The sequence below is a fragment of the Shewanella sp. 10N.286.48.B5 genome (assembly GCF_002874355.2).
Lineage (GTDB): Bacteria > Pseudomonadota > Gammaproteobacteria > Enterobacterales > Shewanellaceae > Shewanella.
Window position 1 is genome coordinate 1730145 of record NZ_MCVG02000001.1, and the last position, 115343, is coordinate 1845487.

80 protein-coding genes, 1 tRNA gene and 4 pseudogenes (2 of these 85 cut by a window edge) are annotated in these 115343 nt (G+C 39.6%); 29 read left to right on the plus strand and 56 right to left on the minus strand.

From position 1 onward, the window contains the following. Positions 1-352, minus strand: partial view of a mandelate racemase/muconate lactonizing enzyme family protein gene (locus BCU57_RS07535; protein WP_102435598.1) — the 5' end (the start) only. Its footprint begins 812 nt before the window's first position; 352 of the gene's 1164 nt are visible here — the first part of the coding sequence; the start codon lies at positions 350-352; its stop codon lies off the left edge, out of view. A gap of 160 nt (positions 353-512) precedes the next feature. Then, positions 513-1979, minus strand: coding sequence for a sulfatase (locus BCU57_RS07540; RefSeq protein ID WP_102435600.1), 1467 nt, complete (start codon positions 1977-1979; stop codon positions 513-515). 808 nt (positions 1980-2787) lie between these two features. On the opposite strand from BCU57_RS07540, the gene BCU57_RS07545 reads away from it, so the two are divergent. The 4 genes from BCU57_RS07545 (at position 2788) to BCU57_RS07560 (ending at position 8527) form a co-directional block, all read left to right on the plus strand. Then, a complete protein-coding gene (locus BCU57_RS07545) occupies positions 2788-5337 on the plus strand; it encodes a TonB-dependent receptor (RefSeq protein WP_102435602.1) in 2550 nt (849 codons plus the stop codon). A 368-nt stretch (positions 5338-5705) separates the two neighbouring features. Beyond that, positions 5706-6179: an Lrp/AsnC family transcriptional regulator gene (locus BCU57_RS07550; RefSeq protein ID WP_102435604.1), complete on the plus strand. Its 474-nt coding sequence runs from the start codon at positions 5706-5708 to the stop codon at positions 6177-6179. A gap of 251 nt (positions 6180-6430) precedes the next feature. Further along, positions 6431-7789 (plus strand): sodium-dependent transporter, encoded by a 1359-nt coding sequence (locus tag BCU57_RS07555; protein ID WP_102435606.1) that lies wholly within the window; start codon positions 6431-6433, stop codon positions 7787-7789. A gap of 318 nt (positions 7790-8107) precedes the next feature. Next, positions 8108-8527 carry a DUF3010 family protein gene (locus BCU57_RS07560; protein ID WP_102435608.1) on the plus strand — a complete coding sequence of 140 codons (420 nt, stop codon included), beginning with the start codon at positions 8108-8110 and terminating at the stop codon, positions 8525-8527. Here the strand turns inward: BCU57_RS07560 and lepB are convergent. The 8 genes from lepB to BCU57_RS07600 form a co-directional block, all read right to left on the minus strand. Then, entirely contained in the window at positions 8513-9184 is a 672-nt protein-coding gene (gene lepB / locus BCU57_RS07565; RefSeq protein ID WP_102435610.1) for a signal peptidase I, read from the minus strand. The genes BCU57_RS07560 and lepB overlap by 15 nt on opposite strands. Positions 9185-9372: 188 nt before the next feature. After that, a complete protein-coding gene (locus BCU57_RS07570) occupies positions 9373-10566 on the minus strand; it encodes a cation:proton antiporter (protein WP_102435612.1) in 1194 nt (397 codons plus the stop codon). A gap of 318 nt (positions 10567-10884) precedes the next feature. Continuing rightward, entirely contained in the window at positions 10885-12789 is a 1905-nt protein-coding gene (locus tag BCU57_RS07575; protein WP_102435614.1) for a CRTAC1 family protein, read from the minus strand. 125 nt (positions 12790-12914) lie between these two features. Beyond that, positions 12915-14486, minus strand: coding sequence for a sulfatase (locus tag BCU57_RS07580; RefSeq protein WP_241903428.1), 1572 nt, complete (start codon positions 14484-14486; stop codon positions 12915-12917). 449 nt (positions 14487-14935) lie between these two features. Continuing rightward, positions 14936-15940: a HEAT repeat domain-containing protein gene (locus tag BCU57_RS07585; protein ID WP_102435618.1), complete on the minus strand. Its 1005-nt coding sequence runs from the start codon at positions 15938-15940 to the stop codon at positions 14936-14938. Positions 15941-16066: 126 nt separating this feature from the next. Beyond that, entirely contained in the window at positions 16067-17434 is a 1368-nt protein-coding gene (locus BCU57_RS07590) for a hypothetical protein (RefSeq protein WP_102435620.1), read from the minus strand. A gap of 324 nt (positions 17435-17758) precedes the next feature. Beyond that, the gene (locus BCU57_RS07595) at positions 17759-19300 is read right to left on the minus strand and encodes a sulfatase-like hydrolase/transferase (protein WP_102435622.1); all 1542 of its coding nucleotides are present in this window, start codon (positions 19298-19300) and stop codon (positions 17759-17761) included. Positions 19301-19582: 282 nt separating this feature from the next. Further along, a complete protein-coding gene (locus tag BCU57_RS07600; protein WP_198589887.1) occupies positions 19583-21085 on the minus strand; it encodes a family 16 glycosylhydrolase in 1503 nt (500 codons plus the stop codon). 997 nt (positions 21086-22082) lie between these two features. Here BCU57_RS07600 and rsgA point away from each other — a divergent pair. Beyond that, the gene (gene rsgA / locus BCU57_RS07605; RefSeq protein ID WP_277869072.1) at positions 22083-22643 is read left to right on the plus strand and encodes a ribosome small subunit-dependent GTPase A; all 561 of its coding nucleotides are present in this window, start codon (positions 22083-22085) and stop codon (positions 22641-22643) included. A 4-nt stretch (positions 22644-22647) separates the two neighbouring features. Here the strand turns inward: rsgA and BCU57_RS07610 are convergent, their stop codons facing one another. Continuing rightward, positions 22648-23370 carry a hypothetical protein gene (locus BCU57_RS07610; protein ID WP_102435624.1) on the minus strand — a complete coding sequence of 241 codons (723 nt, stop codon included), beginning with the start codon at positions 23368-23370 and terminating at the stop codon, positions 22648-22650. A 308-nt stretch (positions 23371-23678) separates the two neighbouring features. Next, the gene (locus BCU57_RS07615; protein ID WP_102435652.1) at positions 23679-24941 is read right to left on the minus strand and encodes a metal-dependent hydrolase family protein; all 1263 of its coding nucleotides are present in this window, start codon (positions 24939-24941) and stop codon (positions 23679-23681) included. A gap of 286 nt (positions 24942-25227) precedes the next feature. Here BCU57_RS07615 and BCU57_RS07620 point away from each other — a divergent pair, with 286 nt between their 5' ends. Continuing rightward, positions 25228-27258, plus strand: a complete 2031-nt coding sequence (locus BCU57_RS07620; RefSeq protein ID WP_198589888.1) for an alpha/beta hydrolase family protein — start codon at positions 25228-25230, stop codon at positions 27256-27258. Positions 27259-27702: 444 nt separating this feature from the next. Further along, positions 27703-28194, plus strand: a pseudogene (locus BCU57_RS07625) (lactoylglutathione lyase family protein); the annotation flags it as partial. Positions 28195-28353: 159 nt separating this feature from the next. On the opposite strand, the gene BCU57_RS07630 reads toward BCU57_RS07625, so the two are convergent. Then, positions 28354-29295 carry a Kelch repeat-containing protein gene (locus tag BCU57_RS07630; RefSeq protein WP_102435632.1) on the minus strand — a complete coding sequence of 314 codons (942 nt, stop codon included), beginning with the start codon at positions 29293-29295 and terminating at the stop codon, positions 28354-28356. A 301-nt stretch (positions 29296-29596) separates the two neighbouring features. Here BCU57_RS07630 and BCU57_RS07635 point away from each other — a divergent pair, with 301 nt between their 5' ends. Next, complete coding sequence (locus BCU57_RS07635; protein WP_102435634.1) at positions 29597-32581, plus strand: TonB-dependent receptor; 2985 nt, start codon at positions 29597-29599, stop codon at positions 32579-32581. 604 nt (positions 32582-33185) lie between these two features. Beyond that, positions 33186-34067, plus strand: a complete 882-nt coding sequence (locus tag BCU57_RS07640) for an NAD(P)-dependent oxidoreductase (RefSeq protein ID WP_102435635.1) — start codon at positions 33186-33188, stop codon at positions 34065-34067. 132 nt (positions 34068-34199) lie between these two features. Here the strand turns inward: BCU57_RS07640 and BCU57_RS07645 are convergent, their stop codons facing one another. The 6 genes and pseudogenes from BCU57_RS07645 to BCU57_RS07670 form a co-directional block, all read right to left on the minus strand. Continuing rightward, entirely contained in the window at positions 34200-35117 is a 918-nt protein-coding gene (locus BCU57_RS07645; RefSeq protein ID WP_102435637.1) for a neutral zinc metallopeptidase, read from the minus strand. A 518-nt stretch (positions 35118-35635) separates the two neighbouring features. Continuing rightward, entirely contained in the window at positions 35636-36313 is a 678-nt protein-coding gene (locus tag BCU57_RS07650) for an AbgT family transporter (RefSeq protein ID WP_157936413.1), read from the minus strand. Continuing rightward, positions 36240-36956 carry an SLC13 family permease gene (locus tag BCU57_RS07655; protein WP_133149344.1) on the minus strand — a complete coding sequence of 239 codons (717 nt, stop codon included), beginning with the start codon at positions 36954-36956 and terminating at the stop codon, positions 36240-36242. The genes BCU57_RS07650 and BCU57_RS07655 overlap by 74 nt, the downstream gene beginning before the upstream one ends. 289 nt (positions 36957-37245) lie before the next feature. Then, positions 37246-39717 carry an agarase gene (locus BCU57_RS07660; RefSeq protein ID WP_241903431.1) on the minus strand — a complete coding sequence of 824 codons (2472 nt, stop codon included), beginning with the start codon at positions 39715-39717 and terminating at the stop codon, positions 37246-37248. An 837-nt stretch (positions 39718-40554) separates the two neighbouring features. After that, a pseudogene (locus BCU57_RS07665) lies at positions 40555-41517 on the minus strand (IS110 family transposase). A gap of 457 nt (positions 41518-41974) precedes the next feature. Next, positions 41975-42559, minus strand: coding sequence for an IclR family transcriptional regulator (locus BCU57_RS07670; protein ID WP_241903432.1), 585 nt, complete (start codon positions 42557-42559; stop codon positions 41975-41977). A gap of 216 nt (positions 42560-42775) precedes the next feature. Here BCU57_RS07670 and BCU57_RS07675 point away from each other — a divergent pair, with 216 nt between their 5' ends. The 3 genes from BCU57_RS07675 (at position 42776) to BCU57_RS07685 (ending at position 45860) form a co-directional block, all read left to right on the plus strand. After that, positions 42776-43540 carry a phytanoyl-CoA dioxygenase family protein gene (locus tag BCU57_RS07675; RefSeq protein ID WP_102440663.1) on the plus strand — a complete coding sequence of 255 codons (765 nt, stop codon included), beginning with the start codon at positions 42776-42778 and terminating at the stop codon, positions 43538-43540. A gap of 78 nt (positions 43541-43618) precedes the next feature. Further along, positions 43619-44710: a 6-bladed beta-propeller gene (locus BCU57_RS07680; protein WP_413211415.1), complete on the plus strand. Its 1092-nt coding sequence runs from the start codon at positions 43619-43621 to the stop codon at positions 44708-44710. Between the two features lie 298 nt (positions 44711-45008). Beyond that, positions 45009-45860: a helix-turn-helix transcriptional regulator gene (locus BCU57_RS07685; protein WP_198589992.1), complete on the plus strand. Its 852-nt coding sequence runs from the start codon at positions 45009-45011 to the stop codon at positions 45858-45860. Between the two features lie 35 nt (positions 45861-45895). On the opposite strand, the gene BCU57_RS07690 is transcribed toward BCU57_RS07685, so the two are convergent. From BCU57_RS07690 to BCU57_RS07730, 9 genes are all read right to left on the minus strand, one after another. Continuing rightward, a complete protein-coding gene (locus BCU57_RS07690; protein WP_102440665.1) occupies positions 45896-47224 on the minus strand; it encodes an NAD(P)/FAD-dependent oxidoreductase in 1329 nt (442 codons plus the stop codon). A gap of 21 nt (positions 47225-47245) precedes the next feature. After that, a complete protein-coding gene (locus tag BCU57_RS07695) occupies positions 47246-47554 on the minus strand; it encodes a 2Fe-2S iron-sulfur cluster-binding protein (protein ID WP_102440666.1) in 309 nt (102 codons plus the stop codon). A gap of 246 nt (positions 47555-47800) precedes the next feature. Next, the gene (locus BCU57_RS07700) at positions 47801-48991 is read right to left on the minus strand and encodes a cytochrome P450 (RefSeq protein WP_102440667.1); all 1191 of its coding nucleotides are present in this window, start codon (positions 48989-48991) and stop codon (positions 47801-47803) included. Positions 48992-49188: 197 nt separating this feature from the next. Further along, complete coding sequence (locus BCU57_RS07705; protein WP_102440668.1) at positions 49189-51540, minus strand: beta-galactosidase; 2352 nt, start codon at positions 51538-51540, stop codon at positions 49189-49191. A 105-nt stretch (positions 51541-51645) separates the two neighbouring features. Beyond that, the gene (locus BCU57_RS07710; RefSeq protein WP_102440669.1) at positions 51646-55107 is read right to left on the minus strand and encodes a TonB-dependent receptor; all 3462 of its coding nucleotides are present in this window, start codon (positions 55105-55107) and stop codon (positions 51646-51648) included. Between the two features lie 520 nt (positions 55108-55627). Then, positions 55628-58000: an alkaline phosphatase D family protein gene (locus tag BCU57_RS07715; protein WP_102440670.1), complete on the minus strand. Its 2373-nt coding sequence runs from the start codon at positions 57998-58000 to the stop codon at positions 55628-55630. A 200-nt stretch (positions 58001-58200) separates the two neighbouring features. Next, a complete protein-coding gene (locus tag BCU57_RS07720) occupies positions 58201-59328 on the minus strand; it encodes a glycoside hydrolase family 117 protein (protein ID WP_102440671.1) in 1128 nt (375 codons plus the stop codon). A gap of 122 nt (positions 59329-59450) precedes the next feature. Beyond that, positions 59451-60404: a sugar kinase gene (locus tag BCU57_RS07725; protein ID WP_102440672.1), complete on the minus strand. Its 954-nt coding sequence runs from the start codon at positions 60402-60404 to the stop codon at positions 59451-59453. A 2-nt stretch (positions 60405-60406) separates the two neighbouring features. Continuing rightward, positions 60407-62011 (minus strand): sugar porter family MFS transporter, encoded by a 1605-nt coding sequence (locus BCU57_RS07730; RefSeq protein WP_413211416.1) that lies wholly within the window; start codon positions 62009-62011, stop codon positions 60407-60409. A 420-nt stretch (positions 62012-62431) separates the two neighbouring features. Between BCU57_RS07730 and BCU57_RS07735 the strand changes: the two genes are divergently transcribed. The 4 genes from BCU57_RS07735 to BCU57_RS07750 all read left to right on the plus strand — a co-directional run bounded on the left by BCU57_RS07735 (position 62432) and on the right by BCU57_RS07750 (position 70324). Next, entirely contained in the window at positions 62432-64801 is a 2370-nt protein-coding gene (locus BCU57_RS07735) for a beta-galactosidase (protein WP_102435848.1), read from the plus strand. 328 nt (positions 64802-65129) lie between these two features. Next, positions 65130-65747, plus strand: coding sequence for a GntR family transcriptional regulator (locus BCU57_RS07740; RefSeq protein WP_102435810.1), 618 nt, complete (start codon positions 65130-65132; stop codon positions 65745-65747). Between the two features lie 602 nt (positions 65748-66349). Further along, complete coding sequence (locus tag BCU57_RS07745; protein ID WP_102435812.1) at positions 66350-68779, plus strand: agarase; 2430 nt, start codon at positions 66350-66352, stop codon at positions 68777-68779. Between the two features lie 174 nt (positions 68780-68953). Then, positions 68954-70324 carry an RICIN domain-containing protein gene (locus BCU57_RS07750; RefSeq protein ID WP_102435814.1) on the plus strand — a complete coding sequence of 457 codons (1371 nt, stop codon included), beginning with the start codon at positions 68954-68956 and terminating at the stop codon, positions 70322-70324. Positions 70325-70508: 184 nt separating this feature from the next. On the opposite strand, the gene BCU57_RS07755 is transcribed toward BCU57_RS07750, so the two are convergent. The 3 genes from BCU57_RS07755 to BCU57_RS07765 form a co-directional block, all read right to left on the minus strand. Next, positions 70509-71303, minus strand: coding sequence for a SapC family protein (locus BCU57_RS07755; protein WP_102435816.1), 795 nt, complete (start codon positions 71301-71303; stop codon positions 70509-70511). 11 nt (positions 71304-71314) lie between these two features. After that, entirely contained in the window at positions 71315-72955 is a 1641-nt protein-coding gene (locus tag BCU57_RS07760) for a tryptophan halogenase family protein (RefSeq protein WP_102435818.1), read from the minus strand. Positions 72956-73060: 105 nt separating this feature from the next. Beyond that, a complete protein-coding gene (locus tag BCU57_RS07765; RefSeq protein ID WP_102435820.1) occupies positions 73061-75835 on the minus strand; it encodes a TonB-dependent receptor in 2775 nt (924 codons plus the stop codon). Between the two features lie 475 nt (positions 75836-76310). Here BCU57_RS07765 and BCU57_RS07770 point away from each other — a divergent pair, with 475 nt between their 5' ends. Next, the gene (locus BCU57_RS07770; protein ID WP_102435822.1) at positions 76311-78356 is read left to right on the plus strand and encodes a CRTAC1 family protein; all 2046 of its coding nucleotides are present in this window, start codon (positions 76311-76313) and stop codon (positions 78354-78356) included. Here the strand turns inward: BCU57_RS07770 and BCU57_RS07775 are convergent. Then, positions 78353-79456, minus strand: a pseudogene (locus tag BCU57_RS07775) (acyltransferase family protein). The gene BCU57_RS07770 and the pseudogene BCU57_RS07775 sit on opposite strands and share 4 nt — an antisense overlap. Before the next feature lie 218 nt (positions 79457-79674). On the opposite strand from BCU57_RS07775, the gene BCU57_RS07780 reads away from it, so the two are divergent. Next, positions 79675-79854 (plus strand): DUF6435 family protein, encoded by a 180-nt coding sequence (locus BCU57_RS07780; RefSeq protein WP_102435828.1) that lies wholly within the window; start codon positions 79675-79677, stop codon positions 79852-79854. Positions 79855-80019: 165 nt separating this feature from the next. On the opposite strand, the gene aldA is transcribed toward BCU57_RS07780, so the two are convergent. The 5 genes from aldA to BCU57_RS07805 all read right to left on the minus strand — a co-directional run bounded on the left by aldA (position 80020) and on the right by BCU57_RS07805 (position 85728). Next, positions 80020-81468 (minus strand): aldehyde dehydrogenase, encoded by a 1449-nt coding sequence (aldA, locus tag BCU57_RS07785; RefSeq protein WP_102435838.1) that lies wholly within the window; start codon positions 81466-81468, stop codon positions 80020-80022. A 4-nt stretch (positions 81469-81472) separates the two neighbouring features. Beyond that, entirely contained in the window at positions 81473-82237 is a 765-nt protein-coding gene (locus BCU57_RS07790) for an SDR family NAD(P)-dependent oxidoreductase (RefSeq protein ID WP_102435830.1), read from the minus strand. 12 nt (positions 82238-82249) lie between these two features. Next, the gene (locus BCU57_RS07795; RefSeq protein ID WP_102435832.1) at positions 82250-83281 is read right to left on the minus strand and encodes a zinc-dependent alcohol dehydrogenase; all 1032 of its coding nucleotides are present in this window, start codon (positions 83279-83281) and stop codon (positions 82250-82252) included. Positions 83282-83291: 10 nt separating this feature from the next. Further along, on the minus strand, positions 83292-84401 hold the full coding sequence (locus BCU57_RS07800; RefSeq protein WP_102435834.1) for a mandelate racemase/muconate lactonizing enzyme family protein: 1110 nt from the start codon (positions 84399-84401) through the stop codon (positions 83292-83294). Between the two features lie 445 nt (positions 84402-84846). Continuing rightward, complete coding sequence (locus tag BCU57_RS07805; RefSeq protein ID WP_102435836.1) at positions 84847-85728, minus strand: helix-turn-helix domain-containing protein; 882 nt, start codon at positions 85726-85728, stop codon at positions 84847-84849. Between the two features lie 454 nt (positions 85729-86182). Here BCU57_RS07805 and BCU57_RS07810 point away from each other — a divergent pair, with 454 nt between their 5' ends. Then, a complete protein-coding gene (locus BCU57_RS07810) occupies positions 86183-86455 on the plus strand; it encodes an alcohol dehydrogenase catalytic domain-containing protein (protein ID WP_413211417.1) in 273 nt (90 codons plus the stop codon). Between the two features lie 7 nt (positions 86456-86462). Here BCU57_RS07810 and BCU57_RS07815 read toward each other — a convergent pair whose 3' ends face one another. The 4 genes from BCU57_RS07815 to BCU57_RS07830 all read right to left on the minus strand — a co-directional run bounded on the left by BCU57_RS07815 (position 86463) and on the right by BCU57_RS07830 (position 96128). Continuing rightward, positions 86463-87674 (minus strand): IS256 family transposase, encoded by a 1212-nt coding sequence (locus BCU57_RS07815; protein WP_102440683.1) that lies wholly within the window; start codon positions 87672-87674, stop codon positions 86463-86465. Positions 87675-88180: 506 nt separating this feature from the next. Continuing rightward, positions 88181-91768, minus strand: a complete 3588-nt coding sequence (locus BCU57_RS07820) for a VCBS domain-containing protein (protein WP_102440085.1) — start codon at positions 91766-91768, stop codon at positions 88181-88183. A gap of 64 nt (positions 91769-91832) precedes the next feature. Further along, the gene (locus BCU57_RS07825; RefSeq protein WP_102440084.1) at positions 91833-94895 is read right to left on the minus strand and encodes a TonB-dependent receptor; all 3063 of its coding nucleotides are present in this window, start codon (positions 94893-94895) and stop codon (positions 91833-91835) included. 312 nt (positions 94896-95207) lie between these two features. Further along, the gene (locus BCU57_RS07830; protein WP_413211451.1) at positions 95208-96128 is read right to left on the minus strand and encodes a polysaccharide lyase family 7 protein; all 921 of its coding nucleotides are present in this window, start codon (positions 96126-96128) and stop codon (positions 95208-95210) included. Positions 96129-96717: 589 nt separating this feature from the next. On the opposite strand from BCU57_RS07830, the gene BCU57_RS07835 reads away from it, so the two are divergent. The 3 genes and pseudogenes from BCU57_RS07835 to BCU57_RS07845 all read left to right on the plus strand — a co-directional run. Then, the gene (locus tag BCU57_RS07835) at positions 96718-96894 is read left to right on the plus strand and encodes a hypothetical protein (RefSeq protein WP_413211418.1); all 177 of its coding nucleotides are present in this window, start codon (positions 96718-96720) and stop codon (positions 96892-96894) included. A gap of 286 nt (positions 96895-97180) precedes the next feature. Then, positions 97181-97432, plus strand: a complete 252-nt coding sequence (locus BCU57_RS07840; RefSeq protein ID WP_241903453.1) for a tyrosine-type recombinase/integrase — start codon at positions 97181-97183, stop codon at positions 97430-97432. Between the two features lie 94 nt (positions 97433-97526). Beyond that, positions 97527-97724: pseudogene (locus tag BCU57_RS07845) on the plus strand (IS91 family transposase); the annotation flags it as partial. Between the two features lie 293 nt (positions 97725-98017). Here the strand turns inward: BCU57_RS07845 and BCU57_RS07850 are convergent. From BCU57_RS07850 to BCU57_RS07890, 9 genes are all read right to left on the minus strand, one after another. Then, positions 98018-98617 carry a hypothetical protein gene (locus tag BCU57_RS07850; RefSeq protein ID WP_102436318.1) on the minus strand — a complete coding sequence of 200 codons (600 nt, stop codon included), beginning with the start codon at positions 98615-98617 and terminating at the stop codon, positions 98018-98020. A gap of 202 nt (positions 98618-98819) precedes the next feature. Further along, positions 98820-99797, minus strand: a complete 978-nt coding sequence (locus BCU57_RS07855; RefSeq protein WP_413211452.1) for a transposase — start codon at positions 99795-99797, stop codon at positions 98820-98822. A 948-nt stretch (positions 99798-100745) separates the two neighbouring features. Then, positions 100746-101627 carry a JmjC domain-containing protein gene (locus BCU57_RS07860; RefSeq protein ID WP_102436276.1) on the minus strand — a complete coding sequence of 294 codons (882 nt, stop codon included), beginning with the start codon at positions 101625-101627 and terminating at the stop codon, positions 100746-100748. After that, complete coding sequence (locus tag BCU57_RS07865; protein ID WP_102436274.1) at positions 101620-102792, minus strand: hypothetical protein; 1173 nt, start codon at positions 102790-102792, stop codon at positions 101620-101622. The genes BCU57_RS07860 and BCU57_RS07865 overlap by 8 nt, the downstream gene beginning before the upstream one ends. After that, entirely contained in the window at positions 102776-103885 is a 1110-nt protein-coding gene (locus BCU57_RS07870; protein ID WP_102436272.1) for an arginase family protein, read from the minus strand. Before BCU57_RS07870 ends, BCU57_RS07865 begins: the two co-directional genes overlap by 17 nt. Next, positions 103875-104072 (minus strand): hypothetical protein, encoded by a 198-nt coding sequence (locus tag BCU57_RS07875; protein WP_102436270.1) that lies wholly within the window; start codon positions 104070-104072, stop codon positions 103875-103877. The genes BCU57_RS07870 and BCU57_RS07875 overlap by 11 nt, the downstream gene beginning before the upstream one ends. Positions 104073-104115: 43 nt before the next feature. Next, positions 104116-104529 (minus strand): GNAT family N-acetyltransferase, encoded by a 414-nt coding sequence (locus tag BCU57_RS07880; protein WP_102436268.1) that lies wholly within the window; start codon positions 104527-104529, stop codon positions 104116-104118. A 124-nt stretch (positions 104530-104653) separates the two neighbouring features. Then, the gene (locus BCU57_RS07885) at positions 104654-105028 is read right to left on the minus strand and encodes a hypothetical protein (protein ID WP_133149353.1); all 375 of its coding nucleotides are present in this window, start codon (positions 105026-105028) and stop codon (positions 104654-104656) included. Between the two features lie 107 nt (positions 105029-105135). Beyond that, positions 105136-105486 (minus strand): hypothetical protein, encoded by a 351-nt coding sequence (locus tag BCU57_RS07890; RefSeq protein WP_133149352.1) that lies wholly within the window; start codon positions 105484-105486, stop codon positions 105136-105138. Positions 105487-105838: 352 nt separating this feature from the next. Here BCU57_RS07890 and BCU57_RS07895 point away from each other — a divergent pair, with 352 nt between their 5' ends. Continuing rightward, positions 105839-106798, plus strand: coding sequence for an integron integrase (locus tag BCU57_RS07895; protein ID WP_102436262.1), 960 nt, complete (start codon positions 105839-105841; stop codon positions 106796-106798). Between the two features lie 168 nt (positions 106799-106966). Here BCU57_RS07895 and BCU57_RS07900 read toward each other — a convergent pair whose 3' ends face one another. From BCU57_RS07900 to punC, 3 genes are all read right to left on the minus strand, one after another. Continuing rightward, entirely contained in the window at positions 106967-108286 is a 1320-nt protein-coding gene (locus tag BCU57_RS07900; RefSeq protein ID WP_413211419.1) for a tyrosine-type recombinase/integrase, read from the minus strand. Positions 108287-108373: 87 nt separating this feature from the next. After that, a tRNA-Ser gene (locus BCU57_RS07905) sits at positions 108374-108464 on the minus strand. An 80-nt stretch (positions 108465-108544) separates the two neighbouring features. After that, a complete protein-coding gene (gene punC, locus BCU57_RS07910; RefSeq protein ID WP_102437405.1) occupies positions 108545-109807 on the minus strand; it encodes a purine nucleoside transporter PunC in 1263 nt (420 codons plus the stop codon). A 126-nt stretch (positions 109808-109933) separates the two neighbouring features. Here punC and punR point away from each other — a divergent pair, with 126 nt between their 5' ends. From punR to BCU57_RS07940, 6 genes are all read left to right on the plus strand, one after another. Next, positions 109934-110836, plus strand: a complete 903-nt coding sequence (punR, locus tag BCU57_RS07915; RefSeq protein ID WP_102437403.1) for a DNA-binding transcriptional activator PunR — start codon at positions 109934-109936, stop codon at positions 110834-110836. Positions 110837-111102: 266 nt separating this feature from the next. Then, the gene (locus BCU57_RS07920) at positions 111103-111762 is read left to right on the plus strand and encodes a Bax inhibitor-1/YccA family protein (RefSeq protein WP_102437401.1); all 660 of its coding nucleotides are present in this window, start codon (positions 111103-111105) and stop codon (positions 111760-111762) included. A 97-nt stretch (positions 111763-111859) separates the two neighbouring features. Continuing rightward, complete coding sequence (tusD, locus tag BCU57_RS07925; protein ID WP_102437399.1) at positions 111860-112249, plus strand: sulfurtransferase complex subunit TusD; 390 nt, start codon at positions 111860-111862, stop codon at positions 112247-112249. Between the two features lie 33 nt (positions 112250-112282). Next, positions 112283-112639, plus strand: a complete 357-nt coding sequence (gene tusC, locus BCU57_RS07930; protein WP_102437397.1) for a sulfurtransferase complex subunit TusC — start codon at positions 112283-112285, stop codon at positions 112637-112639. Next, positions 112639-112929 carry a sulfurtransferase complex subunit TusB gene (tusB, locus tag BCU57_RS07935; protein ID WP_102437395.1) on the plus strand — a complete coding sequence of 97 codons (291 nt, stop codon included), beginning with the start codon at positions 112639-112641 and terminating at the stop codon, positions 112927-112929. Before tusC ends, tusB begins: the two co-directional genes overlap by 1 nt. After that, a complete protein-coding gene (locus BCU57_RS07940; protein ID WP_102437393.1) occupies positions 112923-113261 on the plus strand; it encodes a TusE/DsrC/DsvC family sulfur relay protein in 339 nt (112 codons plus the stop codon). The genes tusB and BCU57_RS07940 overlap by 7 nt, the downstream gene beginning before the upstream one ends. Positions 113262-113361: 100 nt before the next feature. On the opposite strand, the gene serS is transcribed toward BCU57_RS07940, so the two are convergent. The 3 genes in view from serS to BCU57_RS07955 are tightly spaced (at most 18 nt apart) and all read right to left on the minus strand, a layout consistent with a single transcriptional unit that may run on beyond the window. Further along, positions 113362-114648 (minus strand): serine--tRNA ligase, encoded by a 1287-nt coding sequence (gene serS, locus BCU57_RS07945; protein WP_102437391.1) that lies wholly within the window; start codon positions 114646-114648, stop codon positions 113362-113364. 18 nt (positions 114649-114666) lie between these two features. Beyond that, positions 114667-115041 (minus strand): fluoride efflux transporter CrcB, encoded by a 375-nt coding sequence (gene crcB, locus BCU57_RS07950; protein ID WP_076537957.1) that lies wholly within the window; start codon positions 115039-115041, stop codon positions 114667-114669. 1 nt (position 115042) lies between these two features. After that, positions 115043-115343, minus strand: the final stretch of a protein-coding gene (locus BCU57_RS07955) for a replication-associated recombination protein A (RefSeq protein ID WP_102437389.1). It continues 1031 nt past the right edge of the window; 301 of the gene's 1332 nt are visible here — the last part of the coding sequence; its start codon lies beyond the right edge, outside the window; it ends in the stop codon at positions 115043-115045.

Genomic DNA, 115343 nt, shown 5'->3' on the forward strand with positions numbered 1-115343 from the left:
GAATATTGTCTCGCTGTTTACCCCCTAACAATTGATAAACTGGTACATTTAGCTTTTTACCCAAAATATCGTAAAGCGCAATATCAATTGCTGATATGGCAGCTGTTATTACCCTGCCACCTTCAAAGTAGTGACTTCGATAAAGCTCTTGCCAAATACGACCTATTTGTCTTGCATCTTTGCCTTTTAAAAACTGGGAAAAGTGTTTAACAGCGCCCATCACTGCATATTCACGGTTAGATAAACCAGACTCTCCCCAGCCGATAATTCCGCATTCTGTAACTACTTTTACAAGTAACTGATTACGACTACCAACACAGCCTAGCAGCGCTTCTACAGATTCAATTTTCATTTAAATGCACCATCTAATTATTATCATTATTTTTGCGGTTATTCTGTTCTTGGCGATGACTACACCGAAGCCAGTTAATCTACTTGCCAATAATTTAACTTTTTACGCTAGTTAACAGGCTCTTGGCTAAAGTAAAAGAACTTAGTTAAAGTAACTTAACTTACTGCGTCGCTGGCAAACGATATTTATCCATTCTGTCCATATCGTATTTTTCAAACTTACGCTTTAATAACCAGCGCGGACGCTCTAAAGTGAGCTCCCAAGTAAACAAATCTTTGAACATCTTTTTAACGCGCTCAGGCTCTGCTGCTGCAAGATTGTGTTGCTCGCCAATATCATCAGCTAAGTTATATAACTCTGCAGGTCTATCAGGAAAACGAATAAGCTTCCAATCTTGATCGCGAATCACAGCGCGCGTTTCTTTTTTCCAGAACATCTGTTGATGCGGTCGACTTACATTGTCGCCGTTTATATAAGGCAGCAAATCAACGCCGTCAGTATCTGTTACTTTATCAGCACCACCTGCGGCTGCAACAAAAGTAGGTAATAAATCTAAGGTACTAACTGGATAGTCATAACGTTGATTAGATTTAATTTTTGCTGGCCAGCTCATGATAAATGGCACACGGACCCCACCTTCTAAATGATTAGATTTCGTGCCTGCTAATGGTGCATTGTTCGATGCGTTTTTATCGGTTGGACCACCATTATCATTGGTAAATACCACGATAGTATTATCAGCTAAATCGAGTGCTTCAAGTTTGTTCATCACTATGCCGGTTGCTCTATCCATGGCTAAGGTCATGGCGGCTAACTCTTGTTGTTTTCCCGATAATTTTGGGAATTTAAGTAGATCATCAGGCTTTGACTCCATCGGAGTGTGCACAGCATTAAAGGCAAGATAGATGAAAAATGGATCGTGTTTATTTTGCTCAATAAAGTCTGCAGCGGCTTGGCCAAGAATGTCCGTTAAGTAGCCTTCTCTTTCTTCAAAATGGCCTATTCCGCGTTCTAGTTGTTTGTCATACATAGTGCTGTTAGGGTCATTTTCAATTTGTTTTGGGTATTTAAAGTAACTGCGATCGCCACCTCTAAAACCTAAAAACTCGTCAAAACCGCGGTTTAATGGATGGAACCGTTCGGCGCTGCCTAAATGCCACTTACCCAATACGGCAGTTTTATAACCTTGTTCTTTTAAGTAGTCTGCCATGGTTGTTTGATCAACTGGCAAGCCCATTTCAGGCCCTAATAACGCTGAGTTATCACTCATAAAACCCGGTACGTTGATTTCTTCGTAGCCAAATCTTTGCTGATATTTACCTGTCATTAATCCAGCTCTCGATGGACCACAGGTTGCATCACTCACATAGCCTTGACTAAAAATAACCCCTTGCTCTGCAATATTGTCTAAATGCGGGGTTTGCATGATTTGACTGCCTTGAAAGCCAAAGTCGCCATAGCCGGCATCATCGGCAAAAATGAGAATGATATTTGGTTTGTCAGTCGCAGTAGTGAGCTTCGCTTCAGACTGTTTCTGTGTTTGTTGTCTCGTCTCACCTTGCGCATAGACGTTAAGGGTTAACAGGCTAGACAATATCACTACGCTTTTGATTATTCTTACTTTCATTTAGAAACTGCTCCATGTATTCACAACGACTGTCATCGTTAATATTGTTTGTTCGCGCAAAGCTGTCTAATGAAGCGTTGGCTCATAATGACTAGCCATGTTTGGCACTTCTACAAACGGTGCCAAACTTCAACTATCAAAATCAGTGACAAATCACGCCAGGTAAGCAGCTAAACCTCGTCTAAAGTATTAGACCAAGTTTGCCTCACATTAACTTAACAATTAACAAACAGTAAAACGTTACAAATATTTAAACATATGATGTTTGCACTTGTAAACAGTATGTTGTACCAACCAATCATTTATGGCACAACAAATGGAGACTAAAGAGCATACATTTGGTGCGATCAATACTTTTTACCCTGTAATTATAGAAACTTAAATTTATTTTCTCGGAATATATATCAAACAAAAATATTATCTAAAAGCCTATTACCTTTGTTGATACAGCAAACATTTCATACAAAAATCGCCAAAATTTTAACGAATTCCTATTCGATTGAAGAAGTTTTTTTAACAAATTTCATTTACAAAACCACCACAAAACCCGACAATTTCTCTGATAAATGATAATAAATCAATGCTATAGCACCGTAATAACAACAAATATTTAACATGTTGCACATTTAAACATCATATGTTTAAATACTTCATATGAACTGTATTGCCTGTTTTTTATACATATACTAACAAGCTTATTTAAATACGCTGTAAACATTAAGTCGTGGTTTACCAAGTTCTGATTTGTATGGGGGGGGAATTTATTTCCCGCAATAAGACATAAATAATAAATACACGGAGTAAGAAAATGCCTAAATATAGTAAATTGCATAAAGCAATATTGCTGGCTGGTTGTTCTTTTGCAGCCTTCTCAAGCAACCTATATGCTGCGGAAGTTGTAGATGCGCCTAATGAAGAAGCGGTTTCAACTAAAGACATTGAAGTCATCATGGTAAGCGCGCAAAAACGTGAGCAGGCACTAAAAGATGTTCCCGTCTCTATTGAAGTTTTGGATGGTGATTTAGTCGAAAAAATGGGTGTCCAAGACGGTTTCGACCTCGTTAAATACCTACCGGGCTTTGGTATCGATGACAGTACTGAAATTAGAACAACAACATTAAAAACCCGTGGTATTGGTACTTTTACTAACTCTATCGGTTTGCAATCTTCAAACCTTGTGGTTATTGATGGTGAAGTATTACCCCGTCAATCTATGCTAAACCTTGCGGTTGCCGATGTTGAACGTGTTGAAGCGTTACGTGGTCCTCAAGGCACCTTATTTGGTCAAAACACCTCAACCGGTATGCTGCATTATGTGACCAAAAAGCCTAATTTAAATGGCGTTAGCGGTAAAGTTAGAACCGAACTCACCCAAGACAATGGTATAAATGTTAGTGGCGTAGTGAATGTGCCATTCTCTGACAATTGGGCGTTTCGAATGAACGCACAGTGGAGCGAAGTTGACGGTTGGATTGACAATACAATGCCAGGTCATGAAGATTATAAAATAGGTGAAAAAGATCAATCAGGTTTACGTGGTCAACTTCTTTATGATGATGGCGAGCAATTTAATATCTTGTTCCGTGCTGAATATGCAGAAACTGACAGTAACTGTTGTTCAATGACACAGATTGGTCCGGTTAATCCAGATTACGGCCCTAAACCTATCATCAACATTAAAGATGATGGCATCATTGAAGGCACAACTTATAACCGTATCAATTCTTCAAAATCTTTTGATGATACAGGTAAACCTGTTACTGCTCGTAACCCCGAAGCAAACTATGGTTCAACTGAAAACTTAGGTTTCTCTATTGCTGCTGATTATTACCTTAATGATGACTTAACCCTTTCATATAATGGTAGTTACCGAGACTTCGACCTATATAACAGTTCAGGTTTTTTCACTTTAAACTTCCCACTAGAGCGTTCAGCATTTGGCGGTAATGAATCTGTTATCGTGAACCAACAAGAAATTCGTTTAAGCTCATTCGATAATGAAAAGTTTGATTGGATTGTAGGTCTGTTTTATCACAACACTGAAGGTCAACGTTCAGAAAACCGAGATGGTTGTATCGCTGGTAACTTCGGCTTTATCAATGGCGGTGAGTTATCTGGTTGTTACGATCGCCAGTCTACAAGAAACTTCTTAAGCATGTACGAAGGCCAACAGTTTGACGAAAGTATGATGGCCGGCCTAAATCCAGGCCGTTTGCTCTCTGGTGGTAACTTCACCACTAACTTCGAAAACTTTGCCATCTTCGGTCAATTTGAATACCAAATTACAGATCAACTAGATGCCACTTTCGGATTCCGTGCTCTGCATGAAGAAGGTGAAGCAACGTTCGAGCGTACTGATTTGTTTGCACCATCAGATGGGATTGGTATGGATACATACGCTGATGTGTTAGCAATGTCTCAAACAGATCCTTCATTGATTAAGCGTCAAACTGAAAAAACCAAGTTCTCAGATTCTGATGATGCATTTATTTACAAGGCTGTTGTCGGTTACGACTTTACCAATTCAATTCGTGCTTACGTCAATTACTCAACGGGTTATAAAGGTTCTTCGTATTTTGTTACTACAAATACTAACCCATTAGATGCTGATCAATTCCCAACAAAACCTGAGCAATCAAGTAACTTTGAAGTTGGTTTACGTACTGGCTTTTTTGATAATGACGTACTATTCAACATCACTTACTTTGATATGACAGTTGAAGATTATCAAGTACGCGCAACACGTGTGATTGATGAAGAAGAGAATATCGTTTTCGCAGGCTACGTGAATGCAAAAGAAGCACGCTCAACGGGTTTCGAAGCTGATGCGATAGTTGATATCACAGAAGATTTACGTTGGACCGCAAGTTACGCCATTTTTGATGCGCGTTACGAAGATTTCTCAGATACACCAATTAACTGTCCTGCAGGTGATGGTGGCGAATTAGCAGATCGTTGTAACACTGATCCTGTAACCGGTCGTCAAACATTTGATCAAACAGGCCTTTCTTTCCCGAATAATGCTGAGCAGCAAGTATTTAGTACACTGAAATACTCTACTGAATTCGGTAACACTGGCTGGAATGGTAACGTACAAGCAGCTTGGCGTTATAACGGTGCGCATACACAAACTATTAATGAGCTAGCGCTTGATCAAAATGCTAACCCTTCTTCAAGTATTTGGGATTTATACTTTAACTTTGGCCAAGACAATTTACGTTTCAGCCTATATGTGAAGAACTTATTCGACAAGCCATATACCACACGTCAAAACACCAACCAAGAAGGTTATGGACAAGCCTTCTACCCTCGTGATTGGAACCGTTTCTTTGGCGGCAGCGTGCAATATGCTTTCTAAGCTCGTTTAATCCATGTTGCCTTACTGTCATTGCCCCAACAGTGATAGTAAGGCTTAAAGCAATACAGCACGTAGCTAACAAGTACGTTACTAACAAGTATGTTGCTAACCAGTTCAATAACGGGCGAATGAGATATCCCCTTTCCTGTCTCATTCGCCCTACGTTGAATTTGCGATTTTTAACACAGTGATTGCTAAACATGATGGAAGTATCAAAAACACCTTCGGGTGTTTTTTATGTCTACAGCATAAGAAGTCGTTACTTCACACATCATGAGGATTATAATTCTATGTAAATTTTTTTCTTGCTTGCTAAATTATCTGTAATTGTCGGATTGCCAATTATCGAGAACCTTACTAGGATCACCATGACACAACTCACCTTAGACAAAATTGATTTCGCGATTCTCTCAGCGCTACAACGCCATGGGCGATTATCCAATCAAGAATTAGCAATCAATGTGGGGTTATCACCTTCTCCGTGTTCTCGTAGAGTTAAAGCTTTAGAGGATGCTGGTTTTATTGCAGGTTACGCAACACTATTAAATGCAGAACAATTCAACCTAGCCTTAACTGTGTACATTCAAATCCGCTTAGAAAAACACGCCAGTGACATATTAGAAGCATTTGAAGCCGATATTATTAATTATGAAGAAGTTCAAGAATGCAGTTTAATCACCGGCAGTGAAGCTGACTATCACCTTAAAGTGTTAGTCAAAGATATGCAGCATTACAAAGTATTCTTACTGGATAAACTCACGACAAACCCACATATAGCAGGGATCCATTCAAGCTTTGTACTTAAAAAAGTGAAAAGTAGCACAGCCATTCCCATCAGTTAATGTGCGCTATATCAACTTTGTACCAATCAGTAAAAATAAATAAAATTGCGCCAACAAACCTTCTTGGTTGCTATGGCGAAAACATATTTCAATCAATGCGAAAATATCACATTAATTTTCTACACACCCTCCATATACAGCAATTAAATATCGCCACAGGTATTAATTTAGCAATATAAAACCATTGCACCACGTCAATAAAACACTATCATGCGCGCTCTTTATATTTTCATCCTCATCAGAGAGTCATCATGAGTGCACAAGCAAACGGACATTTTAGTTCAAGAATCGGTTTTATTATGGCCGCAGCAGGTTCTGCTGTAGGTGTGGGTAATATTTGGGGATTCCCAACACAAGCAGCAACCCACGGCGGTGGCGCGTTTTTACTCGTATATGTGTTGCTCATTATCCTACTGGGATACCCAATGCTGATGGCTGAGTTAATGGTGGGTCGTCATGGTCAAACTAACCCTGCAGATGCCATGGCAAAACTGGGCAATTCTGCAATATCAAAGCAGATCGGTAAAACGATCGGTATGATTTCGATTATCACAGCAACACTGATTTGTACCTTTTACAGTATTCTTTCAGGCTGGTTTGTCAGTTTTGCGCTAGCACCCATTGCACAAATGGCAGACCAACCTGATATTGCAAACTGGTTTACCAAGTTTTCAGTTTCAAGGAACTTAGTCTTTTCTTTAGTGTTTATCGCGTTAGTTGTTCTAGTGATCCGACAAGGGATCCAAAAAGGTATCGAGCGTTGGTCTAAGCGTTTAATGCCATTGTTGCTGATAATGCTGGTGTTAGGGGCGGTTTATATCTTAACTCAACCAGGGGCAATGCAAGGTTTAAAGGTATTATTAGTTCCTGACTTTTCAATGATATTTAATGCTGATGTATTAATTGGTGCCTTAGGACAAACCTTCTTCTCATTAACTGTGGGAACAGGAGCGATGATGGTTTATGGCGCCTATCTAAATAAACAAGAGAACATCGGCCAATTAACTGCTTACGTCACGTTAACTGACACTATGGTAGCTTTTCTTGCTGCGCTAATGATTATTCCAGCAATGTACGTGGCGCAACATAATGGCGTTCAAATATTTGCAGACGATGGCAGCTTACTCAACTCAGATACGCTTGTGTTTAGTGTTCTACCTGCATTATTCGACTCTATTGGTGGCATCAGTCAATATATTATCGCTATCGTGTTTTTTACGTTAATGACCATTGCCGGATTAACTTCTGCTATGTCGATTGTTGAAGTGCCCACCAGCTATATCGTCGAAAAGACATCATTAAACCGCAACAAAGCGACGTTAGTTGTCGGCGTCTTTATCGCCATCTTGGCCAGCATCATTGTGTTTAACTTTAGTGCATTATTCGGACTTATCATTACCTTAACAACAGAGCGAGCACAGCCTTTAATTGCTTTAGGTATTGCGATATTCATGGGTTGGGTTTGGCATAGAAATAAGTTAATGGAAGATATTGCGCAGCAGGATTCTGTTAACCCAGATAGCTTTTTTTGGCGCTTATGGCCTGTCTACGTTAAGTATATTTGTCCGCTATTAATAACAGTGATAATTCTACAATTATTTATTGGTTAGCTAGAGGCTTATCTGCAAGCGAGGGGTTCATCTGCAAAGTCGTTATTAAACATTGAGTCTGTAAAGGGATCTTTTTAAGACAATAATCAATCACACAAAGGCCATGACGACATGGCCTTTTTTATCACTGTAAAATATAAGCGATTTACACTTCCCATTTCACATCTACAAATCATGTCACATCTACAAATCAGGTTACACATAACACTGTATAAATAAACAGTGTCATGATAAATTAAACTATCCCAGTATAGTAATAATGTCATTAGTTTACATAAGGCATTGAATTATTAATAAAAAACAAAAGAGAATCATCTAATGAATGTGATGGGCATCATGCTTAAAGCTAATGAAATGCGAATAGTAACTTTAACGGGCAGCAGAACCTGTCATGAAATGGTTAATGCTAAATTCAATAAGCTCGCTTTGAATAAGCACCCTGAGCAAAAAGATGTGAAAGAACTAGTACAACAAATTATGGACTATTGTAACGCCAACAACATCAATAAAGCGGTGATTAATCGACGCTCTACCACAGGTCAAGGAGCTGGTGGTGCGGGAACTTTTTTATTAGAAGGCGCCATATTAGCTACATTAAATTGTGAAATAGATTTTGTGCATCCAGCAACGTTAAGAGCTACCGATAAGCGTGAAGCAGATCATAAGTCAGCCAAACCTAAAACAGTCGACTTGGGCAAAGCTTATGATCTGGCTTATGAAGCACTAGCCCTCAATTAAGCTATGTAAAAAGCGCTCTGAACGTGGAATGTAGTAATTATCATAGTCAAATGACATTACTACACTGGATGTTTTGGCTATGATTTCATCTCTAGGTACAAAACCAATCACTCGAGAATCAGAACTATGATCACGGTTATCGCCTAGTGCTAGGTAATGACCTTCTGGTACGGTAACCTGAGAAAAATTTGAAAGCCTAGAGCCACTGTTACTGGTGCGAACGAAATGGTTAACCGTGCTAGTTTCAGAAAATAATTGCTCAATTTTGTCCTCGGATGAATCCGTTGCACTTATTGGTTGATAGGCTAATGTATTTCCATTAATGCTGAGCACATTATCCGTCAATGCAATGACATCCCCTGGTACGCCAATGACACGTTTAACCAGTCTATTATCAGCAGCTGTAGATTCGAAAATAATAATATCGCCGCGCTGAGGATCTGCAATCTTATAAAGCGAAATGTGCGTAAAAGGTACTCGTAAATCATAAGCCATTTTATCAGCATATAACCTATCACCTTCGATGATTGTCGGTTTCATTGAACCTGACGGCACAGTATACCAATCTGCAACGGCACTTCTAAAAACACTCATTAAGATAATAAATAACAATATCGATTTATTAGCTTTAATCGCTTTTATAATCCTGTTCGTCATATAAACTCCATTTTATTAAATAACAAATTCACTTGTAGATTAGCGAAATGGAATGCAATACAACAGTGAGTTTAAATGATGTTTAATCTTCAATATGATGTGCGAATTTAATTAAGCAGAAGTGTGGCATTATTATGCCTGATATAGAAATGCTTAAAGGGAAGCTAAGTACTTCCCTTTCTATGCATTTATTTGACCCGCGTGCTGATCCATTTAGCTAATATATTTGCTGACGCGCCATGGGCAATAAGACTGATAAAAACAGTACAAATAACTGTCATCGCAATAAAGTCACCCCCCGGCAAATCACGATCAAGCATGATGATAACAAACACAATGGATGCTAAACCGCGGGGTCCAAACCAGCCTAAAAATAATCTTGAAGGGACATTCTCACCTCTTCGCCCCAAAGATATGAAGATAGGTATCATTCTAACAACAGTTAAACTTAGTAGAGCATACAGAAGCATCGTCCAAGTAAACGTTTCAATAGCATTGCCAATGACAATGGCACCAAATAACATCCAAGTCAGTAATGCGAGAATTTCGCCAATACCTTCTGTGGGTAATATCAATTTATGTTTGACGTCTTTCATCAAGTATCCAAACAACAACCCACCAGAAAACGCCGCAATATAACCACTCCCCTCCAATTGTTGAGAAATAGCAAAACAACATAGCGCTAGACTTAAGACAATGTTTTGGCTCCAAGCCTCAGTGATCCAATTTTTCTTATAACTGTATCTGATTAACTTTGATGCGATAAAGCTTGCTGATAACCCCACCGCTAAACCAATGCCTAATTCTTCAGCTAAATAGGTCATTGCTAAATGGGATACTTGCCCTTCTGCAATACTGCCACCAGCAAGCGCAAGAAATACAAATAAAATAGGTACACAAATCCCATCATTTAAGCCACTTTCAATATTGAGACCTTCACGAATTTTTGCAGGCACTACAGGGCTGGAAACCACAGCTTTACCTAAGGCGGCATCGGTTGCAGCTAACATTGTTGCCAACGCAGCGAGTTCAAATAGAGATAAATTGGGAAACAGTAGATAACCAGCAATAAAACCTAACCCAATGGCACCTGGAAGCCCATATAGCAGCATCCGCGTCGGAATATTAATATGCTGTTTTAATATCGATAAATTACTGTTTGAGGCATCACAAAATAACACCACAGCCAAGGTTAAATCGGCAAACACCCGCATAGCTGAATTACCGAGTTCATTGCCCAACCAGCCAAAAGCTGACGGTCCCAGTATGAAACCCACGACAACAAACACCATAGGGCCAGATATCATCGATCGCTCGACTCGGCCTGCAATTAAACTGTAGCTAAAAGCGAAAACAGCTAATATCGCTAATTCTAAATACATGACTCAATCTCCCTATCGAAGCGCTAACGCAATTCATTGCATCATCTAAATTTAATCATTATTAAAAATACCTAGATTACATCACCCAATGATTATGACCTATTTATTATCCTGCACGACAAGTTTTAGTAGGCAAGCCCAAATATCCACCATAAAAAAGCCTCGAGATATATCGAGGCCAGTTAGTTAATCTACTTAATGCTAGAATCAATTGATATAAATAGCCCTTAAATCAATAGCTAAAGTTATCTTAAACAGTTAAAGAATACAATTTCACATTAACGACTACAGATAGTGTTAGCTTCGTGACAAAAGTCATCATAATAAATTAATCTGATTAGGGTTAATGTCTTTAAATGTCGACGTTTCGCCATTAGTCCAAATGACCTCAACTGAATCAATTTGCTGACATTCGCCCAACCCAAAATGGATTTGTTGATTATAAGATTGCGTGTAAGGCGCACCAGATGCGCCGACTCGCCTAATTTGACTACTGCCACAAGCACTAAGTTTTACCAAAGCCCCTTGTGCAGTTGCTTTATCCTTTGGTGAGTTATTAACTGTTACTACAGTGAAGTTCGCATTCCCCGTATCGCGATTGACCGCTTGGTTTTTGTAAACATGCCATTGACCGCGCTCATTTGCGTAAACAAGATCATTAAAACCATCTCTGTTGTAATCAACCACATCACTGCCAGAGCCTGCTGCGCCGAGCTCCAGTGATTTAATGCCATGGTGCGCTTGAACTGTAAATGTACCATCACCATTATTAAGCCAAAGTAGCTGTTCTGTTGCCTGAGACAAATCTCCTTGCTTAACCACAAACACATCTTGATACCCTGAGTTGTTAAAGTCTGCCACCGCGACACTTGAAGTATGCTCATTCATCACTAGATTAGCCTTAGCCGTGACATTGACAAATTTTCCATGTCGATTCTCAAGTAACATGTCTTTAGGCGCAGGCAATTGCTCTGTTGCGTCATATTGCTCAACACCTTTAACTACCCCAGTCGTTGGCGAGAAGGTATTTCCTGCGATCCGCCAGGTATCATTACCTACGTAACCAACATATAGCCCTTTATTAGGTAGTTTGTCAGGCCAGCCTAATGCATTACTGCTAACCAACTTGATGTTTTGTCCACTATGACGCTCACCTTCAAATTGGTACTTATAAGCTCCCTCTCCTATAAACACATCTTGATTTGGATAAGGTGACTGGTAGTTTTCTAATTCAAAAGTGTCACCAATGATTAAATCCTCAAAGCGGAACTTGCCACGTTTAGTATAAAAGGCAAAAGTATTTCTGGCTTTATCAAAGAAGGTGTCACCCGCTTCAAATGGTCTTGCTCTAGTAAGATAGAGGTCAAAGTCACCATCATTATCATAATCAATTTCAGCTATACCAGTGACATGTTTTATATCTTGCGCAAACACACCATTAGTCACTTCTGTGTAAGTTAAATCACCATTTCCCTTTAAAGCGATTAGTCGGCCATGACCGTATATAAGTAAGTCATCAATCTTGTCATTGTTAAAGTCAGTAATTAGTATTTTTTGCCCATCCTGATAGGTTTGCGGTAAATCTGTCGCATAACTGAGATTGCCTTTACCGTCATTTTGATAAATAAAGTTTTCAGTCGTACTTTTAGGTTTTGGCCCCTTAGCCCGCGAAGGAAAACCCATTAATATTAAATCTAATTCACCATTGTTATTTGCATCAAAAAACTTACTGGTTCTGCCACGTAAGTTTTGTAATGGCGGGGTAAATTCATTACCTTCAATGATCGTTCGGCCATCAAAATAATACAGCTTGGCATTACGTGCATTGGAGCCTGAACCGCCTCCACGAGAAATTAAAATATCAACTTTTCCGTCTTGATTAAAATCTGCAACACCAATGCCATGCATGTCACCCACAATCAAATCATGACCTTTCGAATATGTGCCTTGATTGTTCCAATAAAGCTTTACTGAATATCCATGATCTGTCAGCAAAAGGTCTGGATAACCATCCTGGTCAAAATCGGCTATCACCGGATTATCCCATTTACGGCGATTAACACTTTCCAGTTTGATATCTTGGTGCTGGTCTGAGAATAATATGCGTTGATTGGTCACTGTGTCTGCTGAACCAGAGTCTTGAGTTGTAGTTTCACAACCTAACAAACTGCCAATAGCTAAACTGACAGCGAGCGCCGTCGATAATTTTCTAAACTGTAACATGAGTGCTTCCTGCATGAAGGGTCATGGTATTAACTCAATTAGATTAATGAGTTAATACCGATGAGCTTTAATAGTGCATAACTAATGATATAAACACAATCAATTAAGATGAGTGAGAGTCAAATCTACTTGCTGGTAGAAAAGGTTTGATCGAAACGCGGCATGCCTTTTAAACGCCAATCAGCGCCTTCATAGGCTTCATGGAACCAAAGCGGTTGTTTATTATCCCAACTCCACTTTTCCATCTCACGCACCATGTCAATCAACATTGTTTTATGCTTTTTACTTAAATCATTGGTTTCATTTAAGTCCACTTCAACATTAAACAATTGCCAAGGCTTGTCACCCTGCTTTACCGCTTTCCATTGATTGCGGCGAACAGATGCATCGCTATAGCCTTTACGGTGACGTAAAACATAAAAGAGCTCATCTTTATGCGGATCTTCTCCGGCACTAAATGCAGGCCAAATATCTTTACCGTCTAACCTTTTTTGACTCGGAATTGTTATGCCAGCTAACGCTGCAAATGTCGGATATAAATCTAACGCTAACACGGGATGTTCGAAGCGCTGACCAGCAGCAACTTGTTTAGGCCAGTGAAACAACATTGGCGATCTAAATCCGCCTTCATATACGCTTCCTTTGCCTTCCTTTAACGGGTAATTACTAGCACCTTTGCTTAGCTTGCCGCCGTTATCACTTAAAAAGACAATCAAGGTGTTATCTAATTGATTAGTCTTTTCTAACGAGTCAACAACGCGCCCAATACCGCGATCTACCGCATAAACCATTCCTGCGTAGGTTTTACGTTTTTCATCGGTAATGTTAGGAAACATATCCATGTCAGATTGTTTCGCCTCTAAAGGAACATGAGGTGCGTTGTAGGCTAAATATAAAAAGAATGGTTTGTCATCGGTCGCTGCATCTTCAACGAAACGACTGGCTTCGCGAGAAAGCGCATCAGTGATGTATTCGTTTTCATCAACTTCTTTACCATTATGTTCCAAAGGCAAAATGTAATGATTGATATTGGTATTGCCCAGTTTTACTTGGTTAGCATATTGCGCTTTAAACTGTTCAGGAAAGTAATTATGCCCACCGCCAGTAAAACCGTAAAAATCATCAAAGCCACGCGCATTGGGATGGAACTCAGGCGCTTCACCTAAGTGCCACTTACCGATTGCTCCTGTGTTGTAGCCGTTATTTTGCAGTAGCTTACTGATAAATTGCTCATTGGTTGGAACGCCAACAAATGAACCTTTGGTAGGTAAATTAAACTGAGAACCAATTTTATGTGGGTATCGCCCTGTCATTAACGCCGCTCGGCTGGGACCACAAAATGGATGCGCCACATAAGCTTGTGAGAATGAAGTCCCATTTGCAGCTAACTCGTCTAAGTTTGGTGTTGTAATATCAGTCGAGCCATTAAATCCAACGTCGTTATAGCCAAGATCGTCAGTCAAAATAAGCAGTATATTCGGCTGTTGCTGACTGGTATGCGAAGTTTCTGCAGCGATAGCTGGTACAGCTGTGACCGAGGTTGACACTAGCATGGCTAATGATGAGAAAACGCCCAAAACATTAACCTTGACCTTAGCTTCCCTTTTTAAATTCAAGTGCTGATAAGGGCTTAATGTTGAACTTGTAGTAAGTAATTTATTCATAACATCCATTTCTCTAATTACTGCAATTATCATTAATCATGCTTTATTAACTGAGCGAGTATTAATTTAGCGTGTATTAACTTATTACGCATTAAACGCTCAAAGCCTTTACCGTCACTAAAGTAAATTATCACTACTAGAACTAAGTTACTTAATTCATTTAATAAAATATGATAATTTATTTTGCTTAACGCGATACAAACGGCATTATAAATGCCGTTTTCCTGTACAATTTTATGTAGCAAATCTAGCTACTGAGATGTGAAAACACTCACATTAAAACTCCTGCAAAATCTCATACACATGCTCAAAGTTTTATACCGGCTGCAACCATATACTTGCCGACTAAACATGTATCGAATTAGCCTTATGCATATACCCCTGATTCGAATAGCCCCTGATTCGAATAGCCCCTGATTCGAATAGCCCCTGATTCGAATAGCACCTGAGTCAAATAGCACCTGAGTCAAATAGCACTTTATTCAAATAGCGCCTGATTCAAAAAGAATGTGCTCTACCATGTCACGCTGCTGCGCAGTATTTAATTGATCGGTTCTTTGGTAATGCAATTCTTCTAATGCACTGAGTAATTGCGGATCGGTTAATTGTCTTTTTCCTATGACATCTAAAGCCATATCAATGACTGCATCTGAGGGATCTGATAGCGCATCCGTTAATAACATCACTTCATCGTCCCTTGAAACCACACCAATCACTCCAATGGCTGCAGCACGAACATTGTCATAAGGGGAATAATAAAATTGCTGATACGCTTGATTGAATTGCTGCTTTTTCTCTTCAGCCATGTAACTGACTTGGCTAGTCAGCTTTATGCTGTCAGTTAATATATTAGGATCTGTTATATTGACTAAATTCTGTCTTAATTGTTGTCGCTGTTCTGGCAATAACTTATGTGAATAATTTTGTTGGTATAGTTGATTCGCAATAACATCATTTGGATTTTCAATTAAAAACTCAAATATCCCCTCTTCTAAACCTTCATCCTCAACAGACGTTATCGACAACATGGCTGTTATCGCCATTTGTTTAATCGCTGAATCTTGCAGTGAATTAATATCACTCATCAACTGGTAAAATTCAGTATTAGAAGATAAATCCCATTGTTGATCATACAATGATGAAATCAGCTGGCATTGCTCAAATGTCATTGCCTCACTGGATACAGAATCTAGATTATCGATAATCATTGGCTGCGGTTTGTTATTTGTTACCCTAATCAAGTTTGAGTCATCAGTAAACTGAGCTGGGTTCTCTTGGTTTGGGTTTGAGTTTTGTAATTGGCCTTGGTTTTGGTCACGTTCTTGATATTCACTTGCATATCTAGATGAAGCGCTATTAGTTAAATCATTAAAGAAGAACCCAAACAGAAAACCAATAAACATCATGCATACTGAAAATAACAAGGCTGCTGCGATTTGTTTATTAGTTCTAATATTAAACACTAAATTTGTTTGATGATTTAACACTGCATTCCCCTTTTCATGACCCACTCAACAATATGACTATTAATGTTTATAGTGTTTGAGCGGCGAATCACTCACTGCTCAAACACTTTTATTAACGTAATGACCAAGCTAAGGCTTAATCTAAACTTATTTGTTAATCCACACTGTCGCGGCTTTGCCATTTAGTTTGACGGCATCTTCACGGTAAAAGACTTTCGTTGCACGTTCGTAATTGCCCGTTTTTGTAATATTGGCATTTGAAATATCAATACCAAAACGCCCTTTTACAGCTGTGCCAACATTATTTTTGTTAAGCGCAGAAGCCAACAATACTGGTGCAATTGGTTTGGTGTGCCAGCGACGACCAGAAGGATCGTTCGGGAAATCAGCAATCTTAGTTCTGCCCGCGCTTTCACTTGGTTCGACAAAATATTGTGACGACGCACCAATATCAGCTAACGGCGTGTTTTTAGTTTTAGTCAGAGATATGCGGCCAGTAAACTTAGTGCGCTCAAAATAACCACGGCTAAAGGTGCTAGAGTCACTTGAGTTGCTCATTATGGTAAATGCACTGTTTACACCACGGATATTGGTGCCGGTGATATCAGAACAAATCTTTTGATGCGGTTTTAGAAACAAAGCAGCCATACCTTCAGTGTTTTCAATATCAATCATTTTGATATCTGCAATATTACCGACGCGGGGACCTGCTTGGTTTAAGTAATCTGATGGTCTGCCACTACCAGGCTCTAAACGAATGGTTAACCCCCCTTCAGCATCTAAGTTCTTTAGACGCATCTGCTTACCGCTGAATAGTTGGATCAATGCGTAACCTGCTGCCACCTTTGTAGCAGAGATATTTTCGACAACACCCTTTTGAGGAATCCGACCATAAGTCGCATTGTTAGCCACTGTTCTAGCGTCACTATCAGCAACCATAAATAGTGATGGGAAAATAGAATAGTTATCCTTGATATCAAAATTTGATAACGCAAAGTTCTTCACATAACCCACACGTACCGGAATTGCATTTAAAAAAATGGCATTTTTATTGACGTCAATTTTAAAACGAGCATTACCGGTTGAGGTAATCTCCACATTTTGCATTAAAGGCGCACGAGGACCTTGACCATTACGGTTGAGGTTAAATAAAACTTTATCAGCCATTTTAATGGTTTTACCTGACTGAATTTCTAATCGAACATTGGCTTTTAAATCAACTTGCGCCAATTTCAAATCATTACCCATCACTTTTACCACGCCGCCATTTGGCTTATTAGTAGCGCGATCGATAGCGGCTTGAAGTGCTCGCGTTTGCACTGCTGCACTACCCGATAATGTGACGGTTTCAGTTGCTCCGGTCACTTTGTTAGTAAAATAACGGCCTTGATTACCAATACTTGCAGCTGCTGTTGGCGCGACATAAGTCATTGATGCCATTGAAAGCGTTAGCATACTTCCGAGTAAACATGTCTGGGCAGTTTTCCCGATGCTGGTGTTAAAAACGTTGTTCATAATTTCTCCTAATTCACATTATTTTTACTGCTTTGCCAACATTGGAGCCGCAAAAACCCCGCTCTTGGCTATACAGCCAAAAGTGGTTTCCAATCTAAAACAGGGATTGTTGGCGCTTGTGTTATTGACACATTCAGTTGTTAACAAAAGCTTTAGTTAACATATGCTTTAGTTAACATGAGCTTTCATTAATACTGATGCTGTAATCACAGCGCCGATATGTCATCACAACAATTTTTGTTTAGTTCATGATTGTTGTGACAAGTTACTGTTACCTATTTTTACCATTACGCCTTGAGTAATATTCGCAAGGTAAATATAAGTCTACAAAAGGCCTTTCATATGTTGACGAAACTTAACGATAGAAGGATCTTCTAAGCGCACCAGTTCGTCATGCATATATTTAACCATCTGTTTTAGTTGTTTTTTGTACTTGGGATCTTTGATTGAATTGGTCATTTCGTAAGGATCGTTGTTCAAGTCATATAACTCATCACGACTATCACCTGGGTTCCATACAAATTTCATTTCTGGGGTACGGATAGCTCTTATTCCAAACCAGCCACCGTTGTACCATTCGTAGGCATATAGCGCGATATCATCTTTACCTTTATCTGCCACATCACCTTGTTCCATCAGTGGTACCAATGAACGGCCATCCACATCACCATCGTCAGCAAGCGTCATCCAATCTGCTAATGTGGGAGCAATGTCCAACATAGAAACTTGACGTTGGATAATCTTCGGTTCAACACTTGGGTCACGAATAATTAATGGCATTCTCATTAATTCATCGTAAGCATATGGCCCTTTATCATAAAGGTTATGTTCCCCTAGCATACTGCCCTGATCGCCAATGATAATGATGCGTAAATCATCATACATGCCGACTTCTTTAGCCGTTGCAATCAGTTCACCGACAGCATGATCGATCATTGCGATCGCTCCATAATAGAAGGTCCGAGACTTACGCCAATCTTCATCTGTCATGTGGCTTACATCGTGCCAAGGCCACCAAATATCATCTTGAGCCATCGGCTTATGAATACGTTCAATCCCATGATTCTTAGGTAGTTCAACAGTTTTCGGATCAAACATACTCGCGTATGGCTCAGGAACGCGATAAGGCGGATGCGGTTGCTCAAAACTTACGATACCAAAGAAAGGCTCGTCTTTTTTAGCGGCTGCGCGCAACATTTTCTGACCTTCACGAACCTCTTTACCCGCTTTAGTGTCTTCAAAAGTGCCTGGCATAGTGCGGTAATATTCGTGCTTTTCACCATTAGCATCACGCTCACCACGATTGAATTTCGCAATATTGGCCTGTGTTTCATAAGGTGTCCATTGACGGCCATGACGCTCTACGTCTTTATCGTGACCATATATAAACTCAGCTCCTCGTAATGCTGGACCTTGAGCGCCAATATGCCACTTACCGACGTAGCCAACCTTGTAACCCACATCAACGGCGCGGCGAATAACGCCTCCTTCTTCTGGGTTTAATTCATCAACGCGTGAATGATATAAGCCGACGTTGTCATCTAAGCCTGTTTTATGACCCCAGCGTCCAGTAAACATTGCAGCTCGAGATGGAGAACATAAACCGGTACTGGTCATTGCATTATCAAATCGAACACCTTCATGAGCTAACGCATCAATGTTAGGCGTATTAACTGGGCCATCACGGTAAGAAAAAGTATCGAAACGCATGTCATCAAACATCAAGATCAATACATTAGGCTGAACTTGTTGTGCTGATTTTAAATTGGTGTCGTTTGCTTCATTAGCATGCACAACTTGACTTACTAATGTGCTTATTCCAACACAGGTTAATGTCAGCAATGTTTTCAGATTATTGTTTATCATTATTTTGTCTCTTGTTTGGTCTTTCTCTACTCATTTAAAACAATTACTTAAAATCATGTTTTACAACAGTCACTTACAAAACCTCTTAGAACAATGATGCTAGATTGTGCTCTTCTTTATCAGTAAGTGATTATGAGTAAGTGTTTATAAGTAAATTGTTCTACGAGTAAAGACTGCGCGAGCTCTTAAGAATGTAAATGGATCATTGACACTCTTCCCCAAATTGCCCGCACAACAGTCTTACTAGCTTTTAGCTATGTTGATATCTCTAAGTCGTACCCTTTACTGTTTAACCACCGAAATATCATCGATATAAAACAAAGCTGACTCTTTAGCTATAAGAGAAGGGTCAATTGCGATTGTCAGTTTGGCATCCGCTGGAACTGCTTGGGTTAAGTAAATTTCTTGACTGACGGTTATCCATTGCGCTTTATGTGCATGATCAATATGACTTAAATTAATCGGCTTTAAATTAAAACCAACATCAGTATTCGCATCGTTAGTGACTGTGACATCAAACTCTTTGAGCGAATTACTGGTATCAACCCATAGGCGCATAGAAAAAACATACTTACCAGCATCTAATTTAACTGCAGCTTCAGGAGAGCTGATAATAATTGGTTGCGTAGCATCTGCAGCCAATGCTGACACTTTTAAGCTACGCAAACCTGTAATGCGTTGCTCTTTAGTTATCTCGGCATATTTAGCTGACTCAGTACTGATATCCCAGAACTTTTGGTAATCATTATTTGCTGAGTTTTCAGGTACCAACTTAAGTGGACGCTTATTTTCTTGGAATAAAATAGGCCCTTCAAAACCAAAGAATGCTCTATCTAATAACTGCGGGTTAGGCTTTTGCCACACACGCATATAGTCAACTTCGAAATCTGCTGGTAGCTCTTCTTTATTTGGCATGCCAAGCCATGCAAAGATTTCTGAATCTAACCAAATTTCTAGTGGATTATTCAATACCCAACGATCGCCTAATTCTTTTTGAGTAAAACGTTCCAGTAATTTGCCGTCTAAATACAGGTTTAAGTAATCTTCACCCCACTCAGCTGCATAAATATGAAATTCATCAGCTACGCGATATGGCAAGTTTTCTTTATGATGAAAAACACGTGTAGGACGTTTTGCTGGTGGGCTCCAATCATGAACGGTTGATTTAGATTGATCAGGTTTAATATCACCAATGATTTTTGGATTACCAATTTGCTCATAAATATCAAGCTCAGACTGGTAACCAATAGCCCAAAAGGCGCTAGTCATGGATGCGTTAACCGCTTTAGAGCGTATTTCCATATAACCGTTAAGAAAACGTTTATTACTCACAATAGCAGCAGTAGTAATAGGCATAAACTCGCCACTTTCTGCAGTGCCATATTTGGCTTTAATTTTGCCATCTGCGTAAGCTTCGTCAGCAAAATCAAAGTCAGGTTCCCACTGACTGCGAAGTTTGAGTAAACCATCTTCTAAAATAACGTTATGAGGCGCAAATTGCGATGGTGCGCGCCCTTTCCAAATGTAGTATTCATCATTTGCACCTTGAACAAACCATTTTTCTTGATCAATAACATCTGCGTTAAACTCATCACTGATTTCAGTATTTAATACCCAGCCACCTTCATTGTTCGGATCTGAGTACGGCATAACTTGCTCAACAGTGACCATGTCAGTGTTGACTGTCGCTGTTGTGTCTTCTTTAACCGTCTCATCATTCTGACAAGCGGTTAAACTTTGGGCTATCAGCAAAAATAAAGCGTTTTTGGCAAAGTTAGGTTTCATTAAAGATGGTCCTTTTATCTTTTAGATAAGCTATCTATGGATCAGTGTGTTGTTCTGAACTTCACTTCCTGTACAACATCTTAACCGTTACTGTCTTTACAGCTTTGTGAAGCTTGTTAAATATAACCCATATGTAAACATATGATGTTTACATATGCAAGACCTAAAGTTCAATTTATAAGACTTTACATATAGCCAATCCATATGGATTAAACAGCCTTAAAAGCTTATATTCGAAAACACAATACCACCTAAAAACAGATACTTAAAAACCGATACTGGAGGGGAACAAATCTTTGGTGCCTTTGTTCTGTTTGTTTTGCTGGTACGATATTAATCACTGAGATACGCTTATAAAAATAGTAATATCGTTAGAACTTCATTCGTTTTATTAACATAAAAGCTATTTTTTGAGACATGTAGCGAGATAATATTGTCGCTTTTATTCATTCAAACACGGCATTAGCTTGTTATCATTTGTACTATAAATATGATTAGACGCATTAAAGGTATTCAAAGGAATTCACGATTGTCATTAGTCCAACTTGGTTGGTACCCCTTGTTTCAACAGCAGTTCTCTTTAGATTAGTTAACCGAATTTACGATTGGGCAAGTAATTGAGCCACATCGAAGCGATGTCATCGTGTTGTCTGAATTAGGACAGTTCAATCTCATTAATCCTATTCAGAGGACGCTAAACGTTTATGTGTCGGTGACTGGGTGTTATTTAATGGTGATAATCAATTTCATAGACTGTTAGAAAGACAGTCGTTATTTCAGCGTAAAGTCCCAGACAGTAAAGTTGAATAATAATTGATTTCAGTGAGTGTCAATTGTGTATTTTTCGAATAAAAATTTTAATCTAAGCTGCATAGAGGGCTATTAATCGTTAACTAAAGGAGCACAAGTTGAGCCGGTAATTATTTAAACTAAAGCAGATCTTTGGGATGACTTATAACAAAAATTGGAACAAGTGCAAAGCCTTGCTCCTTTCATGATGGTGCATGCCAATAATGTTTTAAACCAACGACAACTCTCGGCTTCAGATACATGTTGTAAACAGGGAAATACCATTGCCATGTTTGGTTCGTCGAGTGTAGATAAATCAACAATAGTAAATGGACTTATGGGTTTTGAAGCACAATTAACCAGTGATATACGTGAAGATGACAGCAAAGGCCGTCATACCACTACCTCTAGAGCCTTAAAGACTTTGCCACAAGGCGGTTTAATACTCAACACTCCAGGTATGCGCGAGTTACAACTTGGCGCTTGCGAGCAAGGCGTAAATGAAACCTTCAGTGAAATTACAGAATTAGCCCAGCAGTGTCGTTTTGCTGATTGTAGTCATGCCAATGAACCAGGTTGTGCGGTTCGTGCAGCCATAGAGTCTGGGGTAATTACTGCTCGGCGCTATGCTAGTTATCAAAAACTTATGCGTGAACAAGCGTTAAATGGTGCCACCTTAGCGGAAAAAAGGGCTAAAGATAAAGCCTTTGGCAAAATGATAAACTCAGTTCAGTCTGAATCACGTAATCGTAAAAAAGGCGCTTTATAAACCATCAAAAGTAGCGAATACTGGCTTTAAATTGATCAAATATATATTGGGCATCATGTGAAGGGTTATCATTAGCGGGATTTACTAATTCATCTTTAGGTACATCAATCATATTAAAAGTGAATATAATTGGTTCATTCACCGAAATAAGGCACCGATTCCGAGTGAGTTTTTCCGCCCAGGTCGCTTTAAATAAAAACTGAGAGGTATATTCGATTGAGTCACACTGATTTATTTTGAATTCTTTAGCGATGCTGAGGATCTTGTATTGCTTTAAACCTTTTTTGTATAAGGCTTCAAACCCTTTCACTAACCCATGCAAGCTTTCACCTTTTTGATAAGTAAAAGGTTCGGCATAAACACTGATAGAAGGCCCCATGGTGCGGCTATATTGAGCATTGATTTGCGACATCACTACAATCGGATCTTCACCATTAATAAGATTTTGGGTAAAGCGACTTTGTGAAAGTTCTTGTGAAGTTATCGATGCTGTAAACGGCTTTAACGACATAAAATGCCAACCGGCAGGTTTTGTAAAAGACACCCCTAAAGAATGATTAGTGTATTGACCACTATCGTTAACCGCAGTGTGATTCACAGCGCCGCTAACTTGATTACCAGGGTCTTCAAGCTGATGATTAGAGCCCTCAGCTCGATTAACTGAGCCATCACCGGGGTTATATAAGTGCCCATATAGCTCAATAAAACTTGGCTTATCTTTTGCCATTATTACCTGCCTTTATTTAATGATGAATATAGCTAAGCTAATTACAACTCGTTAAGCGCTTATTTTAGTTTAGAGGCTAATAACATTTTTGGTAATATTTGTTGGCTAAGTCACAAAATCACTAAGTCACTAAGTCACTAAGTCACTAAGTCAATCGACTTGAATTACCATTAAAAAAAGATTCTATTGTTAAGTTTCCAGTTACGAACTAAATGTCATATATGTAACTTAATCCTTATAATTTAAAAGCTTGTAGCAAGAAAAAAGGCGCCGTAGCGCCTTTTATGCAATGTTTACCGTTGAGGTTATTACTGCTTGTAAATCTTGCCACCTTTCATCACAAACCCCACATCAAGTAACTGTGCAATATTGTCTAACGGGCTTGAATCTAAAGCAATAATATCTGCATACTTGCCTGTTTCTATGGTGCCGAGTTTGTCACTCATATCGATTAAATCAGCAGCATTAACGGTTGCGGACTTTAAAATATCTGCGGTGGTCATGCCAGCTTGATGCATTAATACTGCTTCTTGGGCATTAATACCGTGCTTAGAAACACCACTGTCGGTGCCAAAGGCAATTTTAACACCAGCCTTGTAAGACTTTTCAAAATTGGCAAGCATATCTGCGCCGACACGAATCGCTTTGGCTTTGATGGGCGCTGACATAAAGTCTGAGGTTTCAGCCATATCGACAACTGTAGCACCTGCCAGTAAGGTAGGAACTAAATACGCCCCCGTTTTTTTGAATAACTTGATGGTTTCTTTATCGGCATAGCTTCCATGCTCAACACTATCGACTCCAGCTCGAAGTGCGGCATTAATACCTGCCGTAGCATGTGCGTGACTGGCAACTTTACGCCCTAACCCATGGGCTGTAGCAACAATTTCTTTTAATTCATTATCAGTCATTTGCTGACCAGTACCCGTGTTTGTGTCAGACAACACCCCACCAGTAGAGGCGACCTTAATAGCGTCAGCGCCATATTTTATCGCTTCTCGGGTTATTTTTCGGCATTCAAAAGGCCCATCACAAATCGTCATTGGTGACTTCATTGCTAACAAATCCGGCGCCATGCCATCGACATCTAAATGCCCCCCCGTTATTGAAACACCCGCAGCGGCGATAATACGCGGGCCGTCAATCCAGCCTTTTTCGACCCCGTCACGTAAGGCATACATTTGCTCTGGTTCACTGAGTAAGTCTCGCACCGTAGTAAAGCCCGACATCAGAGTGGTTTTAGCATAATGAACACTTTTCATTGCGATATCTGCATCAGACAGTTTAACCGTATCGCTAATATTATCCGGGCCAAATTCCATTTGTAAATGAACATGCATATCCATCAAACCTGGCATCACAAAGCGATCAGATAAATCGACAAACTGAGCATCACTACCGTAGGTTGAAGCCGCAATAAACCCTTGTTCTACAGCGATAATCTCACCATCTTTAATGACCACTGTCTGCTTTGATAATGGCGCCTTACCCGGCATAGCTAATAGCTCACCTGCATGTATTACTTTGGTGTCAGCGAGTACAGAGTGCGTTAATAAACTGGTTAAAGACATCGCAACTAGCGAGAGACCTTTAAAGAAACTTTTATTGACTGGTGTGGTTGTTAGCATTGTTATAACCATTTAAAAGAGAGTTAATTTGCATTTAATATACTCAATTCACCACAAATGTAAACAACGATTCACATCGGCTTGTCATTTACGCTACATATGGTAATTTACTCACTCGGTGTTTAATGAAATACATGTGTTAGCAAACAAAAACCTGCACAGGACTTTTCTAAAATCGCTAAAAATAACTCAAAAAGGACTAAATTTAGTGAATATATTTAATAAAAGCATGGGCCTATTATTAATTGCCCCTTTTGCGTCAGTGATGGTGTTTGCGCAAGATACTGACTCCACTTTGCAATTAGAAGATGTTTTCAATCTGCAATATGCATCTGGCCTTACTATCAACAACGATGGTGATGAAGTGTTTTTTGTTCGTAACTATATGGACATTCAAACAGATAAAAAACTCGGTAATATTTGGAAGGTCGATAAAAATAAAACGCTCACTCCAGTGACGAATGGACTGCATGTCGATTACTCGCCAACACTGTCACCAGATAATACCAAGTTAGCCTATATTTCTACTGCCAGTGGCGCACCTCAAATCCATATGAAATGGCTAGAAACTGGAGACTCTGCACAAATGAGTCACTTTGCTCATTCGCCAGCTAATTTGTCTTGGTCACCAAATGGTAAGCAACTAGCCTTTACCCGTTTTGTTGCTAGCAAACCAAAATCTGTAGTGTCATTACCGGGCAAGCCAAAAGGCGCTGAATGGGCCAAACCAGCGGTGTATATTGATGATATGTATTACCGCTTTGATGGTGCAGGCTTTAGTAAACCCGGAAATAGCCACATATTTGTGATGTCAGCAGATGGCGGTTCAGCGCGTCAATTAACCTCAGGTGATTATGATCATAATGGCCAATTAAGTTGGAGTCAGGACGGTAAGCAACTGTTCTACTCAAGTAATAAACGCGCAGAAAGTGATTTAGAATGGACTGATAATAATCTGTACCGTTTAGATCTCAATACCAAGCAAGTGACTCAGCTAACCGATAGAGTCGGCCCAGATATCAGCCCAATGGTATCGCCAAATGGTAAATACATTGCTTATTTAGGCGCAGATCAAAACCATAAGAATTACGCGAATACTGAGCTGTACATCATGAATATTGATGGATCAAATAAACGCTCGTTAACCGCTAATTTAGACCGCTCGATTAACAGTATAAAATGGGCTGATAACAGCAAAGCGGTTTACTTTAATTACCATGACCATGGCGAAACTTATGTTGCTTATCAACCCCTTAACGGCAAACGTAAGCTGGTAGCTGAAAATCTTGGTGGATTAGCATTTGGCCGCCCATATACCGGTAGCCAATTTGATGTGGCAGCAGATGGCACCATTGCCTTTACCTATTCAGACCCACAACGTCCTGCTGATGTCGCCATTACTAAAAAAGGCAAAACTAAGCAGCTAACTAGCCTTAGCGATAGCGCCCTTAATTACAAAACCTTGGCCACTATTAAAGAGCTCAATGTTAAATCTTCGTTTGACCAGCGCGATATTCAAGCATGGGTCGCTTACCCACCGGGTTACGAAGCAGGTATAAAAGCCGGTAAAACATACCCGCTAATTTTAGAAATCCACGGTGGACCCGTCACCAATTATGGGCCGCACTTTTCAGCTGAAATACAACTGATGGCGGCAAGTGGTTACGTAGTGGTATACGCTAACCCCCGTGGTAGTGACAGTTACGGTAAAGAGTTTGCCCAAACTATTTATAATAACTACCCAAGCCAAGATTATGATGACTTAATGTCTGTGGTTGATGGTGTTATTGCACAAGATGCGATTAATGAAGATGCATTATTTGTTACTGGCGGCTCTGGCGGCGGCGTGCTCACTGCCTGGATTGTGGGGCACACTGACAGATTTAAAGCGGCTGTGGTCGCAAAACCGGTAATCAATTGGTATAGCTTTGTATTAACAACTGATATCTACCCTTTTGTGATTAAAAACTGGTTCGAGAAAATGCCGTGGGAAGACAGCGCCCATTACATGAAATTATCACCCATCAGCTATGTGGGTAATGTCACCACCCCAACAATGCTATTAACCGGTGAAGCAGATCAACGTACACCTATTGCTGAAACTGAGCAGTTTTATCAAGCGCTTAAATTACGCAATATTGATACTGCTATGGTGCGAATTCCTGATGCGCCCCATGGAATTTATAAAAGGCCCAGTAATTTGATGTCGAAAGTGGCCCATATACTGTGGTGGTTTGAAAAGTATCAAGTTGAAAACTAATACTCAATCAACAAATAAACCACAGTTTAGAATGTCGAAAGTGACTCATATACTGTGGTGGTTTGAAAAGTATCAAGTTGAAAACTAATACTAAATCAACAAATAAACCACAGTTTATAATGTCGAAAGTGACTCATATACTGTGGTGGTTTGAAAAGTACCAAGTTGAAAACTAAATCAATAAACAAACCAAAATTTAGATAATCACTACAACACAATAAAGCCAGTATATTTTGCCCCGCAATATGCTGGCTTTTTATTGATATACCAGAACGATAACCTTCCATACACGCATTCCTTAGCCTAGTTCACCTTATCTAAATGATTTCTGTTGTTCGAATAAACCACTTCAGCCGTATCTTCAGTGCAACTTTCTATAGTTTGGCTATATTTGGGCAGTAATAAACTATGCCAATTCTCATATGATAAGGAACACAGAAGACATATCCACGTACGTTTAGCCATATCGGGATCTCAGTGCCCGATCTTGAAGCCGCGGTAAAGTTTTATACCGAGACATTAGGTTGGTACCTCATTATGGCGCCCACTGAAATTAAAGAAGATAACTCCGCCATTGGTGAAATGTGTACTGATGTATTTGGGAGTGGTTGGGAACACTTTCGCATTGCTCATCTATCCACAGGTGATAGAGTTGGAGTTGAAATTTTTGAGTTTAAAAATCAGCAAAATCCGCAAGATAACTTTGAATATTGGAAAACCGGCGTGTTCCACTTTTGTGTTCAAGATCCTGATGTTGAAGGACTTGCAGAAAAAATTGTTGCTGCAGGTGGTAAAAAACGTATGGCAAAACCACGTTTTTATTACCCAGGTGAAAAACCATATCGCATGATATACATGGAAGATCCGTTCGGGAATATCCTTGAAATATACTCACATAGCTATGAACTAACCTACTCTGATGGTGCTTATAAATAGCGACTATTAAGCTTTAAAAAGACGGGTTATCAGCTGTAATCGTCGACCAATGTAAATAGTACAAATATGCCCCATATATTAAACCTTTAAAATATAGCCATGATGGGGCATGATTGATTTCAGCTGTGAACAGCCTGAATAAGCTTACATTCGCTAAAACTACAATTTAAAGACTTGTATATCTTTCAGATATTGACCTTTTATGTCGGTATTGCCGCCAATCACATAAGTGGTGTCACCGAGTGTGGTCGCTGCATTATGTCTACTGGCTTGATAACCAATATCAATCTTCATCCATTGCTCACTGACAAAATCGTATGCGTAAGTTAATGTCAAATTGTCATAACTGCCAAATACAAACAATTTTTGGTTAACCACTGACATTGAATGGGCACTGATAGCTTCAGGTAAAGCGGGTAATGATTGCCACTTTTTTAATTGCGGATCATACTTTTCAAAAGCAGTTAATGAGGTTTTATTATCATAGCCGCCCACCACATAGATATAACCATCATGAACAACTGCTTTGGTTTCTTTTGCCGTTGGCATATTGGCCGCTCTAACCCAGCGTTGTCTCTCACCATTTAACACAGCGACTAAGCCACTCGGTACTAACTGACCATTTTTAGGGTATGAGCCACCAACAACATAAATATTACCATTTAACAAAACGGCACTATTACGTCTTGTTGGTGCAGGTAACGGCTTGGCAAAGCTAACTTGGTGGGTCACGGTATTAAACACTTCTACGCGGTGTTCAAATCTAAATTTTTGGGCCTCAAAGCTGACACCACCAATAATATAAATTGACTCTTGCCCATCCCAAACCGCAGAAAAATACCTTCTTGGGATGAGTTTATTCGCTAACACCTGCTTTTTACCTGATATAGGCTCAATGATTTCAATGTCGGAAAGAAAACCTGTGCTGTTAGACCCTGCCAATACATAGATGTTTTGACCATCATTGACTGCGGCATGACCAAATCGAGCGCTAGACAACGTAATGGGCTCAGGGTGTAACACAGGAATGCTACTACAACCGCTAAGAATCATTAAAATAAGTATCGGCAGTAATAGAAAATTAATTTTTGGCTTCATCATGTCTTTAATCCATTAAATTATGAAGGCCGTAGAATATTGAAGTATCCTTTCACCGTCAATGAGTTATCTAACTTTCACTCACTTAAATTTAAGCTATTCTGATTATAACCGCTCCTTTATACAACTCCTTATTCAGCTGACTTACAAAATAAACGGCTACCAATATATACTTTGGTATAACAAAATTAAACAATTTGGTAATAATGGTTGCGACTATTGGTAACATGTTATATAAATGTGTCAACCGATTAAAAGAACAACAATTGGTCATACAAAAATTAATGATTTCTTGGGGGGAAATATGAAGCTGAATAAAATAAGTTCGATGTTTACTGGGGCTAGAAGCAAAGCAAATAATATTAGTATTTTTGGCGCAACATTAACGGCAATGTTATCAATGTCGGCAATGGCAGCAGAGCCTGAAGCCCAGACAAATGCAGACGCTAGCGACACAAACGAAATTGAAGTCATTGCCGTTCGTGGCATATTTGGTAGTTTAAAAGCAGCTAATCTACTAAAACGTACCGATGATAGAATTGTTGATGCGATTGTCGCTGAAGATATTGGTAAGTTACCTGATAACAATATTGCAGAAGCGCTACAACGTATCACGGGTGTTTCAATAGCAACAGATTTTGGTGTGGGTGAATCAGTTACCATTCGTGGCGTATCAGAAAACCTTATTTTACTAAACGGCCGTTCTACAGCAGGCCCTGGTCGTGGCGGTATTAATTTATCCGACTTCCCTTCAAGCTTCTTAAAAACAGTTGAAGTCATTAAGTCTCCAACACCTGACATGATTGAAGGTGCGTTAGGTGGTACAGTTAATATGCAAACGGTTCGCCCACTCGAACTGAGTGAGCCATTAGTGGCTATTACTCTTGATGGTGAATACGCAGATAAAACAGAAAATATTGCTCCTAACTTCACATTGGGACTGGGTAATAATTGGGATTTAGGCAGTGCCGGTACGTTTGGTGCTTCTGCTAACTTATCTTACTTAGACCGTGAATTACGCCGTGATGAGTACTTCAATAAAGTTGATTTACTAGACAATATTGATATCAATGGTGATGGCACAGTCGATGATTCTGGCGGACCAAATGGTAAATACCTGCGTAGAACCCAAACAACGGCAGAACAAAAAACAGAAGAACGTGAACGTACAGCTGTGGGTATCTCACTACAGTGGGAACCAGAAAGTGCCAACGCCAATATTTACCTTGATTTAAACGGCACCAAGTTAGACGGTGGTCAATCAGCATATTCAATTCTTGATGTGGGTGGTAGTACTGTTGCTAGAGATGACTCTTACTATGACAGCAATGGCCAACTACACAATTACGATCTAGATGGCGTGTTGGTTATTCCTAAAACATGGAGTGACTTTACCACATCAGACTCAACCTCACATGCCATTGGAGGTGAGTGGTTTCTGTCTGATAATATTGAACTTTCAGCCGAATATTCATTATCAAAGTCAAAAGAAAAACAAACCGCCAATGAATTTAATTTACGTCCAATCGAACGTACAGATCCAACCCTTGACCTAGTCACTCATACCAGCACGAGTAGTTCATTTAGTGGCAGTGGTATCCCAGGTTACACCTATGCTGATAATGGCATGCTAACCAATCCTGATAACTTAGTTTTCCGTGAGTTTTTCCATAAAACCTTAGAAACTGAGAATGAAGAACAAGCACTTCGATTTGATTTTAAGATTTCTGATGTTGGTGTCGATTGGGTTTCAGCTGTTAAAGCAGGTGTACGCTTTACTGACAGAGATTACTCTGCTAACCGTTTTGACCTAAAACCTAATGGCACTACCCTTAAGGACTCATATAAAAAAGCCACCAACGCTGATGGTTTATATAGCCCTATTTGGATTGACAACCCACTGCTTAGCGACAGCATGAATGTGGTTAACATGAGTAACTCATTCGACCAAACAGGCATTGCCGGTCAAAATGATATGTTGACATATAATGTATATGACGCTGACCAATTGCAAAATACCGAACAAACTTATGCGTTAGTTCAACAGATGTTGCAAGATACATCATATGCAATGAACGGTACTTTAGCCGATAATATGGTCGAAGATTCAAGTGCCTATAAAGAGATTAATGAAACAACCAGCGCTATATACGCACAAGTTCACTTAGACTTTGATGATTTAACCGCTGTTGTCGGCGGACGTTATATTCAAACTGACTTAGAATCAAGCGTGGTTGCATCAGTCGATGCCAACGGTAATAAAGTGCTTGATACCGGTAAAAATGATTACACAGATTTCTTACCGAGTTTAAACGTCACATATACCCTAACTGAAGAAACTTTATTACGTTTCGCAGCGGCAAAAGTGATGCGCCGTGCTGACTTTGATGAACTAAGCCCTTCGTTAACTATTGATAACTCTTTAGTGACTGGTACTCAAGGTTCATACGAGTTAGAGCCTTACCGTGTTACACAATATGATCTTTCAGTAGAACATTACTTTGGTAACGGCGGTATCGTTTCAGCAGCATTATTCTACAAAGATGTTAACTCATTTACTCAAACCGACAGTAGCTGTTTAGCTGATGCCAATACGGTTTCAGGACAAAATACCACTGAATGGGGCAACATTTGTTTACTTGATACAGCAGGTCAAAGCCAAGGTGATGTCAACTTTGCTACAGAAGATCAAGGCTTAGCTTATGTTGATGCTCAAAAAGCTGCAGGCCAAACAGGTATTGTGGTCGACACTGATGTTAACGGTGGTAGTGGTAGTGTTCAAGGTATTGAACTAGGTTACCAACAACAATTTACCTCATTACCAGGCTTATGGTCTGGCTTCGGTGTCAATGCCAACTACACCTATGCAGATAGTGAACAACCTGATGGTAACCCATTATTGAACATTTCGGAAAACACCGCGAATGGACAAATTTACTGGGAAAATGAGGGATTGCAATTCCGTTTAGCGTACAACTGGCGTGACCGTTACTTATACTCACAAGCAGAAAAACGTGTTCAAACTGTCGGCGCATTAGGTTATAACGTCTTTAACCAAAATGATCCTACCTCTGTTAATTATGATGCAACTGTTGGTAATAACTACCGTGAAGCACGTGGCCAACTTGATTTCTCAGCAAGTTGGGATATCAATGAGCACTTCACCGTTGTTGGTAATGTGGTTAACCTCACAGGCGAACCAATTGAATACACCACTGAACTGGATTCAGTGTGGAAATACAGTGAAGCGGATCGTCGCTACACTGTCGGTGTTCGCGCTAAGTTCTAATGAGAACATGGTAATGTAGAGCCTATCAGTTGATAGGCTCTTTTCTCATAAAAGACAAATTAAAGGTCACATAGATAATACAAAATGTAGATTAATCAATATTCCGATTAAGACTAAAAGCACTGTTTTATAGACTTTCAGTCTTATACCGAAATATATTTAGCACTTAACTGTTCAGTAATGACACGTTCAATACACAAGCAGAACAGAGCAAGTAGTTGAATAAAAACATTAATGTGATTTAGGTTACACAAAAATTCATTTTCGAGTGTTTTTGCTCAAAATAACAGCCAACCCTTTTTTAGTCACACTTTTGCAAGAGAACAAATAGTGTTTGGTTGACAAAGGTAACGACTATACCTACCATATTGTAATACAAATTGGTAAGTGAGTATTGGGCGATATAAAAGCCTTGTAAACGACATCTAATGTTAAGAAACACGACACGATTAATAGATAAAGAGTTAATTCTTAAATAGAGCTAATAAGTTAACTAGCCTGAGCTCTAGAGCACTTTTTATATAAATAACATTGCCCACCTTCATATTAAGGTGAGCAACTTTCAATTCAGATAAGCATATATCAATATATTTAGGAGTTAGAAATGACAAAACCAGTCATCGGATTCATCGGTCTTGGCCTTATGGGCGGCAACATGGTTGAAAACCTACAAACACGTGGTTACCAAGTTAACGTTATGGATCTTAACCAAGATGCAGTTGATGCAGTTCTTGCTCGTGGCAATGCTACCCAATTCACTTCTGGTAAAGAATTAGCAGCGGCTTCTGATATCGTTCAATTCTGTCTAACAACTTCTGCAGTTGTTGAAAAAATTGTATACGGTGAAGATGGTGTTCTAGCCGGAATGAAAGAAGGTACTACATTAGTAGACTTCGGAACTTCTATCCCTGCTTCTACTATCAAAATTGGTGCAGCGCTTGCCGAAAAAGGCTGTGGCATGATCGATGCGCCTCTTGGACGTACTCCTGCTCACGCTAAAGATGGTCTTTTAAACATCATGGCTGCTGGTGACATCGACACATTCAACAAAGTTAAACCTGTTTTAGAAGAGCAAGGTGAAAACGTATTCCACCTAGGTAAATTAGGTGCAGGTCACACCACCAAGTTAATCAATAACTTCATTGGTATGACTACTGTTACTGCGATGTCTCAAGCATTTGCGGTTGCAAAAGCGGCAGGTGTTGACGGTCAACAATTATTCGACATCATGTCTGCTGGCCCTTCTAACTCACCATTCATGCAGTTCACTAAGTTCTATGCTGTTGATGGCGAAGAAAAGCTAGGTTTCTCTGTTGCTAATGCAAACAAAGACCTTGGTTACTTCTTACAAATGGTTTCTGACTTAGGCACTGAGTCTCCAATCGCTGAAGGAACGTCTAAAGCACTTCAAGCTGGTGTTGATGCAGGCCTTGGTCAAAATGACGTACCTGTTATCTTCGACTACTTCACTAAATTAGAGAAGTAATTCGATATTAACTTATCGTTAGCTTATAAGTTAAACGCTTTATAAACTAAACACTAATAAGCCGTTGAATATCAACGGCTTTTTATTTCAATTAAACTTTCACTCGCTTAATACTACTCGACATTCTTTTCTCTAACTGCCTTTAAAGGTATCACAACTTTCCATATTGCCACTAGCAAATCCAATCTGAAACCATTTCACTCTTTGTGCCGAGCTGCCATGGGTAAAAGAGTCTGGGCTGACATGGCCTTGTGATTGTTTTTGTAAGGTATCATCACCGATAGCGCTTGCTGCAGTTAAGCCCTCTTCAATATCACCCGTTTCAAGTAACTGACGGCTATTATTGGCATGATTTGCCCAAACACCAGCAAAGCAGTCCGCCTGCAATTCCTGCTTAACCGACAGCTTATTGCCCTCAACTGCGCTTAACTTACTGCGAGCGGCATGAACTTCACTGGATATCCCCAGCAGAGTTTGAATGTGATGACCCACTTCATGGGCAATAACGTAAGCTTGGGCAAAATCTCCAGGCGCTTTGAACTGGTTTTTTAATTGCTCAAAAAAACTCAGGTCAATGTAAACTTGTTGGTCTGCAGGACAATAAAATGGCCCCATAGCAGACTGTGCCATACCACAAGCTGATTTTACTGCATCACGAAACAACACTAAACTTGGCTCTTGATAGGTCATGCCCCGCTGCTGAAATAAACTGCTCCAAGTTTCTTCCGTATCAGCAAGAATTACCGCCACAAAATCAACCTGCTCTCTTTCTGCTGCGGTTTCAGTTAATGGCGCGGTAGAAACACCTGTAGAGGTTTCTTGTTGTAGCCCAAGTCCACCTAACATATTACCTAGGTTGCCGGTAAATAATCCGTAAGCGCCCACACCCACAATCAGTATCGCGGTTCCTTTAAACCCAAGCACCTTAAATATCATCGGTAGCAGTTGTAAAATGCCCCCGCCACCTCGGCCAAAGCCACCAGCACCTGAGACTTGCGTATTACGACGATCTTCTACATTGCTACTTTTACGCTTTCCACGCCAACGCATAACGCTACCCCGACATAATATGATTAAACTTGCTGAAAAATGTACTGTGACGACCAAGACATGTTAGCCAGTATGAAGCGATTTGAGCTGTTACTAACATAAGCCCCATATAGGCACTAATAAACATAGCATAGTTTAATTCGCTATGAGCCAGAGTCAGCAATTGGCTCAGCAGCAAGCCGCGCTATTAAAGCATCTATTGAAGTAAGGCAAATAAAGTAATGCTAATAAAAAGAGTAAGAACAGTAAGAAGAGTAAGCTGACATCATATTCAATATTGGTAAGTGATTAATATTGAGTCGATGGTATTTTTAACAGTTTAAATCACACAGGCTTAGTTAACGTTAAACCAAGTACAGTTATGCTCATTTTTTTGAAAAATGTGCGATTAGCATGTCAAAATTAACCCGCAAAATAATGAAATATAAGGTTTAATTCAACCTGGGTTATATCACTTCAGACTGCGAGCATGAGCTAACTGCTCATGCTCATGCTAGTGCTAGTGCTAGTAACTGAGCTTAAATCCCCAATGGCCAATCTAATATATACACCCAAAAAAGCAGTAAACTGGTCCACATAATCAGAAAAGCGATGCTAAAAGGCAGCATCATCGAAACCAGCGTCCCTAATTTGGCACTACCATGATATTGCTGAGCGGTGGCCAGTATTAAGCCTAAATAACCAAACAAGGGCGAAATGATATTGGTGACTGAATCCCCGATACGAAATGCAACTTGAATCAGTTCTATTGGTAAACCTGCAAGCAATAAGGTTGGCACAAATACCGGCGCCATAACACTCCACTGCACCACTGGTGAGCCCATAAAGATATTGAGCACGGCACTGAATAGCACCAATGTTACCACCAGTAATGGCCCTTCAATAGAAAAGTAAGCCAACATATCGCTTAAGTTCACAGCCAGCAAACCCGCTAAATTACTCAGTTGAAAGGTAAAAATTAGTTGAGATGCAAAGAACATGATCAACAAAAATAAGCCGAGTTGGCTTAAACTTTGTTCACATGCTTTGATAATGTCTTGTTCGCGACGAAACTTGCCAGAGACTAAGCCAAACGCCAAACCACTTATACCAAAAACAAATGAGACCAGTATAGGTAAGCCTTTAATGACTTCGCTTCTTGCTAATTGTGCTGGATCTGCAGGGGCTAAACCAACCAGATTCAGATAAGGTGGCAAATAGAATAAGGCCAATGCTAGCAACAAACAAGCTAGCTGCAGCCTTTAATGCCCGGTCATTTTCTTTACTGGGTTTGACCGCTATATTGTCAGCATTAACTTGCTCACTCAGACTGAGTCTAGGCTCTACAATTTTGATTGAAACTAGCGTACCCACAGCCACTAAGAGTAAAACACTGGCAGATAAAAAGTAGTAGTTAGCCAATGGACTAACGCTTAATTTTGGGTGGATTAAATTTAACGCTGAAGTGCTAATACCCGCAATAACAATATCATAAGTCGTAATGAAAAAAGTCGCGTGAGTGCCCCCTGCGACACCAGCAAAGGCAGTGGCAAGTCCAGCTAAGGGTGAACGTCCTGCGGCTAAATAAGCTCGGCATGCCAAGGGAACCAGTACAATATAGCCAACCGAGCCAACGATATTTGACAGCACGCCCAGTAATAAAATAGTACTGGTTAATTGCCAAGTTCCTGCATGTTTTATTACCCGTTGAACCGCATAGCCAATCAAACCTGACGCATCAGCAATGCCAATGCCTATCATGGCAATAATAATAATGCCTAAAGGTGGAAAGCTGATAAATGCCTTAATTGAGCCGCCTAACCAATCTCTAAGTCCTTGTTCAGATAACAGGTTATTGATTGTTTGCTCGGGCTGACCCGGTAATTTCGGCTAAAAAGTAAAAACAAAAAAACACCTGAATGGCATAAGCGCATTCAGGTGCTATTTTTTGTGCTTATTTGTAACTGACTATTTAACGACTTTGACCGTTGGTAATATTCTATAACCATCAACACTAATCATGTCGCTCGGTTGATAGTGACGGGTTGTTAAGCAGGAACCGCTGGACAGCCAAAGAATTAACTGTGACACCCTTACTTAATTTCTTGCCACTTTATTCACAACTGAAAGCTTACGAAAGGTAATAAGGTTACTTACCATTTATAGATACATTGCTTTTAACTTTTCCAAAACGTCTCGTATAGATGTCACCATTAACTTGCTTAGCAGCATCGACCAAAGGTTTATATGGAATATCGGTCACACTCACAAAGCCCACATTGTAGTTTTCACCATCGTACGCTCGGCCCGTTAACGGGGAATCAATATATTGAAACCAATGTGTACCTACAAAATAGGGATTATCTATCACGCTATAAACGTATTGCTGATATTTATCACCGCGATCTTGTTGAGATGATGCATGGATCAATCCAGGGTTTAATAGACCTGAATCTAATGCACCATTATGAAATTCCCCAATAATACTCGGCATATCGATATCTTCAAGGAAGGACCAAAAGCTGTCATTAACGGATTCTTTGTAATAGTTATAACTCATTACATCAGCATGCCTTGCCGCAGCAGCGCGTATTTCAGGGCTCATTCCCCAGTCGGTAAATCTGACCCCTAGATACAAATGATTCGGTAAATAGGTTTTAACTGCATTTTTTACAATCGAGAAATACTGTTCACCATAATGTTCTAGAAGTATCGATAAATCAGCAACCACGGCATCATTAAAGTCGGTAAGTTCAACGCCTTTTTCTAAAGCATCCCAACTCGCTATCTGTGTTTGCCATTTGTTATTTAGTGCATCAACTGACGAGTATTTCGCTTTAAGTACTTTTACAAATGCCGCTTTTGTTGGACTATCACTGGCAGTAAGGCTTAACGTGTTAATGACAATACCATAATGCCTTTTCACAGGGCCTTCTTTACCCCAGCTTTTCTCATTATCAATAAATACCCCAACACACCATGGGTTATTTTGAACTTCATCGGCAATTTGTTTTGCTGTGGCTAAAGCCCTTTCTTTAAATAATGGATCAAATGGATCTGGCATAGGGCTCCAATAATCATTGCCACTACTCACCGTTTTAAAGTCGCCGATAATCCAACCGTTCGCAAAATAAGGAATACGATCTAACTGATAAAAGCTTGCATCAACCCAGTTACCAAACGAGGTAAAGCCCCAACTCAACATGCGATCAATTGTGGTATCACGCCACTTTTGGGTATATTCACCTAAATCATTTGAATCATATTTTCTAGCTAAGTTTGCTTGATAAAAACTATAAGTTTCACCTTTTTCAACCGCGCCACTATGAACTTCACGGCGATAACCAAAATGAGAACCCATTGGTTCCTCATAACTCGGTAAATCACTAAACATATTGGCTCGAATATCAGAGCTAATATGGCGTGAAGCCCATGCTTTCTTAGGGGCACGATTAAGTCCAATAGAATCTTCTGGCGTGTGATCGTTAGGATCTCTTTGAACAATGAACTGACTATCAAAATCATAACCGGTCAAGGTCGACGTATTGGCCATACGAATGTTGGCAATACCGTTAGAGAAGAACAAGTAACCTTCGGGGTCAACTAAAGACCATTTCCCTTGATACTTTTCAGTTCTAAAATAACCCGTAGCCTCAAGCTTTGGCCCATCCTTCCAGCCGTTAAACTTTGAACGCCCTTCTGGGGGAACATGTGACAAACTTGCTTGCTCTGCGGCAGAGATTTCACGCAACTGAGCAACTGATGACACTTTATTGTTAAAATCAATTTTGGTACTTTGCCCGAACTTATCAACTAAGTGACTTAAGTAATCAGTTTTAAATTTAAGTGGCTTTACTAACCTTAGATTTTTTACGAATAGTGTTTTGTCTTCTGGTACACCGCGAACAGTAAACTCAATTTTTGCGACACTTTTAAGATCAATACTTTTCACGCCATGACGCCATATCATTGGTGTCATACCAATATCCCAGCGCTGTGGATTAGAACGTATTCCACTTTTAATATTTAAGTCTGCATCTTTGAGCACCATATAGTAACTGTTCTCACTATTAGCAGGTATGACAAAATTGCGATTATGGGCATGCCCTTTGGAATCCTTCGCCGTCACGTATATGTGTATCGAACTGGATTTAGGGTTCACGAAGTCTAACGCAAAAGCAAACTCGCCCTCGTTGCTCCAATCTAGTGGTTTAGTGGGTACAAAACTAAATTGAGCAGTGTGATGTTGTTTGGTTGCAAGAGATATCTTGAGTGCAGTTTCATTATCAATTTTCTTGATAGAAGTTTCACCATTGACCACAACGAGTTGATTCGCCGACTGCGGATTGGAAAAATCAATTAATGGCAAACCTTGTTCTACTGATGCTTGGTTTACTTTTGAATTGACGACTTCGGTCACTGCCTCTGTGGTAATGGGTTTAGCTCTATTTTCAAGTTGTGCTGTATTCACAGAAGTATCAGAGCATCCCGAAACTAAACCTATGACTAACCCCATACTTAAACTAGTGACGACAACCCCTTTGCTTAGCAACTTGTTAAGTACTTCATTTAGACCTGCACTTAATTCAATTTTCACTTTTTCTCCAACAACTTCACTCATGACTTCCCCTTCATTTAAGTTAGTTTCAATTTATGTACAATTTCGTTTCACCTTCCATAATACTCCATCAAATCAAGATGATATATATATTCGAAATGGTAAAAAAGGAATAACCTCACAACAAACACTTGTACTTAATATCGCTTCAATAATTAGATGTGATTTAAAAAGCATCAATAAATCGTGTAGTACACCATCTACACAAACACTTCAATTGTCAACAATTAACAGTAGACTAGGTTTTGTAATCAATCAAAGTGACTCGTTAAATCGGTTTTATTTCAACTTTAAAACGAACGAAGTACGAACAAAAAATAATAAGAAACAATCAGTGAGAAAGGATCCATATCGAAAGGGCTAAATTGAAAAGGTAAAAATAAAAATTAACTTTGACATATATGGACGCTTCCGTAGTGTCAAGAAATAGTCCCCCTGCTAAGGCTTTTTTAGCCTTAGATTTTCTCATTTAAACCTCTTAGCTTGCTGTTCACTGACTGACTCATTTTTAGCTTTAAGCGATACTATCTTTGTAGTGATAGTGCTGACCTTATGTTTATAAAAGAGGCGGGCTTAACATGCTCTGTTGAGATACGCTCCTGATGAATTCCGTACCTACACACCCAAAAAAAATGTAACACCCAGTCGGGTTATGACCCCTTGTCTCTGACGGGTTTATGCAGGATGAACTGAGCCTTTTATCATCAATTTTACAACTTAGCTAAGGGGTGACTATCAAGCGCTCACAACACCCACTCGGTCTCAGTATCGGCCCTTGTCACGAACGAGCTTAACTTTATAGTCGATACTACAAACATCATTATTCTCATAGCGTCACCGCTACGGTTTTACATTTTGTGGTTGATAAGGAATCTGTTTTTTCAGTAACACCCACATGACTCTAGCCAGCTTATGAGCTGTGGCAACAGTCGCTTTGTTAAAGCCTACTCTTGCCTTTAGCTGGGTGACCCATAGATTGAGAGCATCATCTTTTTTATCTGCATGGCAGACAACCGCTCTTGCACCATGGATTAACTGTTTTCGTAAATAACTATCACCTCGTTTAGTTATGCCATATAGCCGACTTTTGTTGCCAGAGGCATATTGCCTTGGGGTTAGACCTAGCCATACAGCAAGCTCTTGGGGGGGGGTAAAAGCTTGCCCTTTATCGATGCAAGCCTCAAAGGCCGAGGCTATTATGTGCCCAATACCAGGCATGCTAAGCATGTATTAGTCCAGCTTCAGTTTGCTCTACTTGCTGTTTAATTAAATTGTTCAGTTCTTTAATTTGTTTAATAACTTGAAGATACTCATCATAAATTTGATTCACTTGATACCTTAGCTGTGGCCTCTGCTCATCGTCATTGATGATATCCCACATGTTGCACTCAAATGCGCTAAAACCTTGTTGAAAAACAATGCCAAAATCCACTAGTAACCCTCGGGCTTGATTGGTGCAAGCCATACTCTGTTTGATTAAACGCTCCCTTCTTCGGTGCATCATCATGACCTCCTGCTGAGACTCTGACTTAACAGGAACATAGCGAATGTTGGGCCTTGAGCTTGCCTCAAAAATAGCGAGAGCGTCATTACTGTCATTTTTGTTACCGCGAACAAAAGGAGTGACATGCTGTGCTGGTATTAATTTAGCTGCATGGCCAAATTGCTGAGCAGTACGCCCCAGTAATGCGATGAGTAACATGCCTCCATGACAACAGTGCAAGCTGGTGTGTTGCAAAGCAGCTCTGTTAGCTGTTTTCTGTTCAAGCGTTTGTTATAGACTTTCTTGGCATCTGTTGTCATACCAAGTACTTAAAAGACATTTTTTGCAAGATCGATAGCAATAGTGGTAACTTTCATTTTGGACGCTCCTTATGTAACTGCATGATCAACATCAGTTTGGCGCATTGACGCCGAATTAGGGAGCGTCCATCCCATCATCCATGAAATACAGATAAGAATTTAGAAAGCGTTATCAGCTATCTAACAGCAACTCTTATAACCTAGTGAAATAATAATATGATAATACCACAACGGCAATATTGTTTATTGTCTACAATGTTGCCGCTGTGTTTTATTCCGAAATTAACTTGGTAATTTGACTGGCTGTTTTAAAAAGTGATTCAAGCAGGTCTTGATTGCCATTACCCCCTTTGTCTTGCACCATAAAAGTTGACACACTCAAAGCAGCAATCACTTTTGCATTCGGTTGGCCTATGAGTGCTGAATAATCTTTTACCCCAGTCAATAAACTATTTGGCTACACAATAAAACCAGATTGTCGAATAGCCTCTAAGTCTGTGGTTAAATGACTTCGGTTAGACGGCCCCAACTGACAAAATGTCGGATCATGCTCCATTAACATCGTCTGTACTTCTGCATTACTATTGGCTAATAGTAATTTTCCCGCTGTTGATTGGCTAAGGCGAAACATTGCACCTTCAGCAATACTCAAGTGAATGGCACCGGTGCTTCTAGCATAAACAATTACCATCGCTTGGCTTTGATACAGCATGCTTAAATAACACGACTGACCACTACTCACGGCTAGATCTTCCATATACGGCAACGCCGATTGTCGAACACGATCAATGGGCGAAATGTTTCTAGAAAGGTGATACAACTTTAACGATAATTCATATCGTCCTGTTGTGGGGTGGCGCTGGACATAACCTCGCTTCTCCAATCCAACGAGCACTCTATAAATTTCATTCGGTCCACGACCAACCCCCACCGCAATCTCACTTTGGCTGCAAGGCACTGCATTACCGACCAAAAATTCGAGTATATCCAGCCCTTTATCTAACGCAGGGACAGCATATATTTTGCTATTTTTATTTTTCACTACGGCTGCTTTTATTCAAATATTCTTATATAAATTAAAAATTATTCTAATAATTCAGCCTGATTAAACATCTTGATAAAACATAGCTTTAGTTCAAAACAGTTCATTCATATATAAATTCTATATTTTTATATAAATTTTAGTTGAAATTATTGCTACAACAAGTGATTATTGTTAACAATAAACAAATAACCTTTACACATAGGGGTAGGCGTAATGACTCATTTATCATTAACAAAAGATCAAATTACTGAGTTTGAACAACAAGGGTTTGTCATATTAAAGCGTTATTACAATGATGATGAAGTATCTCTACTGCAGCAAGCAGCATTTAATGATGAATCCCTTTACACCCGAGCCTGGGAGAAAAAAGATTCTCAAGGTACAGTGAGTAAAGTCTGCCTATGGCAAGAAACTGGTGATGATTTTTACAGTATGTTTTCCCGAGGTAGACGTTTGGTTGATGTGTGCGAAACGCTAATTGGTGAAGAGGTTTATCACACCAGCACTAAAATCATGATGAAAGAGCCTTTTGTTGGGGGAGCTTGGGAATGGCATCAAGATTTTGGCTACTGGCACCGTGATAACTTTATGCTTTACCCAAAAGCCATTAGTTGCATGATTGCCATAAATAAAGCCACACCAGAAAACGGCTGTTTACAAGTCTTACAAGGTTCTCATCATTTAGGTCGTTTAGATCATAACAAAACAGGCGATCAAAAAGGCGCGGCAATGGAGTTTGTTGAAGAAGCAATGAAATATCATCCGCTGGTTAATGTGGAACTTGAACCTGGGGATGTATTATTTTTCCACTGTAATTTATTACATAAATCGAACCAAAACCGTTCAGCTGAACCTCGCTGGAGCATGATTAGCGCGTACAACGCCATCAGTAATCAACCGTTTATTGAAAATGAAGCAGTCTACTATCCATTAAACCGAGTAGAAGACGATGCCATTTTGAATTGGAAAACCAGTTAGTCCATTTTTAGCCTTTCAGGTAAATTAACCCAAACCGTTTAAAGCATCATTTGAGCGGTTTTATCATAAGAGAAAATCATGCCAGCTAAACAGACTCATACTCAACATGCCCTGCCCTTAAATGGACAAGACCCTCACGGAAAAATTATTGGCCACGGTAAGTTTACATACAAGGTGGATGCACATTGGGGAAAACTTAACCCTGAAAAGTACCCAATTGAAAACTGTCATGGATTTGCTATGGATGCTGAAGGGCGTATTTTCATGATTACTGACAACACCAGCAATAATATCTTGGTATATAGTCAGCAAGGTGAATTACTTGATGCATTTGGTAGCAGTTTTCCTGGTGGGCACGCCTTAAAAATAGTACAAGAAGGCGAGCAAGAGTTTCTTTATGTTGTTGATTGTGGATGGATTGTAAATCGACATTGGGATGGCCACAGTATAGATAAAGAGGATAGTCCATTTAATAAGGTGATACCCCAAAGTGGTTTTGTGGCCAAAATGACCTTAGACGGCAAGCTAGTTTATACTATTGGCCATCCGCAAACTTACGGGGTTTATACACCAGAGCAGCCATTTCGCCCTACTGACATTGCCATCGCACCTAATGGGAACCTTTACATAACTGACGGTTATGGCAGTGACTATTTATTGCATTACGACAAACAAGGTCGTTACCTCAATCATTGGGGAGGGCATGATAATACCGACCCCAATTACAACCTTCATAATACCCACGGCATCGAAATTGACTTACGCGATGAACAAAAGCCATGCCTAATGGTCAGCTCACGGTTTGAACAATGCTTAAAAGTGTTTTCACTTGATGGGAAGTATATAGATAAAATAGATGCGAATGGTGCCTACATTGGCGGGCCAGTATTCAAAGAGGGTTTATTTTACGCTCCTGTTTGCTGGTCCCATATAAACGAACATAATGCCGACAATACTGGCTTTATTAGCATTTTTGACAAAAATAATACTTTAATTGCTAATTTGGGTGCAACACAGCCCGAATATATTAATGGCCAATTACAACCTATGCAAAGCACAGAAGATGTGTTTAATCATGTGCATTGCATTTGTGTCGATCAGGATGACAACTTGTATGTAGGCCAATGGAATGCCTCTCAAAGCTATCCAATAAAATTGATCAAAGTGTAAGTTACTCTACATACAACAGATTTGGTTATTGGCTTCTAAGTTAGCAACAAAGATACCCGACTTTTTAATATTTAACTGCCTATAACCTCTATTGTGCTCACCTAGAAAGCTAATGACGAACTTTCATGTCATGCTTTATTTAACACAATACGTCTAAAAATAGCTGACCGTTTTTACTTTACCCACCAGCGCTGGCTTATTCGCTGTAACACTGTCACAAAGTCCTTTTTTCCATCTTTAATTGCAGCTCTAGCCTTGTACATGTAAACTCATAATTGTTAACAATAAGCATAAGACTATGAAAAAACCTACTATTTACTGCGAACCTTATTCCATAAAAGACGGTTATGACTTTGAAATTCATTACGTCAGTTATCTGCAACACGATAGCTACTCATGCTTTTTGCACTTTCATCAGGTTCACGAATTTATATTTTTTGAACACATTGACGGTAGCTATTTTTATCATCAAGGAGAGAGTAAGCTTTCAGACTATGAAGCGGTATTTACTCCGTCAATGGAAAGCCATAACTTCGAACTAAATCCTCGCCCTAAATCTTGGTATATAGTCCAATTTATGCCTGAATGCCTCAATGCCCCATCGATAAGTCAGTGTACTGAGATACTAAAAACCGGTTTGCATTTGCGATTTCCCACAGAAGTACAACAGAAAATCCATCAATTACTAGGCTGGTTATTGACTGAATTTAATGAAAATCCCCAAAGTCATACCTGTAAACAGTTGTTCAATAGTCTTGTGACCATAGTGTGCGAATATGGAAAAAGTAGCTTAACCAGCAAGCAAACTCCGCTAAATGTGTCGAACAGTTACCAAAAACTCGCTCCATTAATGGCTAAATTAACTCAACCCACGGGTGTAAATTTGTCATTAGAAGACGCAGCCAAACAATGTCACCTATCGCCGTCTTATTTTTCTAGAGTGTTTAAAAATCACTTTAGAGTGCCCTATTCCGACTATATGATCCGTCATAAACTGTATAATGCGGCCCGTTTGTTAAGCCAAACGACCACATCAGTAACAGATATTTCTTATGAATTAGGCTTTTCAAGCTCGTCGTATTTCATCAAGCAATTCAAACAGCATTTTAATATCACCCCACATCAATACCGCAAACAATTAACCAGCTAATCGATTGCAGTATCGACTAATCAGCAGAGTAAATGTTAGTTAGAGACAGCTAAAAACAGGGTTTCTTTGGATAGCGCATCCCGACTTTGCAATGCCGCCTTATCAACTAATAGATTTTGCTTTATCGCCTGCGTGCCTAACACATAAGCTTTGGCATAATTTACGGCCTCAACACAAAGCAACTTATCCGCTTTAAAATACCAAACCGAAAACTGCTGGGCAGATTCTTGCTTCACAAGGAGCTCATCATTGCCTTCAGACAAGCCTACAATTTGTAATTTACAGTTATATTGATCTGACCAGAACCAAGGGACTGTTTGCTGAACAGGCTCACCTTGGGGTAATTTCCCCGTTAAAAACTGCGCGGCAATCTTGGCTTGATCAACGGCATTTTGAACTGACTCAAGCCGAATCCATCTTTGATAAAGTGAGCTAAATTGCTGGGTGCAATCACCAATGGCAAAAATGTCTTCATTAGATGTTTGGCAAGCCTCATTCACTTTAATGCCTTGCTCAACGTCAACACCTGCCTCAAGCGCTAATTGGGTATTTAGCCTAACGCCGACACCAACAATAATAAAATCGGCACAATATTCACTGCCGTCACTGCACACCACAACTTGCTTATGTTGGTATTGGTGAGGGGGTTGGTGAGGATATTGGTGACTGAGTTGCTTAACTTCAATAACGTCTTTATCTGTCAGTAATTCAACACCTTTACTAAGATGTAATTCAGTTAAATAGTCTGACATCACGGCTGACGTCACTCGAGATAATATCTTCGGCTGTTTTTCAATCACAGTCACTTTGGCACCCATTGCAATCAAGGATGCGGCGCTTTCAAGGCCAATATAACCACCACCAATAATAACCACCTGCTTTTCGCTGCTGTTATTCAGTGCGGCCTTAATGGCTGTCGTATCAGCATAAGTGCGCATAGTAAAGATTGAGCGATTATTAAGGGGATCAATCACTTCTAATCCTAAAATAGGCGGGATAAAGGCTCGACACCCAGTCGCTAACATTAATTTGTTATAATGAATGCATTGACCATCATTGAGAGTAATCTGCTTGGCTGATTGATTTACTGTAGTCACCTCATAACCAAGTTTTAAATCAATATTGTTATCGCTGTAGGCTTTTTCAGCCTTCAAAGGTGTCGACTTCAACTCAGCTGATTGCAACGTTTTTTTAGATAACGGTGGCCTGTGATACGGTAACTCGGGATCACGTTCTATTAAAGTTATGCAGCCAGCCCACCCTTGTTGGCGCAGATGAAATGCAAAATTAACCCCTGCATGACTGGCACCAATAATCACTACTGCCCCATTGTTAGAATGAAATTCTTCAGCTGGAAATTGCATGGTTTAACCCTTTAATTGATATTAGTTAGCGACAACAAAAGTCATTCCATCAATTTGTTCAGATACTTCAATTTGGCAACACAAACGACTGTATTCAGTCACCTGGTCATCTAATTCCAACATATCAGCTTCCACTTCTTCAGCAGACCCAATTGTGACAAAGTCGGCTGGGTCTACATAAATATGGCAGGTAGCACATGAACACACTCCGCCACAGTCACCATCAATACCTGCAACACCATTTGCCACCGCTAACTCCATTAAAGAGCCGCTGTCGCCTTCCACTTCCACCGAGCCGTTGTTTTGAGTAACAAAGATGACTTTAGCCATTGTGTAATTCCTTTATTGTTGGTTTTAGTTTTATTGCGTTATTAGTTAACCTGAGCTGCGCATAACAACTTGCTTTCTAGAGGCTACTTTTACTGATAACGGCGTTAAACTTGTTAGCAATAGACTCGCTATTGACGCAAAAATTTGCCTTGTTCTAAGCAAAAATATCTCTCTAGAAATGTAATTTAAATTCAATCTTGAATAAATTAGTCTGTTAGCTAATCTCTTATCCGCAGCACAGGTTAGTTATTTAGCTGACAGACTGACCACTAGCTGGTTAAAGCCCACTTTGCGTGAAAACTCGCCTAACTGTTCAATGTTTTCATCAGCGCTAACAACTTTAATGTCAGCCACCTTATTTGCCAGTGTCAGCACCAGTTGCCTTAAAATTTGCCTTGCATGAGTCGCCCCTAAACAATTGTGGTGACTAAAGCCAAAACTCACATGAGGGTTCACTTTGCGGTCAAAGTCGACTGAATTAGGGTTACTGAATACTTTTTCATCACGATTTGCAGCAGCCCAGCACAATGATACTCGGCTATCGGCTTTAATGGCATGTTCACAAACAGTAGTATCTTCAGTTGCTACACGACCCATTTGGGTTAACGGAGAAAAATAACGTAATAACTCTTCAACCGCTCGGTTAACAATGTCTGGCTCGTTAGCAATTCGCTGTAAGTCATTGATGTTTTCACTAAAGTAAGCAATGGTGTTGGTAATGGCATTAATCACCGTATCTCGACCACCAGCAAAGGTTAAAATCATCACACCTTTGACTTGTTCCTTAGTCAGTTTTTTACCATCAACTTCCGCATTAAGCAGTACCGAATAGAGGTCTTCTGTGGCGGAATCATCGGGTCTTGCCTTAGCCATTGTTTTATCAATTTCAGCATCTATGTAGTTATATAAAACATTGGCTTTATCTGCATCTAAGTTACTGGATTCACTTCTAAATACATGTGTTCCCCAATCAATCCAGGTTTGCGCTTTATTTATTGAAGTATTTAACAATAAGGACAATGCTTTAGATTGAAGCGGTAAGGCGAATTCAGCCACAATATCAACTGAATCTTTTTCTAAAGCCTGTGCAATTGTTTGATCTATTATTTGCTGTAACTTGGCTTGATAAACGGCAGCTAATGGACGTTTGAACCAGGGGTTAAGTAATTCACGAAAACCACTGTGCTCAGGAGGGTCAAGTTCAAATGGAATTTGACGAGTTTGTCTAATGGCGACTTCTGAAGGAATAACAATACGCCCGGGGGTTGCGCCAGACTGAAAAGTAGCACTATCATGCGCCGCTTTTCGTAGTGCCTTTAAGCCTAAAATCATATTTACCGGGTCATTTTGATCGTCCATCTTGCCCAAACTCGATGTTGAACGCTTGTCGGAAAACGCATCGTTAAACAGGCTAATACCTTTGATTTTGGCTGTCATTGCATACCTTTTTATGGCTAGACTTAAAAAATGTTAATACGAAGTAACATCCTAGCGTGGCAATTAGCTGTAAAATACACATATTAGGTGCAGAAATATCACTTTGATGTCATTTTGAGGCTTTAGGGGTATTTGTCAGCCACAAAAAAGGGCTAATGCTACCAAGCCATTAGCCCTATCACTTCAATCGGTAAAGGTTATTTAGTGTCTAGCCTCTGCTGATACATGGTTGAAGTCACCTCTTTAACCGCATCAATTAGTTGCGGATAAGGCGTATCTGTCACCGTCACAAACCCAATATTGGCATTCTCGCCGTCAAAGGCTCGCCCAGTTAGCGGTTCATCAACATATTGAAACCAATGTGCGCCAACCATATATGGTTTGTCTAACACGCTTTGCATGTAGTTTTTGTACTTATTGGCTCTATCCTGTTGACCACTGGCATGCACAATCCCTGGATTAAACAGGCCTGACCCCTCTGTGCTGCCAATATGGAACTCACCAATGACCACCGGCAAATCAACCTGCTCTAAAAACTGCCAAAAGTGAGGTTGCATCCCTTCTTCATAAATATTGAAACTCAGTACATCAGAATATTTCAGCGAAGCCTTAATAATTTCATCTGGCATGCCCCAATTCGCCATTCTGGCCCCCATATATAAATGATTAGGCATTTTCTCCGCTAGGGTGTTGTGCACCACTTTAAAATATTGCTCACCTAATAACTCCAGTAAACGCGATAAATCAGCTACTTGTGGTTCACTGTATTGGTTAAAGGTAACGCCTTGGTTGAGTGTGTCCCAATCGCTAAAGTTAGTTTGCCATGCGGTATTTAACTGCTCAACTTGGGCATACTTTTGCTGTAAAAATTCACTAAAGGCTTTTTTAGCTGGGCTTTCAGTTACGCTTTTAGACAAGGCATCTAAAATTACCCCATAGCGTGCTTCAATTGAGCCTTCTCGCTCACCCCAGCTTTTTTCATTATCAATAAAAAGGCCGGCACACCAAGGCGAGTCTTTTACAGATCCTGAAATCTCATCAATAGTTATCTTAGCGCGGCGGGCAAACTCTGGGTCAAAGGGATCTGGCATTAAGCCCCAATGATTTACTGTGCCAGATAGGGTTTTGAAATCACCAATAATCCAACCATTAGCAAAATATGGCACTTGTTTAGCGTTATAGAAAGCTGGGTCTACCCAGTTACCAAATGAAGTAAAGCCCCAGTCTTTCATCCGAGATAATGTAACTTCATGCCATTTGGTTAAGTATGCACCGTCAGGTTGATTACCGTATTTACGCTGTAAATTCGCCTGATAAAAACTAAAGGTTTCACCATACGGCATTGCGCCTTTGTGGGTTGAACGGCGGTAGCTGTAATGCTTAGCTAGGGGATCTGAATATTCCGGCAACCACTCAAACATATTGTGACGTAGTGGTGACGCCACATATCGACTGTCTTTTATGGCTTGTGGAATTTGCACAGTGCCTCTTGAATCTTCAGGGGTGGTTTCATTCGGGTCACGATAACGCACAGCATCATCTTTATAATCAATCCCCGTTAATGTCGACATATTGGCCATTCGCACATTAGCGGGGCCATGTGAGAAAAACACATAACCTTGTGGGTCAACCATCCACCACTTACCGTCGACTTTTTCAGTTCTAAAAAAACCAGTGGCTTTTAACTTAGGTCCTTTAGTGTATCCACCATATATCGAACGATTAGGCGTACCTGCTGATGCGTTAAGTTGAGCCAACTCCTCGGCCGTTTGCAGTGCTAATTGCTCATCGGAGGTGATTTTTAGCGGGTAATCAATAAGGGCATTTTGACCATATTGATCCACAATATTATTAAGCCATTGCGGATCGGGCTCTGGATTCGCCCTTATGCGAATATCTTTAATTTCAATTGAGCGGTTTTCTAACAGGCCAATAGTAAAAAAATTCAAGGCAGCAATTTGAGTTAAGTCTACATTATCGGCACGCCATGAACGCCAAACCATTAATGAATCGTCGGTTTTCCAAGGCATAGCATCGCCCCAAAAACCAGCTTCAGTAACAGCTTCTCTACCATCTAGCGGGAAAAATACCGTGCCCTTATAATGAGGTGCAATACTGATTGAGCGGCTTTGGTACTCACCTTGCTGATTTTCAACGGATAAATAAAAATGCACTGATTTATCTTGAGGGTTAACGACATCAAATGCCAAGTTGTATCGACTTAGTGACGATAAGTCCCATGGCTGTTCTGGTTTGATGCTGACGGTTGAAATATTATGTTGTGGTAAAAAACCAATTTGTAGTTGGTTTTTTACCAACTGAAATTTTGCAGAGCTGCTTTGTAGCCAAGTTTGCTGCTCAGCAGAAGCGAAATCGACTAAAGTCATTAAACTTGTAGTTTGAATACTCACTAAACTAGTGGATTCGATTGGTGATGCTGAATTATCGGTTGAGTTTTTTTGTGATTCAGGTGAAGCGACAGGCTGACACCCCGCCAGTGTTAATACACTCAGCAATAAGGCATTAGGATAAACGCAAGTCAGTTTCATATTACACTCCTTGTCATGGATTAATGACACAGTAAATATGGGCTATTGATGTTAATTTAATAAAAAAAAAGGGCCACTAAAGTGGCCCTTAATTGAGAAGCTAGATTAGAAGTTCATTCGTGCATTAAGGCGGAATGTTCGACCTGTTTGATATTGATTAACGGTTCTAGAATCGGTTGCGTTACCACTGATTGGGCTACCTTCGTCTAAAACATCTCCATTAACATTAAGGAAGCGACTAGTGTAATACTGACGAACACCTTCATCCGTTAAATTAACCGCTTGAAAGGAGAAAGTCACCATATCATTTAGCTTGTAACTCGCCGAAAAATCTAATGTTTGACGCCCTTCTTCCCATAATGAACCCGACTCCCAAGAACGTTTAGCTAGCTGATCGGTATTACCTCGGTAGGATAAACGCAACTGATGGCCATTTTTCTCCCAAAATGCAGTTAAGTTATAACTATGCTCAGGTGTATAGGCAACTTGTAACTCAGGTAGTTGAACAGTGTCATCTATTGACGATACTTCTTGGTCATATTTACTGTCTTGATAGGTATAATTAGTTTGAATACCTAAACCTGAAAGCCAACCGGGTAGCATGTCAAAAGTTTGAATATACTGCAGTTCAACCCCTTTAGTGTTCGCACCTTTACCATTTTTGATACGAGTTGTTTTGAACTGAGCACACATTTGCTCCAAGTCACCTGAATACATCCAATCTTCACGGAATTCATCATTACCCTGGAAGCGTTTAGGCATACATTGTTCAAGACTGTCTTGGCCAGCTACCAATACTAAATCATCAGGATTATAACCTTCGCCTTCTGTTAAGCCGACATCTCGTAGGTCATCCATATAAGTCAAAACAGTTTCAGATTCTTCGAAATTAGTCATGTCTTTATAGAATAGGCCTGCAGACAACATACCTGATTCGTTAAAGTACCATTCATAGGATAAATCTAAGTTAATTGATTCTAATGGGTCTAATTTAGGTGTTGTGAGGGTAATGGTGTTATTACGATTGTAACCGCCCCACTGGGTTTCACGCACTTTAAAGCCAGGACGTAATGAATCAATTTGTGGGCGTGCCATCGTCTTAGATGCAGCAAAACGTAGTACCGAATCGTCAGTAAGTAGATAATTCAAGTTTAGACTGGGTAAGAAAACATCATAATCATGAGTACCAGTTACAGCAAAGCTACGCTTACTTCTATCTTCAGTTGCAACAAGCTGACCATTTTCGTCAAGTTGTCTATCGCCATAACCATAGAATCTCTCAGTAGATATATCACTGTGACGCCATAACCACCAACCACTTTCGTTTGGATTACCACGTACAGCATTCGGGTCAAAACAAGCGCCCTCATCAGCACGAGCTATATCATCAGATAAGTCATTAGTACCTACGGTGTCGTAACCGTTACCGTCTACACGAGCCCAACGAGTTTCTGCGTTCCAATCAGTACCGTAAAATGGAATACCACTACATTCAGGTAGGCTTGAATCACGTAGTTCAGCCAATTTGAAAGGGTCCATTAATCGGCCTATGTTACCTGGGTCAATAGCAAACTGCACACCTGAGTAACCTGATGTATCTACGGTGGTTTTAACATAACGAACACCGACATCACCAGATAAACGACCGTCAAAAAAATCAAAGTTGGCTTTCAAGTAGGTAGCGAAATTTTCAAGCTCTGCAGAACGTGTATTTGAATTATCAGGCTCGAAACCAACAGAAGGAGAACCTAAAGCAACATCAAATGCTTTAAATGCTGAAAAGGTTGTCCAACCATCCGTAATCGCATCGCGCCCATAGCCATTACTGTCCATGAAATCATCTACAGGAAAGCTTTCCCCAGTTGCAAATAGATCACCACTTAACGAACTCAAACCATCATTTAAAACCGTAGGTGCTCCTGTATAAGGGTTATTAATAACTACACCTTCGCCGACACTATTAAATGCATTTTGCTGGTTATCTACGTATTTTTCACGGTTAGAGTACTTAGCACCAAACTCAATACTTGATAATGGCCCAGCGTCGACTATCCAGTCAAAATCGACGAAAGCTGATTTTTGTTCATCTTCAACGGCAACAACTGAGCGATTCAAAAAGGTTAAATGCTGGGCATTGAGCTCATCAACGTTAAAGCCTGTTGTGCCGTAGTTATCCCAAACATTTAATGGATCGCCAAATTCGTTATTCTCGCCATAATCAATCAGACCAGAACCACCCACTAAAGTACATGGGCCATTAGTGCAGTCATAACCAACAGGCTCAATATCAGTTTCTGGAACATTTTGTAATATCCAGCGGTTAATATTGCTAAAGTTTTGCATCGCAATATAAACTTGGTTTTCAGGAATACGTTCAGACTTTGAGTAACCTAGACCGGCATTTAAAATAAGATTGTCAGTAATATCATGTCTAACATCGAATGAGATAACGGTGTTTTCTTCATCATATTTGTTTTCAGACTGGCTTAAACCACCATCACCAAATCGGTTTAAGTATTTAGTAAATGTATTGGTTTTTAAATCAATGGTATGCCAATCTTGCTGTGGATCCGTCCACTGTGATGGGCTGCCGCCTAAACCAGGGTCAATCCCTTCAATCATATTACCTTGTTGACCACTACGAACTTGAACGCCATGCATTGAACTTTCAAAAGACTGTTTGGTGTAATTGGTATTGAGATTAAACTCTGTTGAATCAGTTGGTGTCCACTGTAATCCCAAATTAAAGTTCATACGGTCTACATCATTATTATACAACTCATACCGTGAATTCTTATTGGTGATGCCCCACACATCTTCAACAAGATTCCCTTCTGTATCAGAAGCTAAATGAGAAAATTCAGATACCCAATTATCAGCTCTATATTGATCTTTACGGTAAGAGTTAGTTTCTTTTACAGCGGTAAAAATCACCCCAAAAGTATCATCAAACATTTTTTCGGATATCGTACCTGAAACCTTATAGTTTTCGTCATCTAATAAATCGTTATAGCGGCCTTCAACCGTTACCGTTCTAATTTGATAATTTAAATCTAATGGTTTGTTAGTTATCAGGTTAATGTTTGCACCTAATGCACCTTCTTCATGATCAGCACTGGGTGTTTTAACCACTTCAATTTTAGATAAAATATCAGATGAGTACTGCGATAAATTAACACTTTGGCTAAAATCAGTTGAACCTAACTGCACACCGTTCATGCTGATATTATTTTGTTGAGAGTTAGCACCACGTACCGTAATACGTGAACCTTCTCCGTCAACTGATTGCACTGTTACACCGGTTACACGAGATAATGCATCAGCAATATTTTGGTCGGTTGATTTACCGATATCTTCAGCATTAATTGAATCAGTCAGGTTCTCTGAAAAACGTTTATCGTTAATTGACTTCTTTAAACTACTTTTTAAGCCTTTAACTTGAATTACTTCAATTTCTTCTGCAGCTTCATCGGTTGCTTTTTCTTCAGCAACGACCTGCATAGACATTGCTGTTAACAATGCGAGATATACAGAGCTGTACTTATATTTTATTTTCTTAATTGGCATATTTACTCCCCCAAGAGCGTTTGTGTTTCTGCCTAACCTGAATTGCAAAAGTTAATATAATGTTGCAACTCTGTTTACAGACATTACTGAACAAGGGAATAACTGTCAACAGAATTTTGTTAACAATCTTCAATTAACTTAAATCTATTTATTTAACTATTTCGATGAAATCCTTTCTCGTCTTTGTCGCATTGTACCGCAATTAACATACCGTTAACCATTGATCTTGTGATTGCTTATTATTGATTTTAAAGACTTTTACGACAACAATTATTTACACAGTTAAATTAGCTGACATTGCCGAATCGGTAGAAGATAACACTTTAATAAGAATGAGAAGCTAGAGATATATACTGATTTCTGAGGTTAATTATAAAAAAAGTTCAAATGTGGCATTTAAAATGTTAACAGATATGTTTTAACGGCATGCTAACTGGTAATTCAATCATCTTAGAGATGGTTAGCATAAACATAAAAAGCCATCCGAGGATGGCTTTTAGTAAAGTATTGGTTTAACTGATTAAGATTCAAATTTATGAATATATGGCCAACCGGAAAATTGCTTTCCTTTATGCGGATCGGTATTCCACTCCCAACATTCAAATTCAAATTGTCTGGCACTGTGATCAACTTTAACAATGCCGTAGCCTTCACTCTTTAAACTTCTGTCAGCTAAAAAGTTACTCCAGGAATTATTCGTTTGCTGTTTAAAGTCATCATAGGTCACTTTTGGATTAGCTACCGCGAATACTCGCATCTTATTGCCAAAGGTATCAGTAAAATCACCCGTATTCGGATCATTTTTGAATTGATTATCAAGCTTATCTAATCCTTCAAACCAACGTTGCCAAAAAGCGGCGCCTGCAGGGCCGGCGTAAAATAATGGCCCATCATCAAAGGTGTCTAATCCTTGTTTTGCAATCATGGCTAAATGTTGGTCACCGCAAATGACTACAGCGCCTGCGTCTTTAATCAATTTGACTGCGCGAGTTCTACCGTCAGGTGGATAGCCGTTTGAGTCGTAATCTAACAATGGTTCTAAATTACTTCTCGTCTGAGGCGATCCCCACATGGATGCAGCAATACAGATTTTAGGCAGCGCTTGATCCATATCTGCCCATTCGCGTAAAAACTGCTCTTGCCTATGACCCAATAACTCACCTTGGGCATAAATCGGATCAATATTGATATTACGGCGGGATTTAAACTTTCTATCTTCTACCATGGCAAAACTGACACCTCCATAAACGAAGGCACCATAAGTCACAGGAATACCGTGTTCTATTGGTGTTGGATCGTATGCATCAGGATTATGACCATGTTGCATTCGATAAACCATTTTGACCAAGGCTTTGGTTTGCATATAGCCACCGTCTTCTTCGGTGCGTTTATCACCTTCTAATACAACGGGATCGCGGCCACCTACTCCCCATAAATTACCTTGTAGTACGTCATGGTCATCCGCTAACAATATTGCAGGTTTATTTCGAATAGAATCTTTGAATGTCCAATACCAAAGATACCAGCGATAAAGCATGTCTAAGTGCGAGTCAGGTCGATTACGCCATACTTGTGTTGGCGTTGCTTCATAATACTGATCACCACAAAATACATACATATCTGGTTCGTGCTTGTCGCAATTATTCACCAGTTCTGTATGAGGAAACAAAATATTCTCAGGACTAAAACGACCTAATTGCTTTTCTTGTTTTAATCTGGTCTTGAAATGTTCAATATCTAATGACTGATTGGTGGCCACAAGGCAAGAATATAAAGCGATAGATAATGGCTTGGTTTTACCTGGATCTTTTAGCACTTGGCCTTGGTATAACACGTCCACCTGATCTGATGCGCTATCAGTAACCACTCGATAATTATGTGTTTGGGTGTTATCCCAGTTATCGACGCGATATTGAATGATGTAACCGGGCTCCATTTGGGATGAAGGCGCAGAGACCCACTCTTTACTACCGGCGATTTGATATTGTAACTTTGCAGTTTGATACTCATCGTCAGCAACTGGCATAAACTGGGCACTGAGTTTTAATACCGACTTATTGACACTGTGCATACAGCCTATAACAGGCCCAATGGCACGTTGATCAAACTGAGATAGTTTTTCACCACCCGTTTGAATATCTGAAAATGCCCAACGGGCGCCACTTTGCTTAGGTGGCGTTGAAGATAACAACATCACCCCGCCTAGTAATTCATCATTAGGAACGCCAGTTCTCACAATAAACCCAAGCTCTTTCCCGGTTTTACTGTCAATGGCAACTAAACGGACATCAAATGACGTTTTTGATACAGGATCAATATGGCAATCTAAGATAATCTCACGATCATGAACAGCGCCAATATTAACGCTATTGGTTCTCACGATTTTTTCATAAGCCAATGGTTTTTGTTTGTTGGTGAAGTCGTTAAAACTAAGTTCACCCTTTTCGTTAATTACCGCCATAAAGCCACCATTTTCACCAGATGCTCTCTGGATTAATGCGCTAGCTCGGTAATCTAAACTGTCAGAACCTGCACCCAATAAAAAACCACAAAAGCCTGCTTTCGTGGGGGTTAAATTTGAGATTTTAGCTTGTATACGCGCAGGCTTTATACTGTTGTTTAATTGTCGAGTTAAAATAGACACAGTTCGCATTTCAAAGCCACGACCATCGCGAATACATTCAATCTTACCTGCGTTTAATCGCCAATCTTGTAAACGGTTTCCCCAAAAAGCGGAACCAAGCCAAGGTCGTTGCACATTGCTGACTAATGTTTCAACGGGTGAGATATTAGTCACCGATTTTCGATTAGCTGCAGCTCTAGCTGCTTGAGATGGAAATAAGATCCCCCCAGTCGCTAACGCCGAAAGTTTTATAAAACTGCGTCTATCCATGTTTTCCTCAGTCTTGTTTACAAGTTACTTTATTAAAATGCTAATATAAAATCATAAATTCAGCCGGGTGAAACAACTTCACTAAAGGTATGTATTATTGCAACTCAGTTATGGCGGCATAAAATAGCGACATCTGTTTATGACAGATGCAGCTAACCATATGCTGTTGAATTTGAGACGTGATAAAACGTTACTAACGGTTAGTTAGTATTTTGGAAAGTACCTACATCCAGCACTTGTCGTTTGATATTAAATCGACAGATAAAATTCCAATTCCAAGATGAATCGTACTTATGACATAAACCCCACGTTAATCCCGGTCTTTGGCTTTTTACTGAGTGATAACTTTTGCCATGCTCAGGGTTAACTGAATTATGATTTGTCTCTGTATCACGAAATAATCCAATCGCTTCAGGTGCACCTTTTATATGCGCCATTATGTTGAAATTCTGACCATCTTTAGCAAATTGAATGGTATTTTTTTCAGGGCCATCGGTCGTTAATAGAGAGGCGATTCCACCTTCAAAATTCCACACCACCACTTCGTGACCACTGTTTGAAATTGGGTTTAACTCAGACTTGATATAAGGCCCTTCAATATTGTCAGCTATAGCAACACCATGCTTAATTTCACGACCACCAAAATTCATTTCTTCACCCATGGTTTCACCTTTGTAATAAAGGTAAAATTTGTCGTTAAAAACAAGCAAACAGGGGTCATGGACTTTGTGACTATCAAAACTGCCTTTGCTAGTCACATGAAAACGATTATCTTCATCCCCACGCCACTGACCATCTTTACTCGGGCTTAAAATTGGTGCTACTGACTTTACCCATGGTCCATAAGGGCTATCAGCACTTGCTAATGCTATTTCTTCATATTGACGATTGGTATAAGGGGTGGTTACCGTTTGATAAACAAGGTAATAACGGCCTTTGTGCGCTAATACTTCTGGTGTAAATATCGCGCGATCATCGAATTGGCCTAATTCACCTCTGGTTATAGCAGCCCCTTGTTCTTTCCAGGTCTCACCATCAATCGATGTTGCATGCCACACCTCGGTCAAATCCCAAGGAAAAACCTTATCGGCAAGATTGGTTGAACCAAATCCGACAGTGTGCCCTTCGCCTTTTGTGTACCAGCAATGAAATACATCGTCGACCATAATCACTGATGAAGGGTCACGTCTAATAACCCCTTCTTCAAAAGCAAAATCCCCTTTTAGCGGACTTACATCAAACTCGACCATCCATTCGGCATTATTATTATCATATCCACGTTCGATAGCGCGTTGGCTCGCGAGACTCAAAGGTTTCTGTAAACTCATAAACTGTTTTTCCCTTACAACTTAAGCAACTAGAAATTAGGTATTAGATAAAAATCCTTAGAAATTATTCAAAACTAATTTATGTCATCTGCACTCATTACTGATGATGTTTCTACTGAACACTAAATTAATAGCTGATTACGCTTAGCGTATGTATTTATTGCTTCATATACGTCAATGTCTAATATTGCGCCTTTATGTTGGACTACTTCCCTAGCAACACTGCAAGCATCAATAAGCGCTGTCTCAATATCACAACCGATATTACGTGCAGCTAAATAAGTACCAGCAAAAGAATCTCCTGCAGCTGTTGAATCAATTTGAACTGGGGCAGCGACAAACGCTTGATGCGCAATAAGTTCGCCACATTCATATACAAATGTGCCGTCATTACCGCACTTAACGATAATTTCTTTAGCGCCTAATGACTGACAATATTGCATGATTTTTATAGGTGAAGTGTGACCAAGTAATAACTCATGCTCTTCTATCCCTGGTAAAGCGATATCACAGTGCTGATACGCTAACTCAAGCCAATGAATAGCATGTTCTGGCCCGTTCCACATTGCGGGTCGGTAATTAGGGTCAAAGGCTATTTTAGTGCCATTTTCCTGGAGCCTTTTGGTCAATTCAAGTAATAGCCCCTTATCTTCATCAGATAAAATACCCAATGAAATACCACTAAAAAATGCAATATCAACTTGGCCGATTTTGTTGATTAATTCTGGTAATGGCATTAAACGCATCATTTGTGTCGCTGCGGATTGTGAACGCCAATAACTGAAACTGCGTTCACCTGTATCATCTGTTGATATTGCGTAAATCCCAATTGTTACAGATGTTGATACCAGAGCGCAGTCTGTATTCAAGTTATGTTTCTTCCACGCGGACAACATTGTTTTACTCGTAGCATCACCACCTACAGCAGTAAAATAACGACAATCGGTTTGTGGGTTATAGCGTTTTGCATAAACCAAAGCATTGTATGTATCACCAGCAAATGATCGGTTTAATAAGGAGTCAGATTTTTCAATTAACTCCATCATGCACTCACCTATAGCAAGTATTGATTTCATGGTTACGCTTCTCTTTTTAGCAAAGTAACGTTTTCAGGTTCAGATTCTCTTGCTAGTAACATTTCAATTTCTTCAATCGTTTTGTTCTTAGTTTCTGGCATAATTTTATACAAGAGCACAAAACCAATCGCACCGCAGATGGCATAGAATAAGAATATTTCATCTGCACCAAAAACACTGAGTTGCCAAGGGAAAAACTGTTGTACTAAATAGCTAACAAAGCTGGTTATGAAAGCAAATACCGGAATTGCCACACCACGAATGTGTGTTGGAAATATCTCAGAAAATAGCACCCACATGATTGGACCAATTGAAAAATGAAACGCAGCAATAAAGCCAATAATGCCGCCAATGATCAAGTTTGCATTAATAGAGGCTGCACTTTGTAATATCTGACTTTCATAGAGCTTGGCATCCGCCTCACCCATTATTTGAATAAGGGCATCTTTAAACTCGACATCACTTTGATATACCACATTAGCCATTGACGATAAGTCGCCAATATTAATTTCAGCAGCTAGTGCAATTAAAGCTTGATCGGTTAATGTATATGTCGCGCTGTGAAATCCCCAAAAACAAGCGAACAAGCTTACCGTAGCGGTTGCTAAACCCCAGATCACTAAAGGTCTTCGCCCTAATTTATCGATAAGTAAAATAGCAACAATCGTAAATACAATGCTCACTAAACCCACAACAACAGCTTGGAAAAAAGCGGCATCGGTACCAATGCCTAATTGTTCAAACACGGTAGGCGCATAAAACATGATGGCGTTAATTCCGGTAATTTGTTGAACAATACCAATGGTTAACGCAATAATCATTACCGATCTAACTTTGGTATCAAATAGACTTTTAAATAGTTCAATGAACGAGGCTTTCTCATCGTGATCTTTAAGGCTTGCTTGAATCTGTGCGATTTCATCATCACAATGGGTCGTATTGTTGAATTGATTAATGATTTCTTTCGCTTTAGCTTCTTTACGCTTCATGATTAACCAGCGTGGACTTTGAGGAATATTCAGTAACAGTAAAAACCAAATGATGGCCGGTATTATTTCAACAGCCAACATCCAACGCCATGTATGGGTATCGATTCCTAGTGAAGTCACCAATGGATGACCACTTTCTGAAAAAGACAATATCCCATAGTTGACAAAATACGCTATTGATAAGCCCACAACAATATTTATCTGAATAATAGATACCAACTTGCCACGCAAATGCGATGGCGCAATTTCACCAATATACATGGCAGCTACGGATAATGATGTGAATGCTAAGCCACCAATAAATCTGGCTATGACCAGTGATTCGAAACTGGTTGCGATAACAGATAACACAGCTGAGATAATATAAATAAAGGAGATAAGCACGAGGGTTTTCTTACGGCCGATTTTGTCACAAATAAAGCCGGTAACGAGTAATGCAAATATAACGCCGAAACCTGGAGCACTTACGACGGTTCCTATTTGCATATCAGATAAACCAAATTCACTGGTAACAAATCTAACAGTACCTGATATTAGTGCTGCATCAAGCCCGAAGATAAATCCTCCGATAGCAACAACCAACGCACAATAGTAAACGCTGTGACTTCTAGCAATCATATGTGTATCCATCTTTTAGTATTAATTTGTAATGATGCCGTTTGTGAGTTTTAAATTATCCGTATTAGCAAGGACACTGATAGAAATAAAAGGTGACTCAACGACTATTAACATTACAGTAGCATTAACAACAAAGATTTAGCAACTATTGTTAACAATTTACTATGACGATTATTTTACACTGGATATATGATTCATTAATCTAGCGATGTTTATGATGTATTATACTGAATATTCAGTATAAAATGATTTATCAAATTAATTTAGACTACATAATAGTCAAATATTCTAATTGAAAATAAAACGAATTTTTACATAATAATTATCACAAACTATTAATAACTTATTGCGTCAACAGCATTCGCAATGTAGATTGTTAACAAAATAAACTTAACATTGTATGTGGTTATGAAAAAAAAAATGAGCTCGACCCTGTCAACAATAGAGTCAACCAAGCGTGCTTTATTAGTGACATCAATAATTGCTGCATTGAGCGGTTGTCAGTCTGAATCAGTGACATTTAATGTCACTCCGAGATCAGAAATAGATTCAACTGCTAGCCAAACTATCCAACTTATTGATTTTAATAAACAGCAGACCGATTTAATCAATACCGTTGCAGCAGATACGCATATTAATGATGGCGCTATCGCAGTTAAGTTTAAATCTGAAAATAATAGTTACAGTAATATCAGTTTTAACCCTGATACGCCGTGGGATTGGAGTGCGTTAAAAGACTTTAATCTCGCATTTGATATTGCCAATACTGGTAAGCACAGTGTGCAGCTTTACCTTGATATCAGTGATATTGATGGTGCTAATTACACTCGCACAGTCAATATTCCTGTCGGCAGCACCTCAAATACCTATTATGCGAAAATGGCAGGTCATGATTTAGCCACTCCTGATGGCGATCATAAAGTTGAACTAAATTTTAATTCAGGTTTACGTTCAAACCCTGATACTTGGGAAAGTGACGAAGTACAATTTACCTCTATGTGGGGCAAGAAGAACCTCAACACCAAAGGCATCGCGAAAATTAGTTTAAGTGTGCAAAGTAACTTACATGATAAAGAAATTTTGTTGAGTAACATTAGAATTCGTCAAAACCCTGAGTTTAATAAACAGTTCTTAACTCACATCGTTGATCAATTTGGTCAGAACAACACAGAAGATTTTGTGGGTAAGATCAACAATGAAGTTGAATTAGAAAACCAACGCGTGGCTGAGGCAAAAACCTTATCTGGAAAAGTCGCTGATGGAAGGAGCCAATATGGTGGCTGGCTAGCAGGTCCTAAACTAGCCGCAACGGGCTATTTTAGAACCGAAAAGGTTAATGATAAGTGGTCATTAGTTGATCCCGATGGTTACTTGTATCTCGCCACTGGCCTAGATATCATTCGATTATCAAACTCATCAACCATGACAGGTTATGACTTCGCTCAACAAAATATTGTTCAACGCACTAAAGCTGATGTCACCCCAGAAGATTCACAAAAATTAAATCGGGTATCCGATGCTGCTATCGCCAGTCGTTTTAAAGCATCAGATACTCGCGCAAACATGTTCAATTGGTTACCTAAATATAACGAACCTTTAGGCAAACATTTTGGATATCGAAGAAGCGCACATTCTGGGCCATTGAAACATGGTGAAACTTACAGCTTTTATTCTGCAAACCTTGAACGTAAATACGGCAACCAGCCTCAAGGCTATATGCAAGCTTGGGAAGATACAACAATCAACAGAATGTTAGATTGGGGTTTTACATCTTTAGGTAACTGGACTGATCCACGATATTACGACAACAATAAAATACCTTATTTTGCTAACGGATGGATTATTGGTAACTACAAAACAGTGTCAAGTGGTGATGACTTTTGGGGGGCTATGCCAGATGTATTTGACCCTGAATTTGAAGTCCGAGCTTTTGAAACAGCGAAAGTGGTTTATGAAGAAGTTAAAAATAATCCTTGGTGTGTCGGCGTATTCATCGATAATGAAAAAAGTTTTGGCCGTTCAGATAGCGTCAAAAGTCATTACGGCATTGTAGTTAATACACTCACACGTGACGGCAAAGATGTTCCAACAAAAGCTGCATTCACCGCAGTCATGAAGCAAAAATATGGTGAGATTCAAGCACTGAATACTGTTTGGGAGAAAGAGTTCACCAGTTGGGAAGCATTTGACCGCGGCATTGATTCAAGTATCAATAACGAACGTCAAATAGCTGATTATGGCGTATTACTTTCAGCCTATGCTGACAAGTACTTCAGCACGGTAGATAAAGCATTACAAAAATACATGCCAAACCATATGTATTTAGGCTCTCGCTTTCCTGATTGGGGAATGCCTATTGAAGTCGTTAAATCTTCAGCAAAATTTGTTGATGTCGTGAGCTTTAATTCATATAAAGAAGGACTGACTAAAAAATCTTGGAAATTCCTCGAAGATATCGACATGCCAAGCATCATTGGTGAGTTTCATATTGGCGCTAAAGATTCTGGTTTATATCATCCTGGTTTAATTCATGCTGCAGATCAGCAAGACCGCGGCGTGATGTATCAAGATTATATGAATTCGGTTATTGATAACCCTTACTTCATCGGTGCGCATTGGTTCCAGTATATCGATTCACCTATTACTGGTCGCGCTTATGATGGCGAAAACTACAATGTCGGATTCATTTCAGTTACAGACACCCCTTACCCATTTATGGTTGAAGCGGCTAAAACCGTGAATGGCAATATGTATCAAAGAAGGTTTGGTAAACAAGAATTAAGAGAGTAACCGCGTTAATTTAATCTTTGTTTTATGAATGCTTCTTATCCTCAGGAAGCATTCAGTTTTATCCAATCTCGTTTTAATTGCTTGAAATCTGCTTAGGTCTCCAAAGTTGCCCTGTCAGTTATTTAACAATTATGTCTGTTGTTAACAATAAACGGTTTCAGAGCATTGTTTTTCATCAAATAACAGAATTTTTTTAATGAATCATTTAATATCAACTACTTATAAAAAATAATTCTGTATATTATTAACAATGTGACATTTGACAATTGTAATGATTTCACTAAGTGTCTAGAATGTTAATATATAATGATGAAAATTGGGTACAACAATGGCTGCAGCAAAACCGACAAAAATTCTTTCAGTTAAAGATCAAATTGCAGATCAACTGCGTTCAGATATTATTGCTGGTGATTTAGCGCCAAACACTAAGCTTAACGAACAAGAGTTAGCAAAACGCTTTGGTTTATCGCGCGGGCCGATTCGAGATGTGATCTTACAGTTGACCAAAGAAGGTTTACTGATATCTAAAAATAACTGTGGTGCATCAGTTAACAGTGTTCTAGAGCCAAAGCTGCAAAAGCTGATGATTAACCTGCGTCGTAACATTGAAGTCTATGCTATCGAGAATTTCAAAAATAACCCATTAACTGAAGATGATGTAACCCAATTGGAAACAATTCTTGATGAGTTACAAGGAGCCTTTGATAGAGAAGATTTTACTGAAGTGACAAAAGTTGATATCTCGTTCCATAACTACCTAATATATAAAGCAGGTGGCGAAGATTTAGTTAATATCTGGTATCCATACGTCATGCGTATGCGCCTTAACTATAAACGTATTACCACTAGCTCAGAATGTGTAGAAGAGCACAGAGGCATTTTACAGGCATTACGCGATGACGACATCAGCAGCGCAGTTAAGGCCATCAAAGCGAATATCAAGTAACTCCCCCCAATTCAATCTAACAAAAGGACAGTTTGCCACTGTCCTTTTTTAATACGCTGAATTCAGTCGATTCACAGGCAAGCATTCATTTCATTGATTAAAATTATTAATGGTGTAACTTGCTCGCTACCACGATTATGTTTAACTCTGTTCATCTACAGTGAAATCTTCCTCGCTTTCAATCGACTAAAATGTTTGCTCATCAGATTCACTATTAACTTCAATGGTCGTTGCAATGTATATATCGAATATTGTTATTGAAAACAATTTACTACATCGATATAAATCCAAATAAGTACTTTAATTACAAACCAATAAATAAAACTCACATGAATTAAATTCAACACCCATAAGTAAAATACAATTTTAAGTATATTTTTCAAGATCTTAAATGTAGCGAAGATATCTTAAAAGTTTACCTCTCAAAAGCTATGGATAATTGTTAACAATTCACCAAAAACAATGTTAGTGTATCTGTGTAACCTTTGGGATATTCATGTTTGTATCTAGTTCACAATCTATGATTTACATAATTAAGAATTAGATGGTCGTCTGCGTAGTCGTTGATCCCTTATTTTGTAATAACAATTGAAGTGACCACTATGAAACAAGACAATAAACATTTTTCCAACTATTCATTTATATATAAAGCCTTCGCTATATTGGTATTAAGTTCAAGTTTAATGGCCTGTACCGGCTCCTCAGATGAGCCAGCTAGCCCACCAACAGCCACGCCACCGGCAGCTACACCACCCGTAACCCCAGACACAAGCCCAGTTGAATTTAACTTTATCAACCAAACAGATGTAGCAGTTAACACCCTCATCAAGTCTAATACTGTTTCCATAACAGGCATTGATACTGACGTCGACATTAGTATTAGCAAAGGTAAATATTCCATTAATGGCGCTCAATTCACAGACACACAAGGCACAGTAAAAGCCAATGACACTGTGGCAATAGAGCTATTATCTGCAGAAACATCAAGCACAGACGTGCTAACAGAACTGACCGTGGGTACATTTACCACTACGTTTACTGTAACCACCCAAGCCGAAATAGAGCCTGAAAATGTAAAACTTTATTTCAACCTCGATACTGAGCATTCCGTTAACGGGGTTAATCAATTTTCGCGAGAAAAGTTTATCACCATTCATGCCTCACATACTGAAAACGATTGGTATAACGTAGGTGTCAATGAATCTGCCGATCTTATTACTGAATTTGTTGAAGACTACGATGTGTATTTTGGCCGTGATACTGGCGGTATGCGTTATCAACTCAGTCTATTGGCAGAATCAGCAATCAACAGCGGCTTTGTTGACCCGCAAATGGCCACCAACAATGGCGGAAATAGAAGATGGAACTATAGCACTGCAACCGATGCAAGATCAGAAACCCAACGCAAACATGAACACCGTAATCCAAATATGGTCGTTGCAGCGCAAGAACACCCTTATTGGCCTGATGGCAAAGATACGGGGCAAGGTTGGTCATTTTCACAAAAGGACAGCGCCTCTGAGCCCTTTGGCACCGCTACCGGTGATTATATGGGGCAATTTGTTGCCAAATACTTTAACAAAAATGATGGCATTGATATCTACGGACAACCTAAGCCTAAATACATTGAAGTGATGAACGAGCCACTATACGACTTAGTTGATTATGCAGAAGAGCCAACCACAGTAACTAAAGTATTTGAATTTCATAGTAACGTTGCAAAAGCCATTAAAGCAGTAAAAGTCAATGAAGTCTTCGCTAACGATAATGTGCTGATTGGCGGCTATACGGTTGCGTTTCCTGATTTTGATAAACAAAATTTTGAGCGTTGGGAATTAAGGGATAAAGCCTTTATTGATGTTGCTGGCGCAGACATGGATTTTATTTCACTACACCTTTATGACTTCCCTGCTTTTCAAAACAGAGAAGAGTTAAGAACGGGCAGTAATATAGAAGCAACTTTCGATATGCTCGAGCAATATATGGCGATGTCTTTAGGAGAAGTGAAACCCTTTATCATTTCTGAGTATGGCGCTCAAATGCATTCTCTGTTTAACCAACCTTGGCTACCGCAGCGTGACTGGAATCATTTAAAAGCGATTAATGGCCAGTTGATGTCGTTTTTAGAGCGTCCAAACCAAATTGAAATGGCGATTCCGTTTATCCCAGTTAAAGCTGAATGGGGGCGCTTAAGTGAAACGGTCCCCTATTACACTCGGTTAATGCGTCAAAATAAAGAGGCGTCAGGTCAAACTGGTGATGAATACGTTTATACCGAAATGGTGAAGTTTTACCAATTATGGTCAGAAGTTAACGGAACCCGAGTTGATAGCTTTGCTACTGATGCTGATTTTCAGTTAGATGCATACATTAATACCAATGATGCGGGAAATAGCGATGCTTACCTTGTTATCAATAGTTTGGAACAAACATCACAGCTTGTTGATTTATCACTACTGGGTTTTGATGAAACATCCATCAGCGCAATTAGTATTAAACAGCTATCTCATGACAATCAAACCCCTGTGTTAACTGAAACTGAACCGCAGTTACTCGCCGATATTGCATCACTCACTATCGGCGCAGAAGCCACAGCAATTATTAAACTCTCATTTAATAAGCTCATCACTCAAGGGCATAGCCAAAATGAAACCAAATATTACGCAGACATTTATAAGCAAAGTATTGTTGCCGATAGCCCGCTGACATTTAACCTTAATAATGTTGTTATTGCCGAAAATGGTGAAGCGACTTTAAGAATTGGCTTAGGACGCGAACACGGTAAATCACTACAACCGACTGTTAGCGTTAATGGTAATCCCGTTGTTATCAATACTGATTACCGTGGCTACGATCAATATGCTAATGGGGATGGTCGACTACAATTTTTCGGATTAATCGAAATTCCTATTAACAACAGCTATGTAAACCAAAACAATCAAGTGGAGATTACTTTTGGTGATGATGGTGGCTTTGTTACCTCTGTATCAATGCAATATTTTGAGCAATCAAAACAACTCATTCGCGAATAAAACACATAACAGACGAAACGATATTGAGGTGCAGTGAAAACTGCACCCAAACTTATCTTACGATGGTGATATTACGTCGTTACCGCAGTGGTGAGATCTATTCCTGTTGTGGCAGGAATAATCTTAAGCTCCAAACTTTACCCATATTAATGATTCACTAAGAAAGGGAAATATATGAAACATCATTTAAATCTCGTATGCGCAACAGCGTTAATAAGCACAAGTGTTTTATCCAGTTCAATTTATGCAGCTGATTGGGATGATATTCCACTACCCACTGTAGCTGGCAATGGTCTCGTTTGGCAATTGAATGAGCAATACTCTGATTCCTTTAACTATAGCGGTAAGACATCGACATTTAACAGTAAATGGAATGACACGTATTTCAATGCATGGGAAGGACCAGGACTAACACGTTGGAACAGCGCAGAGTCTTGGGTGTCTGATGGTAATTTGATTATTAGCGCATCGCGCAAAGCACCGGACTTGGTGAATGCAGGTGTTATTACCTCAAAAACTAAAGTTAAGTACCCTATTTTCTTAGAAGCCAATATTAAGGTGAGTAACCTGGAGTTATCATCAAACTTTTGGCTACTGAGCGAAAATGATGAGCGTGAAATTGATATTCTAGAAGTATATGGCGGAGCACGTGAAACCTGGTTTGCACAAAATATGTCGACAAACTTCCATGTCTTTTTACGAAACGGTGATAATAGCATTAAAAGTGATTTTAATGACCAAACTCACAATACACCCGTTTGGGGTAATACCTGGCGTGAAGGTTTCCATCGATTTGGTGCATACTGGAAAAGCCCGACAGATGTTACCTTTTATATTGATGGCCAAGAAACCCAACAAGGTTCATGGGATGAAGTCGTAATGAAAGATAAGGACTACACTGGCACGATCATGAATAAAGAACTGTACAATATGGATGAAGAAATGTTCATTATTTTGGATACTGAAGATCATTCATGGCGCAGTGAAGCGGGTAATATTGCCACCAATGCAGATTTAGCTGACGCCAGTAAAAACAAAATGTATGTAGATTGGATCCGCGTCTATCAACCTGTGAGTGATGGTTCATCAGGTGGTAATACTGGCGGTGACATCAATCCTAATACTCAATATCAAGTCGTCGCAAAACATAGTAATAAATGTGTAGATGTTGTTGATAGTAAAAAATCAAACGGCAGTACTTACCAACAAACAGCTTGTAGTAACAACAATAGTGACCAACAATTTAGTTTTACTGAATTATCCAATGGTTTCTATTCTATTAAGGCTAAAGTGAGTAACCTTTGTTTAGATTTATCAGCGGGTTCAACCGCTAATGGCGCCAAAATTCAGCAATGGGTTTGTAACAGTTCAAACCAAAATCAAATGTGGGATCTAATCGACAAAGGCAATGACCAATATGAGATTCGCAATAAGGTCAGTAATAAATGTTTGGATATAGCGGGTAAAGTAACATCTGATGGTGCAAGCCTTACCCAATGGAATTGCTATGATGGCGATAACCAACGCTTTTCATTAACACAATAGTTTCTCAAGTAACCTATCCTAAAAAATGAGCACCCAATGTTTACTATAAAAAACGAAGTTTGGGTGTTTACTCCATTAAACCATCAACTCTAAGGACTTGTTCTGGATCATCAAGCATAAAAATACCCCGATAAAATCGAGGTATTCCGACTTAAACGCTTAAAACGTTAATTTACCTTAAGCATTAAGCATGATTTGCGCTATTCCGTAATGTGATTAAATGTTGAATTTGACCCATCGATGCCATCATTAAATGACAAGCCTGCAGATAACCATTTTGATGAAATTGCTCTAATAAGGCATCACTAAGGCAAGCAAGTTTTTTTTCATTGATTACATACAAACCGTCAAAGTTAACCTTTTGGGTAGCTAAAGTTGAGTCCACTACTTGTTGTGAAGCCGATGGATTAGCTGCAGTTAATTTTTTATTGATAGTAACCTCCAATTGAATTGCTTCAATTAAATCGTTATCTGCAAGGGTTTGAATAAATGTCTCAGTGCGCAATATGCCGTGAGAAAGCTCAAAGACCATCTTACTCATTGCCGTTAAATAGGCTGTTGGTTTTTGGTTTTCATCAAATAATGCGTGGGCATTATCTGCTGTATCGCCTTCAATAACCCTCTTACTATTCATATCAATAGTTAATACCGTATTATCAGCATTAGCAGGCGATGAGCTTTCGCCAATTCGTCCGACCATAAAAGGCTGTCGACGAATATGAAGGGGAATATAGTGGCTGCTCCAACCATCTGCAGTTAAAAATAGGTTCTCTCCGGGTTCAAAGCCCAATAATGCATGCAAGCCAAATTGACCCGTTTGATTATCCTTTAGTAAACAGCAAGGGTATTCCAAAATCAGGCTACGTAACTCATCTGCTATGACAGGCACAAAGTGAATATTTTCGCCAAATTGATTACCATGGCCACTGCACACTTTAGTATTTTTATGGATGTTACTATCAACAATGATATTGTTCACGGTTGCTCCTTTTATACTCGTTGTAAACCGTATTGATTGATTAACTTTAATAGTTCTCGATTTGACATTAAATGAGCGCTTAATTGTGAGGTGTCAGATGCGACTTTTTGAAACAATAATGCAGCATCTTTTTGTGCTGTATCAGCTAAACCCCGATGCGACGCTTCAGTTTTAAACCCCATCCCATAAAGAACATATTGATAACTGGCAGCAGGAAAGACTTCTGTAGCATGGATAAAGTCATTATCACTTGGAATATGGTACTTCCATAAGCTCAGCAATGTTTTAAGGCTTTGTGGAATAGTGTCTGGGTGGCGATTATCTATCCAGAATTGGCTATCATCACGCTGAGTCAACATATAATGCAGCTTTAGAAAATCTATGTTCCTCTCCCAGCGGTATGTAAAGGTTTGATTAAATCGCTTCGCTACAATATCCATACATGCACGATTAGCAGGTAACTGCTGGGCTATCATGTTGGCAGAGATCTCTACTAACAACAGTGCTGATGCTTCTAATGGTTCTAAAAACCCTGCAGATAACCCCACCGCGACACAATTGCGATGCCAAAATTGCTCTCGATAGCCTGGATTAATCGGTATTTTACGAAATGTTAATTCATCAATATTGCTTACTGAAGGCGCAAGATATTGTTTAAGCTCAGCAATTGCCGTTTGCTCTGAAATATACTTACTGGAATAAACATGGCCTACCCCTCGGCGACTTGATAAACCTATGTCCCAAATCCAGCCTGCGGTTTGCGCTGTTGAAATGGTTTGTGAGGCAATGGGGCTTTGCTCGTTTTCATAGGGCACTTGAACGGCAATAGCATTATCAACGAATAATATGTCTTTACAGCTTTTAAATGGTACTTGGTAATGCTCCCCAAGCAGCAGTGATTTAAAGCCACTGCAATCTATAAACAACTCACCATATACATCACCAGATTTCGCCGTCGTCACACATTGAATATCCCCACTATCATCATTATTAATTGCAATAACATCATCGACAATATGGTTAACATTCAGTTGGCTAATACAGTGTTGTTTTAAAAACTTAGAAAAACGACCTGCATCTAAGTGATAAGCATAATTAGCAACAGCATCGTACTCTGCTGTAGTGATTAATTTAGGGGCTAATCCGGCTTGGCATATTGCTTCTTGAGGGCTTAAACACATTGAAAATGACAAAGCTTGATTAGGTACCCATTCCTCATTAGCCTGATGATATGGAAATTGAATATTGAACCAATGTGCGGCCAGATTATCATGCTCACCACCTTCGGGAAGCATTAAAGGATGATAGTAGTAATCATCTTGCTTTCCGGTGACCCATTGGCAAAATTTAGCTCCTTGCTTAAAGGACACATGACATTGGCGGATAAAATCGGTTTCTCTAATTCCCATATTTTTTAGCGTTCGGCGCATGGTAGGCCAAGTACCCTCACCCACGCCAATGGGCGCCACATTAGCTGACTCAACCAATGTGATACTAAAGTTTTTTTCATGCTGCTTGTTTAGCTTTGCCGCTAACGTGCCAGCTGTTATCCAGCCAGCAGTTCCCCCACCTACAATAACGATATTCTCGATAGTTTTATTCTGCTGCTGATGCTGTTCGTCGATTGGATTGTTCGCTAAGGATTTAGACATGATTTACTCCAATTCTCGTTTTGTCATTTAAAATCTACTACAAGCTAAAAAGGCTGCTGCAAAAAGCAGCAGCCAGAGGCTCAATTAGCTAGGTACTCACCAAGATTAAAACTTGGCACTTATACCAAATGTAAAGCGAGGCCCGTATTGCTCTGCAGACAACAATTGCTCTTCAAAGCGGCCGAATCGACGTACCGTTTCATCGGTTAAATTAAGGCCATCTACAGATACAGTGAACGTGTCGTTGATATCGTAGGACACACTCATATCAAGTTGACCATAAGCTTCAGTAAACGTAGGTTCATTACCAAGCGCTAGCAAGAACTCATCACGCCAGTTATAAGCGATACGGGCTTGAAAGCTATCATTTTCATAAAATGCCACCAAGTTTCCTGAATCGCTTAAACCGGTCAGTGCAATAGTTTGATCGAAGTTATAAGGGTCAAAGGACTCATCACTGTTTACGATTGTGTAGTTAGCCACGGCACCGAAGCCACTATCCCAAAACATGTATTGTGCATTTAACTCCCAGCCATCAACCTCACGGTTTTGTAGATTGTCAGGCGTAGCAACTTCCCAGGTAATCACAGGATCTGTCGCAACGCCTAAACATGCAGGATTTGGTATATCAGCAGCATCAGGGCACCCTGCACGAGGGTTGACACTTGGGTCTGTTAATGGCTGACCTTTAACATCATTAATCGAGCGGTTTTCAGTACCGGCACCGATGAAGTTTTCAACATACTTTTTAAAGTAACCAGCAGAAGCAAAGCTACCATCATCGAAGTACCACTCTAATGACAAATCAAAGTTATCCGATGTGATAGGTAAAAGGTTTGGGTTACCCTGAGATGCGTTAAATGGTCCACCCGGACGTGCATTAACATTGGTTGCCGGGAACATGGCGCTAACACCAGCGCGTGATAATGTGCGGCTATAAGAAAAACGCGTTACTAGCTCATCAGTGACCGTCATATTGAAATCAAAATTAGGTAAAATTCGAGTATAGCTACCGCTTAATTCATCTGCTGTTGGGACATCATCATAAACAGGACGCAATTCTTGATCATGTCGATAATTCATCGCAACAATACCATTTTGAACCGAATAAGCAGACACATCGGTATCTTCGTAACGCACACCTACATTCATTTTGACTGGCATGTCATTAAACTCGGTATCAAAATCAAATGACAAATAAGCCGCTAACGTTTCTTCATTGACGCCATTGGTTTTAATATTCGGCTCGGCGAACTTGCCTTCATTTTTGACAATATCGATGAATTGATTAACATCATATTGTGAAATCAACGGGAATAATTTATCCGCACCCGAGAATTGATCTGCAGTATCGCCAAGAGGCTTAAAGCTAAGATCGAGATCATCAAGTGGCACATCAACAAATGAGAATACTTCACTTAAACGTGTATCAATGGAGTAGTCAGTATTCATAATACCGAAATTGATTTTAGTTAATGCACTGTCAGATGATGCGTTTTCCCAAGTTCCTGAAAAACGATATTGCTTAACATTGTTTTCCATTGAGTAGCCACGTTTTTGATATAAATCAGAAACGATATTGTCTTTGTTATAAGCCCCACCTGGTAAGTTTGAGTCATCAACAATAATTTCGGGAATATCGCCAATAAAATTAGCGCCAATTAAGCCAACTGAGCCAGATGGATTTTTTAAATTAGCTAATGTCTCTGCGGTTTGACCATCAGGATTAGACTCTGAAGTTGAATCATGAATATCAAGCTCAAAACTTAAGGTATCCGTTGCTTGCCATTCAATGTTCAGGCCCAGTGAATCATTTTCTTTTTCTTCGTAATATTCCCACGCCCAAAAGTTTAACTCATCGTCTTGATCCCGAGGATTCCACAAGGTGCCATTAGCATCGGCAGATCCACTTGGATTATCGAACCAAAACGCTGAACGGTTGGTCACACTGGTTTGTTCAAAGCGAGAGATAGTGTAATCAAGTGTGGCAACAACTGAATCAATTGGCTGGATTTGTAAAACAGCTTGAGCATTTTGACGCGTTCTTTCGGTATCCAGTTGCTCTGTTTTAGCCGTCCACGGCGTCCAAATTGCTTGCTCTGGGTTTCTATCAGTATCAATGGCCGATAAATCTACATTGTCACGGCTACGGTTTCTAACCCAACCATCTGTCCCTACTAAATCGGTATGACTGTTACGTTCTGCATGTGATGCTGATAATAAAAAGCCGACTCTGTCATCAGCAAAGGTTTGGCTGATCATGCCTGAAACTTCTGGCGTGACTGAATCTCCTTCTTCAACGCTAGTATCGTAAATACCTTTAGCGCTAACAAACGCCTTAAAACCATCATAGTCAAATGGACGTGCTGTAGCGATATCAATAGTCGCGCCAATACCACCTGAGGTGATGTGTGCTTTACCGGTTTTGTAAACGTTTACACCAGAAACACTTTCAGCAGCAATCTCACGAAAATTAAAACTACGTGAAACCCCTGCTGATTGCAGCGCAGATGAATTTGGCATTTGACGACCATTTAAGGTTACTAGGTTAAATTCAGGCCCAAAACCACGAACAGATACCTTGTTACCTTCGTTATTTGCACGGTCAATAGAAACACCAGCAATACGTTGCAGCGACTCTGCTAAATTAGTGTCAGGTAATTTACCTATATCTTCAGCACTGATTGCATCGACCACACCATCAGAATAACGTTTTGTAGAAGCTGATTTGGTTAATGAACTACGAATGCCTCGTACCTGAATAACCTCAGTTTCTTGTGCTTGTGATTCAGCTGCTAGGTCTTCAGCATGCACTCCAGCACTTGCCGCGATAATCATCGCAGCAGTTAATGAGTTGAGTTTGAACTTACACTGTTTCATTTTAAAACCTTCTTATTAGGGGTTTAAAAGGTGTCGTGCTCACAAGAACAATGAAACGTTATGAGTAACGTGATTGCTAACGGCGTAGCGAGGTCTGACCCTGTTAACAATCTAGCTACTTTACGCTCAAAGTGTCAACTGTTTTTTGGAGTTAGTTAATTGTTGACAATATTCAATTGACTGTAATAATAAATGTAATACTCACTGTTAACGAGTCTTTTTAAGGTCTGTCGCGTTCAGTTTTTTAAACGCGACTTAATTGGTAAGCCGATGTAATAATTGACTTATAAAACTTTAACCTTTGGGTTGTTCGATATGTAAACAAGCTAGTTTCCCATAACTAAAACAGCTTACTTTAACCCTGAATTAATGGGGTATTTAATACTTAATAATAATAACGCTTAGACTAATTAATTAGCACTTTGTTAACAATAAGTTTAACGCTGACCTATTTTACTCATACTAAGGACGGACAATGCTCGCTACAAAACAGACTACATCGCACTCCAATAATCGGGCCATTAAGCCCCATTTATGTGTTGGGTTAAGTACCATTGCTTTATTACTCGCAGGTTGCTACTCAGTTACCAATGCCGATACACCTAATAAGTTAATCGTCCCCCAATTTTCAAACGTAACGAAGCAAGCTAAGTTAACCTCGGTACCAGCATGGAAATATGGTGGTCCAAGTGTCGCTGATATTAATAATGATGGACTTTATGATTTTGCTTTAACTAATCACGACTCGACACCTATCCAACTCTTTACTGCAAATTCTGATAAGCAAACATATCAACTGCAAGCTGCGCCCTTCCCTCGAGCAGATGCCCATGGTTTAGCATTTGGCGATTACGATCTCGATGGAGATAGCGATTTGTTAATCGCACTTGGGGGGGGAAACGGCACATCACCACAACCACAACGGTTATTACGTAATGATAATGGCAAGTTTGTAGACGTCACCTCAAAAGCAGGACTTGCTGATATGGGCGCTCGAGGCCGTACAGTAAGATGGATAGATATAGATTTAGACGGTGATTTAGACTTTTTGCAAATTAACGCCGAACAAATGAGGGGAGAGACTATTCCAAGAAATATCATTTTTGAAAATTTAGGCGATGGCACCTTTACCTATCGAACAAGTCCCGCTTTTGAACATTTAGATGCAGAACGTGTTTTAGTCAGTGATATTAATGGCGATAACATTGCCGATCTATTGGCGTTTTCCCCTTACTCTCCATTGAGTGTTTGGTTAGGTAACACCGATTTTCAATTTACTGATGTGTCTACAGCCTATTTAAGTTCTGAATCAACAAACCCTTCAGCGATAAATAATATTAGAAATGTCATGGCAATGGCTCAAACTGATATCGATAACGATGGTGATATGGATTATTACTTAGCGAGAGGAAAAGCACACTATCAAATAGCAAATAACGCTGTTGATTTTGATGCGACAAAGCAGCGGTTAGATCTACGTGATGAAGGCAATAAGAGCCACGATGGTATTAGCTTTAATGCTATTGGAGATATAACCCTAACTGATTTTTATCACTTTCCACGAGGTGCTAAAAAAAGAACATTGCCGTTATTTTTGGGGAAAAATAAGATCGCCAAAGATACACCGACGAATGAATTAATTGTTAGCCCCAGCCAAGCCATTGGGTTTCCAGATGTGATAGAAAAAAGTGGGTGGTATTTAGGTTATATCACTGAAACAGATGATAAAAATACGCAGGGGGAATGGCGCTTAGAGTGGTTACTAGAAGACAATTTTGCGTGGGATATTAGAGCTTCTGTCATAGGTGTTAATGCGGTCACCCCTGACTGGGAACCGCAAAACCTAAATGTCGCTGACATTTTATTAAGAAATGATAATAATCAACTGGTCGACATCAGCGATCAACTTCCCTCACAGAGTCAAAGTAATAATTGGGGCGTTATTAGTGCCGATTTTAATAACGACAGCCATAATGACTTTTTTGTTTATCGATTTGGCGGGTTAAATCAACGTATCAATGATGTGATGCTCCTTAATACGGGTGAAAATGAATTTAACGCTAACGAAACTCATAATGCCACAGTATTGAGTGTTGATAATATAGAGACTCAGGCACACGGGGATATGGGCAGCGCTTTTGATAGTAATCAAGATGGCTTTGTCGACATACTCAGTGGAGACGATGATAATGGCAACTGGTATTTATTTCAAAATACCCTACCGACTATGGCAAAGCTGCAGCAAAACGCTAATCATCTCACCGTTCATGTTGGTTACTCGGCAAAAGGCCTCGACCCTATGGCTGCTGAAGTCACCATAACAACCGCACAAAAACAACAATATCAATGGATTGGTTCTACCAGCGCCAGCCACTCGCAAAGCCTTAATAATATTGTTCACTTTGGTTTAGGTAAAAATACACAAGTAGATAAAGTGGTAGTCCGATGGCGTGATGGTACTGAGCAAATTCAGCACCACCTACAGGCTAATTCAAAAGTGAGCTTTGGACAAAAACCTTAAGCGCCGATCAATTTCCGAGAATACTTACCTGTGATCTTTTGTATGATCCAGGTAAGTAACATGCTCATCAGAATTGACCCAATTAAACTAGCCAAGCCTAACAAACCGATTTCAACTGCTGATCTTGTCGCTATTACCCATGTTTGTGCTGCGTAAATTATCCATCCCATGCAATAGACATGTATGAAGTACACTGAAAAAGCCATGTCTCCTAAGCGCGATAAAAACCTGAATACGTAATTACGTAGCTTATTTGACTTACGTTCATTAATATATCTAAACCTAGACTCGTATTTAACATCGCAAACGCTATCTAACCACTGCATAACTAAACCTGCGAATAATAATTTTTGAACATAGATTAATGACTGCCTCATCGAGAACCAGCCAAACTCAGGATAATCGGTAAAATAACTCAAACAAACCAATATACTGCTAATCACAACGCCACTGAATACAGCAATTTGGTAGCGCTTAAACCATGCCAATACTTGCTGATAATAACGCCCCACGAATAAACCTACCGTGTACGCACCAATAAAATAAACAAAGGTTTGTGGTTTTAAAAAATCTGGAAAAGGACTCCTGGAGATGACTAGCGGCGATAACATGATTAACACACTAATAATAACGCGTTTATTGTTGTTAATCAGGTGCCATAAAAACGGTGTTAATAAATATAAGCTTAATAGCACCGGTATGTACCATAAGTGAATGTTAGCTTAACCATAGAGTAGTGCCATTGCAAAAGCCGTAAAACCACCTGAATTACCTTCCCAACCGCCATATAGAGAGTAATAAAATAGTGAGATAACCGAGTATGGCAATACTACATTTAATAACTTATTTTTGTAGAAGCTTAAATAGGATCTACCTGATAACACTAAACTAAATAACAACCCTGATATCAATGCAAAAAACAGTGTTGAGCCATGAAACAGAGATTCTGTTACTGCAAATAAAGTTTCTAAGGCAGCACTATCTAACTGCCCTGTCCAAAAGATCATAAATGACCACGCATGCGCGCCAACAATCGCTATGATGGCAAGACCTCTAAACAAATGTAGTGGTTCAATGAATGGTGGTTGTGATGTTTGCATGGAACTGAACAGCCTTAATTAGCCAACCCTTAAGTATTCAGTAACCTAGATTGATAATGACGATAATTCAACCACAGAGCCTATACATACGATTGTAATCAAAATTTATTTAGCTTTTGTAAACTATTTCAGCGTTTAACCGTATAACCCTTATATGTGACATGCACAGCCTGAGACTCATTCTGTATTGTCGTTAAACGAAATCTAAGGACTCTGTTATGTTTGGTATGTTTAAACGAAACCCCGTTAAACAATTACGTAAGCAGTACGATAGTAAACTTGAACAGGCAATGCATGCCCAAAGAAAAGGGGATATTAAAGGTTATGCTGAGTTAACATCAGAATCTGAAAATATCTGGCAGCAAATTGTCTTGGCTGAACGACAAAAGTCGGCTTGAATAATTAACAAAAAAGCCAATCGAACGAATTCAATTGGCTTTTTGCTTCTTAATGTTCAACAGAGCTATATCAAACAGAGTTATATTAACTAGTCACTTTAGCCATCTGTTACTTAAACCATCAGAGACTTCTTAATCAAAGACGATAAGATTTAGCGTTCTTTCTTACGCTTCATTAAAGTATACGGTTTTCTTTTCAACATACTGCTCTAAACCATACTTACCGTCTTCACCACCAACACCACTCATTTTCCAACCATTATGGAAACCTTGATGTTGCTCCCCTAACCCACGATTAACATATACTTCGCCAACTTCCATTTCTGCAATAGAGCGGTGAATGTAAGCCAAGTTTTTGGTGTATAAATACGCCGACAAACCATACTCACTATCGTTGGTATAAGTAATAGCATCATCAATGCTGTGAATTTTAATGATAGGTAATACTGGGCCGAAAGTTTCTTCATGAACCAAAATATTATTCTGCTCTACATCTACCAGCACTGTAGGCTCATACCAGTTTCCGCCTTCAAAACCTGCAACCTCAGCAATTTTCCCACCGGTAGCGAGTTTCGCGCCTTGCTTAATGCTTTCTTCAACCAAACTGTGAATATTGTTAATCTCACTTTGATTAACTTTTGGCCCCATATCAGAACTTGGGTCCATTGGGTTACCTACTTTAAGTGCTTGCACTTTAGGGATAAATTTAGCAATAAAGGCATCATAAACATCGGCGTGAACATATAGACGTTCTGCGCAGGTACAAACCTGACCACAATTAGCAAAACGTGCAACTACGGCATCGTCGACGGCTTTATCTAAATCAGCATCTTCCATCACAATAAACGGCGCTTTGCCCCCAAGTTCTAGCATCACTGGCGTGAGATGCTTGCTACTGGCCTGATAGATAATTTGTCCAGCACGGGTACTACCCGTCATGGTTATCAACTCAGTAATAGGGCTTTCACATAAATGTTGGCCGACAATAGAGCCACTACCATTAATGATGTTCAGTACACCTGGTGGTATACCTGCTTCATTAGCAATACGACCTAACTCCATCGTTGCAAGGGGCGTTTCTTGAGTCGGTTTAACAACAATACTGTTACCCGTTATCAATGCTGGGCCAATTTTTCTGCCAGCTAATGCTAACGGAAAATTCCACGCGGTAATCGCAACCACAACACCTTTAGGTACTTTATGGATGTAAATCTTTTCGTTTTCATTATCAGAAGGTAAAATATCACCTTGTAAGGTCAACGCATTATCACAAGCATATTCAACAAATGTCGCAGTGGCATTCACCTCCATGCGGGCGACATCAATCAATTTACCTTGCTCTTTTACTAAGAGCTCTGCTAATGATTCGGCGCTAGCTCGTATACCATCAGCAAATTTACGTAAGATAACGGCACGTGCTCTCGGGGTCTTTTTCGCCCAAAGCTTTTGAGCCTGCTGAGCAATTTCTAATGCATCTTGCGCATCATCAACACATCCTTGCGGAATAACACCGACTAACTCTCCAGTACTAGGTGAAAATACTGAAATAGTGCCATCAGATTTTGACGGTACGTACTCACCATTAATAAAATTTACGTTATTTCTAATTTCCATGACTTTATCTTCCCATCCAACCGCCATCAACCAACAAAATACCGCCATTCATATAATCAGAAGCTGCGGAAGCTAAAAATACTGTCGGTCCTTTAAAATCATCAGGAGTTCCCCATCGCCCTTGTGGGATACGATCTAAAATAGATTTAGAACGCACAGGATCATCACGCAGTGCTTCAGTATTATCAGTGGCAATGTAACCTGGTGCAATAGCATTAACATTAACGCCTTTACCAGCCCATTCGTTTGCAAGTGCTTTTGTTAGCTGACCAATAGCACCTTTACTTGCTGCATAACCAGGAACAGTAATACCACCTTGAAATGTTAACAATGAAGCAGTGAAAATAATTTTACCTTCACCACGTGCAACCATTTCTTTGCCAATTTCACGGCTTAAAATAAATTGAGAATTTAGGTTTATCTCAATGATTTTATCCCAGTATTCATCACGATGCTCAGTTGCTGGCTCGCGTAATATAGAACCCGCATTATTCACTAGAATATCAATATTTGCATGCTGCGCTTTCACTGTTTCGATAAAGTGATAAAGACTTTGTCTATCTGAAAAATCACATTGATATGGATAGAATTTTTTACCAGCCGCTTGAACATTTTTTTCCACATCAGAACCTGATGCAGCAAGACTTGCTGATACACCAATGATATCAGCGCCAGCTTCAGCGAGCGCTTCTGCCATTGCTTTACCAATACCGCGACTGCAACCCGTGACTAAGGCAACTTTACCTGTTAAATCAAATTTATTAAGCATTTTGTTACCTTATTAACCGTTTAGTTTTTCTTCGCATGAAACCAGTGCTTTCATACCTATTGGATTATTATCCATACTAGCAAAAGCATTACTAATATTCTCTAAGTCACTGATAGATGTGATGAAAGGTTCTAAATCTATCTTACCAGCAGCAACAAGTTCAATCGCCATATCAAAATCAGCATGTTCGTATACTCGTGCACCTAGCAGCTCAAGTTCTTTCCAGAAGAATTGGAATAAATCAACTTGTGGTTTTTGAGCATGAATGGCCACCATGCAAATACGGCCTCTAACTGCCGCTACTTGAACCATTGAATCGACAGCAGGTTGTACACCAGAAACTTCAAAGACCACATCTGCGCCCTTTCCATTTGTCCAATCTTGTACGTATTCTGCTAAGTCTTGCTCGATTGGGTTAACCGTTGGGATATCAAATTTATTTGAAAAGCTGCGGCGACTTTCATTAGGCTCTGAAATGATCACTTCAGCCCCGACTGATTTAGCCACTAACGCAACAAGTTGACCAATAGGACCGCCACCAATAACAACCGCTTTTTCACCTGCTTTAAGACGTGAACGTGAAATATCATGACAAGCCACTGACAATGGTTCAATTAACGCGCCTTGCTTCAAACTTACGTTAGCGGGCAGTTTGTGCAAAGTGCGCGATTTAACAGTCCATGAATTTTGAAAAGCGCCCGGAGTATCAATCCCCATAAACTTAAGATTTTGACATACATGCGTATGGCCAGCATCACAGGCAGGACAATCACCACACCAATCTAACGGACGCACAACAACACGTTCACCGACGCTGTATCCACTGACATTTTTGCCTAACTCGGCGATGGTGCCAGATATTTCATGACCAATGGTATGCGGCGGATTAACACGTTGATCCATTACGCCGTGATAAATGTGCATATCAGTACCACAAATACCAACATAACCTACGTTCAATCGAACTTCATCGTCTGCAGGAGCAACTGGTGAAGCCTCAATAATTTTGAATGACTTGTTACCTATATATTGAGCAGCTTGCATATAATTTACCTTATGAACTCATTTTTAAATGGGGTGTTAATAACGCATCGTCAAAGACAACACCGGTACCAGCAATATTCGGCGCAACAGCTTTGCCGTTAACAATTTTTAGCGGTGTTGTGGTGTATTCATCGATGGGGAATGAATGGACTTCTAAATATCCAGAATGGGGTTGTGACGCTAACAAACTCACGTGTAACTCATGCATGCCATGACTACAAACAGGAAGATTATTGGCATAAGCTAACTGTGCCACCATCAAAAATCCGGTAATGCCGCCAATGTTAGAAGCATCTGGTTGTAAAAAACCTAATTTTGATTGTTGGATTGCATAGGTAAACTCATGAATAGTATGTAAGTTTTCTCCCATTGCGAGGGGGATACTAGTCGCATCAGCAATGTCAGCATAACCTTGATAATCATCTGGAATGGTCGGCTCTTCAAACCATTTAATGTCGCAATGAGTAATAGCATTAGAGAATCTGATTGCTTGCTCTTTCGTCATTGAGTAATTGGCATCAACCATGAAGATACGATCTTGACCTATTAGCTCTCGAACAGCTTCAACGCGCCTTACGTCTTCTTTGTAATCGGCTTTACCTACCTTGATTTTTACTGCTTCAAAGCCGCGATCTAAATAACTTTGAATATTATTAAGCAGTTTGGGCTGGTCAAAATTTAAGTCGATGCCACCAGCATAACAATTGACAGTATTACTATGACCACCAGCGACTTTCCAAAGTGGCAAGTCTAAGTTTTTACATTTGATGTCCCATAATGCGATATCAACAGCTGAAATAGCGAAACTCAATAAACCACCACGACCGACATAATGAAAATGCCACTGCATTTCATCCCATATCGCCATGATATCTGCTGCGTCTTTACCTAATAACAATGGTTTCATTTCATCATTAAGTAATGAATAAATAGCTCTCCCCCCTTTACCACCGGTATAAGTGTAGCCAACGCCTTCAACACCATCAGCCGTTTTAATGCGGGTTAAGATCAATTCAAAATGAGTGTGATCGCCATGTTTTGCATCAGATAAAACCTCTGCAAGCGGTACTTGGTAATACTCAACCTTTATCGACTCAATCTTATTGGTCTGTTTTTTCATTAAATCACCCGTTACAAATACTAAAAACAGTTTATTGTTAACAATCTACACTGGAGCGATGGTTATGTAAAGTGAATGTTATGAGAGTTGCGGTAACTAATTCATCCTTTCGATGAATTAGTTACATCAGAATTGACAGCGGTTACCATTGCTTGCCAACTGGACGTGATAACAAGCCGCAAGGATGGAATTCAAACGCAGTCGATTTGAACTGATAACCATCATTTAATAGAGCGTTAAACTGGATTATGATAAAAAGTAAGTGGAATCATGTGACATGAATTTTGTGAATAATGCATGACCATATATGGTTAATTGAGGAAGGTGAGCCTTTTTAATTAACAACAGAGAAATTATTACAGGAAAACGACAGATAATTAACGGCAAGTAATTTAGAGCGGTAATTTAACCAAAGTCCGTTCTTTCAAACATCGATGTTTAGACTTCAAATACCGGTTAATTTAGTGCGCTGCATTTGGCTTCTATATTGTTTAGGGGTTATGCCAAAATGCTTTTTGAATAATGCGATAAAATGAGAAGGATTTGAAAAATTTAAATCGTAACTAATCTCAGTAACACTCCTATTGGTTTGCCCTAGTATGCGAGCCCCACTGTAAAGTTTGTGTTGTACAAGGTATTGAGAGTAATTACATTTAAAAGTTCGTTTAAACATCCGTGAAAAATACGAAGTAGAGATATGGCATAATGCTGCGGCTTCCACCAAAGTTAAGTCAACTAATTCTTGTTGTCTGAACAAATTTAAAATCGGCATTAACCTTTGATAGTTCTGACTAATAATCAGCGATTTTTTAGCATCATGTGATACGGGCTCCCCGTGTGCAACTAACCAAATAACAATTAACTTCAGTAGCGTTGCACTTTTAATACTGTGTGGGTCTGCAGCATAACTTTCTAATAACCAGCTAACTTGAAGCTTAACGTCTTGCCATTCTTTGGCTTTTAACCGTAAATGTAATCCATGCCGTAACATGGCTTCTTCATGATGAAGTTCGTTGTCGATTAAAAATTGTGGTAAAAATTGAATAATATGCCAAGATTTTGCGTGATCTGTTAACTCATAATCATGGGTTTCTAAAGCGGGTGTAAATATAACATCATGCGGTTGAATAGCAGCTTGGCCTTGAGAGTGAAAATAAGTCCCTTCTACATCTTCAAAGATGATGAATTCGTGAACTTGATGAAAATGCGTAAAACAAGAGTAGGCATCTTCAGCCTGATAACTCACTTGATGGACTTCGAACTGATATCCAGCTTGAATAGCAATGGGCTCACAATAAACATTGGTTGAAAATGTTGAACGACGCATAGTTCAGCTAATTCCTTTTATGAGCGTGTTGTTATGAACGTGTAGTTAAGATCGTTCATGGATAACATCATTATCAATGAACATTCGTAATGATGACTGTGTTGAGTGTTGAGTGTTGAGTGTTGAGTATTGAGTATTGAGTATTCAACGTAGTGCAAAAATATAATGTTTTTAACGAGTTCACTTATAACATTGTTGACAATTTAAGTCGGATCGTCAATAGCTGTTACCAATTCAACACTAATTAAGCTCTTAAAATAATGCCTTTTCCTGTATTCAGAACGCATATTAAAAACCTGTGCAGTCAATCATTGTTAATACCATCACTAAGCATTCAGTTCATTCATAAAAAGCAAATATATGATACTTAGTAACTTACTCATAACAGTTAGAGTGTTAGGAAAGTGATTCAATATCAGCAAACTTATATCCAAAACTAATTGTTGAAAACCTTATGAAACAAGCAAAAGCATTAATATCAAATGGCCGTGGTGACTACTCTGTTGAAACAATCATGGTTGGTTTACCAAAAGCTGATGAAGTCAGAGTGAAAATAAAGGCTGCAGGGCTATGTCATACAGATTGGGACTCTATCCACAACTGGAATAAAACATTTATTGTGGGTCATGAAGCTGCGGGAATCGTTGATGCTGTAGGAAGTGATATAAGTCATCTCTCTATTGGTGACAAAGTGATATTAAACGAGGGTGTAACAGATTCTGTGTAACTGCAATTTAGTTAATATGCTTCACAATTCTGTCTTCGAACTCAATAATAAATCGGCTCATCGCAGTACGCCAGTTTCGGATGGGCATGGTCCATTTTTTACTGGCTTCTTTTATCGCAAGGTAAATCATTTTCTTGGCCGAGTCATCATTAGGAAATACCTTACGTTTTTTCAACGCTCGTCTAATCACGCTATTTAACGACTCTATAGCATTGGTTGTGTAAATGGCCTTACGAATATCCTGAGGATAATTGAAAAACGTATTTAAGTTGTGCCAATGATTATGCCATGACTTGCTGATTTGGGGGTATTGCTCATCCCAGGTATCGCTGAAACGGTCTAATTCAAGTAAAGCTTCCTCCTCCGTTGTTGATTGGTAGATGCTTTTAAGGTCCGCAGTGACTGCCTTGTAGTCTTTCCACGATACGTACTTTAATGAATTTCTGACCATATGTACGATACAGAGCTGTACATGAGTATCTGGATAAACGGTATTGATAGCATCAGGGAAGCCTTTTAAGCCATCAACACAAGCGATGAGAATATCCTCAACGCCTCGTTGCTGTAGTTCAGTGAGGACACCTAACCAAAATTTAGCCCCTTCATTTTCAGCTATCCAAAGCCCCATTAGCTCTTTGTGACCTTCAAGGTTAATGCCTAACGCTAAGAAAATAGATTTGTTAATAACGCGCTTATCCTGACGGATTTTTACGACGATACAATCAAGGTAAACGATTGGGTAAATGGCATCTAAAGGTCGACTTTGCCATTCAATAACTTGCTCTAGAACGGCGTTGGTAACGCGAGAAACTAACGTGGGTGATATCTCTGCGCCGTACCATTCATCAAAGGCTTGAACGATATCACGAGTACTCATGCCTTGAGCGTAGAGCCACAATATTTTATCGTCCATAGAGGTAAATCTGGACTGGTGTTTTTTAACTAACTGAGGTTCGAAACTGCCTTCACGGTCTCGCGGCGTATCAAGCTCAAATTGACCATCTTCAGTTTGAATGCGCTTGCTGGTTTTACCGTTACGGCTATTAGCAGAAGTCGATTTATGGTGTTTCTCATAGCCCAGGTGGTCATCCATTTCGGCATTAAGAGCGGCTTCGACCGTTATCTTTTTGAGCATCTGACTGAATTGGTTTAAGTCTTCTGGTGTTTTAATGCTTTTAGCAGCTTCTTTAGCAAAAGCTTCAATATCTTTTTTGTTCATGAGTATCTGCCTATCCTTGACTCTCTATAGAGTACGTGTTGATAAGCAGTTACACAAAATTAGTTACAGTCTCTATTAAACTGAGGGTGCTTTGTTCTCGGCAATATGCTTTTCAATTCCACACGTATCAACCAAGTCATTATCTAATACTGATCAGTTAACAATTTTGGCCGATCTTTCAGGTACGGCATAAAGGTCTCTTTATTGTATGGTTGCCTTTCATTGAATTACCTCAAGCGCTCTAAAATCTTGATCTAAACTCTGTTATTTTCATTCACCTACTTGTTAAAAGCTTATAGCTGGATATTTAAAAAACTCGCTAAAGACGAAAAAAATAAAGAGGAAAAAATAGATACTTTGCTATTTATCACTTTAAAAAGAGCGAAAGTCGCATTCAAATAGCACACTTTGGTCTACAAAATAAGAACAAAAAATGCCGCTATCAATAAGCGGCATTTTTAACACATTGTTTAAAACATTAATTTACAACTGCAAGTTGATTAGCCTTATTGCACTGTTGCTTCGGCAGAACCAGAGTAAGTCGTACTTAGATCGTCACCCACAGCATAACTTTCGAAGTCCTCAGATAGAACCGCCGTATCTGTTGCATCATCAATCACGATATCATCAGCTAATAACTCTTTTGCTGACTCTTTCGAAGAGCTACCAATACGAATTTGATAGGTTTCTGTTGCACTGCCCGTATTAATGGCAACATAAGGGCCGTAGAACGTTGTGCCACCATCAATTGACACAGAATAACCTGTCGCAGTCCATTCAAGCACTACATTAATATCAGTATCATCTGTATACGTTAAGCCATCAATGATTTGCTGATCTTTATTTGCATCACGGTATTTAACGCTGCCATCATTACTTAAGACAATTTCGCCCGTTAAGTTACCTGAAGAAGCAGAGCCTCCGTAAACACTAATATAAGCAGTATTATCTTCAGAAACACCATCTGTAGCAGTAAAGCCAGCAATGGCTTGTAACTTAAGGGTTGTAGAAATAGAGCCTTCAGCAAGTGGGTCCGTTGTTAAGCGTAATTCAGCATCAGCGTCTGTTGTTGTATCAGCCATTCTGGCAACTTTATTTACACTACTTCCCGCTATGGTCATAACGGTTGCTTCAGCAGAGTTTGAGTAAGTCGTGCTTAAATCTTCACCTTCAGCAAATATCTCGAAGTCTTCAGACAGAACTGCCGAACCTGTATCATCAGCAATGACGATGTCATCAGCTAATAATTCTTTTGCTGACTCTTTCGAAGAGCTACCAATACGAATTTGATAGGTTTGTGTTGCACTGCCCGTATTAATGGCAACATAAGGGCCGTAGAACGTTGTGCCGCCATCAATTGACACAGAATAACCTGTTGCAGTCCATTCAAGCACTACATCAATATCAGTATCATCTGTATACGTTAAGCCATCAATGATTTGCTGATCTTTATTTGCATCACGGTATTTAACAGTACCATCATTAGTAAAGACAATTTCGCCCGTTAAGTTACCTGAAGAAGCGGAGCCTCCGTAAACACTAATATAAGCAGTATTATCTTCAGAAACACCATCTGTAGCGGTAAAGCCAGCAATGGCTTGTAACTTAAGGGTTGTAGAAATAGAGCCTTCAGCAAGTGGGTCTGTTGTTAAACGTAATTCAGCATCAGCGTCTGTTGAGGTATCCGCCATTCTAGCGACATTATTATCTCCAGTAGCAACAACAACTGTACCAGTGATTGTGATTACTAATTCAGCAGTAGTACCATCAAAAGATTCAATCGTAAAGGTATCTAATTCACTTTCTCCCACAACAAGTGCAGCAATCGTGGCGTCAGTGGTATCGAGGGTATAGGTCCATGAGCCATCATCTAATATTGATAATGTACCGTATGCACCCATTAAGGTTGTCTGAACAATAGAATCTTCGCCAACATCTGGGTCAAGTACACTTACAGCACCTGTTGCCGTTGCCTCATTACTTGCAATTCTTCCAGTTAAATCAAAAAATACTGCTGGCGTAGGTTCTACTGTGCCATCGCCTGCATCAAATACGATAACTTCTGAGTAAATAGCTAAGCCATACTTGCTGTCTGTACCATCTAAAGTTTCGCCTGCATCATAACCTTCAAAGTCATCTGAAAATATACTAGTTGTGCCAGCGGTATCAGAGAAGACCTCGATGTTATCAACATAAAAAGAACCAAAAGGAATCGTTCTATCATTATCACCGAATCTAAATTGGATAGCTTTCACGCCATCAGCGAACCACTGGTCTAAGCCAGTATAATCAGAGTCAACAACCGCTGCAGTAGAGAAAGAACCGCCACCAATCACTTCACCATCAATAGTCACGGTAATTTGTTCTGTTGCGTCTAAGTCCCATGTGATTTCTACATCATAAAACTGGTCTTCAACAAATGGTGCAGTGATTAAATTTCCAGGGTAAGCGTCACTGTCAGTATTTCGAACAAAGAAACGTGGATCAATTATAGTGCCGTCGCCTCCAGTTTGAGTTCCTTGAATACGTAAATCCATTAACGCTTCACTAGAACTACCAGAAGAACCATAAAGCGTAATATAAGCATCTTTAATATTTCCATCACTACCAAGCGCAACCTCTTTAGTGAAAGAAGCACTTAGTTTACCTTGACGAAGGTTATCAACGCTAAATCTAAGCTCACCCGTATCGCCGCCTGTATCGCTTATTTTTACAACCTGAGTAAGCGAAGCTACACGAATATCAATGTAAGCAGTGGTACCGTCAATAGAAGCGATAGTGATTGAATCTCTTACAGAATTACCTAACTCAAGGCTAGCCACTGTTTCGTTTGCAGTATTAACTGTATACGACCAGCTACCGTCAGCGCTGATACTAAATGTACCATAATCAAGTGCTACATCAGTTTGCGCAACAAAAGCATCTTCTTGAAAGTTTGGATCAATAATGGTTAATGAACCAGTTAATGGAAGCGTAGCAGTATGTTGAACAGTACCGCCCAATTCACCTTCAATGATTGCAGCAACAGGGTCATTGTTATAACCCACAGACGCGCCAATGACGTCAAGTAACGCTTCATCAACTGAATCAGCAACTTGTGAAGTAGTTTGCAAATTAATTTGTGCTGTCTCAAGTGTCACTAAAGACTCTTCAGAAAAAGAACCATCAGCGACGTCACTTGCAAGATCTTCCATAACGGTAGATAAATCTGCGTCTGCGTTGTCTGCATCAACTTGTGATAGTAGCGCTAGCACAGAACCATATCTATCAGCATCTTCAGCACCATCAGCGCCAAGTTCAACAGTACCAACTAAAGTAGGAAGCACTTCTGTTGTATCAAAACGAATACCAAAACGAGCATTAATTATTTTAGCTTCGTCAGCAAACTGGTTTAAATCACTACCCGCGTTTTGAACAGCCATTTCGGTTAAAGGAGAAACAACATAGGTAGGTGCTGGTAGTATAGTTTCCAGACCCGCTGCATCAGTCTCTACTATATTTTCAACTACATTCACTACAGATCTTAGTTGAGGAGCATCTAAGGTTAAACCTGTTGATTCGTCCGTATAAGTACCGCCAGTACATGCAATTAAACCTGTACCTTCGAAGTGTACGTCGCTAAATGTAACACCACCTGAAACATCAGAGGTTGCAGCAGCTTGTGCAGGAAGAACCGCAGCACCACTATCATCAACTTCAAATATGTCACAAGTTGCACCATCAATAGGGCCCTTAATAATGCTAGCAGAAACATTTAAGGTTGGGTTGATAGCAGGTGTAGATGCCCCAACACCTTCGGTAAAACCTGCCTCATCAGTATAATTAGCAGAAACAGAAATGACTGAACCCTCATCAGCTTCAGTAATGGTGATGGATGTACCAATAGCACCTGTTGACCATGCGTAAGTCAGTGTATCAGCTATAATTCCGTCAGCATCAGTAACCGTTGCTGAAAGAGTCGCACCAGCGATAAATTCGCTTCCGATTATTTCTATGCTCCCGCGAGTATTACCATCTATTTCAGCACCGTCATCACCGCCACAACCTAATAGGCCTGTCGCAATGATGAGCGGTATAAGTGATTTATTATTCATTTTTATGACTCCAAAAAGATTCTTTTTCCAAATTTAGCTTGTTTTATTTAAGTACTAGACTTGGCTAGTACTTAAAGCTGACACCTGCGAACAGGCGAGGACCGTAATCACTTACTTGACCCAAGTTACCTTGGGTATAGAAGTCATCACTGCGAGGCTCACTGAACAAGTTAATTGCTGAAACTTTAACACGAACGTGTTTATTGATTTTGTATGCAGCACGAGCTTCCCAAGTACCTGCCTCATCAACATAACGCAGTCTTGTGCCGTTAGAAGTGTATGGTTGGAAGTATTCGCTACGATACTTGTAGATAAGCGCAGTATCAAAATCGCCTATTTGATAGTAAATCTGGCCATTGAATACATGCTCAGAAAATCCTGGTACTGAGGCTGGAGGAACAATACCTACTTTATCCTGAACAACAACGCCATCTAAATCAGTCGTAAAGGTATTACCGTAGTTACTATCTTCAAACTCATAGTTTGTATCTGCCCAGTTATAGCCAAGCTTCACACCAATACCTAAATCCCAACGATACGAAAATGACGCTTCGAAACCATAAAGGTCACTATCTTCGTCAGTAGTGACTGAATTAGTAATAGGTAAAGCAACTTCCACACCGTCAACGATAAACGTCTCTAATTGTGTTTGCTGTTGGAAACCGCCATTGAATTGCTTGTAGTAAACACCTAACGCTACCATAGAGTCATCGCTTGGGTACCATTCAACAGCCGCATCATAGTTCCATGACATTAATGGTTTAAGTTCAGGATTACCTGCCCCTTGAGCCCCCACTAACAAGTCTTCAACTGATGTAGGATCATCTGAGTTATCGGTTAGGAATTCACGGTTATAACTTAGATCAGAAGGATCTGCACGTGACATACCTCGGTAAATACCAGCTCTGATGAGTATATCGTCATCATAATCAACAACTAAGTTAAAACTTGGTAATACTTCAGTGTAATCACCGCCAGCTTCAATCTGTTTAATATTACCGTTTGCTTTTAGTGCTACCTCACCTGTCGCCGGATCAGTGACAGTGTCAAAAGTGTCTCTAAAACCAATAGAAGTAACGTCAGTTTTCACGACACGAACACCAAAGTTACCACGAATAAATTTATCAAACATTTCAGTGTCGTAGTTAAGCATTGCGTAAGCAGAGGTAGTTTGTTCTGTTACGTCAATAGTACCCGTATTCTCGTATTCAACCTCTGGGTAGGCAAATTCGCCGCCTAAAGATGCTATATTTGCTTGAGCAAAACACTCGTTGTTATAAGTTGCCCACGAGGCGCCTGTACCGCTTTCTATCACATTGCCTGAACTGTCAACATTGGTGATAATATTACCGTCAGAAACACTGGATAAAAAATCAGTTTCAGGGAAGGCTATTTGACAACCTTCAAGTACATCGATGGCCGATGTTACTGATTCATCTAATTCATATTCGTCTCTAGAGCCATTACCGTTAGTGCTGCCGCCATATTGAACAAACGTTAGCTCAGAAACGCGAACACCAGCTTGAACGCTACTAAAAACATCACCGTCTAAAATATAATCAATATCAACGCGTGCACCCATAATCTCGTTGTCACGAACATTTTCTCTGTCTAGGCGGCTACGAAGATTACTCGTAAAGTTAGAGATATCAGTCACATCAAAATCTGTTAAGGTGAAATGCGGAATTTCGTCACCTAAGGCCCAAGAAAATGCGTTACCAGTCGAGCTAGTTCTTGCTCGGTTACTAATTTGTAGCTCTTCACGGCTGGTTTTAGAGTAGCCAAGGTCAACACTAATCTTTAGGTCATCAGAGAAAAAATGTTCGACGTTTAACCCGTAACCACGATAGTTTTCTTCACGTGAAAACTGCTCACCCGAAGATTCTATACGGTCTTCACCCGCCCATTGCAAAATACCACCAACATCATTTACAACAAGGCTTTCTCCCGTTACACCCGGTGTAACGCGCTTTTGTAAGAAGATTAAATCATGACGCGCTTCTGCTTGGGTACGATCTGAAATTTGCGCATCAAAATTGATATCCCATTTATTTGAGGGTTGGTATTGTAGAGCAAAGAATAAAGCGTCTCTTTCATCAGATGTTTCATTTTGACGGAAGCTTCGGCTTGAGCCAGTCCATGCGTATTCTCTGCCATCATCGACTGCAAGACCTGTTTCTGGATCAATTTTATTATTATAACCCGCGTTATCATTATTTCGCGGGTCACTGCTTGGATAAATATCGTCCTCACAATCACCACCTGTACTACGGAAGAAGCCAGTAGTAGTATCGGTTGGATCATTCAAACATGCCCACAAAGATGAACCCGTTGGGCTTGAGCTTCTATATTCAGCTTCTGGCTGGCTAATATCTTGACGTTGAAAACCTACACTCAAACCAAATGCTTGGCCGTTATCAAACTCAAATTGATCAACATAACTTAGTGTTCCACGGTAGCCCAAATCATCTTGAAGTGAATTGTCAACGTTTGCTTGGTCTGGGTTGTAGTTAGCTTTTACTTCAGCCTGAAAACGTTGCTTACCAAAATCTAAAGGCTTAAGTGTCTCCAGGGTAATAACACCGGCAACCCCACCTTCAATCATGGAAGCGTCTTGTGTTTTATAAATAGCTACTTTCTGCATCAGCTCTGATGGGAACTGAGAAAAGTTAACTGAACGGTCACCACTACCATTGGTCGCTTCACGGCCATTGATATGAGTGGCACTTAAGAATGGGCCTAAACCACGAATACTGATTTCAGTAGCACCACCATTTTCACGGTGAGATGATGCACCCGTTAATGATTCTAGCGCCTCACCAATTGAAAGTGCAGGTAAATCACCAATATCTGAAGCAGATAAACCGTCAACAACCGTGGTAGATTCACGCTTTATTGCAATTTGGTCTTGAATTGTTCTACGTGTACCAGTAACTACAACAACTTCTATATCATTATCAACTTTATCTAGATTTTCAGTTTCTGCTTCTTGTGCTATTGCCGAAAATGCAAAAGAACTGGTTACAGAAGTAAATGCAGCAAGCTTCATCCATTTTGCTATAGGTGAAAGCTTGAACTTCCCTATTTTATGGATGGGTTTTGTTTTTTTACTTAATTTCGTCGACATACCGTACTTCCCCTTAGTATTTTAATAAGCATGTTAATGCCATATATTGGTATATGTTTTTATTGCTAGCAGGTTACTGCCATTAAATTCTTATATTTATTATTGCAATCAGGTTACTGCCATTAAATTCTTATATTTATTATTGCAAGCAGGTTACTGCCATTAAATTCTTATATTTAAATTAGAGTTATATTAATTTCAACAGACGAAACCCAAACAAAAGTTTTAACCTATTAATTTAAATAAAAATATAACCAATAACTGTAGTTACGAGTTACGAGTTACGAATTTTAAATTGATGAGTTAACTGCGCTAAAATTTATACCCTTTATGCATGTTATGGATATGATAGAAAGTGGCTTGCACATAATCACCATCAGCGCCGTCATTGTTTTGATTATAAACACCCGCTTTAAAGTACATATACTGGTTACTAGCACTATAACCACTATCTTTCATATCGTAGTACTTAGTAATATTAGGCTTACCTTCCCTAATTATAGTGACGAACAACACTTCATCTTCGACGGAAATTTTATAAGAGAATTTTTCGTTTAAGGCGATTCCGTCATCAGGGTCTGACAAAGTATGTGAACGTGAGCCAATCATATTTATCCAAATATCATCACCATCATTTATTTCATGGGCAAAATAAATAGCCCCTTTCGAGTTGGCTGGTAATTTTCGGTAATATAAACGAATAGGTTCGTCATCCGTCGCGTGAATTTGCCCGATGACCACGCGTCCAACCTTTTTTATATCACCTGTGGTAGATACTCGGTTTATTGCCAAAGTCCCTTCCAAACTGCCTTCAACACCCCCAGTCTTAGCTTTCGCCGAACCATGCGCATTGCTGAAAACCCAGTTATTCTTAGTCAGGCCACCAGTTTTTATTCTGCTATTACCTCTACGTAGCATTTCGCGTAGTTCGGTTCTCGCATATTTTGTATTTTTTGAGGTCTTGGCACCTACGTTTGGGCAAGCGAATACCAAGCCACCATCATCTGCTGTATAAAAAAATGGCTTTAAGTCAAAGCCTTTATCTAATGATTTCTCATAGACGGTATCAGCTTTTTTATCTTTGTTGAGATCGGTTGGCAACGTTAACGACCAATCGAGTAAGTCAAAATTTTCACCTGGCTTTTTAAGCGGATCGAGTTTTGACAAATCCCCCAGTAAAACACCTTCAGCAAGGCTAGTGTGTGACTTAGGAATAAGCGTATTCTCCTCAATTTCCTGAGCATTGAGTGATGCGCTAAAAACAGCTAAAGCAAAAACTAGCAAAGGGAAAACGTCACACATTTTCTTTTGAATATGTCGGTAAGATTTATATGTGTTGATATTGGAATCCTTTATAATTTACGATCTCTTTGTTGAATATGTTCGTATATTGTTCGGCTTAACTATTTTCAAAGCTTACTTAGAATACCTATATGCGCAGCATATAGTGGCGCACCTACACATGAGCTTAACTAACCCTGAAAAACGTAATAAAAATAGGTAAGACTTTGCTTCTAATTAACACCAAAAATTATCTAATTTCGTTGTAAAAAGAAGCAGAACTCTTTGTTGTATATGATCAAAGAGCAATGATTAATTGTTACGCACAGAATCACACACAACCCACCCAGCACAGTCACATACTTAACAACCTGTTCACACCTGTAACTTTGCGTTAAACAAAATATAACCACCACAACACATCATTGTCAACCAAAAAAGCGTCGCAGGCATTACCAAAAATCAAAATTGGTAGTAACGATGACATAAAAAAGATTAACGCATTGGCTTTACATATTTCTCTCTCAATAGAAAAGACATAATGAACAATAACTTACAGGAGAGTCAGGCTGTTATTGTTGAATGGTTTTTATATTCACTACCAATGGATATGACAACATTACCAAATAACAGTACAAAGTTAGTCAGTGACTCAGCTGTATTTCAAACTCGCAAGGTGTTATTACCAATTTTTTGCGCAGGTATTACCAATAGATAATGTAATAAGATTACAGTTCAGAACTAATATGCAGATTATGAGCTGTACGATAATTCGTATTGATTGTGATTTATCATTAATGCTCTTGTTGAACAAAGCTGCGCTGTCAGGCGCATTAGTGCTGATTTCGATGCATGTCCTGATAACCTTTCAACCGATGATTTGAAGCGCTACTTTGCCAGTTTGATTGATTCACATTCATGGAGCACCGTGAAACTCGACCGTAATGGGTTGCACAAACACTTGTAAATAGGTCTATCGATATGTCCTGAACCAGCAATGGCAGTTGCTTAATATTGTTAAGCCGCCACAAGTCCATACACTGCCTGATACTCTTACGCCCGCAGAAGTCACTATCGTTATTAGCCTTACTCATAAGCTGCGATATCAAGTGTGCTTTCTCACCTTATACAGTATGGGATTGCGCCTCGGTGAGGCCATTTCACTGCAGGTTGGCGATATCGATTCACAGATGATGCAGGTGCACATTCGCAATGTTAAAGGTGGTAAAGGTCATTTTTTGCTCCTGCAAAAATGACATACATCACATCCATGTGATTAACAGGTTGGTGCCCTTGCCCAAACAGACCTTATTAGCACTGCGATATTACTGGCAAACGCATCGCCACCCACGGCTGATGCTAGCCGTTGCTGGCTCCGTGTTTGCGCCGCTGGAAAACACCATAAAAACGCAAGCTATACGACCTTGCCCATGCTGCCGACAACCGATGATATTTATGGGTTGCTGGCAACAAAGGAATGAAAAAGTGCATGCACGACTGACAAGCTTTTTTAGGCAAAAACCAACGACACCTAACGCCACTGTTTAAGCCGAGGAACTAGAAGGTTAACACTTAAGATGCAGAACAATAAAAGTATCAGGAGGTGCTAAGGCATTGATATTTGGGGGTAACGAAATTAGCTGACGATGCTAAGGGATCGATGCGGCTAGTAAAAAATGTTACGGCTCTGCACACATCGAAAAAGCGTAAGATCTTACGCCGGTCTCCCGTAACATAGAGGACACTATAAAGGTATCACTCGGGCTTATGATCCATAATCGAGAGTACACTTGGGATAAGGACGCGGCTACGCGCGGCCTATCCTTATCTGTTAGGCGTAATTAATCACACAAATCATCCGCACCGGAATACCATGACTCAGAAATATCACCAGATGGTTTTAAACGGAAACAAAGATTGATTTGGCTCTCGTTATAAAAACCTAAAACAATTGAGTTATCATCAGTGTTGTTGTCTAACTTAGGGAATAATGGGGCTATTTTAATAGCGAAGGTTGAACGATATATTTCTAAAAGTTCATCAGCATTCTTATATTCAAATTTATCGGAACCAGAATAAATACAGCCTAAAGTAAATTCTTTTCCTGAAGAACTTGTTCCGACAGATATGAACTCACAATCAACATTTGTTTCATGTTTTATATTTTCAACAAATGGTGCCATTTGTTCTTGGGCTTCAGCTAATTCAAAACCCGTTATTGAGAAACCTAAAATTCCACTTACGTAAAGTAGAGGGATCATTAGCTTTTTATTGCCTGTAAATGTTGTCCAAACAAGAATAAACGGCATTATAGGTAACAAAATTAATGTTAAACATCCTAATGGAGCACTTTTGCCACTGACATTAATTACTATGATTATTGAGCATGTTAACCAAACAAAAAAACAAATCACACCTAAGAGTAATACATAGCCACCCATTATTTTGAAGTTATAACATAACGCCTTTCATTTTGAGTTGCCAACACCAACATTCATTTACTGATGGGATTATTCCTGCCAAAGGACTGAATATTTCATCATTAATCACCAAAATTCACTCATAAACTAAATTCAACACAGCAAAAAAGCTTGATATCTATCAAGTGGGAAATGCTTTTATTTGAAATTAAGAAATGGTGTATTAAGCGCACAACCAGCGCTGACAGTTAGCTGCGCCCTGTCGTCGTTTTAGGTCTAAATGATCACAATAATCTGTTAATGCAGGCAACGCCCCCACCGCACCTTTGAATAAAGCGCCAAACTCAGTGGTGATTTTTAACCAGTTTTCAGCTGGTATATTCAATCGATTGAGAATATCCTGACTACTCGCGCTGATGGCGCCACGTTTATCATCACGAATAATCCGCCCTGTATCTTCAACCAGCACAATGTAGTCTTTAACACTAAACATCAGTCCATTAGGCATATTTAAACGTTCATTTCCTACAAATGGTAGTAACTCTTTTGGTTGCTCACCTTTAATCGCTGAATTTATGCGTCGTTGAATACTGGTGTAATCTGAAGTTTCAGGTGTTGCAGCCATTTGTGCGCGAATTGGATTCAAATCAACATACGCCATACAGGCGAGTACGGCCGCATCATCTAACAAGGCTTGAGATTTAAACCGCCCTTCCCAAAAGCGACCTGTACACTTGTCTTCTTTATTGGCCATTCTCGCAATCGGTTCACTCAAGGAACGCATAAACCAACTAATATCGGTTAAACGTTCTCGATATAGCCCAATACAATCATTAACCGTCTTTAATTCAAACTCATTAAGGACTTCACCTTTAACAAATTTATGGGTCAGCAAGGTGCCTTTAAAGCCTTTATGCCATTGGGTAAGCACATCTATATCAGACCATTCTTTGGCTTTATCCACATCGACTTTAAGCACCACATGTAAATGGTTACTCATCACGGCATAAGCACAAATATCAATCGCAAAAATCGTCGCTAATTCAATAATACGCGAATCAACCCACTCTCGGCGATGTTCATAGTTATCACCAGTCGACTTATCAAACCCACACAAAAATGCCTTACGTACCACACGCGAACAACAGTGGTAGTATGGCGTATCTTCTAAACTCACGAGTGTTTTTCTAGGTCTGGCCATCATTAATTACCGAAAATTAAGTAATAACTAAAGCCTAGTAGAGTGTTTAACATTTAGCCAACTAGAATGGGTGGCCTTTTTATTTGTGTAATTTTTTCGATAGGATTCATATATTCAAATTCTAATTATGGGAACAGTGGCATATAACGCTTTGCTAAGCGGCGCAGAATAGTTGGCTAAAATGTGCGAGGGACGAAGCGCAGCCAACTGTTATGCGTCCGTTTGAGCAACTTGTGTACGCCCAGCATGGGCATGAACTAATGAGGTGAAAGTCCTCTGTAGGAAGGTCACCGTTTATTAACATGCTGTTATTAAACGTTAACTACTAGCGAATGGCAAGGGCTTATCCGCGAGGATTGGTCTGGAGGAAGCCGCTAGCAAATTTGCGAGCTGATGAACAAGAACATCATATGAGGCGTAGGCTAGAGGTGAGTTGGCACAAGACGACGAAACCACGTGATCTAATGGCCACCGTAAATGATGCAGCAGTGCAAAGAAAGTTCATGTTCTTATCTGGGGAGATCTACTTAACACGCGATCGGTCATTAACCAGTGAGGCTCTGGTTTATAAGTGCCTTGGCTTTTCAGCGTCATCGACTGAAAAGAGCGAACCAGATGAAAACCGATAGCGCATAACGGGGTAACTCGGGATGTGATTAAGCAGAAGTCAGCAGACGGCATAGTAGCCGAACGCCCATCGTAATGGTTGGGACATGGTGAAGGCCTGAACCTAAAGATCAGTGAGGAGCCTGTGCAACTCAATATTTCATGCCCGACCGGGTTTAGGAGTGTTGGCGTTGATAATACAGAAGCCAGCATTGGGATATGTCGGAGCTAATCGGCCAACCTGTTCTGAAAGTCTTTGGGAACCGCCCTGTGCGGAGCCGCATGCAGGGTGGTGTGGGGGCTGGAGGCTAGATACCTCCGGCTACCCGATTAAGTCGATTTTCACCCCTGATTTATACTAACTATTTGGGCCTTTACTAATAACTTCAAAAAGTTCAATCTAGATGAAAGAGGAAAATCATCGGAAGTTATCAACTTTAGAATATTTTCAGGTGTAGAGCTTTTGATAAAATCAAAAAGATAATTTGATTCACCAACTAAAGATAAGTCGCGAATATAATTGTCTATACTCCTATTTATATCTTTTGATTCAAAATTTATTTTATCTAGCTCTGAATTTATAGAATTCAAGCTTTCAATTATAGTGAGTGTGTTCTTTTTCTTTACAGACCTAGTAATTAAATTCACTTCTTTCTTTGATGAGAGTCCAATTGTTAGATGCATTGAGAATTGATTAATGGTCTCTGTCGTGTGTTCAATATTACTCCCCAAAAAATACCAATGCCCGCGCTGAGTATGAAATTTTAGCTCAGAACTATTCTTATCCTTGTAATACCAAAGTTTTGAACCACTAATTTGAAATATGATTACATCATGATCATCAAAGTGGTACCCGACACCAGGGGAATTTGTTGGGGTTAGGTAAATATTAGCATGATAACTCTCACTGTTTTTAGAGAAGCTATCGGACAAAGATTTTTTTAATACAGGAGAAAACCTTTCGGCACCATGTAGTACCAAAGTTGCCCCTCGTGAATATAAGTCAATTATTCTTATGTTATTTATTTCACCGATTTTGTTAACAATAACCTCTTCAGGAATCGGATTTCCTAAAACTACAACCTTAATGTCATTTTTATCAAATGACGCGGATTGAAACGCCCAACAAATATCTTTATAAAATATTTCTGTATCATGTAGGTTCCAGCAAGGAAGTGTTAAACCTAAAAGTTTACTCTCGTTTCCAACCTTTAGACTAAACATCAGAAAGAACTCCTGCTTCTAACAACTTGCATACAATATCTGTTGAAATTTTTAGGTTACGGTTCGAAAAGAATTTGATATTTATGCTATCGACTGAAAAAGTGATTCCTGAATTGATGTGATTGACAATACCTTCTGCAACATCTTTATTTTTTATTATAAGCTCGAGGCCATTGGCAAATAATCTTGATTCGGTGGGGAATTCGCAAAACAAAAGCTGATACTCTGGGATAATATTAAACTCTTTTGAGTCTGTAAATTTTTCCCATTTATAACAAGGAGTTCCGATAAGAAATTTAGAGCTACGAATAAGCTTAGCTTCAGCAGCGAGGCAGTTAGATATGCAATCGGAGTATAGGCTTGAAATGTAGTCCAGTTTAGATATTATACTTTTAAAAACATAAGTATCCTTCCCATATTCAACATTATCTTTATCAGCTAGAACAAGCGACTCTAATCTTCTGGTGGCCTTGGAAATCAAACTTTGTTCAGAGGTAGGATATGGTGCAACACCTATCATAATGGTGTATTTTGGGCTTGATAAGATATGGTAAACGCCTTGTGGTATAAATAAAAAATCTCCGCCCGAAAGTTTGTAATATTCTGCGGACCTATAAATTTCATCCGCTGAAGAATTGTTCTTTATTAATAGTTTTGCATTTTCATCTTCTACAATATATGCACGCTTATCATTTTTACCACAACCAATCAAAAATGTATGTTCATCATCCTTATGCAGACCAAATGGGGTAGATTTATATTTCCCGATGAACGCATATACATCTACTCCTGATAAAGTTGCACCATAACGATCAATCCACGGTTCAACGAACACTTCGCAAAAGTAGTCCCTCAGTTCTTTGGACCAAGCATTCAGGTAATTTAATGCTATACAGTAATCATCATCTAAAAGGTTGTCGAGTTGGCCCTCTAATGGAAGGTTTTCATCGAGTCCTTCTGAGTAGAGTTTTTCCAGTAAATCATCTCTTCTCCCATTACTTTTAAATAAGCGGATTGTCGCATCTTCTCTACTTTCGTTTACGATTCTTTTTAGTACAGCCTCGACCTCATCCACTAAAAAGTGGTGTTCTTTGTTAACGCCACTATCAAATCGTAACTTGTTATTCGCAATTGCTGTCTTCACAGCACTAGTGAAATCTCTCATCTATAGCCTCAATAATCCGAGCTGCAATTTTGGCAGCATTATTAACACCAGAGTTAGAGTTACACACCTCAACTATATCCATTCCAACAACATTAAACCTTTCGAATATATTCCGGACCATATCAACCAACTGCTCACCATTAATGCCTCCTTTTAAAGGGGCCGCCACCTCGTCAGCAATCTCAGGATCGAGGCAGTCAATATCAACTGATAAATAAACAGGAACCTTTGGGTGCTTTTGTATGATATTACCTACATACTTCGAAAACCTCGAACTCTCACTATCTTGCAGTTGATATACAGGGCACGAACTGGGTTTATTGACTGATATTATTTGGTTTTTTCTTAGACCTATTTGAGCTATAAATTCACAGTCCATTTGAGATATATGAGCTATTACATTACTGTGCATTAAATTATCTAAGTTGCTTTCAGACTCGGTATCACCAAAATCATTGTGTGCATCAAAATGAATCAAACCAATTGATGAATTACAATTGTTGACAACCTCTTGAAAACAGAATTTTGTTATTGAATGATCTCCGCCTAGCACAATGGGAAATGAGTTTTTTAGATGGCACAAGTACATGCAATAAGCTACTCTCAAGCCATATGTAACAAGAGAATCGGAAGTAAACCAAGCAACATTTCCTGCATCTTGTATAGAGTTTCTAAGGTATCTTCTTATTTCTTTAGGTCCTACAAATGAAGTTCTATCTCCAACTTGTGCATAGTCAACAGCAGATCCTATTATTACCATTCCGAGTGAAATACTTTCAAAGTTTGTGATATTAAAATCACTGTAAGATCTAGCTTCTGATGTAACCCCTTGCTCGACACATAATGAAAATCGATTTGGTATAATTAGCCTAAGAGAAATCAATTCCCTCAACTCTCGAATAGTTATATTTTCAGGGTAATCTACCGACTCATGATCTAACATCCAAAGTATCAGTTCCGCAATAATAGACTTCTTTCGAAACTTCAACAATATCCCTTCGTATGAGAGTTTAATAGATAGATATTTACCTTCATCCGAAATGAAGGCCTTGCTATTAATAACAAAGCCTTCCATTACAGCTTTAGTGGCCAACGTCTCTACGCCTTCTCATAACAACATCCAGCTTCTCGATCTTTTCAACGAGAAGATCAAGTTCTTCAGGAGATACTTCTTTATCGGCAATCGTCTTTGATTTTGCTATATTGACAAGCTCTTTAATTGTAGACACTTTGCCTTCAAGTTGTTCAAGTTCATCAAGTATACTCTTCTTATCTGTCATAATTACTCACCTGTTTTTAGTTAATATAATTTAACTCTATTGTCTAACCCTTATTATTTAGCTTCACATAAATGACCTCCTTTTCTTCATCCAAATGAGATAACTCACCAGCAATAATATAACCCGCTTTTTCAAATAATGCTCTTGCTTCTACATTATCCACTTCAGTCGAAGTAAAATGTTTTACAGAGAAGATATACTTGTCAATAAATTCAAGCATAAATTTTGCTGCACCTTGATTTCTTTTGCCTTCTTTCACGCAAACGTAAGAAATAAAAGGGTAATCAAAGAATCCTGAACGTGTAAGAACGATAAAACCAACTATTTCAAAGTCAGTTTTAGAGCAAACAAATAGCTCTCCACGCTGAATTTCTTGGCGCCTATCTCCCCAAAACTCATCAAACTTATCTATCTCTTTAAAGTCTTTTGGTTCACTTAACCTTACTCTGAAAGACATGCCCCCCCCCTTCTTTCGACTTAACGCCCTGCTAATAAGTGAACCGAGTGCTGGCGGGCGATTTGCTCAGCAAATGGCATGACAGCCTTGGTGAATCTGAATTTAGCAGCTTGTTATGATTACCTTATAGACCAACACACTTTCCTTCTAGCTGGAGGTTACTCAGCTTTTCTCTCGCTTTCGAAACCGAGTTTGCTAGTTGCTTCTCATATAAATAGCCTTTTTCAGTCCCATACTTTTCTATTGTACGTGAGGCAAAAGCTATTGATTTGCAATTCTCTTCAATGAGTTTATTCAACTGGTTCGATTCTGCCAATTCTATATTTTGAATAGAATCATCGATGAAAACACTATAACTAATTTGATGTAACTGAATGTCGATGGCTTTGTTTACAGTAAATGAGTCTACTGCATTTTGGAGTAAATATGAGGCAGAAGTAATCGCTGTAACTAGACCTAAAATAACGGTTACTACGTACGTGATAATGAGCTTCTTCATACATTCCCTTGTGATCATAACGCCCAAATAATTCGCCGGAGCGAGTTGGCTGCTTTTTTGCCCCGCAAAAAAGAATACAGCTTGCGGAGGTCGAATTGATTTGATTGTTATACGCCACACCTTCCGCCCTTTGCAAATTGAAGTAACACATCTAAAACATCCATTTCCTCAAACGAACTATTAGAGTTAACAAAATCAACAAATTCTTGGGGCAGTGTATTTGGATTAAATGACCGACAAAGTGTTGCTGGCTTCGATAAGAGCTTAGCCTGCTCAAAGGCACCAACTTGATAACCAAGCAATAACATTGTGCATGAGGCTATTGCACTTTTTGAATCAAATTCATCATGCATTCCAGAACAAATTTTCTTCCAATAACCTCCTGTACCCAAAGTGAAAGCTGTTGCTGAAGCAACGTTACTTAAGGAAATAAGGAGGAAGACAATTAAAATTCTCATAGTTTTCTCAATAGCGTATAACAGCTTATTGATTAGCAGCAGGATAACCTCCTGCTTTCTTGTAAGTCTTTTCCTCAAGCTATCACTTGTAAGTATCTGTTGTAAATATATTTTTTAACAAAAAATACAGAAAAAATATGACAATTTAGAAGATAAAAAAGATGCATAGATGTTTACGAGGTCTGCATAACACTTTTATAAATATTACAAACAATTGATAATAATGAGTTAATTTTTAAAAGTTAGTATTATCGATGCGCCAATCAAACGATTTATGCATCTTTTTCATAGTAATTATCTTAACTTGAACTATAACTGTATATATATACAGTTCATTGGTGAGGCGACGGTTATGGGGCAATTAACATTTTTGGAGGCTATACGGGCAGAGATCAGGGTACGCCATTACAGCTATCAAACAGAAAAATCCTACCTCTATTGGAACCGTTATTTCATTCGACATTGTAATATTCGTCATGGCGCTGATATAAGCCCCGCTTTGATTGAACAATTTCTCTGCTTTTTAGCAGTCGAGTGTAAAGTGTCGGCGAGCACCCAGAAACAGGCCCTATGTGCCATTGTATTTGCTTGTCGCCATGTGTTAAAAGTTGAGTTCAATGAGTTACTATTTCCCTATGCAAAAGCCCCTAAACGAATACCGCAGGTATTGTCTAACGAAGAAGCAAAACTGATCATCAACAATTTGTCAGGCTACCACTATTTAATTGGTGCCATCCTATTTGGCTCAGGCCTAAGATTAAAGGAAGCCCTAAAACTTAGGGTAAAAGATATTGATCTAACCACTAAATCTATCTTTGTGTACCGAGGTAAAGGGCAAAAAGATCGAGTTTGTATGCTTTCTAACGGATTGATTGATACTCTAAAGTCACAAATGAAACTGGTAAAAAAGCTCCACGAGACGGATTTGTCAGATGGCTTTGGACTTGCTTCATTGCCCATCTCTCTCATCAGAAAATATCGCAGTAATGCTTCTAAGTTTCATTGGCAACATATCTTTCCTGCTAGCCGCCGTTGTATGCACCCAAGTGACAACTACGTGTGCAGACACCATATTCATCCAACGGCTTTTTCACGAGCATTAAGGCAAGCTACCACTAACAGTGGTATAGATAAGCGCTTTACCGCCCATACTTTCCGCCATTCGTTTGCAACATCTTTATTACTCAAAGGCCATGACATTCGCACCATCCAGGAGTTATTGGGACACAGTGATGTCAAAACAACCGAGATATATACCCATGTGATTGGTGGCCATCATACTGGGGTCATAAGTCCTCTTGATAGTCTTTAAGGCATACAACAAGGCTAGCTACTAAAGCCATATCTTTTGCTTTCTGCATTAGTAAATATAAGGCAAACACAGAAACACAAAATTAGAATGAGTCATTGTTCTAAATGATAATGGGGCAGAAATGAGCTACACACGCCCCTATCACTTTCGAATAAACACACCCGATCATCAAATATTATATTCAAGTCGCTCAATGTATTTGAGTAATGCCCTAGCCTGCATATCCTTCCCATAGCGGCCGTAGGTGATGTTTGGGTTTGCGTGGCCAACTATCTGCGCCACAATATGCTCGCTGATATCCAAACGCTTAAACTCATCGATAAAAGTGTGTCGTAGACTATAAGCCGTTGGTCGTTGACTCGCTTTCATGCCAATGCAGGTTTGTAATATCGATAGGTGCTTACAATAGGTTTTTGACCAATCTTCCACTAACCCCACTGGTTTATAATTAAACAACTGGGGATTTTTTTTACGTGTTTTTACAAATTCAATAAAGCCCTGCTCTATCAAGGTTTGGTGTATTGGAATACTGCGTCTTGCATTAGCATTCTTAATACGTTGCCCTTTGCCGCTGTCATCAACGTTAATGCAATGAATACCTTCGATTACGACGATGTCACTGGGCTTTAACTGACACGCCTCTGATGGCCTTAGGCCGCCATAAAGCATCAATCGGGTGACCCACTTAAAGTCCGCTGTTGAATCTTTAAATTCGGCTGAATGTATCAGCCTTTTTAGTTCACTCGTATCCCAACGGTCTCTTTCTTGGTTGGCTTTAACTTTGGGCTTTTGCCCTACTGTCACGTTTTCAAAAGGGTTATGGCTGCAGTAGTTCATTAACTTGCACCACTTAAAAAACTGAAATACGGCCGCTAAGTATTCTTTATTACTTTTATAGCTTCTGCCCTGTGTGAGTAGCTCATCACGGTACTTCATCGCATCAGCCGAGGTGATATCGTTAACGCAAATAGCTTGGGTGCTTTTTGGTGACCAGTTGCCGATTGTTGGCAGTAACTTAATGAAGTGACAGGTTCGCTGTTCAAGTTGTTTAATAGAGAGTGGTCTAATGCCTGACTTCTCTTTTGAAGTAACAAAACCTGCTAGAGCATCATGTAACGTCACCACGGACATTGCTTGAGCTACAGCCGTGGTTTCACGGTGTTGTGACAGCTTAGTGTCTCTGATGGGGATGCTATAACTTGATGGCTTTGTACTGATGGTTGACTTGTTTTTCTCAAATTCACTGCGAAGACTGTTAATCACTTCATCAACATAACGAATAAAGTCATTGATACAGGTTTGATGGTCTATGGTATTGATGATTTTTTTCAGTGTGCCTGCGACATCGATATTACGAATAACCGCTTGTGCTCTGTCACGGGTCAACAAAGAAACTTTAATATCAAAAGGAAAGCCTTTATCGCGTAACGATTTGGCTAAACAGATACGTGTGAAGTACACACTATTGGGAGCTCTATAAAGGTACATTGTCTGAGTCAATCCTCTCAGAAAGCCCCTCAAACGCCAGAAACAAAAAAAGCCGTTGATAATCAACGGCTTTTCTCGTATTTAATATGGCGGAGAGATAGGGATTTGAACCCTAGATGGGCTACAAACCCATGCCGGTTTTCAAGACCGGTGCATTCGACCACTCTGCCATCTCTCCGAACGAACGAGATAATAGCTATCTCACTCGCTGCTGTAAAGCATAAATTCAAGATTCTTTACTGTTTGCTTAAGTTAGCATCAATCTGCGCTGTTTTTATTAGCGTGAAGTGCGATGCTAGCAGGATCTGGCTTTATGAAGTTATTTGTTACTGAAGCCCAACTATCATGCTTTGACAATAAATAGCCTAAGTAAGCAACAACAGCACTCAATACGATACCTAAACCGATAGTCACTTCATTATATTGTACGAACATCGCGACAATACTTGATGCGCCGAACGCCATACCAATCTGAAGGAAGTTTTGTAAACCTGCAGCTTTTGTGGCATTTTTACTGAACTGCTGTAAGGCATTGTTGACGACCAAAGGATAAGTCGCACCGTTAGCTGCAGCAAGTAATGAGAAGGTTACCAATAGCGGATAAATTGATTCCATTGGGATTACCAAAGTCGCTATTGCAATGGTTGCAACACAGAAGAAAAACAGTCCCAATAAATAATTAAGCGCCTGTGTGGTACCGAATTTTTTAACAAGTACTTTGCTCATGTAACCACCCACGATAAACATGATGGTTTGTGGAATAAAGCTCAAGCCAATGGCTTTAGCTTCATAACCAAATTTAATCATTACACTTGGCCATACCGTTAAATAACTAAAGAATGCTGCAGACAATGCACCAAATATAACCACGTTACCTAAAAACCGGGTGTTTTTTAAGATGGTTTTATAGCTGATGTTTTCTTGTGGTTCTGCTTGTTTGTTCTCTGGTGCAACTAACAGCTTGGTCATAACGATAAGCAAAACCGCAAGTATTGCTAAAGTAATGAAAACTGCTCTCCAGCCAAATGTATCAACAATTGATGCACCAATGAGAGGTGCAACAGCAGGTGATAGCGCAACTAAAGGCATGATGTTTGAAAACACTTTTTGCGCTTTTTCAGCATCATATTTTTCAACGACAATAGCTTGCCAAATTACACCAGCACTACAGGCTCCTAACGCTTGGAAAAAACGTGCGATATTAAGCATAATGATCGAGTCACTGGCGACAATTAAAGCACTGGCTGCTGCAAAGATGACTAAACCAATTATTAAGGCTTTTTGTTTGCCTACTTTTTCAACTAATGGACCATAAAGTAATTGGCCGATAGCTAAACCCGCTAAGAAAGTCGTTAATGAAAAAGCGACATTGTTTAAGCTGGTATCAAATGAGTCTGCTATGTTTTGAAATGCAGGTAAATACATGTCGGTGGCAATAAAGCCCAGCATACTTAACAGTGCTAAGTAGCCTAATAAAATAAAGTACTGCACATTGGCAGAGGTAGATGATGCTTTTTTCATGAAAAAAGTGTCCGAAAGTGGCTTAATTAAAAATCAGCGTGCAGTCTAATCACTTGCAAAAGCAATGTGAAACGTTTAGTTTTGATGACTGCATTCATAAATTTTCACAGCAAAGGATAGCAAGCTATGCTTTCAGAACAAGCATTGGAAATGATCGACATTGTCGCTCGCTTAGGTAGTTTCACGGCAGCAGCTAATCAATTACACAAAGTTCCTTCAGCAGTCAGTTATGCCGTAAAACAAATCGAAGATGAACTTGGTGTCATTTTGTTTGAAAGGCATCATCGCAGTGTCAGCTTAACGGAACCCGGTAAACATTTTGTCGCCCACGCAAGAGAGCTATTGGGTGACATGAATGACTTAAAGCGTAGCACTCAACGTGTCGCTAATGGCTGGCAACCGACTCTATCTATCGCTTTAGATAATATTGTCCGCGCTGATCGTATTAGTGTACTAATTGCAGACTTTTATCGTCACTTTGACGATGTTGAACTCATCATCCGTATTGAGGTGTTTAATGGGGTCTGGGAAGCATTAGCAACAGGTCGCAGTGACATCGCCATAGGTGCAACTACAGCTATCCCTGTGGGCGGCGTATATCAGTATAAAGATATGCGCGAGATTCAATGGTCGTTTTTAGTCAGTCGTAACCACCCTCTAGCAGAAATTGATCGCCCATTAACAGACGATGAATTACGCATCTATCCCTCTATTTGTTTAGAAGATACTTCAAGGGAAATACCCAAACGCACAACTTGGTTGCTGGCCAATCAGCGCCGATTAGTGGTACCAGACTGGATAAGAGCGTTCAATTGTTTCCGTGATGGCTCAGGTATCGGCTATATGCCTAGAAACCTTGCAAAACCCTTTATCGACTCTGGGGTATTAATTGAAAAAACCTTAGAACATCCAAGAAATGCAAGCCCTTGCTGTTTAGCGTGGAATCAAGAAAAGATGTCACCTGCACTTGAGTGGGTTTTAGAATACTTAGGTGATACCGATAAGTTACATCAAGAGTGGCTCGCATAACCACAAAGCCAGCATCTTGATGACATTATTAACAAGTTGTAATGATAATTTAATGTTCAGTTCAGCTTTCTTAGTAAAAATGTTGTTTAGGACAATTTTTTATATGAACATGTGTCATTAAATAATAGTTAACATGACAGTGACACTTATATACCTTTAAGCTGTGTTAAAGCTAAGGTATTATAAATCTAAATAATTTAATAAATATCTTTTGTAGTGACTCTTATTGCGTCATTACAGTTTTTTTCGAGTCTATGGAGACTGTTATGAATCAACAAACTTTATCGGGCCATCAAGCTACAACGATGGAAACCAATAAACTGATCAAAAATACCTACATGCTATTGTCGATGACGCTTGCCTTTGCCGCTGTAATGGCTGGTGTAGCAATGATGATGAACATTGGCCCTTTCATGTCAATCGGACTATCACTTGGTAGTATCGTGGTGATGATGGTGACCCTGAAAAAAGCAGACAATGCTTCAGGGCTTGCATGGATTTTTGCCTTTACGGGTATGCAAGGTGCATCATTAGGATACATTTTAAACCACTACGCAGGTTTAGCTAACGGCCCTGAACTTATTATGCAAGCGTTTGGCTTAACCTCAGTTATCTTCATTTCTTTATCAGCTTATGCAATTAGCACTAAGAAAGATTTCAACTTCATGGGCGGCTTCCTTTTTGCTGGTCTGATTGTGGTTATCGGCGCATCACTGATCAACATGTTTGTTGGTAACAGTGTTGCATTTATGGCTATTCAAGCTGCTGTAGCAATGTTGATGGTAGGCTTAATCCTTTATGATACAAGCCGTATTGTAAATGGTGGCGAAACTAACTATATCCGTGCAACGATTTCGTTGTTCTTAAACTTCATCAACCTATTCATGGCGCTATTACACTTGATGGGCATGGGTAATGATGACTAGGCGTTAAGTTACTTGATTATTCATTTGGTTCTGACCTTGTGATTAATCAACTTACTACGCTAAAATGGCTCCCTTACAGGAGCCATTTTTTATTGTTATGAATAAATTTATTATCCAAGTTAATGGCACGGTTTATGGCTCAACAGCGAGCTTTAGAGCGCTGCGCTTTACGACAAGTGTATTGTCATTAGGCCATCAAGTTACGCGTATTTTCTTTTATCAAGACGGCGTGACTAATAGTAGCCAATTAATCTGTCCTGCCTCTGATGAATATGACTTGCACCAAGCATGGAAAAACTTGGCAACTGAACACAATATTCAGTTGATAAATTGTGTGTCAGCAGCGCTGCGCCGCGGTGTGTTGTCACAGCAAGATGCCATCGAAAACACTAAATCACAGTTCAATTCTAGCGCCCCATTTGAAATGGGTGGTTTAGGTGAGCTGGTCACAGGTATTGAAACATCAGATCGATTAGTGTGCTTTTAATGCTGATTTTAAATCACTGTGCAGGATAACCACATGAAGCAAATTTGCGTTATTTTCAGACAAAGCCCGTTGGGCAATAGTTCCAGCCGTGAAGGCTTAGACTTTGCGTTACTCAGTGCCAGTTTTGAGCAACAAGTTAGCGTGGTTTTTACTGATGAAGCTGTGCTGCACCTGCTAGCAGATCAGCAGCCAGAATTAGTCGGCAGTAAAGATTACCTATCGACGTTTAAAGCTCTTAATATTTATGATATTGAAACCGTTTTAGTGTGTGAGCAGTCAGCAAAACAATTTGGCATCACTGAAGACAAGTTTAATTTTGAGGCGCAATTAGCTGATAGCAATGCCATTAAGCAATTATTAGCGCAAAGTGATGAAGTGGTGGTTTACTAATGATTTTACATCACATTCAAACCTCAGCCACCACTGACAACGCGCTAAATTGCTGCTTACGTTATATCGCTAGTGAAGACAGTATCATCCTTGCTGACGATGCGATTAATTGCTTATTACAAAGCCATTGGCAGCAAAAATTGCTAGATATACAGATTTATATATTATCTGAAGATATACAAGCTCGAGGCTTAACAGCACTTTTACCTAGCAGCGCTAATATCTCAATTATTGATTATGACCAGTTTGTACTGGCTACATTGAAACACACGAAGGTGATTACTTGGTAAATTCAATTGAATTTAATGGACAACAAATAGAAGTTGATGCTCAAGGTTATTTAAAAAACGTTGCTGATTGGCAACCTGATATGGCAATTATTTTGGCTGCAGGTGAAGATATCGTATTAACCGAGCAACATTGGGAAGTGGTTAATTTTGTGCGTAACTTTTATCTTGAATACAAGACAAGCCCTGCTATCCGCGTGCTAGTGAAAGCCATAGGTCAGACGTTAGGGCCTGATAAAGGTAATTCAAAATACCTTTATACCCTCTTTCCTGTGGGCCCAGCTAAACAGGCGACTAAAATCGCAGGCTTACCAAAACCTGCTAAGTGCCTTTAACTATCATGTAACCAGACCTGCTAAATTTACGGCACAAAAAAACCAAACATGATGTTTGGTTTTTTTTAGGCTCAGATAACGCCTTAACGCTAGCGAAGACTTAGCCTATTTTTTCTAGACCGCGCATATACGGACGTAATACGTCAGGCACGGTAATAGAGCCATCTGCATTTTGGTAGTTTTCAAGGATAGCAACTACTGTACGACCAACAGCAAGGCCTGAACCGTTTAAGGTATGAACCAAAGTTGGTTTCTTGTCATTAACACCACGGTAGCGTGCTTGCATACGACGTGCTTGGAAATCTTTCATGTTTGAACAAGAAGAGATTTCGCGGTAGGTGTTTTGCGCAGGTAACCACACTTCAATATCGTAAGTTTTCGAAGCGCCAAAACCCATGTCGCCAGTACATAAAATCACAGTACGATATGGAAGGCCTAGCCCTTCTAGTACTTTCTCAGCATGACCTGTTAGCTCTTCTAACGCATTCATTGAATCTTCAGGTTTAACAATTTGAACAAGTTCAACTTTATCAAACTGATGCTGACGAATTAGACCACGAGTATCACGGCCGTAAGAGCCCGCTTCACTTCGGAAACAAGACGTTAATGCCGTCATTTTAAGTGGTAAATCAGCTTCTTCAACGATAGTGTCACGTACTACATTGGTCAAAGGTACTTCAGCAGTTGGAATCAAGCTTAAGCCTTGGCCTTCTTCAGTGGCCGGTTTAGTGTGGAACAAATCTTCACCAAACTTAGGTAGCTGACCTGTGCCTAATAAGCTTTCTTCGTTAACCAGTAATGGCACATACATTTCTGAATAACCGTGATTTTCAGTGTGTAGATCTAACATGTACTGACCCACAGCGCGGTTTAGGCGTGCGATTTGGCCTTTCATTACCACAAAGCGAGAACCGGTGATTTTAACGGCGTTTTTAAAATCTAACCCATCTAGATCTTCACCCAGTTTCACATGATCTTTTACTTCGAAATCAAATGTAGTTGGCTCGCCCCAAGTGCGGACTTCAACGTTATCATTTTCGTCAGCACCGGCTGGTACTGCGTCATCTGGTAAGTTAGGCATGCTCATAGCAATAGCATTTAACTCAGCTAACAATTCAGCTAGTTCAGATTTTTTCGCATCCAGTTGAGCACCTAAGTCCCCTACTTTAGCCATGATTTCACTGACATCTTCACCACGACCCTTTGCTTGACCAATGGACTTAGAAATTGCATTTCGGGATGCTTGCAATTCTTCTGTGGCCACTTGTAGCGACTTACGCTTTTCTTCTAAAGCGGTAAGGCGGCTAATATCAAGGATAAACCCACGCTTAGCTAACAGCTCAGCGGTGACTTCAAGTTCGTTACGCAAAAATTTTGGATCTAACATGTTTTATATTCTTAATAGTTAAATGCGAGAAAAAACTAGCTGCTGACCGACATATACCATGAAAATACACAGTACAACGTTCAACAACACGTTGAGAATAGCTTTTGCAAAAAGACCTTCTTGCATTAGCAATAATGTTTCATTGGAAAAAGTAGAAAAAGTCGTTAAGGCGCCTAACAATCCAACACCTATCATGGCTTTTAATTCAGGACTTAACTGGCTGGCTTGACCAATGGCATAAACCACACCCATCAAAAATGATCCCAATACATTTACCAACAGTGTACCAAAAGGGAAACTGCTTCCAAATAGCTGAAGCATGAAAATTGAGATTAGATAACGAAAAACAGCCCCAATTGAACCACCAAGGGCCACAAACATGATATTGCTCATGCTAATCATAGCGCTTTACCTCACTGGTTCGGTCTAGTTCTGCTAAATGGGCAAGTTTGTCTTTGATTCTTTTTTCAAAGCCGCGCTCGGTTGGATAATACAATTGGCTATCTTTTATTGACTCAGGGAAGTAATTCTCCCCATTTGCGTAGGCACCTGGTTCATCATGAGCATAGCGATACCCTGCCCCTAAACCCATATTTTTCATCAATTGAGTCGGTGCGTTACGTAAGTGATCTGGCACTGATTCATGCCCTGTTTCGCTTGCAAGCATTCTTGCTGCTTTAAAGGCGGTGTAAACC

Coding starts and splice junctions, on each gene's coding strand:
- BCU57_RS07540 (WP_102435600.1), bottom strand. CDS start 1,979: ATGAAAGTAAGAATAATCAAAAGCGTAGTGATATTGTCTAGCCTGTTA.
- BCU57_RS07545 (WP_102435602.1), top strand. CDS start 2,788: ATGCCTAAATATAGTAAATTGCATAAAGCAATATTGCTGGCTGGTTGT.
- BCU57_RS07550 (WP_102435604.1), top strand. CDS start 5,706: ATGACACAACTCACCTTAGACAAAATTGATTTCGCGATTCTCTCAGCG.
- BCU57_RS07555 (WP_102435606.1), top strand. CDS start 6,431: ATGAGTGCACAAGCAAACGGACATTTTAGTTCAAGAATCGGTTTTATT.
- BCU57_RS07560 (WP_102435608.1), top strand. CDS start 8,108: ATGAATGTGATGGGCATCATGCTTAAAGCTAATGAAATGCGAATAGTA.
- lepB (WP_102435610.1), bottom strand. CDS start 9,184: ATGACGAACAGGATTATAAAAGCGATTAAAGCTAATAAATCGATATTG.
- BCU57_RS07570 (WP_102435612.1), bottom strand. CDS start 10,566: ATGTATTTAGAATTAGCGATATTAGCTGTTTTCGCTTTTAGCTACAGT.
- BCU57_RS07575 (WP_102435614.1), bottom strand. CDS start 12,789: ATGTTACAGTTTAGAAAATTATCGACGGCGCTCGCTGTCAGTTTAGCT.
- BCU57_RS07580 (WP_241903428.1), bottom strand. CDS start 14,486: ATGATAATTGCAGTAATTAGAGAAATGGATGTTATGAATAAATTACTT.
- BCU57_RS07590 (WP_102435620.1), bottom strand. CDS start 17,434: ATGAACAACGTTTTTAACACCAGCATCGGGAAAACTGCCCAGACATGT.
- BCU57_RS07595 (WP_102435622.1), bottom strand. CDS start 19,300: ATGATAAACAATAATCTGAAAACATTGCTGACATTAACCTGTGTTGGA.
- BCU57_RS07600 (WP_198589887.1), bottom strand. CDS start 21,085: ATGAAACCTAACTTTGCCAAAAACGCTTTATTTTTGCTGATAGCCCAA.
- rsgA (WP_277869072.1), top strand. CDS start 22,083: ATGGTGCATGCCAATAATGTTTTAAACCAACGACAACTCTCGGCTTCA.
- BCU57_RS07610 (WP_102435624.1), bottom strand. CDS start 23,370: ATGGCAAAAGATAAGCCAAGTTTTATTGAGCTATATGGGCACTTATAT.
- BCU57_RS07615 (WP_102435652.1), bottom strand. CDS start 24,941: ATGTCTTTAACCAGTTTATTAACGCACTCTGTACTCGCTGACACCAAA.
- BCU57_RS07620 (WP_198589888.1), top strand. CDS start 25,228: ATGGGCCTATTATTAATTGCCCCTTTTGCGTCAGTGATGGTGTTTGCG.
- BCU57_RS07630 (WP_102435632.1), bottom strand. CDS start 29,295: ATGATGAAGCCAAAAATTAATTTTCTATTACTGCCGATACTTATTTTA.
- BCU57_RS07635 (WP_102435634.1), top strand. CDS start 29,597: ATGAAGCTGAATAAAATAAGTTCGATGTTTACTGGGGCTAGAAGCAAA.
- BCU57_RS07640 (WP_102435635.1), top strand. CDS start 33,186: ATGACAAAACCAGTCATCGGATTCATCGGTCTTGGCCTTATGGGCGGC.
- BCU57_RS07645 (WP_102435637.1), bottom strand. CDS start 35,117: ATGCGTTGGCGTGGAAAGCGTAAAAGTAGCAATGTAGAAGATCGTCGT.
- BCU57_RS07660 (WP_241903431.1), bottom strand. CDS start 39,717: ATGAGTGAAGTTGTTGGAGAAAAAGTGAAAATTGAATTAAGTGCAGGT.
- BCU57_RS07675 (WP_102440663.1), top strand. CDS start 42,776: ATGACTCATTTATCATTAACAAAAGATCAAATTACTGAGTTTGAACAA.
- BCU57_RS07680 (WP_413211415.1), top strand. CDS start 43,619: ATGCCAGCTAAACAGACTCATACTCAACATGCCCTGCCCTTAAATGGA.
- BCU57_RS07685 (WP_198589992.1), top strand. CDS start 45,009: ATGAAAAAACCTACTATTTACTGCGAACCTTATTCCATAAAAGACGGT.
- BCU57_RS07690 (WP_102440665.1), bottom strand. CDS start 47,224: ATGCAATTTCCAGCTGAAGAATTTCATTCTAACAATGGGGCAGTAGTG.
- BCU57_RS07695 (WP_102440666.1), bottom strand. CDS start 47,554: ATGGCTAAAGTCATCTTTGTTACTCAAAACAACGGCTCGGTGGAAGTG.
- BCU57_RS07700 (WP_102440667.1), bottom strand. CDS start 48,991: ATGACAGCCAAAATCAAAGGTATTAGCCTGTTTAACGATGCGTTTTCC.
- BCU57_RS07705 (WP_102440668.1), bottom strand. CDS start 51,540: ATGAAACTGACTTGCGTTTATCCTAATGCCTTATTGCTGAGTGTATTA.
- BCU57_RS07710 (WP_102440669.1), bottom strand. CDS start 55,107: ATGCCAATTAAGAAAATAAAATATAAGTACAGCTCTGTATATCTCGCA.
- BCU57_RS07715 (WP_102440670.1), bottom strand. CDS start 58,000: ATGGATAGACGCAGTTTTATAAAACTTTCGGCGTTAGCGACTGGGGGG.
- BCU57_RS07720 (WP_102440671.1), bottom strand. CDS start 59,328: ATGAGTTTACAGAAACCTTTGAGTCTCGCGAGCCAACGCGCTATCGAA.
- BCU57_RS07725 (WP_102440672.1), bottom strand. CDS start 60,404: ATGAAATCAATACTTGCTATAGGTGAGTGCATGATGGAGTTAATTGAA.
- BCU57_RS07730 (WP_413211416.1), bottom strand. CDS start 62,011: ATGATTGCTAGAAGTCACAGCGTTTACTATTGTGCGTTGGTTGTTGCT.
- BCU57_RS07735 (WP_102435848.1), top strand. CDS start 62,432: ATGAGCTCGACCCTGTCAACAATAGAGTCAACCAAGCGTGCTTTATTA.
- BCU57_RS07740 (WP_102435810.1), top strand. CDS start 65,130: ATGGCTGCAGCAAAACCGACAAAAATTCTTTCAGTTAAAGATCAAATT.
- BCU57_RS07745 (WP_102435812.1), top strand. CDS start 66,350: ATGAAACAAGACAATAAACATTTTTCCAACTATTCATTTATATATAAA.
- BCU57_RS07750 (WP_102435814.1), top strand. CDS start 68,954: ATGAAACATCATTTAAATCTCGTATGCGCAACAGCGTTAATAAGCACA.
- BCU57_RS07760 (WP_102435818.1), bottom strand. CDS start 72,955: ATGTCTAAATCCTTAGCGAACAATCCAATCGACGAACAGCATCAGCAG.
- BCU57_RS07765 (WP_102435820.1), bottom strand. CDS start 75,835: ATGAAACAGTGTAAGTTCAAACTCAACTCATTAACTGCTGCGATGATT.
- BCU57_RS07770 (WP_102435822.1), top strand. CDS start 76,311: ATGCTCGCTACAAAACAGACTACATCGCACTCCAATAATCGGGCCATT.
- BCU57_RS07780 (WP_102435828.1), top strand. CDS start 79,675: ATGTTTGGTATGTTTAAACGAAACCCCGTTAAACAATTACGTAAGCAG.
- aldA (WP_102435838.1), bottom strand. CDS start 81,468: ATGGAAATTAGAAATAACGTAAATTTTATTAATGGTGAGTACGTACCG.
- BCU57_RS07790 (WP_102435830.1), bottom strand. CDS start 82,237: ATGCTTAATAAATTTGATTTAACAGGTAAAGTTGCCTTAGTCACGGGT.
- BCU57_RS07795 (WP_102435832.1), bottom strand. CDS start 83,281: ATGCAAGCTGCTCAATATATAGGTAACAAGTCATTCAAAATTATTGAG.
- BCU57_RS07800 (WP_102435834.1), bottom strand. CDS start 84,401: ATGAAAAAACAGACCAATAAGATTGAGTCGATAAAGGTTGAGTATTAC.
- BCU57_RS07805 (WP_102435836.1), bottom strand. CDS start 85,728: ATGCGTCGTTCAACATTTTCAACCAATGTTTATTGTGAGCCCATTGCT.
- BCU57_RS07810 (WP_413211417.1), top strand. CDS start 86,183: ATGAAACAAGCAAAAGCATTAATATCAAATGGCCGTGGTGACTACTCT.
- BCU57_RS07815 (WP_102440683.1), bottom strand. CDS start 87,674: ATGAACAAAAAAGATATTGAAGCTTTTGCTAAAGAAGCTGCTAAAAGC.
- BCU57_RS07820 (WP_102440085.1), bottom strand. CDS start 91,768: ATGAATAATAAATCACTTATACCGCTCATCATTGCGACAGGCCTATTA.
- BCU57_RS07825 (WP_102440084.1), bottom strand. CDS start 94,895: ATGTCGACGAAATTAAGTAAAAAAACAAAACCCATCCATAAAATAGGG.
- BCU57_RS07835 (WP_413211418.1), top strand. CDS start 96,718: ATGAACAATAACTTACAGGAGAGTCAGGCTGTTATTGTTGAATGGTTT.
- BCU57_RS07850 (WP_102436318.1), bottom strand. CDS start 98,617: ATGGGTGGCTATGTATTACTCTTAGGTGTGATTTGTTTTTTTGTTTGG.
- BCU57_RS07855 (WP_413211452.1), bottom strand. CDS start 99,797: ATGGCCAGACCTAGAAAAACACTCGTGAGTTTAGAAGATACGCCATAC.
- BCU57_RS07860 (WP_102436276.1), bottom strand. CDS start 101,627: ATGTTTAGTCTAAAGGTTGGAAACGAGAGTAAACTTTTAGGTTTAACA.
- BCU57_RS07865 (WP_102436274.1), bottom strand. CDS start 102,792: ATGAGAGATTTCACTAGTGCTGTGAAGACAGCAATTGCGAATAACAAG.
- BCU57_RS07875 (WP_102436270.1), bottom strand. CDS start 104,072: ATGACAGATAAGAAGAGTATACTTGATGAACTTGAACAACTTGAAGGC.
- BCU57_RS07880 (WP_102436268.1), bottom strand. CDS start 104,529: ATGTCTTTCAGAGTAAGGTTAAGTGAACCAAAAGACTTTAAAGAGATA.
- BCU57_RS07885 (WP_133149353.1), bottom strand. CDS start 105,028: ATGAAGAAGCTCATTATCACGTACGTAGTAACCGTTATTTTAGGTCTA.
- BCU57_RS07890 (WP_133149352.1), bottom strand. CDS start 105,486: ATGAGAATTTTAATTGTCTTCCTCCTTATTTCCTTAAGTAACGTTGCT.
- BCU57_RS07895 (WP_102436262.1), top strand. CDS start 105,839: ATGGGGCAATTAACATTTTTGGAGGCTATACGGGCAGAGATCAGGGTA.
- BCU57_RS07900 (WP_413211419.1), bottom strand. CDS start 108,286: ATGTACCTTTATAGAGCTCCCAATAGTGTGTACTTCACACGTATCTGT.
- punC (WP_102437405.1), bottom strand. CDS start 109,807: ATGAAAAAAGCATCATCTACCTCTGCCAATGTGCAGTACTTTATTTTA.
- punR (WP_102437403.1), top strand. CDS start 109,934: ATGCTTTCAGAACAAGCATTGGAAATGATCGACATTGTCGCTCGCTTA.
- BCU57_RS07920 (WP_102437401.1), top strand. CDS start 111,103: ATGAATCAACAAACTTTATCGGGCCATCAAGCTACAACGATGGAAACC.
- tusD (WP_102437399.1), top strand. CDS start 111,860: ATGAATAAATTTATTATCCAAGTTAATGGCACGGTTTATGGCTCAACA.
- tusC (WP_102437397.1), top strand. CDS start 112,283: ATGAAGCAAATTTGCGTTATTTTCAGACAAAGCCCGTTGGGCAATAGT.
- tusB (WP_102437395.1), top strand. CDS start 112,639: ATGATTTTACATCACATTCAAACCTCAGCCACCACTGACAACGCGCTA.
- serS (WP_102437391.1), bottom strand. CDS start 114,648: ATGTTAGATCCAAAATTTTTGCGTAACGAACTTGAAGTCACCGCTGAG.
- crcB (WP_076537957.1), bottom strand. CDS start 115,041: ATGAGCAATATCATGTTTGTGGCCCTTGGTGGTTCAATTGGGGCTGTT.